69 protein-coding genes, 1 other RNA gene and 2 pseudogenes are annotated in these 90,742 nt (G+C 57.2%); 35 read left to right on the forward strand and 37 right to left on the reverse strand.

The genetic code is table 11. The features are described 5' to 3' along the window. Nucleotides 1-85 precede the first annotated feature (85 nt). The 7 genes from ABLV30_RS20335 to ABLV30_RS20365 all read right to left on the reverse strand — a co-directional run bounded on the left by ABLV30_RS20335 (nt 86) and on the right by ABLV30_RS20365 (nt 6,622). On the reverse strand, nt 86-1,438 hold the full coding sequence (locus ABLV30_RS20335) for an LLM class flavin-dependent oxidoreductase (RefSeq protein WP_025108422.1): 1,353 nt from the start codon (nt 1,436-1,438) through the stop codon (nt 86-88). Nucleotides 1,439-1,484: 46 nt separating this feature from the next. Continuing rightward, nucleotides 1,485-2,384, reverse strand: coding sequence for an ABC transporter substrate-binding protein (locus ABLV30_RS20340; protein ID WP_014838787.1), 900 nt, complete (start codon nt 2,382-2,384; stop codon nt 1,485-1,487). Nucleotides 2,385-2,425: 41 nt separating this feature from the next. After that, complete coding sequence (locus ABLV30_RS20345; RefSeq protein ID WP_014229784.1) at nt 2,426-3,094, reverse strand: ABC transporter permease; 669 nt, start codon at nt 3,092-3,094, stop codon at nt 2,426-2,428. Continuing rightward, complete coding sequence (locus tag ABLV30_RS20350) at nt 3,094-3,723, reverse strand: ABC transporter permease subunit (protein WP_064358153.1); 630 nt, start codon at nt 3,721-3,723, stop codon at nt 3,094-3,096. Before ABLV30_RS20350 ends, ABLV30_RS20345 begins: the two co-directional genes overlap by 1 nt. Then, entirely contained in the window at nt 3,716-4,804 is a 1,089-nt protein-coding gene (locus ABLV30_RS20355; protein ID WP_048262569.1) for an ABC transporter ATP-binding protein, read from the reverse strand. Before ABLV30_RS20355 ends, ABLV30_RS20350 begins: the two co-directional genes overlap by 8 nt. Before the next feature lie 178 nt (nt 4,805-4,982). Then, entirely contained in the window at nt 4,983-5,669 is a 687-nt protein-coding gene (locus ABLV30_RS20360; protein ID WP_014229781.1) for an RluA family pseudouridine synthase, read from the reverse strand. 59 nt (nt 5,670-5,728) lie between these two features. Continuing rightward, on the reverse strand, nt 5,729-6,622 hold the full coding sequence (locus tag ABLV30_RS20365) for a LysR substrate-binding domain-containing protein (protein WP_004851947.1): 894 nt from the start codon (nt 6,620-6,622) through the stop codon (nt 5,729-5,731). A gap of 315 nt (nt 6,623-6,937) precedes the next feature. Here ABLV30_RS20365 and pckA point away from each other — a divergent pair, with 315 nt between their 5' ends. Together pckA and ABLV30_RS20375 are read left to right on the forward strand one after the other, a co-directional pair. Continuing rightward, a complete protein-coding gene (gene pckA / locus ABLV30_RS20370) occupies nt 6,938-8,578 on the forward strand; it encodes a phosphoenolpyruvate carboxykinase (ATP) (protein WP_265800138.1) in 1,641 nt (546 codons plus the stop codon). A 233-nt stretch (nt 8,579-8,811) separates the two neighbouring features. Continuing rightward, nucleotides 8,812-9,306 carry a hypothetical protein gene (locus tag ABLV30_RS20375; RefSeq protein ID WP_014229779.1) on the forward strand — a complete coding sequence of 165 codons (495 nt, stop codon included), beginning with the start codon at nt 8,812-8,814 and terminating at the stop codon, nt 9,304-9,306. Between the two features lie 78 nt (nt 9,307-9,384). Here the strand turns inward: ABLV30_RS20375 and ABLV30_RS20380 are convergent, their stop codons facing one another. Continuing rightward, nucleotides 9,385-9,912 carry a lipocalin family protein gene (locus ABLV30_RS20380; protein ID WP_046877752.1) on the reverse strand — a complete coding sequence of 176 codons (528 nt, stop codon included), beginning with the start codon at nt 9,910-9,912 and terminating at the stop codon, nt 9,385-9,387. A gap of 238 nt (nt 9,913-10,150) precedes the next feature. Here ABLV30_RS20380 and uraH point away from each other — a divergent pair, with 238 nt between their 5' ends. Continuing rightward, a complete protein-coding gene (gene uraH, locus ABLV30_RS20385; protein WP_064358150.1) occupies nt 10,151-10,561 on the forward strand; it encodes a hydroxyisourate hydrolase in 411 nt (136 codons plus the stop codon). 252 nt (nt 10,562-10,813) lie between these two features. Here the strand turns inward: uraH and ABLV30_RS20390 are convergent, their stop codons facing one another. The 3 genes from ABLV30_RS20390 to ABLV30_RS20400 are packed head-to-tail and all read right to left on the reverse strand — an operon-like array spanning nt 10,814 to nt 14,612. Continuing rightward, on the reverse strand, nt 10,814-11,890 hold the full coding sequence (locus tag ABLV30_RS20390) for a porin (RefSeq protein ID WP_048262544.1): 1,077 nt from the start codon (nt 11,888-11,890) through the stop codon (nt 10,814-10,816). A 55-nt stretch (nt 11,891-11,945) separates the two neighbouring features. After that, the gene (locus tag ABLV30_RS20395; RefSeq protein ID WP_064358149.1) at nt 11,946-13,340 is read right to left on the reverse strand and encodes a M20 family metallopeptidase; all 1,395 of its coding nucleotides are present in this window, start codon (nt 13,338-13,340) and stop codon (nt 11,946-11,948) included. A gap of 12 nt (nt 13,341-13,352) precedes the next feature. Continuing rightward, nucleotides 13,353-14,612, reverse strand: coding sequence for an MFS transporter (locus tag ABLV30_RS20400; protein ID WP_048262540.1), 1,260 nt, complete (start codon nt 14,610-14,612; stop codon nt 13,353-13,355). Nucleotides 14,613-14,717: 105 nt separating this feature from the next. Between ABLV30_RS20400 and ABLV30_RS20405 the strand changes: the two genes are divergently transcribed. Then, nucleotides 14,718-16,769: a helix-turn-helix domain-containing protein gene (locus ABLV30_RS20405; protein WP_186439459.1), complete on the forward strand. Its 2,052-nt coding sequence runs from the start codon at nt 14,718-14,720 to the stop codon at nt 16,767-16,769. A gap of 81 nt (nt 16,770-16,850) precedes the next feature. Here ABLV30_RS20405 and ABLV30_RS20410 read toward each other — a convergent pair whose 3' ends face one another. Further along, on the reverse strand, nt 16,851-18,296 hold the full coding sequence (locus ABLV30_RS20410; RefSeq protein WP_025108433.1) for an MFS transporter: 1,446 nt from the start codon (nt 18,294-18,296) through the stop codon (nt 16,851-16,853). Nucleotides 18,297-18,478: 182 nt separating this feature from the next. Here ABLV30_RS20410 and ABLV30_RS20415 point away from each other — a divergent pair, with 182 nt between their 5' ends. Beyond that, nucleotides 18,479-18,631, forward strand: a complete 153-nt coding sequence (locus ABLV30_RS20415; RefSeq protein WP_157835624.1) for a hypothetical protein — start codon at nt 18,479-18,481, stop codon at nt 18,629-18,631. A gap of 61 nt (nt 18,632-18,692) precedes the next feature. On the opposite strand, the gene ABLV30_RS20420 is transcribed toward ABLV30_RS20415, so the two are convergent. Further along, complete coding sequence (locus ABLV30_RS20420; protein WP_254539969.1) at nt 18,693-19,124, reverse strand: PTS sugar transporter subunit IIA; 432 nt, start codon at nt 19,122-19,124, stop codon at nt 18,693-18,695. Next, on the reverse strand, nt 19,121-20,560 hold the full coding sequence (locus ABLV30_RS20425; RefSeq protein ID WP_049069139.1) for a sugar porter family MFS transporter: 1,440 nt from the start codon (nt 20,558-20,560) through the stop codon (nt 19,121-19,123). Before ABLV30_RS20425 ends, ABLV30_RS20420 begins: the two co-directional genes overlap by 4 nt. Nucleotides 20,561-21,552: 992 nt before the next feature. Here ABLV30_RS20425 and ABLV30_RS20430 point away from each other — a divergent pair. The 3 genes from ABLV30_RS20430 (at nt 21,553) to ABLV30_RS20440 (ending at nt 25,908) form a co-directional block, all read left to right on the forward strand. Further along, nucleotides 21,553-24,765 carry a molybdopterin cofactor-binding domain-containing protein gene (locus ABLV30_RS20430; RefSeq protein ID WP_187228041.1) on the forward strand — a complete coding sequence of 1,071 codons (3,213 nt, stop codon included), beginning with the start codon at nt 21,553-21,555 and terminating at the stop codon, nt 24,763-24,765. A 12-nt stretch (nt 24,766-24,777) separates the two neighbouring features. Beyond that, nucleotides 24,778-25,236 carry a (2Fe-2S)-binding protein gene (locus ABLV30_RS20435; RefSeq protein WP_025108437.1) on the forward strand — a complete coding sequence of 153 codons (459 nt, stop codon included), beginning with the start codon at nt 24,778-24,780 and terminating at the stop codon, nt 25,234-25,236. Nucleotides 25,237-25,302: 66 nt separating this feature from the next. After that, a complete protein-coding gene (locus ABLV30_RS20440) occupies nt 25,303-25,908 on the forward strand; it encodes a CTP--molybdopterin cytidylyltransferase (protein ID WP_014838779.1) in 606 nt (201 codons plus the stop codon). Nucleotides 25,909-25,973: 65 nt separating this feature from the next. Here ABLV30_RS20440 and fdhF read toward each other — a convergent pair whose 3' ends face one another. Beyond that, on the reverse strand, nt 25,974-28,121 hold the full coding sequence (gene fdhF / locus ABLV30_RS20445; protein ID WP_232553201.1) for a formate dehydrogenase subunit alpha: 2,148 nt from the start codon (nt 28,119-28,121) through the stop codon (nt 25,974-25,976). A gap of 136 nt (nt 28,122-28,257) precedes the next feature. Next, on the reverse strand, nt 28,258-29,730 hold the full coding sequence (locus ABLV30_RS20450) for a nucleobase:cation symporter-2 family protein (protein WP_032718844.1): 1,473 nt from the start codon (nt 29,728-29,730) through the stop codon (nt 28,258-28,260). A gap of 638 nt (nt 29,731-30,368) precedes the next feature. Here ABLV30_RS20450 and ygfT point away from each other — a divergent pair. Both ygfT and ABLV30_RS20460 read left to right on the forward strand, forming a co-directional pair. Beyond that, nucleotides 30,369-32,309 (forward strand): formate-dependent uric acid utilization protein YgfT, encoded by a 1,941-nt coding sequence (ygfT, locus tag ABLV30_RS20455; protein WP_064378435.1) that lies wholly within the window; start codon nt 30,369-30,371, stop codon nt 32,307-32,309. Further along, on the forward strand, nt 32,306-32,782 hold the full coding sequence (locus ABLV30_RS20460) for a 4Fe-4S dicluster domain-containing protein (protein ID WP_014229768.1): 477 nt from the start codon (nt 32,306-32,308) through the stop codon (nt 32,780-32,782). The genes ygfT and ABLV30_RS20460 overlap by 4 nt, the downstream gene beginning before the upstream one ends. A gap of 104 nt (nt 32,783-32,886) precedes the next feature. Here ABLV30_RS20460 and ssnA read toward each other — a convergent pair whose 3' ends face one another. Then, on the reverse strand, nt 32,887-34,218 hold the full coding sequence (gene ssnA, locus ABLV30_RS20465; protein WP_177342571.1) for a putative aminohydrolase SsnA: 1,332 nt from the start codon (nt 34,216-34,218) through the stop codon (nt 32,887-32,889). 2 nt (nt 34,219-34,220) lie between these two features. Continuing rightward, the gene (ygfK, locus tag ABLV30_RS20470) at nt 34,221-37,325 is read right to left on the reverse strand and encodes a putative selenate reductase subunit YgfK (RefSeq protein ID WP_004851914.1); all 3,105 of its coding nucleotides are present in this window, start codon (nt 37,323-37,325) and stop codon (nt 34,221-34,223) included. 531 nt (nt 37,326-37,856) lie between these two features. Between ygfK and ABLV30_RS20475 the strand changes: the two are divergent. Further along, a pseudogene (locus tag ABLV30_RS20475) lies at nt 37,857-38,633 on the forward strand (XdhC family protein); the annotation flags it as partial. A gap of 112 nt (nt 38,634-38,745) precedes the next feature. Here the strand turns inward: ABLV30_RS20475 and arcC are convergent. The 5 genes from arcC to ygeW all read right to left on the reverse strand — a co-directional run bounded on the left by arcC (nt 38,746) and on the right by ygeW (nt 44,874). Next, nucleotides 38,746-39,678, reverse strand: coding sequence for a carbamate kinase (gene arcC / locus ABLV30_RS20480; RefSeq protein ID WP_014229764.1), 933 nt, complete (start codon nt 39,676-39,678; stop codon nt 38,746-38,748). A gap of 12 nt (nt 39,679-39,690) precedes the next feature. Further along, complete coding sequence (gene hydA / locus ABLV30_RS20485; protein ID WP_057174092.1) at nt 39,691-41,097, reverse strand: dihydropyrimidinase; 1,407 nt, start codon at nt 41,095-41,097, stop codon at nt 39,691-39,693. 50 nt (nt 41,098-41,147) lie between these two features. Then, a complete protein-coding gene (locus ABLV30_RS20490) occupies nt 41,148-42,359 on the reverse strand; it encodes a YgeY family selenium metabolism-linked hydrolase (RefSeq protein WP_348865651.1) in 1,212 nt (403 codons plus the stop codon). Nucleotides 42,360-42,422: 63 nt separating this feature from the next. Further along, entirely contained in the window at nt 42,423-43,622 is a 1,200-nt protein-coding gene (gene dpaL, locus ABLV30_RS20495; RefSeq protein ID WP_187228045.1) for a diaminopropionate ammonia-lyase, read from the reverse strand. A gap of 64 nt (nt 43,623-43,686) precedes the next feature. Further along, nucleotides 43,687-44,874 (reverse strand): knotted carbamoyltransferase YgeW, encoded by a 1,188-nt coding sequence (gene ygeW, locus ABLV30_RS20500; RefSeq protein ID WP_004851903.1) that lies wholly within the window; start codon nt 44,872-44,874, stop codon nt 43,687-43,689. 489 nt (nt 44,875-45,363) lie between these two features. Between ygeW and ABLV30_RS20505 the strand changes: the two genes are divergently transcribed. Both ABLV30_RS20505 and ABLV30_RS20510 read left to right on the forward strand, forming a co-directional pair. Further along, nucleotides 45,364-47,148 carry a sigma-54-dependent Fis family transcriptional regulator gene (locus ABLV30_RS20505; protein ID WP_032749937.1) on the forward strand — a complete coding sequence of 595 codons (1,785 nt, stop codon included), beginning with the start codon at nt 45,364-45,366 and terminating at the stop codon, nt 47,146-47,148. Between the two features lie 339 nt (nt 47,149-47,487). Further along, nucleotides 47,488-47,658: a hypothetical protein gene (locus tag ABLV30_RS20510; RefSeq protein ID WP_004900141.1), complete on the forward strand. Its 171-nt coding sequence runs from the start codon at nt 47,488-47,490 to the stop codon at nt 47,656-47,658. Here the strand turns inward: ABLV30_RS20510 and ABLV30_RS20515 are convergent. From ABLV30_RS20515 to pth, 4 genes and pseudogenes are all read right to left on the reverse strand, one after another. Next, on the reverse strand, nt 47,655-48,272 hold the full coding sequence (locus ABLV30_RS20515) for a Fic family protein (protein WP_049069127.1): 618 nt from the start codon (nt 48,270-48,272) through the stop codon (nt 47,655-47,657). The genes ABLV30_RS20510 and ABLV30_RS20515 overlap by 4 nt on opposite strands. Nucleotides 48,273-48,440: 168 nt before the next feature. After that, nucleotides 48,441-49,447: pseudogene (locus tag ABLV30_RS20520) on the reverse strand (tyrosine-type recombinase/integrase). A gap of 75 nt (nt 49,448-49,522) precedes the next feature. After that, nucleotides 49,523-50,617, reverse strand: a complete 1,095-nt coding sequence (gene ychF, locus ABLV30_RS20525; RefSeq protein WP_004851898.1) for a redox-regulated ATPase YchF — start codon at nt 50,615-50,617, stop codon at nt 49,523-49,525. A 117-nt stretch (nt 50,618-50,734) separates the two neighbouring features. Then, nucleotides 50,735-51,319 (reverse strand): aminoacyl-tRNA hydrolase, encoded by a 585-nt coding sequence (pth, locus tag ABLV30_RS20530; RefSeq protein WP_004121831.1) that lies wholly within the window; start codon nt 51,317-51,319, stop codon nt 50,735-50,737. Nucleotides 51,320-51,591: 272 nt separating this feature from the next. On the opposite strand from pth, the gene ychH reads away from it, so the two are divergent. Together ychH and ABLV30_RS20540 are read left to right on the forward strand one after the other, a co-directional pair. Then, a complete protein-coding gene (gene ychH, locus ABLV30_RS20535) occupies nt 51,592-51,867 on the forward strand; it encodes a stress-induced protein YchH (protein WP_004103160.1) in 276 nt (91 codons plus the stop codon). 209 nt (nt 51,868-52,076) lie between these two features. After that, nucleotides 52,077-53,123 (forward strand): MerR family transcriptional regulator, encoded by a 1,047-nt coding sequence (locus ABLV30_RS20540; RefSeq protein WP_064358141.1) that lies wholly within the window; start codon nt 52,077-52,079, stop codon nt 53,121-53,123. Here ABLV30_RS20540 and dauA read toward each other — a convergent pair whose 3' ends face one another. From dauA to lolB, 4 genes are all read right to left on the reverse strand, one after another. Next, nucleotides 53,124-54,803, reverse strand: a complete 1,680-nt coding sequence (gene dauA, locus ABLV30_RS20545) for a C4-dicarboxylic acid transporter DauA (RefSeq protein WP_014229756.1) — start codon at nt 54,801-54,803, stop codon at nt 53,124-53,126. Nucleotides 54,804-55,052: 249 nt separating this feature from the next. Beyond that, nucleotides 55,053-56,000 (reverse strand): ribose-phosphate diphosphokinase, encoded by a 948-nt coding sequence (gene prs / locus ABLV30_RS20550; RefSeq protein WP_004103157.1) that lies wholly within the window; start codon nt 55,998-56,000, stop codon nt 55,053-55,055. 182 nt (nt 56,001-56,182) lie between these two features. Then, nucleotides 56,183-57,031, reverse strand: a complete 849-nt coding sequence (ispE, locus tag ABLV30_RS20555) for a 4-(cytidine 5'-diphospho)-2-C-methyl-D-erythritol kinase (protein ID WP_187228070.1) — start codon at nt 57,029-57,031, stop codon at nt 56,183-56,185. Next, on the reverse strand, nt 57,031-57,642 hold the full coding sequence (gene lolB / locus ABLV30_RS20560) for a lipoprotein insertase outer membrane protein LolB (protein ID WP_348865652.1): 612 nt from the start codon (nt 57,640-57,642) through the stop codon (nt 57,031-57,033). Before lolB ends, ispE begins: the two co-directional genes overlap by 1 nt. Nucleotides 57,643-57,915: 273 nt before the next feature. On the opposite strand from lolB, the gene hemA reads away from it, so the two are divergent. Genes hemA through kdsA form a run of 6 tightly spaced genes read left to right on the forward strand, consistent with a single transcriptional unit; the run spans nt 57,916 to nt 63,235 of the window. Continuing rightward, nucleotides 57,916-59,172, forward strand: a complete 1,257-nt coding sequence (gene hemA / locus ABLV30_RS20565) for a glutamyl-tRNA reductase (protein ID WP_004851885.1) — start codon at nt 57,916-57,918, stop codon at nt 59,170-59,172. 42 nt (nt 59,173-59,214) lie between these two features. Then, a complete protein-coding gene (gene prfA / locus ABLV30_RS20570) occupies nt 59,215-60,297 on the forward strand; it encodes a peptide chain release factor 1 (protein WP_004851884.1) in 1,083 nt (360 codons plus the stop codon). Then, a complete protein-coding gene (gene prmC, locus ABLV30_RS20575; RefSeq protein ID WP_187228071.1) occupies nt 60,297-61,136 on the forward strand; it encodes a peptide chain release factor N(5)-glutamine methyltransferase in 840 nt (279 codons plus the stop codon). Before prfA ends, prmC begins: the two co-directional genes overlap by 1 nt. After that, a complete protein-coding gene (gene sirB2 / locus ABLV30_RS20580; RefSeq protein WP_004851880.1) occupies nt 61,133-61,525 on the forward strand; it encodes an invasion regulator SirB2 in 393 nt (130 codons plus the stop codon). The genes prmC and sirB2 overlap by 4 nt, the downstream gene beginning before the upstream one ends. A gap of 3 nt (nt 61,526-61,528) precedes the next feature. Further along, on the forward strand, nt 61,529-62,341 hold the full coding sequence (gene sirB1 / locus ABLV30_RS20585) for an invasion regulator SirB1 (RefSeq protein ID WP_004851879.1): 813 nt from the start codon (nt 61,529-61,531) through the stop codon (nt 62,339-62,341). Nucleotides 62,342-62,380: 39 nt separating this feature from the next. Continuing rightward, a complete protein-coding gene (gene kdsA, locus ABLV30_RS20590) occupies nt 62,381-63,235 on the forward strand; it encodes a 3-deoxy-8-phosphooctulonate synthase (RefSeq protein WP_004851877.1) in 855 nt (284 codons plus the stop codon). Between the two features lie 87 nt (nt 63,236-63,322). On the opposite strand, the gene chaA is transcribed toward kdsA, so the two are convergent. Next, nucleotides 63,323-64,423 (reverse strand): sodium-potassium/proton antiporter ChaA, encoded by a 1,101-nt coding sequence (gene chaA, locus ABLV30_RS20595; RefSeq protein WP_025108454.1) that lies wholly within the window; start codon nt 64,421-64,423, stop codon nt 63,323-63,325. A 265-nt stretch (nt 64,424-64,688) separates the two neighbouring features. On the opposite strand from chaA, the gene chaB reads away from it, so the two are divergent. Together chaB and ABLV30_RS20605 are read left to right on the forward strand one after the other, a co-directional pair. Then, the gene (gene chaB / locus ABLV30_RS20600; RefSeq protein ID WP_009651994.1) at nt 64,689-64,919 is read left to right on the forward strand and encodes a putative cation transport regulator ChaB; all 231 of its coding nucleotides are present in this window, start codon (nt 64,689-64,691) and stop codon (nt 64,917-64,919) included. Between the two features lie 150 nt (nt 64,920-65,069). Further along, nucleotides 65,070-65,750: a gamma-glutamylcyclotransferase gene (locus tag ABLV30_RS20605; RefSeq protein ID WP_004851874.1), complete on the forward strand. Its 681-nt coding sequence runs from the start codon at nt 65,070-65,072 to the stop codon at nt 65,748-65,750. Between the two features lie 35 nt (nt 65,751-65,785). On the opposite strand, the gene ABLV30_RS20610 is transcribed toward ABLV30_RS20605, so the two are convergent. Both ABLV30_RS20610 and ABLV30_RS20615 read right to left on the reverse strand, forming a co-directional pair. Further along, nucleotides 65,786-66,028, reverse strand: a complete 243-nt coding sequence (locus ABLV30_RS20610; RefSeq protein WP_002910387.1) for a DUF1883 domain-containing protein — start codon at nt 66,026-66,028, stop codon at nt 65,786-65,788. A gap of 238 nt (nt 66,029-66,266) precedes the next feature. After that, on the reverse strand, nt 66,267-66,620 hold the full coding sequence (locus tag ABLV30_RS20615; RefSeq protein WP_014229754.1) for a DsrE/DsrF/TusD sulfur relay family protein: 354 nt from the start codon (nt 66,618-66,620) through the stop codon (nt 66,267-66,269). A 68-nt stretch (nt 66,621-66,688) separates the two neighbouring features. Between ABLV30_RS20615 and nasR the strand changes: the two genes are divergently transcribed. The 7 genes from nasR (at nt 66,689) to ABLV30_RS20650 (ending at nt 79,230) form a co-directional block, all read left to right on the forward strand. After that, nucleotides 66,689-67,879: a nitrate regulatory protein NasR gene (gene nasR / locus ABLV30_RS20620; protein ID WP_014838764.1), complete on the forward strand. Its 1,191-nt coding sequence runs from the start codon at nt 66,689-66,691 to the stop codon at nt 67,877-67,879. Nucleotides 67,880-68,126: 247 nt separating this feature from the next. Beyond that, the gene (locus ABLV30_RS20625) at nt 68,127-69,383 is read left to right on the forward strand and encodes a CmpA/NrtA family ABC transporter substrate-binding protein (protein WP_163586303.1); all 1,257 of its coding nucleotides are present in this window, start codon (nt 68,127-68,129) and stop codon (nt 69,381-69,383) included. A gap of 1 nt (nt 69,384) precedes the next feature. Then, nucleotides 69,385-70,269 (forward strand): nitrate ABC transporter permease, encoded by an 885-nt coding sequence (gene ntrB, locus ABLV30_RS20630; RefSeq protein WP_014229752.1) that lies wholly within the window; start codon nt 69,385-69,387, stop codon nt 70,267-70,269. 10 nt (nt 70,270-70,279) lie between these two features. Then, nucleotides 70,280-71,068 carry an ABC transporter ATP-binding protein gene (locus ABLV30_RS20635; RefSeq protein WP_014838761.1) on the forward strand — a complete coding sequence of 263 codons (789 nt, stop codon included), beginning with the start codon at nt 70,280-70,282 and terminating at the stop codon, nt 71,066-71,068. 9 nt (nt 71,069-71,077) lie between these two features. Then, nucleotides 71,078-75,148 (forward strand): nitrite reductase large subunit NirB, encoded by a 4,071-nt coding sequence (gene nirB, locus ABLV30_RS20640; RefSeq protein WP_187228049.1) that lies wholly within the window; start codon nt 71,078-71,080, stop codon nt 75,146-75,148. Then, complete coding sequence (locus tag ABLV30_RS20645; protein WP_187228051.1) at nt 75,148-77,748, forward strand: nitrate reductase; 2,601 nt, start codon at nt 75,148-75,150, stop codon at nt 77,746-77,748. The genes nirB and ABLV30_RS20645 overlap by 1 nt, the downstream gene beginning before the upstream one ends. A 102-nt stretch (nt 77,749-77,850) precedes the next feature. Further along, the gene (locus ABLV30_RS20650) at nt 77,851-79,230 is read left to right on the forward strand and encodes a YchO/YchP family invasin (RefSeq protein ID WP_265800118.1); all 1,380 of its coding nucleotides are present in this window, start codon (nt 77,851-77,853) and stop codon (nt 79,228-79,230) included. On the opposite strand, the gene narL is transcribed toward ABLV30_RS20650, so the two are convergent. Together narL and narX are read right to left on the reverse strand one after the other, a co-directional pair. Further along, entirely contained in the window at nt 79,227-79,877 is a 651-nt protein-coding gene (gene narL / locus ABLV30_RS20655; RefSeq protein WP_004103129.1) for a two-component system response regulator NarL, read from the reverse strand. The two genes, ABLV30_RS20650 and narL, sit on opposite strands and share 4 nt — an antisense overlap. 10 nt (nt 79,878-79,887) lie before the next feature. Beyond that, entirely contained in the window at nt 79,888-81,666 is a 1,779-nt protein-coding gene (gene narX / locus ABLV30_RS20660; protein ID WP_014229747.1) for a nitrate/nitrite two-component system sensor histidine kinase NarX, read from the reverse strand. Between the two features lie 311 nt (nt 81,667-81,977). On the opposite strand from narX, the gene ABLV30_RS20665 reads away from it, so the two are divergent. The 5 genes from ABLV30_RS20665 to narI all read left to right on the forward strand — a co-directional run bounded on the left by ABLV30_RS20665 (nt 81,978) and on the right by narI (nt 90,422). Beyond that, entirely contained in the window at nt 81,978-83,366 is a 1,389-nt protein-coding gene (locus ABLV30_RS20665) for a NarK family nitrate/nitrite MFS transporter (protein WP_004851854.1), read from the forward strand. Nucleotides 83,367-83,762: 396 nt separating this feature from the next. Then, a complete protein-coding gene (locus ABLV30_RS20670) occupies nt 83,763-87,506 on the forward strand; it encodes a nitrate reductase subunit alpha (protein WP_014229745.1) in 3,744 nt (1,247 codons plus the stop codon). After that, the gene (gene narH, locus ABLV30_RS20675; RefSeq protein WP_014838755.1) at nt 87,503-89,038 is read left to right on the forward strand and encodes a nitrate reductase subunit beta; all 1,536 of its coding nucleotides are present in this window, start codon (nt 87,503-87,505) and stop codon (nt 89,036-89,038) included. The genes ABLV30_RS20670 and narH overlap by 4 nt, the downstream gene beginning before the upstream one ends. Continuing rightward, nucleotides 89,035-89,745 (forward strand): nitrate reductase molybdenum cofactor assembly chaperone, encoded by a 711-nt coding sequence (narJ, locus tag ABLV30_RS20680; RefSeq protein WP_014229743.1) that lies wholly within the window; start codon nt 89,035-89,037, stop codon nt 89,743-89,745. The genes narH and narJ overlap by 4 nt, the downstream gene beginning before the upstream one ends. Next, a complete protein-coding gene (gene narI, locus ABLV30_RS20685) occupies nt 89,745-90,422 on the forward strand; it encodes a respiratory nitrate reductase subunit gamma (protein WP_014229742.1) in 678 nt (225 codons plus the stop codon). The genes narJ and narI overlap by 1 nt, the downstream gene beginning before the upstream one ends. 169 nt (nt 90,423-90,591) lie before the next feature. Here narI and ABLV30_RS20690 read toward each other — a convergent pair. Beyond that, a non-coding RNA gene (locus ABLV30_RS20690) (RtT sRNA) lies at nt 90,592-90,717 on the reverse strand. Between the last annotated feature and the right edge of the window lie 25 nt (nt 90,718-90,742).

Consider the following 90,742-nt stretch of genomic DNA (forward strand, 5'->3'; position numbering starts at 1 on the left):
GCATTGCGCCTGTCCGGGCTACCGATCCGCAGACGGTTGTGAACCCGTAGCCCGGTCAGCGCAGCGCCACCGGGGAACAGCCGCGCTATGAAGCCAGCGGTTTGCCATCCCCGCGGGCGAAGCGGTTTTCGACGACCGGCAGACCCAGCTTCTCGCGCAGCGTGCCGGTCGGATAGCGATCCCGCATCGCGCCGCTGCGCTGCAGAATCGGCACTACCTGCTCAACGAAGCGGTCGAAGTCCCCCGGCAGCAGCGGGAACATCAGGTTAAAACCATCGGCGGCGCCGGCGCGCCAGGTTTCCGTCAGCGCGCTGGCGATCTCCTCGGCGCTGCCGATGAGCAGCCAGCTATCGGAGCTTTGCAACAGCAGCTTGCCCAACGCCAGGATCGTCAACTGCGGATCGTAATCACGAATCAGCCTGAGGGCGGTGCGGATCCCATCAAAGGTCTCTTCCTCCGGCAGCGGCGGCAGCGGTTGGTCGACGGGATAAGCGGATAAATCCATGCGCAGATAGGAAGAGAGCAGGTCGATGGCCATCTGGTCGCTCATTAGCTGCTCGTTAAGCCGCTGGCGCTCTTCCTTTTCCGCGTTTGAATTCACCACCACCGGTAAAACGCCGGCGATGATTTTGAAATGCGCCGGATCCCGGCCGTGGCTGCGCAAACGCTGGTTCATCTCTTCGCGGTAGGCCAGCCCCTCAGCGATAGATTTGATAAACACAAAATGCATATCTGACCAGGCGGCGGCGAGGTTTTTACCCGCCTCCGACGAGCCGGCCTGCACCAGGACCGGGTGCCCCTGCGGCGGGCGAGGGACGTTCAGCGGCCCGCGCACGCGGAAGAACTCGCCCGCGAAATCAAGATGATGCACCTTGCTGGAATCGGCAAACAGCCCGCTGGCTTTGTCATAGCGCACCGCGCCGTCTTCCCACGAGTCCCACAGCTGAGTGACCACATCAATAAACTCACCGGCGCGCTGGTAGCGGCTGCCGTGCTGCGGCAGGTGGTCAAGGCCGAAGTTGGCCGCCTCCTCCTCCAGCCATGAAGTGACGATATTCCAGCTGGCCCGCCCGTTGCTGAGAAAATCGAGGGAGGCAAAATAGCGGGCGAGATTATAGGGCTCGTTATAAGAGGTGGACGCCGTGCCCATCAGGCCGATATGTTCCGTCACCGCCGCCAGCGCCGAGAGGAGAGTGATGGGCTCCAGCCGGGCGTTAGCGTAGTGGGTTAAGCCGCTGGGCACCGTGTCCCAGATAGCGATATGGTCGGCGATAAAAATGGCGTCGAGCGTCGCGGCCTCCGCTTTACGGGCCAGATCGGCATAGTACTTGAGGCTGAAAATTTCCTTCTCCGGCGCCTGCGGGTGACGCCAGGAAAAGCGGTAGTCACCCTGGGGATTGAAGAAGAAAAGGTTCAGGATCATAGGATTATTTGGCATTTTCTCGGCTCAGTTGGAGGTGATGCCTTCCCTGGCATGGCGGCAATCAGTTGCCGTTGAGGTGCGTTTTGACCCACTGTTCGGCCACCGCCGCCGGATCTTTATGCTGCAGATCGACCTGCTGGTTAAGTTCGATCAGCGCGGCGTTGTTCAGCTTGCCGGAGACCTCATTGAGCACTTCGCTGATTTTCGGCGTCAGGCTGGCTTTGCGCACCAGCGGCACCACGTTCTGGCTCGGCTGCTCATGCTTATCATCCTCCAGGACCACCCAATCCTCTTTCGCGAGGTTGCCCTGAGTAGAGACGACCGTGGCGACGTCGATTTTGCCGGAGTTCAGCGCCAGACGGGTCAGCGGCCCGCCCATATCCAGAGATTTCACCGCCTTAAATTCAAGCCCGTAGACGCGCTTAAGGCCCGGCAGGCCCAGGGCGCGCACCGGGAATTCCGGCGGGCCGCCGATAGTCAGCTGATGGGCCACGGGCTGCAGGTCGGAAAGCTTGCTGAGGTGATATTTTTTTGCCGTTTCCGCGCGCACGGCCCAGGCGGTAATGGACGAGGCCGGGGAGGGGGTGAGCAGCGTAAAGTCCGCCGGCAGCGCTTTAGCTAACTCAGCGCTAACGTCGCTCTGGCTGGTAGCCAGCGTTTTGCCGTCATAATAGTTCAGCAGGGCACCGAGATATTCCGGAACAATATCAATTTCGCCGCTCTGCAGCGCCGGAATAATAATCTCGCGATTACCGAGATTAAGACGGGTTTTCACCGCAATATCGTTTTTCTTTAGCGCGCTGGCGTAAATATTGGCAAGGATTGAACTTTCGGTGAAATTCGCTCCGCCAATGGTGACGTCCTGCGCCAGGGCGTTAAAACTTAAGCTTAATAATCCCGCGGTGAATACCGAAAGACGCAAGCGGCGACGATACGCGGAAATGCTAAATAGCTGCTTCATAATACCTCTTTACCTGCAGGTGGTTTTTTGTTGTTGGGAAATTAATTTATTTGCGTGACCGGCGCCGGAACGATGCGCCGGGAGAGTAATGAAAAAAGCAGCTCGCAGCCGATGGCCAGCAGCGATACCACTAGCGAACCGGCAATGACCTGGGGAATATCGCGCTGGCCAAGTCCGTCGATCAGAAAGCGCCCGAGGCCGCCAAGGCCGGCGTAGGCGGCGACGACGGCGGTCGCGATCAGCTGTACCAGCGCGGTCCGCAGGCCGGCGAGTATCAGCGGCGCGGCGAGCGGTATCCGCAGCTGCCACAGGCTCTGGAGTGGCGTCATGCCCAGCGCTTTTGCCGCATCGCACAGCTGACGGTCGGCATGATAAATGCCAACCCAGGCGTTGGTGAGGATCGGCGGAATCGACATCGCCACCAGCGCGGTAAAGACCGGAATATCATTAAAGCCAAACACAATAATGCATAAAAGAATTAAACCTAAAGAGGGAATGGCGCGACCAATATTAAACAGATTAATAATCACAAACGCGCCCTTGCGCCAGTAGCCGAGAATAATCCCCAGCGGCAGCGCAATCGCCGAGGCAACGACGATGCTGATCAGTACATAATAAAGATGCTCGCGCAGGCGAAGTAATATTCCCGCATCGCCTGTCCAGTGCTGCGGTTGTAATAACCAGTGAAATGTTGCTTGCAGGATATCCATTAGCGGGCCCACGGCGTTAGCCAATAGCCGACGCGGGCAATCAGCGAATCCAACAGCAGAGACAGCACAACGCTGAGCACCAGGCTGACCGCGATAGGCGTGACAAAGTTCTGGTTAAACCCGGCTAACAGAAGCTGCCCGAGACCGCCCTGGCCAATTAAGGCGGTGACCGTCACCAGCCCGACCAGCGTCACCGAAGCGATGCGTAACCCGGCGAACAGCGAGGGCAGCAGCAGATGCAGCTCTATATCGACAAAACGAAACCAGCGGGTATAGCCCAGCGCGCGCGCCGACTCCAGCACCGTCGCCGGGAGTTTCTCTATTCCGGCGATAACGTTGCGCAGCAGGATCAGCAGCGAGTAGAGCGTCAGGCCGATGATTGAGGTCATCAGCGACAGTCCGGTAAACGGCAGTAATAGAATAAACAGCGCCAGAGACGGGATGGTGAACAGTATCCCGCACAGGTAGATCAGCGGCTGGGCGGCCGCGGGCCAGCGCAGCGTCAGGCTAATCAATACGCCGGTGAAGAGGGTGCCGAAAAACAGCGAAACGATCACCAGCTGTATATGCTGCCAGAGCAGTTCACCGATCATGATTTTGTTGTCGAGGATCCACGGCCAGTCAATCATAGCGGCGAAGATCCACGCGGCCTTCCAGCACGTTCTGCAGCAGAGCGTGGGAGATGCTGCCCTGATATTCACCGTCGGTATCGACATGAACCACTACGCCGCCGGGCGCATCCAGCAGTGCGCTGTAGGCAAAGCGCAGCGTGTTGATGGCCGCCAGCGGCGCGTCGACCGGCAGCGTCCGGCGCTTAACCGGATCGAACCAGTTCAGCGGACGCCGTTTTTTGTCCAGCACCAGGCGCAGCGGACTGGCGACCGGCGGATGCGGGCTGGCGATGGGGGAGAGGCTCTCATCAATAAGCGGCACGTCATGACGCGGGAGCTGTCCGACCTGAATTCTCCCCAGCCGCTGCAGATTCGGTTCGGGGCCGATAAAACGGCGCACAAAGTCGCTGGCCGGATGCGACAAAATATGGTCAGGCGTGGCGAACTGCGCCAGCTCGCCGCCCTCCTGGAAGATAGCGATTCTATCGCCAAGGCGAATAGCTTCATTGATATCATGGGTCACCAGGACGATCGTTTTGCGCAGGCGCTGTTGCAGCAACAGCAGCTCGTCCTGCAGGCGCTCGCGAACCACCGGGTCGATGGCGGCGAAAGGTTCGTCCATCAGGAGAATAGGCGGATCGGCGGCCAGCGCTCTGGCGATCGCTACGCGCCCCTGCTGGCCGCCGGAAAGCTGGTGCGGATAGCGGGGCAGGACGTTGCGGTCGAGAGACATCAAATCCACTAATTCGTCGATGCGCGCCTGGATATGCTTTTTGCTCCAGCCGAGAAGGCGCGGAACCGTGGCTATATTTTGCGCGACCGTACGATGCGGAAAGAGGGCGGCGCTTTGCATGACAAAGCCAATTTGGCGGCGCACCTGAATAATATCGGCAGCGGCAAGCTTAACGCCCTGAACGTATACGTCACCGGCGTCAGGAATATCCAGCTGATTAATCATCCGCAGAATGGTTGTTTTTCCGCACCCGCTGGGGCCAACGAAAGTGCACAGTTCGCCGCTATTAATCACCAGATTAAGGCCGCGAATAGCCGCATGCGCGCTGCCGGGGTAGGTCTTGCGAATATTATCGAGTTTAATCATAAAGCCGTTGCGCCCTGAATGTTCTTTCATGAAAAGCATGAATAGAGCACAAGCTACAGAGGCGGTGATTAACGAGCAAATATGATATTTGCATTTGCAATGCCGCGATTCGAATTAAAGCGTCGACGTCAATCAGCGTGCGGGAGAGATTCGGTAAAAGGGCTGGCGAGCGGGCGAGTTAAAACCCGCTGGGGCTTATCGCATCGATCCGCTCTCCGCTAACCGGATGCACGAAATGCAGTTCGCTGGCGTGCAGCATCAGACGCGGCGCCTGTTCTGTTCCCGGAAGCAACAGACCGCCGTACAGATCGCAGCCCAGAATAGGGTGGCCAAGCCACTGGCAGTGGATACGCAGCTGATGGGTGCGGCCGGTTTCCGGCGTCAGCTGGACCCGCGTCACCGGCACGCTACCTTGATAGCGCAGGCGCTCAACCACCCGATAGCCGGAGCGGGCAGGCTTGCCGCGGCGCGGGCAAATCGTCATCAGCGGAAACAGCGCCGGATCTTTGGCTATCGGAGCGTCAACGGTTCCTTCATCATCCGCCAGATGCCCGCACAGCAGCGCGCTGTAGACTTTGCTCACCGCACGCTGGCTGAACTGCTGGCAGAGCGCGGCGTTGATGGCCTTGTTGCGCGCAATCACCATCAGTCCGGAGGTGCCGAAATCAAGACGATGCGCCAGAGTGCAGCCGGGAAACCGCTGTACCAGCCGATAATGCACCGAGTCGAGATTACGCGGATTTTTCCCCGACAGACTCAGCAGGCCCGAGGGTTTATCGATCAGCAGCAGATGGTCATCCTCGTAGAGGATGTCGATTTCAGCGTGGCACGGCGGGGCGATAAAGGTATCGATAATCGTAGACATCAGGCTGCACGGAGAGGGAGTGGATGCGGATGATAGCGAATTTCCCGCCGCCATGCGAGTTATGCGGTCACGGTATTCATAGACTTAATATGCTGCCAGAAGCGCTCGGCTGACTGGTTGAGCCGCGCGCCGGAGCGGTAAATATAGGCGCCGATCGGCAGCGACAGGCTCTCATCCATAATCGTCAGGCGGCCCTCCTCAAGCTCGCGCTTGATAGAGTACTGCGGCAGCCAGCCCACGCCGTCGCCGTTGAGGATCATGCGTTTTAATAGCTCGCTCATCGAGGAGACAAAGGTCAGCGAGAAGGTGATCTCCGGCTTGCGGTCGATCACCTGATTCACCTGGCGCCCCATATAGCTGTCGTTGGCGTATTTCATCAGCGGCAGCACCCCGCGGTGTAAATGAAAAAGCGGCCTGCCGTGTTTATCGCAGGGAGAAACGAGGTGCAGCGCCGAGTCAAAAATTTTGTGATTGATAAACGGATAGTTCATCAGCTCTTCATTATAAAATGACAGGATAAAATCACTTTTGCCTTCTTTCAGGTTGAACACCGCATCGTTGACGTTAATCGATTCAACATGAAAAGTTTTATTCTTTCGGTCGGTATAACCGGCGATGATTTCCGGAAGTAATAAAACGGAAAGCGACGGCGCCGCGTCGATTCTTATTTTCTGGGTGGTGTTGTTCAGCCCTTTAATTCGGCTAATCTGGAAGTCCATGTCGTCGAGCATATTTCGCGCATAGCCGACAAAAATCTTCCCGCGGTTGGTCAGCTGCAGCGGGTTTGCCGAACGGTCGAAGATGCTGAAGCCCAGCGACGCCTCGAGCGCCTGGATGCGGCGGCTGAAGGAGGACTGGGAAATATTGCGGCTTTTTGCCGCCAGGGTAAAGCTTCTGGATTCCTCAAGGGCAATCACATCGTAAAGCCATTTTACTTCAAGATTCGCCAGCACCGATCCGTTCCTCTGCCCTGCAATAATAGCTATGCAATTTTAGCATGACGTATAGAAACTATGCAATTAACATAATTATCTACAGGTGTTAACATTTTTTGCAGAGTTAGCTTATGACTTATTCGTGCAAACGATATTTCTAAAGTTCAGGCGACACCCTACACGAGCACGATTTTACATCGCCGGCTCTGGTCTGTTCATCCTGTTTATTTAATTTCACGATGGTTTTTTTATTAAAATAAATCCATCTGCTTAGCTGACAGGTTGAAATACCCTAATAGCATCTTATCCAGCCAATAGTTTGTCAGGAGTGCCATGTCACGTATTGAATCAGTAAAAGACGCTCTTCTTTCGCTCGGTATTCAGGAGAGCAGCGAGCTGTTTTATAACCCCGATTACGACTTGCTGATTGCGCATGAAACCAGCCCGGAATTAACCGGCGCGGCGCGCGGCGTCATGACCGAGTCCGGGGCCGTTGCCGTGGATACCGGGATCTTTACCGGGCGCTCGCCGCGCGACAAATATATTGTCAGGGACGATCTGACGCGTGACACCGTCTGGTGGGCCGATTCCGGCCTTGGCCGCAACGACAATAAGCCGCTATCCACCGAGATATGGGCAGATCTGAAGGCGCTGGTCGCCGGACAGCTGAGCGGCAAGAAATTATATGTCGTTGATGCGTGGTGCGGCGCCAGCCCGGCAACGCGCCTGGGCGTCCGCTTCGTCACCGAAGTGGCCTGGCAGGCGCACTTTGTCAAAAACATGTTTATTGCGCCGAGCGCAGAGGAGCTGGCTGAATTTACGCCGGACTTCGTCGTCCTCAACGGCGCGGGCTGCACCAACGATAAATGGCAGCAGCAGGGGCTCAACTCCGAGAACTTTGTCGCGTTTAACCTGAGCGAAAAAATTCAGCTGATCGGCGGCACCTGGTACGGCGGCGAGATGAAAAAAGGCCTCTTCTCGGTGATGAACTACCTGCTCCCGCAGCAGGGCATCGCCTCGATGCACTGCTCGGCGAACCGCGGTGAAGCGGGGGACGTGGCCCTGTTCTTCGGTCTTTCCGGCACCGGTAAGACCACGCTTTCCACCGATCCGCTGCGTCAGCTGATCGGTGATGACGAGCACGGCTGGGATGATGACGGCGTGTTCAACTTCGAAGGCGGATGCTATGCCAAGACGATTAATCTTGACCCGCAGGCCGAGCCGGAAATCTATTGCGCGATTCGTCGTAACGCGCTGCTGGAAAACGTGGTGGTCAGAGCCGATGGCAGCGTGGATTACGCCGATGGCAGCAAGACCGAAAATACCCGCGTCTCTTATCCACTATCGCATATTGAAAACATCGTGAAACCGGTGTCGCGCGCGGGCCATCCGTCGAAGGTGATTTTCCTTGCCGCCGATGCCTTTGGCGTCCTGCCGCCGGTATCCCGTCTGACGACCGAGCAGATGCAGTATCACTTCCTGTCTGGCTTTACCTCGAAGCTGGCCGGTACCGAACGCGGCATTACTCAGCCCACGCCAACGTTCTCCGCCTGCTACGGCGCGGCGTTCCTGCTACTGCACCCGACGCAGTACGCCAGCGTTCTGGCGGCCAAAATGGCGGAGGCCGGCGCCGAGGCCTGGCTGGTTAACACCGGCTGGAACGGCGAAGGCAAGCGCCTTTCGCTCCGCGACACGCGCAATATCATCAGCGCGATTTTAAACGGGACCACCGGCGAGCTGCGCGAAGAAACGGTACCGGTATTCGGTCTCGCTATCCCGCAAAGCGTGCCTGGCGTGGACAGCGCGCTGCTTGACCCGCGTAGCGGCTGGCCTTCTGCCGACAAATGGCAGGAGAAGGCCGAGAGTCTGGCGCAACTGTTTATGGATAACTTTAAGCAATATACCGATACCGATGCCGGCGCCCGGCTGGCGTTAGCCGGCCCAACGCTGACAAAATCAGCCGTCACGGCCTAAGGCATTTTTTCAGAGACCAACCCGGGCAGCCGCCCGGGTTTTTTACGTTAGCCATCGCCGGGTGAATGGCGCAGGAACTTGACTCTGCCTGGTTAGCGATTATAAATAAAGGGATGCAGGGCTAAGTATTGGGGCTAAATAATTTCATGACATCATTGTTATGAGAATTATCCTGGCAACCCTGCGGCGATGACTTCCCCGATACGCTGATATTAATAAATAAAGGAATGACTATGAAACTCTGGAGTAAAACGCTGATCGCTTCTGCCGTTTGTTTAATTCTCGCCGGCTGTGATGATTCATCAAAAGTTGATGCAAATCTGGATAAAGCAAAAGATAACGCGCAGCAAATTAAAGAGGCGGCGTCCGATAAAGCCGAAGCAATTAAGGATGAAGCGGATAAACACATTGATGCGATAAAAAAACAGGCGGCGGACGAGGCGAACAATCTCAGCAGCCAGGCCTCCAGCATCAAGGCGGAAGCGGATAAAAAAGCGGAAGCTATTGCTCAGCAAGCCCAGGCCCAGGCTGATGCCGTTAAGCAGGATGCCCGGCAGAAAAGCGACCAAATCGTGCAGGAAGCGGGAAAAATTAAAGACAGCGCGATTGTTGATGCCAATAACCTGGCCAACGATGCGGCGAATAAAACCAAAGAGATTAAAGAGAGTATCGCTCCCGCTAAAACTGCAGAAGAGGCGGCCGACTCCAGCCAGCCGTCATCGCACTAATTATTTATCGTCTTCCAGCCTTATCGCCACACTATCTTCAGCTCGTTGGTTCGCTGAAGATAGTGTGGATTCAGCCTGTTACCCGTGGTTCACCCAGACTAATTTTTCTACCGGGAAGCCGAGATCCCGCGCGATGCGCAGATACTCCTGCTTAATGGATTCCGGGATGGTCGGCGTGCGCGACAGGATCCACAGATAGCCGCGATCGGGACCGCTGACCAGCGCATACTGATACTGGCTATCCAGGGCGATCACGTTGTAGCCGCCGTAAAACGGGCCAAAGAAGGAGACTTTCAGCGCGGCGGTGGTTGGCACCGCGGTAAAATACGCTTTACCTTCGCTCTCGCTCCATTTCTGTTTCCGCGGATCGTAACCGCGGTTAACCACGCTGATGCCGCCATCGCTGCGCTGACCATACGTTGCGGTAACCCGCTCCAGGCCGCGTTCAAAACGATTTTCGAGCCGGGCAACCTCATACCATTTCCCCAGATAACGGCTTGCGTCAAAGTTATTTATCGGCTGGACCCCCTTGGGCGGAGTGGGGGATTTACAGGCGACAAGCGTCAGGGCGATAGCCACACCCGTCAGAACTGGCCATATCTTCATGTGAATTCCTTTTGTGAACGCGGAGGAAAATAAGTATAGCGCAAGCGCGCGGGCCTTTATTCACGCCCCAGGGATGCACCTTATATTCAGATAATTCTATCACTTCGAATGGGCTGTTGCCCTGCTCGCTATTTTCCTCGTCCTGCTTCCGTTAAGGTGATTATCACAAAAAGTTGAATATATTTTAGCGGCCCAGGTGCTAACGTTTGAACGTTATTATTCACAACGGGAAAACATCGTGAAAAAATTATCCAGTTTGATTTTGTTATCTGCTATGTCTGTCGCTCCAGCCGCATTTAGCGCCCCCGTCGGGACGCTCAGCGTGCATATTCTCAATCAGCAGACGGGTCTGCCTTCATCGGGCGTGACGGTCACCCTTGAAAAACAGCAGGCGAATAAATGGACAGCGCTGGCCACCAGCGTCACCGACAACGATGGTCGTATTAAATCGCTCTATCCAGCTGAAGGGGATATGCAGCCGGGGATTTATAAAGTGACCTTCAAAACCGGCGATGACTTCAGCAAACAGAAACTGGCCTCGTTTTTCCCGGAGATCCCGGTTCTCTTCACCGTCACGCGCACCAATGAAAAGCTGCATATTCCACTGCTGCTCAGCCAGTATGGTTACTCCACCTATAAAGGCAGCTAATCGCTACGTCCATTCTGAATAAGCAAAAAGCCTGCGCGCAAGCAGGCTTTTATCGGGCGACTATCGGGAGATAGCCGTGCTGAGTGATTCTGCTGGAGGATCCTTAAAAATCCTCTTCTCTGGATTATTATCTGGAAGCGTGCTATCAACCGCATCCCCTGTCGGGGATTATGGCGCAGAAGATCTTGCACATTAAAAACCAGAAACAGGTCTGGGCTCGTTGACCGGACCTGCTTGCGTGGCGGCTGGATATTAAAACTGCCAGGTCATGCCAACGCCAAAAGTGTCGTCGGTCGAAATACTGAAAGGCGTATTTTTATCCAGCTGATTTATTTTGTAATCGACATAGGTAAAGAAATTCTTGTTCAGGAACCAGGACAGGTTAATATCGAGATATTTCATTAAATAGATATCACCGCTATTCTCGATATCTTTTCCTCGCGACTGGAACCAACCAATGCCGGGAATAATGCCGTTATCAAAAACATAGCGGGTATAAACTTCGAAGTTTTCACTTTTATTCGCATAGCCATAATTTTTGATAGGTGTAATATTATATCCTTGAGAATATTTTACCGCCGCATAAAGACTGCCAGAATCGTATTTAAAACCGGTAGCCCACATTTCCGCGTGCTTACCACCACCGTAGGCCAAAGCCTCCTGTTCCGCCGTGCGTCGTGAGTTGCCGTAAGCGGCCAGCAGAGAGCCGCCCCAGTCGAAATCGTAGCTAACCGATGCGCCTGCGCCATCACCGTTAGAACCATAGACTGAACGGCTGCTATTGTTACTCCCGGATCCGTTCTTTCCCTGATATTGCAGAGCGAATTTAAGGTTATCGTTCAGGCCGAAGAAGTTGGTGTTACGCCAGGTTAACAGCCCGTTGGCTCTGCCCGTAAGAAAGCCATCGGTATAGCTATCGGTCATGATGTCAAAGATTGGCGCATAGTCGGTTATGCTGGCGACGTCATAGAGCACGCCGGAATTTCTTCCATAGTCGATGGAACCCAGGTCAGCGTATTTTAACCCGGCATAAGCATAGCGGGTTTTGGTACCGTCTGAACCGTCAGATTCCGCGCGATTTCCCTGAATATTATATTCCCATTGACCAAAGCCGGTGAGCTCGTCATTAATTTTAGTCATGCCCTTAATACCTAATCTGAAATAGGTATTATCGCCATCAATGGTTGTATCATCGCTAAAATAGTGGCGAGCACGAATGCTACCATATAGATCTAATTTATTGCCATCCTTATTATATATTTCTGCCGCAGGGGCTGCTGCGGACGTAAGAATAACCACCGCAAGCAGTGTGTTTTTATACATTTTCATTTTTAGCGCCTCATCATTTTAGAATAAAGGCGGTATGGAACCGCCTTTGCATTAGTTATCTGTTTAGTGAGCGTGGCCTTGCGTCTTGAGGAATTAGCGAGCGGTACTCTTCGTGGTCTCTTTGCTCAAGGTGTTCTTCCTTCGCTTGTGAAATGATCGCTGGGGTGGTGAGAACGCGAATTGCCGAGGCGGCCATCACACGACCAGCCAGCAGCAGCCCCTTGTGGGCGTAGGAGGTTTTTCCCTGGGTAACCATCTGCCATGAGTGCGGTGGTGTGCCCCAGGCGCAGGTGGTGATATAGACCTGGCCGACAGGCAGCAGCCAGCTCACGTCACCAACGTCCGTTGAGCCATTGAGGAAATCAGGTTCCTGGCGAAACGGCGTGATGTCTTCGGATAGCGTGCGGCCCCTTTTGGCGACTTTGCGCTTTTCTTCCTCAGAAAAGGTCTCTTGTATCGCCTGGGCGAAGGCTTTTTCTTCAGGGCTAAAGGTGACCGGGCCAGTTTTGAGCAACTCTTCGTTCATTACGCTGGCGAGGGTGACGTTAGGGATAAGATCGGCCGAGGCCGCATCAAATTCAATGGTGACTTCCGTTCCGGTCATCAGCGCCGCGCCGCGAGCGACATCGTCAACGCGCTGAGTGATTTCTCGAACTTCCTGCATTTTGGGTGAGCGTACTTTGTACAGAACATGGGCCTCAGACTGCACCACGTTTGGCGCGTTGCCACCCGCGTTGGTGATGGCGTAGTGGAGCCGCGCTTCAGGAATAATATGTTCACGCAGGAAATTGGCCCCAACGTTCATCAGCTCAACGCCGTCAAGCGCGCTGCGCCCCATGTGCGGACTGAATGCTGCGTGGGTGCTTTTGCCTTTAAACAGATATTTCACCTGGTTAGTCGCAAGCATTCTGGCGTTGTAGGCCAGATTCTCGTCCCATGGGTGCCAGGTGAACGCGACGTCAACACCGTCAAACAGCCCGGCACGCGCCATATAGGCCTTGCCGCCGCCGCCTTCTTCAGCCGGGCAGCCAAAGTATTTCACCGTTCCCGCCAGGCCGAGTTCTTGCATACAGGCTTTGGTCGCTAGCGCAGCTGCCAGCGCACCTGCGCCAAGAAGGTTATGCCCGCAGCCGTGGCCGTTTCCCGCAGCGACGACGGGAGAAAAAATATCGCAATTGGCCTGCTGGCTTAATGAGGGCAGGGCGTCATATTCGCCGAGAAAAGCAATGACCGGTTCGCCGCTGCCGTAGGTGGCGACAAACGCCGTATCGATGCCGCCAGCCTTTCGTGTGACCTGAAAGCCATTGTCTTCAAGCGCTTGCGCCATCAGTTCAGCAGACTGCGCTTCTTCATAGCGCACTTCGGCAAATTCCCAGATCTTGTCGCTAACGGCGGTAATACGTTCACGTTGTTGTTCAATCGTACGTTCAATAATCGATAAGTAGTTCATCGTTTCTCTCTTTTATTGGGATACATTAGATGTCGCTTCGGCCTGAGCCGCGCCAGTAGAATGAGTAATGGACAGTGCGATCAGGCAGGTGATGACCGCGCAGGCAATGATCGACAGGAAAGCGGTGGCGTAGTTTTGTTGGGTCAGCTTCAGTAAGTATCCGATCATAAGCGGCGATAAGAAGGAACCTATCTGCGCAATTGAGTTAATAAACCCCGTTGCGGTACCTACTGAGGCCTTTGGAAATTGTTTGATGATGGTAACGAACACGCTGATGCTGATGGCGTTAAGGAATATGTTAGATAGCGAAAGCCAGGCAAAGGCAATCGGCACGGAAGAGGCGTTAAACATCAGCCAGATGAACAGCGCTGAGACAGAAGAGCCAATCGCAATCAGGTATTTTTCGCGACCCTGAAAATACCTGTCGAGCAGCCACCCACAAAACAAAAATGAGGCAAAGCCCAGGGCCGGCGGCAGCATTGACCATGCGCCCATGGATACCATGCTCATCCCTTTGACTTTCACCCAATAGGATGGCAGCCAGGACTGCAAACCCCAGAATACAATATTGGTAAAGAAGTAGCAGGCGGCGATTTGCCATGTTAATGGGCGGCGAATAATATTCAACAAACGCTGCTTTTCGGGGATGCTACCGTGCGCTGCGGATGGCTGTGGCATCGTAACGCCAGCGGTGTCCGGGGCGCTGGAGCGCAGGACGCACCACAGGCAGAAAGCCAGAATCAGGCCAGCGATACCCAAAACAAAGAACATGATTCGCCAGTTGTACCAGGTAATCAGCGTAGATACGACCACCGAGCCAACGGCGAACCCGACCGATGCGCCAGATTGCAGAAATGATTTAGCGCGCGCCATTTTGCTTCTTTCAAACCTTTGGGCGATGACAACGGAGCTTCCTGCAGGGAAAACCGCTTCCCCCATTCCGACAAAAAAACGCGTAACTGCCAGCGTGAAAACGCTGCTTGCCATTCCGCCCATAGCGGTGGCAACGGACCACAGGGCAACCGCACCGGTTAAGATGGTTTTACTGCCCATCCGGTCAACAAGGTAGCCGCCAATAAGCTGGGTGAGCGAATAGGCAAGGAAAAAACCGCTGATGACCATACCGGTTTGTTCACTTCCCAGTCCAAAATCAGCAGAAATTGGAATGATCGCAATATTAATAGCGGCTTTATCGATAAACCCTACGACCCAACACAGAAACAATATCAGGATTATCAAATTGTTTTTATTCTTGAATGTAGCACTGAGCATAAAGTTCCCTCATAAGACATGAGATGATGTGATTTTGTCCTTGCTACCCTTACAGAAGTGATGATAAATATCTATGTGTAACCATACACTCAAGAGATGATTTTTATGTACAATCCTACATTTGATAATAATTCTGACTCATTACGTAAATCCTTGAGTGTTGTGTCTATACGGTATTTTCCACAGTCGAATGTGCATATTGAACATTCCGATTTACGTTACGACTCGCTAATGGCGGGAGACACGTCCGGTTTTGAAGATAAAAATGAATCGTACATATTAATTCGTGAAAGGGATGGTGATTGCATGGTGATTAATATTATTTGCCTGCATATTGAATCATTGCGTATTGCCATCCGGACGGAACGCGCGCTACTAAGTGAAGAAAATGTCAGAGTATTTCTCAGTGAAGTGAAAATACTACTTTTAACTGAAGTAATTAATTATCAAAATACGATGTTCACGAAGATTAGCGACAATACCTGGCATCTCGCCTCCGGGCTTTCGCATGAGGTTGTTACGCAGCATGTTATTGACGGCGCGCTGAAGACTATTGCATATAGCGATGCGGCAATCTTTCGTATTTATGATGATAAAAGCGACCGGCTGGTTCCGGTTGCAATGACAGGATTTAAAAATAATTATTATGATTATATTGTAGGTCTGCATGAATCGATATCCGGTAAAGTGTTTAAATCAATGCAGACGGCGGTCTTGAACTCACGGGAAGAAATTAACCACAGCTTTACGGCAAGCTCTTCCTTGCGTGATGAAATACTTAAAGATAACCCGCTGGCAACTTCGCTTATTTGCGTGCCGGTATACGATCAGTCGGCATGCTATGGCACATTGACTATGCTTTCATTTAGCCGACAGTTTGTATTTAACTCTTTAGCAAAATCGCTACTCGAAACCTATTCATCGCAGGTGGCGCTGGCCTGGCGCAATGCCCGTCTCTATGATGAACGCACGGAAAGTCTGCGGGTCGTTGAAGACCTACGCAATCAGCTGCAGGCGCAAAACACGTTGCTGAACGCGAGCGTGGATTTTTATAATTTGATGGTCTCATTGTCTATTAAATACAATAGACTAGGTGATTTTATCGCGGCGATCGCTTCACATCTCTCTTTGGATCTTAACTATCTGGATGTACTGGGAAACCAGAGTTTAAGTGAATCGCTTAGTGCATTGACGTGGAGTCACTTGCGCGCCTCTGCCGGCGAAAAAAATGTGTCGACAATCATTGTGGGCGATAGAGACTATTGCCTGCTTCCTCTTGAAAATGAGGGGCGCTTGCTCGCCTTTTTTATCATGAGAAACCCGGACTTAAATGAACATGTATCATCGATTATCTCCAGACTAAAAGAGTTTGTGATAATGGAGATCGTCAAGCAGGCGGGTTCTGTTGCGCTGGAGAATAAAAAGAATCTGGATCTTATCGCTGAGATTATGGTGATTGGATTGACGGCAGAAAGTGAAATATCATTTGCCCGCAGGGGCATCGTTCTGCATAAATCAGTACTGTGCATTAAGCTAACAGCACCACAAGTGACCAGCGATGAAATACACTATTTGTCGACAATCAACGTTCTCACCAGAGACTTCGCATTGAAAAACGTTTTTCATTATTTTGACGCTGACGTGATAACGTTAATCATATTTGATATGAATGAGCAAAAGCTTTTCACTCTTGAGGAAAAAGTAATCGCGCGCTATCAGCAGGACAAGCTTTATAAAGTGGGGGTGAGTTCAGTTCTGCGACGCCAGGAGGTTATCACCAGCATTAAACAAGCTAATACTGCGCTTGATGTTCTTAAAACCAGAAATAAAAGTGGCGTAATGAGTTTTCGTCATTCAGGTATTGATCGCTTGTTTATAAAACATACCCCTGAGGAACTAAAAGACTTTATCCTGGATCTGTTTTCACCTGTGCTGGAAGAGAATAACAAACCTGGTATATTGTTGGTGACGATTATCTGTTTTTTAAAAAACAGGCAGTCCGCAGTGAATACTGCAGAGGAGATGGGCATTCACGTCAATACGCTGTATCAACGGATTAAGAAGTTCGAAACGCTAACCGGTTTAAGCCTCAATAATGCAGACGAATTTATTATGATTGCCCTGACGTGCCATATGAGTCGGTTTTATCTTAGTTAAATGGTAGCCGGTAACTGATTGTAATGCATCCTATCGTTGAGCGAGCACGCAATGAAAAGCAATCGGCTGACCGGCGTTAAGCTATTTTTTCTGTGAGACGTTGATACCCGCATTCGGCGCAAGCCGCGTCATATCATACACTCCGAGCGCAGTGATAATCGCGATGACGACAAATCCTAGGCGAAACCCCATTCCAGGAACAGTGGCGTAACCAAGATCCTCACTGAGGATGCTGCCCATGCGAATACTTAGCGCTCCCATTGTCACTCCCAGTCCGCTGGCGAGCTGAAGTGAAGTACTGAACAGCGTATTGGCTGAGCTCATCTCCTGTGACGGAACTTCAGCGAAGGCCAGTGAACTGATACCGGTGAACTGCATGGAACGGCTTAATCCGCCGAGGAACAACAGCACCAGCGTTATCAGATGCGGCGAGTCAGGCGTTAGCAGTGCGCAGAGTAACAGCGTCAATACGCAGGCGACACCGTTACCGATAAGCAGCTTACGGAAGCCAAAATAGCGAATTAGCGGCGTTGTAGCGGGTTTCATCGCCAGGTTGCCTGCAAAAACGGCCAGTACCATCGAGCCGGCTTCAAACGCGTTCATTCCGAAACCAACCTGAAACATCAGAGGCAGCATAAAGGGGGCTGAGCTAATCGTCGCACGAAGGATAAATCCTCCGCGCATGCTGATGCGAAATGAGGGGACTGAGAGCGATGACAGGCCAATCAGCGGCGTTTTACTGGTCAAAAGATGATGAATACTCCAGACCAGGGTAGCGAAGCCAACAGTAATGGTTACTGCCGCCCCGATCAGGCTAACGTTTTGTTGGCTGAGCATTTCCAGCCCTGCAACCAGGCACAGCATCGTTACGCCAGTGGCGACAAATCCTGTAAAATCAAACGGTCTGCGTTCGTTAGCCGATTGGTTTGGCATCATCTGCAATGATAGTACAATGGCGATCAGCCCCAGGGGGACGTTGAGAAAGAAGATCCAGTGCCAGCTGGCGTAGGTGGTAATAAATCCACCAAGCGGCGGCCCAATGATGGGGGCAACCAGCGCGGGCCAGGTTAGCGTGGCAATGGCCTTAATAAGCCGATCTTTCGGGGTGGTGCGCAGAACGACCAGACGTCCTACAGGAACCATCATCGCGCCGCCAATCCCCTGAAGGATACGCATCAGAACGAACTCAGTCACATTATGGGTCAGACCGCATAGCAGGGATGAAAGCGTAAAAATGCACAGTGCCAGAGTAAAGACGTTTCGTGCGCCAAAACGCTCCGCAACCCAGCCGTTGGCCGGGATCAGCACAGCCAGAGTTAATAGATAGGCGCTGATACCAATATTAAGGTCTATCGCTGTGACGCCAAACGCCTTTGCCATATCCGGCAGAGCAGTAGCAATCACCGTTCCATCAAGAAACTCCATAAAAAATGCGCTGGCAACCAGCAGCGCTAGCCCCGAAATCCTCCCTGAGCCAGAGCGTTCCTGCCGGGGCGTTTCGTCCCGCGATGAATCTGTTAAAGCCATATACCGTCCTCAGCAATTCGCTACGACGTGGTAAAGGTGTGACAAGATGGGAAGTTGTTATACCAAATAAGTAAATTTGCTGAGAACTCATTTTTAATCCCTGTTATATAAATCTTGATATTGGGCAATGAATGTACGCGTTTTATAGATACCAATCCGTTACCATCACCAAGGTAAATTATATGAATATTGATATCGGTTCAGCGCGGAAGATGATTTTGGGTGGGATGGCCCTGATAAGCGTATTTGGTTTGGTCAACGTCAGTAAAAAAGCCTGCTCGCGAGCAGGCTTTTTACAGGGATTACATGGATATACTAAGCGTTTTGACCGATGATGAATCATTGGGGTTGGCTACGACACTCAATTTCTGTTCGTATCAAATATATCCTCCACCCTCAATTTTGTTGCAGGATCCGCAGGAAATCCTGCTTGCTGGAGATTAATGATAGCGCCTTGGCGATAATTTCATCACTAAAAATAGAAGCAACTTCTCTCAGTACATCAATATGCTCACTTTCTTTGGCAATCACGCCAATGGCAATGAACATGACATTACTTCTGTCCCAGATAACGCCATCGGGGAACTGATAAATTTCAACCCCGGTTTTAGCAATGATATTGGTTGCTGATTTAGGCAGGTGCGGCAGCGTAATGCCATTGCCTAAAAAGGTGGAGACCTGACGCTCTCTTTCAGCAAGAAACGCCACGCAATCTTCGCTGACGTACCCTCTGGACTTAAAGTCCGCGCCAATCATGGCCAGGACTTCTGCTTTATTTTTCGCCCGGCACGACAGATGGAGATTATCCTGCGTAATAGTATCGATCATAATCCGTTTTCCTTGGTGGCCGTATTGAATCCCGCTGTAGATTTATTTGCTGAAAGCTCCTCTTCCAGCTGCTCCAGCGATTTATTGGACGTTTCAGGCAGCGCCGCGATGACAAAAACAATCGCCAGGTAGTTAATCGCGGCAAAAATCAGGAATACCGGACCTAACCCGAGCTTGGCCTGCAATAATGGGAACAGATAGCTGACGATGGCGTTCATCACCCACATGAAAAATACCGATATGCCCATCGACAGTCCGCGGAACTTGAGCGGGAACAGCTCAGCCAGCACCACCCAGGTGATAAAGCCCATCGTTCCCTGCATAACGCCAACGAACATCGCGCCGAGCAGCCAGATGGCCGTGGCTTTGACGTCGCCGACCAGCGTGTAGTCTACGCCGGCAATGATAAGGTGCAGGGTAGCCATGATCGCGAACCCATAAATAATGATGGTTTTACGTTTAAAACGATCGACGAGGTACAGCACGCCAAATAGCATGCCACCGACGGAGAACACGCCATTGAGTACGTTGCAGATGAGGGAGGTTCTTTCTGAGAATCCGGCGCTGCTGAGGATCTCAGTACCGTAGTACATAATGACGTTGACCCCGGTGGTCTGCTGCAGCGCCGCCCAAATGACGCCCACCAGCAGGAGTTTGAAAATCCATGGCGTCTGGAGAATGGTGACAAAGGCGTTCTGCGAATGAAGCTTTTTGTCCGCTTCGGCCTTAATTAAGGTGGTGATATCGTTGAATTCTTTGGTTGCGCGTTCCAGAGGGCGGATTTGCTTTAATATTTCCAGCGCTTCTTCATGACGGTTTTTACTGATCAGCCAGCGCGGGCTTTCCGGCGATCGCAGCATACCGATAAACAGGCAGATGGCGGGAATGGTCTGCACCATCAGCATATAGCGCCAGACGTCGGGGAGATGGCCCCAGAGGATGCCAATAATGGCGTTGATGGCAAATGCGGCGAGCTGCCCGATAACAATGGCGACTTCGTTTAAGCCGGTCAGTTTACCGCGCATTTCGGTTGGCGCCACTTCGGAAATAAAGGTGGGGGCAGTCACCGAAGCGCCACCCACGGCATAGCCGAGGATGAAACGTGAAATAAGCAGTACGGTGATATCCGGCGCCAGAGCGGACATTAATGCGCCGATGAAAAAGATAAAGGATAAAAAGAGCAGGTACTTTCTTCTGCCAAAGAAGTCCGCGAATTTTCCCCCGAATACGCTGCCTAACGCGGCGCCGATCAGCAATACGCTCATGACCAGACCTTCTGTAGTCGGGGTCAGGGCCATATATTGTTTCAGAGAGGAAAATGCGCCATTAATAACGCCGGTGTCATAACCGAATAGCAGGCCGCCAAATGTCGCAACCAGGGTTATCTGGTGTAATCGTTTTCTCTGCTGTAGGTTCAGATTCATAATAAGAGACATTTTTATACCTTTTGTTTTGATTAACGGCACGAGATAAAAACGTGTCATCCCATCCTCGTCACGGCATGCCTTTGCGCCTGGCGAAGCACGGCCGGGATGAAATGTTTTTTTGTTCTTAGTGCAACTATTTAGCGCGATTGCTATGCGCTAAATAAAACCGATCAAAGAGGTTTCTTTTTGATTAATGATGAATCATCGGTAGATGCGGGGCTGGGGCCTCCGGGGTGGTTGACGTTCAGAAAGTCCCCGGCAGCGTGAGGGTGGAAAAGGGGCGGGCCAATATAAACGGTTCGGATAAGTCCTGATCTCACTTCCTTCATTGCATCCTCCGGGGGGTTAGGATTTCTGCTGCGCCATCAAGGCGGGCAGAGTGCGTTTAGTGAGAGGTGATTATTACCGCTATAAGTGAAATAAAAATACAAACAGATCACATTTTGAAAGTTTTATTTCGGTTTGGTTTTGTGGGTTATGTGTAACAGCCTTGTGTATAGAATGGCTGTTTTTATAATTAATTGATATATATGGCAATTTTTAGGATTGTTTACGGGGGCTGGCCCGGTGGCAGGAAAATGAATTGTTAAAATTATGATATATATCACATTTGTTAACATGCTCGTTTATGAAATTTAAATTTCATTATTGTGTTTGTTTTATTTTTTATTCGAAATTTGAGGGGCGTCAAAAAGCTTCATCACCTCGATACGCGTTTTGCCGCAAGGTGACGGTTGCGCTCAATGCCCGGCGGCGGCAGGAGCTGCGGATGCACCGCTGGCGTCACCCTGGAAACACAATTGAGAACCGCAAATTATCATAGTGATACGCATGCTCTCGTTTTGATAATCAGCGGCGACCTCATGCGCTTTTTATTCTTTAACCGGCCGCTATTTTTAGATACGCCTCACATAACTCAGCCTGAAATAACCCTTTATTTATAGGTGGCATAGCCATTGCTTTAATCCGTTATCTTTCTTTGTGAGTGGAGACTGAAAAATATGGATACATTGCTAGTTGGCAGTGAGGTGCCCCGCGTAGACGGGCTCGCCAAGGTGACGGGTAAAGCGGTCTACGGCGATGACATTATTATGAACAATATGCTGTATGGCGTCTGTCGCTACGTGGATATTCCTGCCGGGCGCATCGATGCGCTCGACCTGTCGGAGGCGGAAAAAGTGCCCGGCGTCGTGCGTATTGCCACCTGGAACGATATCCCCGGTCAGCGCAAGCTGGGAGCGATTGTTCCCGATCATCCGCCAATTATCGACAAGGAGATCGCCTACCGCGGCGACGTGGTTGCCGTAGTGGCGGCGGAAACCTACGAGGCAGCCTGCATCGCCGTCGATAAAATCAAAATCACCTACACCCCGTGGGAGCCGATTACCTCCCCGGAAGAGGCGATGAAGCCCGGGGCGCGCCTTATTCACAGCGAACTCGATAGCAATATCATCAACCGCCACCACACGGCGAAGGGCGATATCGATACCGGTTTTGCCGCCTCCAGCCATATTTTTGAACGTGAGTATGAGGTGGGGTTCCAGGAGCACGGCTATATTGAGCCGGAATCGATTACCGCCTACCTGGACAATAATGAACAGATCATGACCATCGAAGGGTCGATTCAGAACGCTCACCGCACCCGGGCGGTGATTGCCAAATATCTCGACCTGCCCCAGGCGAAGGTCAACATTAAGCGCTCCGTCCTCGGCGGCTCCTTCGGCGGTAAAGATGACATTATCGATAACGTCTCCTGCCGCGCGGCGCTGCTGGTGCACCTGACCGGGCGGCCGGTTAAGATCTCCTATAACCGCGAACAGTCGATGCGCGAGAGCTACAAGCGGCATCCTTATAAGATGAAATACCGCATTGGCGTGGACGACGACGCGCGCATTCAGGCGATTAAAATCGAGATTATCGCCGATGGCGGCAGCTACTGCGGCCAGACGGTGTTTGTCACCTGGCGCAGTTCCGTGCAGGCGGCGGGCCCCTACAACATTCCTAACGTGCGCGTCGATCTGGTGGGCGTTTACACCAACAACAACTATACCTCGGCCTATCGCGGCTACGGCGCGCCGCAGGTCATTTTCGCCAACGAATCGCTGATGGATGACGTGGCGGGCGAACTGGGCCTGTCGCCCGTTGAGTTCCGCCTGCGCAATATTCTCAAGCAGGGCGATACCAGCATGGCCGGGCAGGTCTTCAGCGAGCACACCGTCTCCGCGCGGGAGGTGCTGGAGAAGACGCTGCTCAAGGCCGAATACGAGGCCAAACGCGAGCACTACAAAAAGCTTAACGCGGAAGACGGCCCGATCCGCTACGGGATTGGCTTCGCGCTGAGCCATCGCGGCTGCTCTCTGGGGGCCGAGGGGCTGGATGCGTCCTCGGCGCTGATTCAGGTGAATGCCGACGCCAGCGTGAACATCTCCACCTCGGTATCCGAGAACGGGCAAGGGCTGCAGACCACCATGTCGCTGCTGGCGGCGGAAGCCTTTGGTATTGGGCTCGACCGGGTGATGTTTAGCGAACCGGCCACCGCGATGATCGCCGACGGCGGCTCAACGGTCGCTTCGCGCGGTACCCTGATGGGCGGGCAGGCGATTCTGAGCGCGGCGAACAAAATTAAACAACGCATGGCGGACGCCGTCAGGGAAACGCTGAAAGCGCAGAGCATCGACGATATCGCCTGGCAAAATGGCAAAGTGTTCAACCGCCACAGCCCGGAGCTGAGCCTCAGCTTCCAGCAGGTGTGCGATATGACCCGGGCTACCGGGGCAAACCTCTCCGCCTACGGCTGGCACGTGGCGCCGAATATTCACTGGGATGAAGAGAAGGGCTGCGGCAGCCCCTATTTCACCTGGGTGTACGGCTGCCAGCTGGCCGACGTGGCGGTGGATATGCGCACCGGCAAAATCACCGTCAATAACGTCGTCGCCACCCACGATGTCGGTAAAGTCATTAACCCGGTTGGTTTTAGCGGCCAGGTCTACGGCGGCGTGCTGCAGGGGATGATCGGCTACGGCATGCTGGAGGATTTCAACACCGAGCACGGCGTGGTGAAATCGGAAAACTTCGATACCTATCTGCTGCCGACCATCAAGGATATGCCGCACATCGATATCATTGCGGTGGAAAACTACGATAAAGCGGGCCCGATGGGGGCGAAAGTTATCGGCGAACCGGTACTTGAACTGGGCGCTGCGGCTCTCAATAACGCGGTGAGCTTCGCCATCGACCGCCCCAACCGGATCCTGCCGCTGACCCTCGAGCAGGTTCGCCTGGGTTATAACCTCAAGAAGCCGGAGCGCCAGAGCGAGCAGATGCTGGAGTCTGGCGATAAGAAACAGGTTCACCGCCTCAACACCCTATCGCTGAGCGTCCCGCAAACCCTGAAAGAGGCCCTGACGCTGATGGCCGAGAAGGGGGCAATGCCTATTGCCGGCGGCACCGATGTGCTGGTGCAGGCCCGGATGCTGTCCGGCGAGGTGCCGCTCGTCAACATTGCCGGACTGGCGGAGCTGAAAGAGATTTTTGACGTTGAGGGCGGGATCTCCATTGGCTCCGGCGTCTGCTTTACCGACCTGGTTAAGCATCCGTTGATTCAGCAGCGCTATCCGCTACTGGTTACGGCCTGTAAAACCGTCGGCTCCCTGCAGCTGCGCAACCGGGCAACGATCGGCGGCAATATCGTCAACGCCGCCCCGTGCGCGGACTCCATGCCGCCGCTCATTATCTACGATGCGGAAGTAGAGCTGCGCAGCGCGCGCGGAACGCGCCGGATGCCGGTCAGCGAATTTGTCATGGGCGGCTATCGCACCCTTCTTGAGCCAGATGAGCTGGTTGTCCGCTTTATCCTGCCGGCGCCGACGCAGCAGCCGCTGATCAATCGCTATCTGCAGCTTGGCCGGCGCAATGCGTTGAACATTACGCGCCAGAGCTTAACCGGGCAGTTTATGGTCGATAAGGGCGTGGTTCGCCTGTGCCGTCTGGTGGATGGCGCGCTGATGGCCAAACCGCAGCGGTTGACTGAGGTTGAGCAGGCGCTCACCGGGAAGGCGTTAGACGCCGCCGCCATTGACTATGCGGCCGGGGTACTGCACGACAAGGTAGAAAAAGCCATCGGCGGACGCTGGTCTGCGCCTTATAAAGTCCCCGTATTTATCGATATGTTCCGGCAGATGCTGCAGGAAGTTATGACAGAGCAGAAAAAATAAGGAGCCATGAACATGAACCATATTGAGCTAAAAGTGAATGGCATCCGCATTGCCCGCGATGTGAAAGACAATGTCCGCCTGATCGATTTTCTGCGCGAGGAGCTGAAGCTCACCGGCACCAAAGAGGGCTGCTCGGTGGGCGAGTGCGGAGCCTGCACCGTGATTATGGACGGCAAATCCGTCTGCTCCTGCCTGCTGCTGGCCGCCCAGTGCAGCGGGGCGGAGGTCACTACCGTCGAAGCGCTGCATCACGATCCGGTCGGTAAAAAATTGCAGAACGCCTTTATTCGTCACGGCGGCGTTCAGTGCGGCTTCTGCACGCCCGGCGTGTTGATGAGCGCCAAGGCGCTGCTGGATGCCAACCCGGCCCCCAGCGACGATGAGCTGAAAGAGGCGCTGGAGGGGAATATCTGCCGCTGTACGGGATATCAGCCGATCATTACCTCGATTAAAGCGGTGCTGAAATCCTGATCGCCGCAAGCGCCGCCGTCGCCAGCCGACGGCGGCGTTGTATTCGGCTTCAGGGGGAGGATGACGATGAGCAAAAAAATGGATAAACAGTGCGTTATGCTGGCCGCCGGGCTCTCCAGCCGGATGGGCAAATGGAAAATGATGATGCCGTGGGGCGAGGGAACGATTCTCGATAGCGCCCTTGCCAGCGCCCTGGCGTTCTGCGATCGGGTGGTGCTGGTGACGGGGTTTCGCGGCGACGAACTGGCCGCGTGCTATCGGGATCATCCGGGCGTTGAGGTGGTCTTTAACCCGCAATATCAGGACGGTATGTTCTCTTCTATTCAGTGCGGGGTAGGCCATATTCGCGCTTCGCGCTTCTTTCTGGCGCTGGGCGATATGCCGGAGGTCACGCCGGGCGTCTACCGCCGGCTGTGGGCCAACGCCGACGCCGGGAGCTGCATTATTCCGGCCTACGATCGCGGTAAAGGCCATCCGGTTCTTCTGCCCCAGCGGGCGATTTCTCTGATTCGTCGCGCGCCGCAAGGGGCCACCCTGCGGGACGTTATCGGTCAGATGGCGGCGCGCGTTATCCCCGTGGCGAATCAGGGGATTCACTGGGATGTTGACACTCCGCAGCAGTATCTTGAGGTCGCGCGCCGCTGCCGCAAAGATCTGGCCGCCGTCGGTTAGCGCTAGCGCAGGGAAGAAGAAAAGACAATATCGCCCCGGGGCGCACAGCGCCGGGGCGATATTTTTTACCCCGCGGCGCTTTCGCGCAGACGGGCTTTCAACTGGCTGTATTCCTCACTGACGTACCGTTCGGCGGCCCGCTGATCGGCAATACGCTCAACGTTAACGGCGCAGTACTTGTACTCCGGGGTTTTGGTTATCGGGCTGAGATTCTCGGTGACCAGCTCGTTGCAGGCGCCGATCCACCACTGATAGGTCATGTAGACCGCCCCTTTATTCGGCCTGTCGCTGATTTTCGCCCGGGAAATCACCTTGCCTTTGCGCGAGTTAACCCACACCAGCTCTTCGTCCTCAATCCCGAGCCGCTTGGCGTCGGCGGTGTTGATCTGGATGTAGCCCGGTTCGTCCGCCAGTTTGGCCAGCGCAGCGCAGTTGCCGGTCATCGAACGGCAGGAGTAGTGGCCCACTTCGCGCACCGTGGAGAGCACCATCGGATAGGCATCGCTCAGCTTATCGACCGGCGCCTGCCATTCGCAGGTGAAGAACTGCGCCAGCCCGTTCGGCGTGGAGAACCGTTCCGCAAACAGATACGAAGTGCCCTGGTCCGCCTCCGACTCGTCGCGGCACGGCCACTGCACGTAGCCCAGTTCTCCCATCTTCTCGTAGGTCGCGCCGAAGAAGTTGGGGCACAGATGGCGGAGTTCATCCCAGATCTGCTGCGTGTTGTCGTACTTCATTGGATACCCCATCCGGGTGGCGATTTCGCAGATGATTTGCCAGTCGGTCTTCAGATCCCACTTCGGCTCCACCGCCTTGAAAAAGCGCTGGAAGCCGCGGTCCGCTGCGGTATAGACGCCCTCATGCTCGCCCCACGAGGTCGAGGGCAGAATCACATCGGCCGCCGCGGCAGTTTTGGTCATAAAGATATCCTGGACAATAACCAGCTCCATCTCTTCGAAGGCCTGACGTACGGCGGAAAGCTCGGCGTCGGTCTGGAGCGGATCTTCCCCCATAATGTACGCCGCCCGCACTTCGCCGTGCGCCACGCGGTGCGGCAGCTCGCTGATGCGGTAGCCAGGGTTCTCCGGCAGGCTCTCAACGCCCCAGGTGTTGGCGAACTTCTCCCGGTTTTCAGGGAATTTCACGTACTGATAGCCGGGATAGGTGTCCGGCAGCGCGCCCATATCGCAGGCGCCCTGGACGTTGTTCTGGCCGCGCACCGGATTGACGCCGACGTGCGGTTTCCCCAGATTCCCGGTGAGGATCGCCAGGCTGGTCAGGGAACGCACCGTTTCGACGCCCTGCCAGAACTGGGTTACGCCCATCCCCCACAGAATCATGGCGTTTCCGGCGGTGGCGTACAGCCGCGCGCATTCGCGAATCTGCCTGGCGCTGATGCCGGTGATGGCTTCCACCGACTCCGGCGTATAGCCTTCGACGATGTTGCGATACGCTTCGAAGCCTTCGGAACGCCCGGCGACGAAGGATTTATCGTAGAGATCTTCTTCGATAATCACCTGCCCGATGGCGTTGAGCAGCGCAATGTTGGAGCCGTTTTTCAGCGCCAGATGCAGGTCGGCGATGCGCGCGGTTTCGATTTTACGCGGATCGCAGACGATGATTTTGGCCCCGTTGCGTTTGGCATTGAGGATGTGATTCGCCACGATCGGGTGCGAATCCGCCGGGTTATAGCCGAAAATAAACACCAGATCGGTATTATCGATCTCGGTGATGGCATTACTCATCGCGCCGTTGCCGACCGACTGGTGCAGACCTGCAACCGAAGGGCCGTGTCAGACGCGTGCGCAGCAGTCGACGTTATTGGTACCAATAACGGCGCGCGCAAATTTTTGCATGATGTAGTTGGTTTCATTGCCGGTGGCGCGCGAAGATCCGGTGGTCTGAATCGCATCCGGCCCGTACTTCGCTTTTATGTCGCTGAGGCGGTTTGCCACGTAATCGAGCGCTTCCTCCCAGGAGACGGACTCCAGCTTACCGCCGCGCCGGCGACGGATCATCGGCGTTTTCAGGCGCGGCGTGAGGATCTGCGGGTCGTCAATAAAATCCCAGCCGTAGTAGCCCTTCAGGCACAGGGTGCCCTGATTATTTTTCCCCATCGCAGCGTCGGCGCGGGTAATTTTTCCCTCTTCTACCGTGAGCTGCATTTTGCAGCCGGAGGCGCAGTAGGGGCAGACGGTCGTGACTTTTTTCATAGCAGTGGTCCTTAAACTTAGAACAGCAGGGCATAGCTAAAGCGGCCGTTCAGGCCCTGCGCGATACCCTGCTGCACGACGGGAATCGCCAGCAGCAGCAGGGTGATCAAGGCAAACAGGAGTCTGGTGAGCATCATTACCCCTCCTGCGCTTCTTCAGGCTGTCTCTCCTTCTGAACTTTGCGCAGCAGGAGCCACATTCTGACGGTTCTGACGGCCATGTTGCGCGCCGCCGAGCTTGGCGGGGCCGGATCGGGGACCGGCGTTTCGTGGTTAACGCGGAAGGGCACGCTGCCGTTGAGGGTGAGGTTGGCGACGATAGCCGTCAGGGTGCCAATCGTAATCCCGCTGTGCAGAAACAGCTGAACCATCGGCGGAAACTGGGTAAACAGATTGGGCACCAGCACCGGCATCATGCCGAGGCCGAGCGTTAATGCCACCACCATACCGTTATTATTGTTACGGTAGTTGACCTGTCCCAGGGTACGAATACCGGACACCGCCACCATACCGAACATGACAATGCCCGCGCCGCCGAGGATCGGTTTCGGTATCAGCACCACCAGCGCCGCCATCCTCGAGAACACGCCCATCAGAATCAGAATGATGCCGGAGACCGACACCACAAAACGGCTGCGCACCCCGGTTAAACCGATCAGGCCGACGTTCTGCGCGAAGGCGGCGTAGGGAAACAGATTGAAGAAGCCGCAGATAGTGGTCGCGATACCGCAGGTGTTGAGGCCGTTGCGCAGCATCTTCGCGTCCACCTTTTTCCCGACGATATCCCCGGTCGCCATCATCGAGGACATGGTTTCCACCATCACCACCACCATCACCATCGACAGCAGGGCGACGGGGATAATATGAAATTCAGGTTTGGCAAACGGCATCAGGGTCGGCAGATGGAGCCAGGGGGTGGCGTGGACGAGGCTAAAGTCGAGAGGCTTAAAGCAGCTCCAGAGTACGGTGCCGATGATAAGGCCGATCAGCACCGACGTGTTTTTCACGACGCCGGAGGCAAAGGTGTAAATATTGAGAATAATCACCAGCGTGATTGCCGCCATCAGCAGCGAGAAGGGGGCGCCAAAGCCGCTCATTTCGCTGCTCCCGCCGCCAATCCACCCGCCTGCCACCGGCATAATAGACATGCCGATAAGCGTGACGATGCTGCCCATCACCACCTTGGGAAAGAAGCGGATGAGCTTGCTAATCCACGGCGCGCAGCAGAGGATAAAAATACCGGACACGATCACCGCCCCGGAAATACCGCCGATCCCGTACTCCTTACCGATCAACACCATCGGGATCAGCGCGGCGAAGGTACAGCCCTGGATAAGCGGTAGCCGACAGCCGAGCCACTTACCGACCCCCAGCGACTGCACGATGGTGGCCGCGCCGCAGATAAACAGGTCGGCGCTGATCAGTAAAATAATGTGCTCCGGCGGGAGCCCTACCGCATTACCCACAACGAGCGGAACCGCCACGGCGCCCGCGTACATCACCAGCACGTGCTGTAGCCCATAAAGAATCATTTGCGTAACGGGTAATATTTCATCGACCGGTGCGGTCGAGCTCCCGTTTTGTGAGGCGGAATTGGCGATATCTTTCATGAAGTTGTTATCTCCTGTACGACTTCACTCTGTATATACCCTTCATACTTCAAGTTGCTTGTGCGTTGGCTTTCCTCGCTCACCCCAGTCACTTACTAGAGTAAGCTCCTGGGGATTCGCTGTGTCGCCGCCTTCCTGCAACTCGAATTATTTTGGGTATAAGCGTGAACAGAGCCAAAGTTACGATTCGAAGGCCACTGCCTCCCTGAGCCGATGCGTTCATCAGCGTGTTGCGCGCACGAGAAGTAATATGCGTAAGCTGTGCCAAAAATAAGCGCCTGGAGGATTGAAGGAGAATTGTGTGAAATAACTCACGAGAAAAAGGCGGGAATATCGACGCGCTGCGATACTTCTCAAATAAATCTCGTGGTGAATAAACGCGCGCTATCACATTGAGACAGGGAGCGTCTCATTTTGGTATCACGCGCGATAGGTTGAATTATCAACATGATTAAACCCTGAGCGCGGAGAATAATTTTTGTTCAGCGAGAGCGGATATATATCGCGCCGCTTAGCGGGAGTGGGCCTGTTTTTTTTGAGACGGCTCGCAAAAATAAGCACCATATGAATACCCTGAACAAAAGCGCCTGATTATTGCATTGCTTCCCGGTGAGTCCTGGAATAATAAAGGGAAGCAAATGAATAAATTTATTGTTGCCGATTCTGCAAACTGTATTGGCTGCCACGCCTGTGAAGTGGCCTGCGTCACCTCTCATCGCCAGGACAGCTGGCCCCGGCAGCGCAGCGACTTTCTGCCGCGCATTCGGGTGTTCTTCCACCGCCACGCCAGCAGCGCGACGACCTGCCGCCACTGCAACGACGCGCCCTGCGTCGGCTCCTGTCCGACCCAGGCGCTGCGCGTGGCGAACGACAGCGTTCAGTTTACAGAGGCGCTGTGCATCGGCTGTAAAAACTGCGTCATCGCCTGTCCCTTTGGGGCCATTGAGATGGTGGCCAACGATGACGACGCGCCGCAGCTGGCGCAGAAATGCGATCTTTGCAGCCAGCATCCTTCCGGTCAGCAGGCGTGCGTGGCCAGCTGTCCAACCCAGGCGCTGCAACTGATGGATGAGGCCGCCGTTAACCGGCTGCGTAGCGCGCGGCAGATTCGCTCCGCGCTGGAAACCCCGCTGGGCACCGTTCGCGGCGCCCGACGCAGCGCGATACTCAATAAACCTCCGCGGGTGGGGGCGAAAAAAGTGCCCGCCGATGACCGCATGCAGCACTTCGGCGAAATCTATCAGCCGCTGAGCGAGTGCGATGCGGAGTATGAGAGCGAACGCTGTCTCTACTGCGCGCAGAAAGCGTGGTGCAACTGGACCTGTCCTTTACATAATCATATTCCCGATTTCATCCGCCTGGTGAGCGAGGGCAAGATTATCGAGGCGGCGGAGCTGTGCCATCAGAGCAGTTCCCTGCCGGAGATTTGCGGCCGCGTCTGTCCGCAGGACAGGCTGTGCGAAGGGGCCTGCACCTTAAAGAACGAAGGCGGCTCGGTCGCCATTGGCAACCTTGAGCGCTATATCACCGATACCGCCCTGGCGATGGGCTGGCGACCGACAATCGGCAAAGTGGCCCCGCGCCCGGAACGGGTGGCGGTGATTGGCGCCGGGCCCGCCGGACTGGGCTGCGCCGATATTCTCGTGCGCGCGGGCGTGCACGTTGACGTGTTCGATCGCCATCCGGAAATCGGCGGCCTGCTGACCTTCGGTATTCCGCCGTTCAAGCTGGATAAAAACGTGCTTGAGAAGCGACGCGACATTTTTAGCGCCATGGGCGTCAATTTTCATCTCAACCAGGAGGTGGGGCGCGACGTGGCTTTTGCCGATCTGGTGAAAAACTATGACGCCGTCTTCCTTGGCGTGGGCACCTACGGTCTGATGGCCGCCGGCCTGGAGGGAGAGAACGCCCCCGGCGTGATTCAGGCCCTGCCGTTCCTGATTGCCAGCACCCGCGAGGTGATGGGGCTCGAAGAGAGCCCTGAGTATCCGCTGACCGATATTAAGGGGAAACGGGTGGTAGTGCTTGGCGGGGGAGATACGGCGATGGACTGCCTGCGCACCGCCGTTCGCCGCGGCGCAGCGAGCGTGACCTGCGCCTACCGTCGCGATGAGCTGAGCATGCCCGGGTCGAAAAAAGAGGTGGTGAACGCGCGGGAGGAGGGGGTGAAATTTGAGTTTAACGTGCAGCCGCAGCGCATTCAGCTCAACCGCAAGGGGCAGGTCTGCGCGGTGGAGATGATCCGCACGAAGATGGGCGAGCCGGGACCGGACGGCCGCCGCCGGCCGCAGCCGATCCCGGATTCCGGGTTTGAACTTAAAGCCGATGTGCTCATTATGGCGTTTGGCTTTCAGGCTCACGAGATGCCTTGGCTGCGCGGCCACGGGATAAAGCTGGACCGCTGGGGGCAGATAGTGACCGGCGGCAAAGGGCGCGGAACGACGCAAACCAGCCATGACAAAATCTTTGCCGGCGGCGATGCCGTGACCGGCGCGGACCTGGTGGTCACCGCCATGGTTGCCGGGCGGCAGGCGGCCAGCGAGATGTTGATGCAATTCACGGCCCGGGAGGAGATATGACTCGTTTTATCGTTGCCAGTTCGCAGGCCTGCATCGGCTGCAGGACCTGTGAGGTAGCCTGTGCGCTGGAACACGTGGCGCCGGGGGCGGAGTTTCATCCCCGCCTGAAGGTGATGCGCCTCGACGAGCTTAGCGTGCCGGTGATGTGTCATCAGTGCGAGAATGCGCCCTGCGTGGGCGCCTGCCCGACCGGGGCGCTGAGCATGGGGGCGGAGAAAGTGGAGGCCGACGGCGGGCGCTGCATTGGCTGCCAGAGCTGCGTGGTCGCCTGCCCGTTTGGGGCGATTACCATTGAGGTAGAGGCCGGTGTGACGCCGGTTATCGTTAAGTGCGATCTTTGCGGCACCCGGGAGCGCGGCCCCGCCTGCGTTGATGTCTGCCCGACGGCGGCACTGAGTATCATGACCGAAGAGCAGCTCAGCGCGCTGCAAAAGCAGCGCAATATCGCCACCGCCGCGCTGCTGTCGCTCTAAACCTTGCGCCCGGCGGCGAGGAAGCTGCCGGGCAATTTCATACGCCCGCGTTCTGTCAGCAAAAAAAACCGGCCTGCCAGGCCGGTTTAGCGTTTTTACGCGGGCTACGCGGGGAGCGCATCCATTCGCGCCCACATTTTTTTCGCCACTTTCTGCGCTTCGCGGAATATCGGCTCGCAGTCGAAGCTGAACTGGCGATCCTCGTAGATCATCACGCCGTTCACCATGACGCTGCGCACGCTGTTTGCCCCCAGGCCGAAGGCGATATGTCCGGCGATGTTTTCCGCGATAAGCGGCGTCGGCGCCATATAGTCGCAAATGGTGAGGTCCGCTTTATAGCCCGCCTCAAGGCGGCCAAAGCGGGCGTTGAAGTTGCGATTCAACAGTTCATTGCCGTTGCTCAGCGCCTTCGCGAAGCTGTCCGGCCACAGCGGCCCGCCGGCGTCGCGGTGTTTAAAGAAGGCAAACTTCATCTCCTCGAACATGTCGGAACCGATGCCGTCGGTGCCGAGCGCCAGATTGCGCATCTGCGGCAGGCGGGGGGTGTAGCCGACGTGGTTGTTCATGTTGGAGCGGGCGTTGTGCACCAGGAAGCCGTCCTGCGCGTTGAGCAGCTCGACGTCGGCATCGGAGATGTACAGGCCGTGGGCAATCAGCGTCTTACTGTTGATAAGGTCGAACTCCGCCAGCCGCACCAGCAGGTCCTTACCGTAAAGGTGATGGCTGTGAGAGACATCGTAGCGGTCTTCCGCCGCGTGGATATGCAGGCCGCGGCCGGTGGCTTTTAGCGCTTCGCGCAGCATCGCCAGACCCTCATCCGGCACGGTGAACGGCGCATGGGCGCCGATATGGGCCTCGACCAGATAAGGCTGGTCGCCCTTTTCGCGCGCGGCGTCGATCTCTCTGGCGAAGCGAATGTTCTCCTCAACGCTGTCGCGCAGCTCGCGGCTGCCAAAGTTGCGGTCGGTGGTTTCGAAGCAGGTCATCCCGCGCAGCCCGATTTTGAGGAAGGCGTTGCGCAGCTGGCTCAGGGAGCCCGCGATATAGTGGGGCGACGCATGATGATCGACAACCGCCGTGCAGCCGCTGCGCACGGCCTCCATGGCGCAGATCAGCCCGCTGTAGTAGAGCGACTCTTCGTCCAGCGCCCGGTCAAGGCGCCACCACAGGTTTTTCAGCGTGGAGATAAAGTCCGGGCTGGGGGCGATATTGGCCTGAATCCCCCGGGACAGGCCGGAATAAAAGTGATTGTGCGAGCAGACCATGCCGGGCATCACCAGCTGCCCGCGCATCTCTTTCACCTGCGCCTGCGGATAGCGCTGGCACAGGCCGGGGCCGACAGCGAGAATTTTATCATTCTCAATGGCGATATCGACGTTCTCCCACACTTTAGCCGGATAGATCTGCGCGGCGGTGGCATTTTTCAGGATCAGGATACTCATACTTCAACGCCTCCCAGAAGATAGCTTTGGTGCTGATGAATATGGCTTATGATGCGGCACATGGCATCCAGCTGGGCCGGTACCTCGTTAAACTGGCCGCGGTCGTTAATTTCCAGCTGCCACGTCTGGTCGTCCTGACGCACTTTGACGCTGGCGCCTGCGACGAAGAAGCCCGGATTGGTGCTGTTGACAAAATCCTGCTCCAGGCTGAACACGGTGATTTTGTCTTTATACGGTTTTCCCTGCCACGGGCAGAACTGAGCGCAGTTGCCGCATTCGTTGCAATAAGCGTCCAGATGCAGGGTCTGGAAGCGATTCTGGAAGCCCGGCACGGCCACGGAAATATTGGCGCGGTTCGGACAGACGTCGACGCACTTGCTGCACACGTAGTTGCACTCCAGGCAGCGGCTGGCTTCCTGCTCGACAAAAGCCTCGCGCTGGTTTTTATCCACCAGCGTGACGGCGATGGCGCCTTTACGCTGGTACACCTTCGCCGGATCGACGTTGTTCCAGACTTTGTTTCCGTAGCTGCTGGCGATATTTTCCCGGGCCAGGATCGCGTCCGTGGCCCGTCGCGCGTTGCCGATAGCGGAGACGATAGAAGAGGGGCCGCGCTGAACGTCGCCGATCAGGAAGACGTTCGGTTTGCTGGTCTCGCCATCGGCGTTGACCACCGGCCAGCCCTGCGGGTCGAGCGGGATCCCCATTGCCGACAGCGCTTCGCCGTCCTGCTGCTCGCCGATGGCGGTAATCAGAGAGTCGACTTGCAGGGTGCGAATCTCATCGGTTTCCACCGGGCGGCGGCGGCCTTTCTCATCCGGCTCGCCGAGCTTCATGACGCGTACGACGAGCGTCCCGTCGGCGTTAAACTGTTCCGGGTTGCATAGCCACTCGAAGTCGACGCCGTCGAGCAGCGCCTCATCATACTCTTCGCGCCAGGCGGGCATCTCTTGCTGCGAGCGGCGATAGACGATGGTCGCGCTCTGCACGCCGGGCACGCGCAGCGCCGCGCGGGCGCAGTCCATGGCGGTGTTGCCGGCGCCGACCACGGCCACGCGTTTGCCCAGGTTCAGCTCGGCGCCGCGGTTAAACTCGCGCAGGAACTGCAGCGACTTATGCACGTTCTGGTTATCGCCGCCCAGCTTCACGCCGCTGTTTTTATCGGTACCGGTGCCGACCAGCACGTAACGAAAACCCTTCGCCTGCAGTTTTTCCACGCTCAGATGCGGATCGCAGCCGTACTCAATTTTGACGCCGTGGGCGACGACAAAATCGATATCGTGCTGGATAAGCTCGCCGGGAATGCGGAACTGCGGAATGATATTCTTCACCACGCCCCCGGCGCTGGCTTCGCGTTCAAAAACCGTGACCGGATGGCCGGCGCGGGCGAGGAAGTATCCGGCGGCGAGACCGGCAGGGCCCGCGCCGATCACCGCTACCGGGTGCCGGGAGCCGGATCCCGCGGGCTTATGCCAGCGGCTGCGGTACTCGTCCCAGCCTTTCTCCAGCGCCACTTTTTTCAGCTCACGGATGTTGAGCGCGCTGTCATAATCCAGACGCGTACAGTTGTACTGGCACTGGTGGTCGCAGATATGACCGGTGATGGCCGGCAACGCGTTGCGCTGATAGATCAGCTCCAGCGCGTCGGCGTAGCGATGCTCGCCCAGCAGGCGGATATACTCCGGAATATCCTGCTTGATGGCGCAGGCCGTCACGCAGGGGGCGACGTAGCAGTCCAGCAGCGGCAGCGGCTCGCCGGTATCAATGCGCTCTTCCGGCTTCCACTGTTTCTGGGTGTAGTCCATGCTCACCGCTTTTTCCGCCAGCGCGTTGAGGCGCTCGACGTCGATCTGCGTCATGTTCCAGCCGTCGGCTTTCTCCAGCTCGCGCATGCACTCGCTCAGGCGCAGATATCCTCCCGGCTTCAGCAGGTCGGTGGCCATGGTGATAGGGCGAATGCCGGTGTCGAAAATCTCGCGAATGTTGAGCTGGCTGGCGCCGCCGGAGTAGGAGATCGGCAGCTTGCCGTCAAACGCCCGCGAGAGCAGGGCGGCTACGTTGATCGATAGCGGGAATAGCGCGCGGCCGGACATATACATTTCATCTCCCGGCAGCGCTCCCTTGTTGTTGACGGTGCCGAGGGTGTTGGTCAGCTTGACGCCAAAGCCGAGGCTGCGCGCTTTCGCCAGCGCCATCAGGCGCGTCAGCATCTCCAGCGCCCGGTCGATCTTAAGGTCATGGTCAAATGACGCTTCGCTAAGGCCGATATAGCCGAAGCCGCAGGCGTCGAGGATCTGGCGAACGCGCGGATAGCCGAGCAGGGTCGGGTTGAGCTTCACAAAGGTATTGAGATTTTTCTCCGTCAGCATATAGCGGCAGATGGCTTCGATCTCGTCCGGCGGGCAGCCGTGCATGGTTGAGAGGGTGACGCCCTGAACCAGCCTGGCCGGCACGCGTTGAGCCAGATTGTCCAGCCCGTCTTTGCGCGCGCAGGTTGGCAGGCTGTCGATAAAGGTTCTATTTTGCAGCCAGCGGTTCAGGGTGTCGCGGTACTGGGCGAATTTAGGATGGGCGGAGGCGTCCATCATGTTGTCGATAAATTCCTGCATTGGCGGCTGCTTAATACCGTCAAGGTTGTAGCCGACGCTCATATTGAAAATAAACGACTTGCTCTCTTTATGGGTGCCCAGCGGAAAGACCTGCTCCAGCAGATGCAGCGTGAACCAGGCTTTCAGGTACTCATCCCAGGCTTTTTTGAGGGTAAATTCGGTGGACCACTCGGTGTTGAAGCACTCATCTTCGGCATCGATGCAGGGCTTTTCCAGCTCCAGGCGGTCAAGGATCTGTACGGTTTTCAGCTCGATAAACCGCCCGCCGGTTAGCCAGGCGGTAATAATGTTCTGCGCCAGCTGGGTATGCGGCCCGGCTGCCGGGCCGAGCGGCGTCGCGCAGCTTTCGCCGAATACGCCGATCGACCGCTGCGCCTGCGGCGTATAAAACTGTTGCTCGGGGATGCCAAAAATAGTCCGCTGACTCTGGTACTCGTCGAAAATGCGCGTTAAAAGCTCCTCAAACGGCACGGGACGCATTATATCTCCCATAACCCTCTCCTTAGATATCATTGTAAGATCGACATTGCCGGTGGTAATCATCCCGACGGATAACGAAAGAGGAGCAACAATCACACCAGTTATTCAAACCGCGGCGGCGAAATAATTAATTTGTTAACCAGGTCGAAACTCGACGATGCCGGGCGAATAATTCCATAGCGGGTAAATGAGAACTCAAATCAATACGCTTTATCATTCGGCGAGATTTCTCAAAATCAGATCCGGAATATCAGAATGATAATTTATGTCGGCTATTCGGCGGTGATTTTAGCAGGCGGCTTATTTTTGCTGCGGTAACAGAGGAAATAATCGATGAGGTACCCCCGTTGCAGCGTCAATAGGGCTAACGAAATGACCTGACTCACAATTTACGATGAAAAATGGCAGCTAAGTATAAATATTGCATAGTTGCTACGGGTCGCTGCGACGCTATTTCAACGCCGGGTAGACTCTCAAACTGAGAACCCGGGGAAATATCGCAGATAATCAAATAGAGCCGTAAACATCGCCTTTGAGGTTGGTATGAATATTTTTGCAGAAGCTGCACGACTTGAGGAGCAGAACCGTCCCTTTGCCCTGGCGCAGATTGTCGAAAGTCGGGGCTCCACCCCCCGACACTCCGCTCAGATGCTTATTCGGGAGGACGGTTCGATTGTGGGCACCATCGGCGGCGGGATGGTGGAGCGTAAAGTCATCGATGCGGCGCTGGAAGCGCTGCGCGAACGGGCGTCGCGAATGTTTCACGGCCGCATGGCGCGCACCGGCAGCGACGCCGTGGGCTCCGACTGCGGCGGCGCGATGTCGGTTTACATCAGCGTGCACGGCCTGCGCCCGCGCCTGCTGCTGGTCGGTGCCGGGCACGTCAACCGCGCGGTTGCCCACGCCGCGGCGCGGGTGGATTTTGACATCTGCGTCGGCGATATCTATTCCGCCAGCCTTTGCCCCGATGCTTTTCCGCTTTCGGCGCGGCTGGTGCACGCTGCCAGCTTCACGGACGTAGTGGAGGCGATGGCGGTCCGGCCGCAGGATTTCGTGCTGATTGCCACCAACAACCAGGATCGGGAGGCGCTGGACAGGCTGATAACCCAGCCGGTGGCGTGGCTGGGGCTGCTGGCCAGCCGGCGGAAAGTGCAGGCCTTTGTCCGCCAGATGCGGGAAAACGGCGTAACGGAGGCGGATATCAGCCGTCTGCGGGCGCCGATTGGCTATGACATCGGCGCCGAGACGCCAAACGAGATTGCCATCAGCGTGCTGGCGGAGATCCTGCAGGTGAAAAACGGCGCGCCGGGGGGGCTGATGAACCAGGTGAGGCAAGCGTGCCAGCCGGATTGTCTGGCTGAGGCGGTTGAGGTCTGAGCTTCTGCGAGGGGAAATGTTGCCGGGAGGTTCCCGGCAACCCGTGGCGTACAGCTTATTGGCTAATAATGGTGCCCGTTTTTCCTTCAATCCCCTCTTTGGCTTTGCTCAGCATCGTGATCAGCGCTTTACGCCCCGGCCCTGAGCGGGCGAAGGCGGCGGCGGCTTCCACTTTTGGCAGCATTGAGCCTTTGGCAAAGTGCCCCTCTTCGATAAAGCGTTCGGCATCGCGCAGGGAGAGGTTATCCAGCCACTGCTCGTCAGGTTTACCAAAGTTGATCGCCACCTTTTCTACGGCGGTGAGAATGATCAGCAGGTCGGCGTCGATCATCTCCGCCAGCTTCGCGCTGGCCCAGTCCTTATCGATAACCGCGCTGGCGCCGCGCAGATGGTTACCCTCGCGAATCACCGGAATGCCGCCGCCGCCGACGGTGATCACCACGTGGCAATCATCCATCAGCGCTTTTACCGTTTGTTTCTCGATAATATCTACCGGCATGGGCGAGGCGACGACGCGACGGTAGCCGCGCCCGGCGTCCTCTTTCATGATGTAGCCGTTTTGGCTCAGCTTTTCGGCCTCTTCTTTGCTGAAGAACGAGCCGATGGGCTTGGTCGGATTAAGAAATGCCTTATCGTTAGCATCCACTTCCACCTGGGTTATCAGGGTCGCCACCGGGATATCCAGCTGGCGCGTTAGCAGTTCTTCACGAATCGCGTTCTGCAGGTCGTAGCCGATGTAGCCCTGGCTCAGGGCCACGCAGACCGACATCGGCAGCATGGGCGTATGGGCCTCGGTTTTTGCCGCGGCCTCGAAAGCCTGGTTGATCATGCCCACCTGCGGACCGTTGCCGTGAGTGACCACCACCTGGTGGCCAAGGGCGATAAGATCGACGATCGTCCGGGCGGTGTGTCGTACGGCCTGCATCTGTCCGGCGAGATCGTCGCCCAGCGCATTCCCGCCGAGAGCGAGAACAATTTTTTTACTCATAGCTTCCTCTCATTACGTTTCTGTTCCGCTGACGGCCTGGTGAGCGGTGGAAAAGGGTTGTCGGCGTAAAAAGCGGCCCTGTCCGGCGATGCCGGTAAAGGTGCCGTTATCAAAGATCACTCTGCCGTGGGAGAGCGTCTGGCGAATCGCGCCCTGACAGATAAAGCCTTCATAGGGTGAATAGTCGGCGTTGTCGTGCAGCATGGCATGACGGATGGTGGTGGTACGCTGCGGATCGATGATAACCACGTCGCCATCGGCGCCGGGCGCCAGCAGCCCCTTCTGCGGCCACAGGCCAAACAGCTTCGCCGGGTTGGCGCTGGTGAGCGCCACAAAGCGCTCAGGGGTGATGCGCCCGGTCATCACGCCGTGCGAGAACAGCAGCAGCAGCCGGTTTTCCACCCCCGGCAGGCCGTTCGGGCAGCGGCTAAAGTCGCCGCCGGAGATCTGCCTGCGCTGCTGCGCAGAGAACGCGCAGTGGTCGGTGGCGACCGTGTCAATATCTCCATCATGGATACCGCGCCATAGCGCATCGTTGTTGCTGGCGTTGCGCAGGGGAGGGCTGAGCAGATAGTTAAGCGCGTCTTCGCGCTCGTAGCAGCGCTCGTCCAGCAGCAGATACTGCGGACAGGTCTCCACCCACACCGGCTGGTGGCGTCTTCTGGCCAGGCGCAGGTACTCCAGGCCCAGGGCGTTGGAAAGATGCACGATATACAGCGGCGCGTTTCCCGCCAGCTGCGCGAGGTTGATCGTTCGGGCGATGGCTTCCGCCTCGCACTCCAGCGGGCGGCTCAGGGCGTGATAGCGCGGCGCGGTTTTACCGGCGTTGATAAATTCCGCCCGGCGCAGGGCGATGGCGGCATCGTTTTCCGGATGCACCGTCGTCAGCGCGCCGGCGCGCTGCAGGTGGCGCATCGCCTGCAATATCTCATCATCGCTGAGTTTGTACTGGTAGGTCAGATAGAGCTTAAAGCTGCTGATGCCGCTATCCACCATCATCGGGATCTCGTCGAGAATGCCGTGGTTAACGTGTTGGATAACGCCGTGAAAACTGTAGTCGATAACGGCTTTATAGGCGGCGTAGCCGCGATAGACCTCGAACTGGTGGCGCAGGTGGCAGCCGACGGGCCCGAAGCCCATATGATCAACAATGGTGGTGGTGCCGCCGCAGGCCGCGGCCCGGGTGCCGGTAAAGAAATCATCGCAGCTGCGGGCGAGCCCCACATCAATATTGAAATGCGTATGAACGTCGACGCCGCCGGGCATCACGTAGCAGCCCTCGGCGTCAATCACTTCGCAGGGTTGTTCTGCCTCAATAGAACTGGCAAGGCGCTTGACGAGGCCATCTTCAATGAGCAGGTCCTGCTTTAGCTGTCCGTCGGCGTTGACGACGAGGCCATTTTTAATCAGTACGCGCATAGAAACCTCAACATACCGCCGCAGAGCGCGGCGGCAGACAGGACGAACAATTACTCCGTGGCCAGCCAGCTCAGCGGGATAGCGGCATACATCGCGGCGCAGGTTACCAGATGCGATTTCCAGGTTTTCTCATTCGGCGCATGCGCCTCCGGCTCTTTCCCAGGCCCAAAGCCGATAACCGGAATGCCGTGGCGGCCCATAATGGAGACGCCGTTGGTGGAGAAGGTCCACTTATTCACCACCGGCGCTTTGCCGAACAGACCTTCATAGGCGTTGCTCAGGGCGCGAACGGTGAAGTGGTTCTCTTCCACTTTCCAGGTCGGGAAGTAGCATTCGGTCGGGTAGACCAGGCCGGTCCAGGAGGGGCGCTCGTAGTTGTACATCGAGACCACCGCGGCGGCTTTTTTCACCGCCGGCAGCGCGCGGATCTCTTCCAGCGCGCCTTCCCAGGTTTCGCCCCAGGTCAGACGGCGGTCAATGGAGACGGCGCAGCTATCCGCTACCGCGCAGCGGCTCGGCGAGGTGAAGAAAATCTCGGAAACGGTCAGGGTGCCTTTGCCGAGGAATTCGTCATCGCCCAGCTTGTGTGAAAGCTGTTCCAGCTCGGTGAGAACGGGCGCCATTTTGAAGATGGCGTTATCGCCGCGCTCCGGGGCGGAGCCGTGGCAGCTGACGCCCTGAACCTCCACGCGGATCTCCATACGCCCGCGCTGGCCGCGGTAAATCTGGCAGTCGGTAGGTTCGGTGCTGACCACGAATTCCGGACGTATGCCGGATTGTTCAATAATGTACTGCCAGCACAGGCCGTCGCAATCCTCTTCCTGAACGGTACCGGTCACCAGCAGGGTATACTCATCTTCCAGGCCCAGATCTTTAATGATTTTACCGGCGTAAACCATGGAGGCCATTCCGCCCTCCTGGTCAGACGCGCCGCGTCCGCCGATCAGCTCATCGGTCTCCATACCTTCGTACGGGTCGAAGTTCCAGTTCTTGATGTTGCCAATGCCGACGGTATCAATGTGCGCGTCCATGGCGACCAGACGCGGGCCGTGGCCGATGTAGCCCAGCACGTTACCCATCGGATCGATTTCCACTTTGTCGAATCCGACTTTCTCCATCTCCTCTTTGATACGGTGCACCACGCGCTTCTCATCGCTGCTTTCGCTGGGGATGGCGATCATATCGCGCAGGAAGCGGGTCATTTCTTTTTCGTATTGTTTTGATTTTTCCAGGATCGCGTTGAACGGAATTTGCTTAGCCATAAGGATGTTCTCCAGTTCTGAATACGGGGGTCCCGCCGGGCGGGAGGAATGTTGATCAATCGGCTACTGTGCGGCCGGATGTTTGCCTTCCCAGACGACTTCGCGATAGTGCTTAACGTCGGTGTCGCCTTCGGTGCTAATCACCAGCACCACGGAATCGCTATCCAGTTTGAGCTTGTGCATCAGCGCTTCGCGCTGCGGATGGAAATGAATCGCCGCCAGCAGGCCGAGACCGACGGCGCCGGATTCGCCGGAAATAACGCGCGGATCCTGGCCCGCCGGGTTTCCCAGCACCCGCATGCCGAGGGCTGCGACGGCATCCTGACAGGAGACGAACTGCGTGGCGCAGTTGCGCAGCACTTCCCAGCCCAGCGGGTTGGGCTCACCGCAGGCGAGACCGGCCATAATGGTGGCCATATCGCCGCTGACGTTGACGATCTGGCCCTTCAGCGCAGAGCGGTAGAGACAGTCGGCCAGCTCCGGCTCGACGATAATGGAATGGAGATGCTTCGCGCCGTAGACATCGGCCAGGTAGCCCAGCACGCCGCCCGCCATCGCCCCCACGCCGCCCTGCAGAAGCACGTGCGTCGGACGGGCGATACCCATTGAGGAGAGCTGTTCTACCGTTTCATCGGCGAGGGTGGCGTAGCCCTGCATAATCCAGGTCGGAATTTTTGTGTAGCCTTCCCAGGCGGTGTCCTGCACCACCTCCCAGCCGTTTTTCTGCGCGGTCTGCATGGTAAAGCGGACGGTGTCGTCGTAGTTCATGTCGGTGACGATACACTCGGCGCCGAGGCGCAGTATGGCGTCAATCCGCTCCTGCGCGGAGCCTTTCGGCATATAGATGACGGCGTTCTGGCCTAACTGGCGGGCTGCCCACGCCACGCCGCGGCCGTGGTTGCCGTCGGTCGTGGTGGCGAACGTCATCTTCTCTTTGATGCTGGATTTGAGCGTTTCGAAGGAAAGATCGTTGATATCTAAATGATATTTTTCACACAGCAGTCGGGCGATAGCATAAGAGCCGCCGAGCATTTTGAAGGCGTTGAGGCCAAAGCGCCGGGATTCATCTTTAACGAGGATTTTTTGTACCCCAAACAGCGCGGAAAGTTCGTTCAGCGCCACCAGCGGCGTGGGCTGATAGCCGGCGATCTTTTGATGAAAGCGGCGAGCCTGTTGCGCCTGCTGGCGTGAAAACAGCGGTGAAATCTCTCCGTTAAAAAAACGGTTTTCGGCAATATCCATTTTCAGTGAGAAAGCAGACATACTCGATCCTTATCCTTTTTGAAATGCGAAAGTCGTGGGGCTGGCCCGCAGGCCAGCCTGGGGATTATTTGATGCGTTTCTGCGCTTCCTTGAGCAGCTGCTCCAGCACTTTGCCCGGGTTCGCGTATTTGCGGCAGACGATCATCGCGGCGATGATGTACGGCTTCCAGCTGGCCTCTTTGTAGGTCGGGATCCGGTACTTCTCGAAGACTCCCTCGGTGACTTCGCCCGCGTCGCAGGAGACGCCGGTGATATCCGCCGGCAGGCAGTGCATATACAGCGCGTCACCGTCGCGGGTGTGCTTCATCATCTCTTCCGTACAGTGCCAGTCTTTATGGCCGGCGTTCTGCTCAAGGCAGGCTTTCTCCAGCGCCTTCAGACCTTCATGGTCATTTGCGCGCAGCAGCTCGGTGCGTTTTTCCATTACCTTGTACGGCGCCCAGGATTTCGGATAGACGATATCGGCGTCTTTAAAGGCTTCCTCCATGCTGTTCACCTGGCGGAAGCTGCCGCCGGAGGCCTGGGCATTGTTTTTTGCCACTTCGATAACGTCAGGGATCAGGTCGTACCCTTCCGGGTGGGCGAGGGTGACGTCCATACCGAAGCGGGTCATCAGGCCGATAATGCCCTGCGGCACCGAGAGGGGCTTGCCATAGCTCGGCGAGTAGGCCCAGGTCATGGCGATCTTCTTACCTTTCAGATTCTCCAGCGAACCGAAGTGCTCGCGCAGCCAGGCGAGATCGGCCATGGATTGCGTCGGGTGGTCGATATCGCACTGCAGATTGATCAGCGCCGGTCGCTGCGGCAGGACGCCCTGCTTGTGGCCGTCGTCCAGCGCTTCGCCGACTTCGCGCATGTAGGCGTTGCCCGCGCCAAGGAACATGTCATCGCGAATGCCGATGGCGTCGGCGCAGAAGGAGATCATGTTGGCGGTTTCACGGACCGTTTCGCCGTGGGCAATCTGCGATTTCCCCTCATCCAGATCCTGTTGCGCCAGACCTAACAGGTTGAGCGCGGAGGCATAGGAGAAGCGGGTGCGGGTTGAGTTATCGCGGAACACGGAAATACCCAATCCGCTGTTAAACACTTTGGTGGCGATATTTTCAGCGCGTAGCGTTTTTAGCGCGGCGGCGACGTCCAGCACCTGTTTCAGCTCATCCGGCGATTGTTCCCAGGTCAGCAGAAAGTCTTTCTCACTGAGATGAGAGTTAAGTTTATTGATATCCTTAATCAGTTCGTTAACAGTTTTCATGTTTCAATCCTGGTCGTGAATGACGGCTTATTGATTGCTGTGCGGTCGGATATGCAGAGTTGCCGAATTAGCGACTGCCAGCGCTGTATTACCACTAACAATAAGCGTGCCAAATCCTCCGGGAGAGGCGGCGGAGAGGATTGAATAGTTAAGATTATGCCAGGTCTGTCACGAATTCAGGCGAGTTATCCCGGGAAGAGAAAGGTGAAATTTTTCCCCCGCCGTCCATTTCAGCGGGACAGGCGCGGGTTGCCGCCGTAAATAATGCGATTATCATCTTCACATTGCGCCAATATGATAAAAACCGCTGCAAATTTATCATAATGATAAGAAACTGTGATAGCTCTTGCATATTTAAGATAAGGTGGGGGAATTGGCCCTATCTATATCAACGCGGGTGGCTAAAAGGAGTGGTATCATTCCCCGCAGATAAATAAAGCCGCTTCGCTTGACGCCGAACAGGTGAGCAATAATAGAAGGCCGATAGACATGATACCGTCCAAAGCACCCTCCATTTTAATGCAGATTCAGCCTACAATTCAAAAGTTTGCAAGGATGCTATCCAGCGTGCTGCAGCTGGAGGTCGAGATTGTTGATAACGAATTATACCGGGTCGCCGGAACTGGCGCTTATAGTAAACAGATTGGCTATAAATTAAATTCAAATTCACGGCTTCTGCGTTACATTATTGAAACACAGACCGAGAAGGTCGTTACCCACTCCCGCTTCGACCCCCTGTGTAAAGACTGTAACAATAAGGAGAAATGCGAAGAGAAAGCCTTTCTTGGCACGCCGGTGATGTATCACGACCGCTGCGTCGGCGTTATTAGCCTGGTTGCGCTGACGCGCGAGCAGCAGGAACGTATAAATGCGAATATCCAGGAGTTTTCTGATTATGTTCGTCATGTCTCAACCATATTCGTTTCCCGCTTTTTGCAGGAGCGGGCGGTCGGCGACAATATCCATAAAATATTTTTAACCATGATCGAAAATATGGATCAGGGCGTTCTGGTCGTGGGTAACGATCAAAGAGTCAAATTTGCCAACCAGGCCGCTTTGAAAATAATGAGCGTCACTCAGGGGCAGGTGATTGGTAAGTCAATCCAGTTTCAGCCGTTGACCTTCGAAGATAATTTCAAGCACGGCCATATGCAGCACATTATCTCCTTTGACGATCGCAAGGAGCTCATTATCGGCCAGCTGCACGCGGTGCAGGATCAGTGGTTATTTTTAATGGCGTTCCATCAGTCGCACTCTTCGGCCGATTTCAGCTGCGGGCAGGAAGGGCCGCAGATTGAGGCGATGGTGGGAGAGTGTCGACCTATGCGGCAGCTTAAAAAGCTGATCAGCCGCGTGGCCCCGAGCCCCTCCAGCGTTATGATTGCCGGTGAAAGCGGGACCGGGAAAGAGGTGGTTGCCCGCGCTATCCACAAGCTCAGCGATCGCCACGCGAAGCCCTTTATCGCGATTAACTGCGCCGCGATACCCGAGCAGCTGTTAGAAAGCGAACTGTTTGGCTACGTGAAGGGGGCGTTTACCGGTGCATCGGCAAACGGTAAGACCGGCCTGATTCAGGCGGCCAATAGCGGGACGCTGTTTCTTGACGAAATTGGCGATATGCCGCTCACTCTGCAGGCCAAGCTGCTGCGGGCCATTGAGTCACGTGAGATTCAGCCGGTGGGCGCCAGCCATCCGGTTCAGGTCGATATTCGTATCATATCCGCGACCAATCAAAACCTGGAACAGTACATCGCGGAAGGGAAGTTCCGCGAAGATCTCTACTATCGTCTGAACGTGATTCCGCTGCGCCTGCCGCCGCTGCGCGAACGTCAGGACGACATTGAACTGCTGATTCACTATTTCCTGCATCTGCATACCGGTCGTCTCAATCTGGTTTATCCCGGCGTCGCGCAGGACGTGATCGATTTCCTTAAGCGCTATCGCTGGCCGGGCAATATTCGCGAACTCAGCAACCTGATGGAGTACCTGGTCAACGTGGTGCCGTCGGGAGAAATCATCGATATGTCGCTGCTGCCGCCGAATCTGTTAAGCAGCGGTGAAGCGGCGAGCCAGGCGACGTCGTCGGCTTCAGCGTCAGCGACCCTCACTCAGGAGGAGAACGTGACGGCGCTGGAGGAGATGGAGCGGCAGATGATCCGCGATGCGCTCTCTCGCTACAGTAATAAAAAGCAGGCGGCGGATGAGCTGGGCATCGGCATCGCCACGCTGTATCGCAAAATAAAGAAATATTCGCTGGCGGCGGGTCAGAACTGACGGGAACGGCGGGCAATAAAAAATCCACGCGAGCGCGTGGATTTTGTGGAGGGCATGACGGCGAAGAAATGCTTAGACGTTGAATCGTGATTGTGAATTTATTATTTTTATATTTAAAATTTTTATTTTTGATTGTTATTTTTATACTCATGCCTGTACTCACTTTAGTTGAGGCTGCTATCTGAGGCTAGTTACCACTGACCCTGGCCCAAATTCAGTGCAGTGCTAAATCAGAGCTAGATGGCCCCTTGATGACGTCGGGCTACAGATGATGTGAAGTCGTGTCGAAACCTTGATATAATGAGTACAGATTACACATTCGATAGCTGAGGAATCGCGATGAGCAATGACAAGAAAACGCAGGTGTATTACGTTAAACCGTCTCGCGCTGACATTGTTCGCTCGGTAGCAACGTCAACCGCCGTTGAGACGGGGCAGTCTTCTGAGAAGATCGAAGCTTCGCTTGAAGCGACGCGCAAAAAGTTCGCCCATCTTCGTCTTGCTGTTTAATCACGTCTTAACGCAGTACCGACCCAATAACACATCGGGCCGTAGTCCATTGACATACCTGCGTGGATAGCCGAAATATATTCGGCTTTGTTTTGCTCCCAGCTTTGATAATCCAGCGGCCTGTGTCCCCCCTGAACCGCCATCACATCAGCTAAAAGTCGTGATAAACGTCCATTGCCTTCCCGGAATGGATGGATGAGTATCAGCTCTACATGGGTTACAGCAATAGCCTCTATGATCTGTTCTTCGCTCATGTTGGTGCATGGTGTATATCGGGCAAGGTATTTAGCGTCGAATTCGTGTATTAGTTTTGGCAACTGTGCAGAGGGCGCGAACATAAAGCCCCCTTTGCTGATATTGACAGTCCTTTCTTGCCCGGCCCACTCATAGATGTTTCCCAGCCAGCGGCGATGCCAGCTTTTCAGCAAAGCAATGGTGATCTGCCCTGCTGGAAACTGCTCTTCAAAAATGCAGTGATAGAGCTTCTCTAACAGCACAAGCTCCGCTTCGTCCATCTCACCAGAATCAGCAATCCCCAGCTTATTTGCCAGAACTTGCTCATCGGAGTTTTTCTCATATTGTCCTTCACTGCCAGAGATACGGTATCGGCTCATGGGAACATCCTGCGCTAATGGGTGCTAAGAAATTATAACGCTGGGTGAGGAGAGTAACAATGGTCGTATAATCAGACAGTTACAAAAGTGTAGGCTGAAATATAGTTTTTATAATCTGATGGGAAATTATCGTTAATAATCAGCATTAACAGACCAATACATCATGGTTTACGAAACATCAATAGTGCTGCGCGCGCTTCCTACCCATTCTTCAAGTTTATTTGCCCAGTCCTGCATCATAACCTTTCGCTCATCAAGATAAGTTGCATGGTTGTATGTGCGACGAACATTGTTGGTATCAGCGTGCGCAAGTTGGGCCTCAATAGCATCAGGTCGATAGCCCATCTCGTTTAAACGGGTACTTCCTGTGGTTCGGGTTGCATGTGGGCTATATGTACCACTCCAGCCGAGGCTTTTACGTAGCTGGCGCAGCGAGTGCGATGTCATTGGACCTAACGGATTATCCCTGCCCGGGAAAAGGTGCTGCCGATGCCCGGTTAATCCCTGTAGTGTTCTGAGCATTTTGATAGCTTGGGAGGGTAGGGGAATAACGTGTTCTCTCGGGCTTTCATTCGCGCTGCCGGAATTGTCCACAGGGCGTTATCAAGATCGAATTCTGTCCATTCTGCTTCGGTGGCTTCTGCAGGACGCGTCAATGTCCACCACATAAGCCACATACAATAGTTAACCTGGTACGAGCCACGACTATTATCAAAACAGTTTAATAACTTTCCGATTTGCTGAGGATTCAGTGCTTGTTTGTGCTGTGTCTTATTGGCCGGAAGGGCCTTGCGCACAGGCCGTACAGGATCGCTATCAGCTCTAAGCGTTGCAACTGCTAACTCAAAAACTGATGAAACGGTGCGGCGAGCTTCAGCGGCAACTGTCGGTGCTCCTCGTTTAGCAGTTTCTTGAAGAATTCTAAGGATGTGGTGTGGAGTGACCTCTCTGATTGGGAGCTTACCTATTGCGGGGAAAACCACACGCTCAAGCATATCCAGTCGGCGCGTTTTGGTAATTTCGGCCCAGTCTTTCATCTGCAACCACTCTTTAGCGATCAGCTTAAAGGTGTTGGAGACGTCGTTGACCTTGCGGATCTTATCTAACTGGCGAGCCTGTGTCGGGCTAACTCCATCTGCGACTTGCTTACGCGCTTGCTGAAATGAAAAATCCACGCAATTGCGTGGATTTTGTGGTTTTTTTCGATGTTCATGAGGTTCAATGAAACCTCATGAGACAACAAATTTTATTTAGACGTTGAACAGGAAGTTCATCACATCGCCATCTTTCACGATGTAGTCTTTACCTTCAGCGCGCATTTTCCCGGCTTCTTTGGCACCCTGTTCGCCTTTATAGGTAATAAAGTCTTCATAGGCGATGGTCTGCGCGCGAATAAAGCCTTTTTCAAAGTCGGTGTGGATTTTACCCGCGGCCTGCGGGGCAGTGGCGCCGACGGGGATAGTCCAGGCGCGCACTTCCTTCACCCCTGCGGTAAAGTAGGTCTGCAGGTTCAGCAGCTCGTAGCCGGCGCGGATAACGCGGTTCAGGCCCGGCTCTTCGAGACCCAGCTCGGCCATAAACTCATCGCGGTCGGCATCGTCCAGCTCGGCGATATCGGACTCAACGGCGGCGCAAACGGCGACCACCACAGAACCTTCGGCGGCGGCAATTTCGCGAACTTTATCGAGATAAGGGTTGTTCTCAAAGCCGTCTTCGTTGACGTTGGCGATATACATGGTTGGCTTCAGGGTCAGGAAGCTCAGGTATTTAATCGCCGCTTTGTCTTCTTCGGTCAGGTTCTTCAGCGAACGCAGCATGCCGGCGTTCTCAAGGTGCGGCAGGCATTTTTCCAGCGCCGCCAGCTCGGCTTTCGCATCTTTATCGCCGCCTTTGGCTTTCTTCTGCACGCGGTGGATAGCGCGCTCGCAGGTGTCCAGGTCGGAGAGCGCCAGCTCGGTGTTGATAACGTCAATATCGTCAGCCGGATCCACTTTATTGTTAACGTGGATGATGTTGTCGTTTTCGAAGCAGCGCACCACGTGACCGATAGCTTCGGTTTCGCGGATGTTGGTCAGAAACTGGTTGCCCAGGCCTTCACCTTTCGACGCGCCTTTAACGAGGCCTGCGATATCAACGAATTCCATCGTGGTCGGCAGAATACGCTGTGGTTTGACGATTTCAGCCAGTTTGTCCAGACGCGGATCGGGCATCGGCACGACACCGGTGTTCGGCTCAATGGTACAGAAGGGGAAGTTGGCCGCTTCAATACCCGCTTTAGTGAGCGCATTGAACAGGGTGGATTTGCCGACGTTGGGCAAACCGACGATACCGCATTTGAATCCCATGATTTAAATCACCTTAATCTTTGGATAATCAACCTGTTACAGTGAACAGATTGCAGAAAAGTAAACAGCTTCGCCTATTATACACGGTGCGTGACAAAAATTCCGCACGCCGACCGGTTATTGCGCTTTAAAAGCGTGTAAACGGTTGGTCGCCTTGGTCAGGCCATCCTTCAGCCACACCTCGGTGCAGCGTGCCGCTTCGTCAACGGCCTCATCAATCAGCTTCTGTTCGCTGGCGGGGGGCTTGCCCAGCACAAAACCGACAACTTTATTTTTATCGCCCGGATGGCCGATTCCCACGCGTAAGCGGTGAAAGTTCGGGTTATTGCCCAGCTTGCTGATGATGTCTTTCAGGCCATTATGGCCGCCGTGGCCGCCGCCCAGCTTGAACTTAGCCACGCCTGGCGGTAAGTCGAGCTCATCGTGGGCGACCAGGATTTCGTCCGGGTTGATGCGAAAGAAGGTCGCCATCGCGCCGACGGCTTTGCCGCTCAGGTTCATAAAGGTCGTCGGCACCAGCAGGCGGACATCCTCGCCGGCAAGGTTAATCCGCGAGGTGTAGCCGAAGAATTTGCTCTCTTCGCGCAGCGGCGCGCGGTGGCGTTCAGCCAGTAAATCCACGTACCAGGCGCCGGCGTTATGTCGGGTCGCCGCGTATTCAGCGCCGGGGTTCGCCAGGCCGACAATTAATTTTATGCTCACTTTTTTATCCTGCTTGGATCGTTCTCTGGCGCGTAGTGTACTGTCTGCGCGCGCGGTTGACAAAATTCTGCCAGCGAAACGCACCTGCCACAGATAATCACGGGTTTGAATAATTAGAATTTGATGTTGTTCAGTGGGTTATTTGTAAACTTTTGTTGGCAAGATGTTCGCTTCTGTGATCGTCCACGCAATCGCTATATTGGCCATTGTCTATACTACACCTATAAGATTTGGGGATATTCCCATGCAACCCAAGGTTCCGGAGGTGACATATGAAACGCAGAAACGCTTCGTTACTCGGTAATGTGCTGATGGGGTTGGGGTTGGTCGTCATGGTTGTCGGCGTTGGTTATTCTATTTTAAACCAGCTTCCGCAGCTTGACCTGCCGCAGTTTTTCGCACACGGCGCGATCTTGAGTATCTTTGTCGGCGCGGTACTGTGGCTGGCTGGCGCCCGTATCGGCGGTCATGAACAGGTTAGCGACAGATACTGGTGGGTTCGCCACTACGATAAACGCTGCCGCCGCGATCAGCATCGCCACAGCTGAGTGAATTCCAGACCGCCAGCCGTTGTGAACGGCTGGTGCGTTTTTATGCCGCCCGTTCAGGCTGCCCGCCTGTTGGTGTCTCAAATCCTCCTTTCTCTCTTCGTCTTTCTTCGGCATCGTCTGCCTAATACAATTCCTGTACAGAACGCTTGACCCTGACGTCACGTCAGGCAGCAGAGTGGCGCCACTGGTAAACGAAAGGAGCAGTCATGTTAATTCAGGTGGGTGAACTGGCGAAGCGCGCCGGCATAACCGTCCGCACGCTACATCACTATGAACAAACGGGACTGCTGGCGCCTTCGGCCAGAAGCGCGGCGGGTTACCGGCTCTATAATCTGGCGGCCGTTCAGCGACTGCATATGATCAAAGCGCTGGCGCAGGCCGGGCTGGAACTCGCCACTATCAAGGACTATCTCGACCGGGACGCCTTCTCGCTGTCCGACCTGTTGGTCAAGCAGATCGCCACCCTCGACCGGCAGCTGCAAACCCTCTCCACGCTGCGCCAGCGCCTGGCGCTGCTGCGTGAAGAGCTGGACAGCGGAGACGAGCCCGACCTGGAGTCCTGGCTACAAACGCTGGAGCTGATGAAAATGTACGATCGCTGGTTTAGTCAACAGGAATTACAGGTGCTGCCGTTCGCAGAGCAGGATGCGCAGCGTAACCAGATATGGCTGGAGCTGGTGGGTGAAGCGCAGCAGCTTATGGGCGAACGCTGTCCGGCCGATGAGCCTCGGGCGATTGCGCTGGCCACCCGCTGGATGGCGCAGCTGGAGCAGGATACCGCCGGCAGGCCGGAGTTTCTGACTCGCCTGAATGAGATGCACGCCGCCGAACCGCAGATGCGCGAGCAAACCGGGGTGACGCCGGAGATGATTGATTTCATTACCCGTGCTTTTGCCGAAAGCAAGCTGGCCATCTGGGCGCGCTATCTGAACGCCGAAGAGCTGGCTTTTACACGGCAGCACTATTTCGATCGCCTGATGGAGTGGCCGGCGCTGGTGGCCGAGCTGCATCGGGCCTGTCGTGAGAAGCGGGAGCCTGCCTCCGCGGAAGGTCAGCAGCTGGCGCAGCGCTGGCTGGCGCTGTTCCAGTCTTACGCGGGAAAGGATCTGCACACGCAGCAGAAGTTTCGTTATGCCATGGAGCGGGAGCCGCATTTGATGAAGGGAACGTGGATGACGCCGGAGGTGCTTGGCTGGCTTCAGCAGGCGATTGGCGTAATGATGCGGCAGGCGCCGGGGCCTGCCGCCGGGTAATTAAATATCCGCCAGCGCGGCGCTGCGGTCCGGGTAGAAGCTCAGGCGGCCCGGAATCGGCTTAACGCCTGCCCGCGCCAGGGTACGCAGGGGCTGAAATTCCAGGTTCGACACGCGTAGCTCACAGCCTTCCGGCAGCTTATTCACGAAGCGCTGGAAGGCATCCAGCCCGCCGGCATCCAGCACCGGCACCGCATCCCACTTCAGCACGACGATACGCTTGCCAGCAATCCGCGTTTCCAGATCGGTAAACAACCCTTCCGCGGCGGCGAAAAACAGCGGACCAATGACGCGCAGCACCAGTACGTCATCGGGAACCTCGACGTTGACCGGCGCGAGGCGGGTCATCCGCGCGATCCGGCGCATAAACAGCAGGGAAGCCAGCACAATACCGACGCTAATAGCGATGACCATATCAAACAGGACGGTCAGCGACATACACATCAGCATGACGATAATGTCGTCTTTTGGCGCATAGCGCAGCAGGTTAACGACCTTGTGCGCTTCGCTCATATTCCATGCCACCATCAGCAGCAGCGCCGCCATCGCGGAAAGCGGCAGCCAGGAGAGCAGAGGGGCAAGCACCAGCAGCGCCATGATCACCAGCAGCGCGTGGATCACGGCGGAAACCGGCGAGGTCGCCCCGGCGCGAACGTTGGCCGCCGAGCGGGCGATAGCGGCGGTGGCGGTAATGCCGCCGAAGAACGGCGCGACGATATTGCCGAGCCCCTGGCCAATCAGCTCGCTATTGGCCTTGTGTTTGGTGCCGGTCATGCCGTCCAGCACCACGGCGCACAGCAGGGACTCAATCGCCCCGAGCATGGCCATGGAAAACGCCGCCGGCAGCAGCGCCTGCAGCGAGGACCAACTGAGGGTGAAGTCTGAACCGGGCATATCCCACGGCAGCACCAGCTGCGGCAGCAGCTGCGGAATACCGTTGCCCTGGCTGCCGTCGGCGAGAATATAGTGGAACTGAGAGCCGATGGTGGCGACGTGTCCGCCAAGCAGGTTGACCACGCCCATCACCGCGCAGCCCGCCAGCAGGGCCGGCAGATGGCCCGGCAGACGAATCCCCAGACGCGGCCAGATAATCAGCGTGCCCAGCGTGACAACGCCGATGGCGGCATCGCCGGGGTTAATGGTCGGCAGCGCCATCGCCAGCGCGCCGACTTTCTGCAGATAATGTTCAGGCACGTGGGCCATCTGCAGACCGAGAAAATCTTTAATTTGCATGGTACCGATGGTGATACCGATCCCGGAGGTGAAGCCGAGGGTGACCGATAGCGGAATATACTCAATCAGGCGGCCAAAGCGCGCCAGGCCGAAAAGAATCAGGAAGATCCCCGACATCAAGGTGGCGACCAGCAGCCCGGCGAGCCCGAACTGCTGCGAGACCGGGTAGAGGATCACCACGAAAGCGGCGGTTGGCCCGGACACGCTGAAGCGCGAGCCGCCGGTTAACGCAATTACGATCCCCGCCACCGCGGAGGTATAGAGACCGTACTGCGGCGCCACACCGCTGCCAATTGCCAGCGCCATCGCCAGCGGGATAGCGATAATCCCGACGGTAATTCCGGCAATCACATCACGAGTAAACCGCGAAGCGGTATATTTTTCTTTCCAACAAGCGTCGATGAGGGCGCGGAAAGGCATCACATGTGAGGAAAATAATCTGTTCACAATAATGTTTCATCCATGAGCGCATCATCTGTCAACTAAATGGCAGGTGAAGGAGGCATCGGTCATTTCCACGTCATCCTTCGGGATGCCTCTGTGTTGGCTGCGTTCATTTATCCCGGTCTCGTACTGCCTGTACGCTGCCGGAGATTCATTCACTTGCCGCCTTGACGCATGCCGAATGATTTTGTGGAGAATAAAAGGTTCAGAGACAAAAAAACCCGCCGCAGCGGGTTTTTGAGCCGGGCTCGATTAATGTTCGAACATAGCAGAGATAGATTCTTCGTTGCTGATACGACGAATCGCTTCGGCCAGCATACCAGACAGCGTCAGAGTACGTACCTTTTCCAGCGCTTTGATTTCCGGCGTCAGCGGAATGGTATCGCAGACGACGAATTCGTCAATCACAGAGTTTTTGATGTTCTGGATGGCGTTGCCGGAGAAGATCGGGTGCGTGGCGTAGGCGAATACGCGTTTCGCGCCGCGCTCTTTCAGCGCTTCCGCAGCTTTACACAGGGTACCACCGGTATCGATCATATCGTCAACCATTACGCAGTCACGGCCGGCGACGTCACCGATGATGTGCATCACCTGAGAAACGTTAGCGCGCGGACGGCGTTTGTCGATGATAGCCATATCGGTATCGTTCAGCAGCTTGGCGATAGCGCGAGCGCGAACCACGCCGCCGATGTCCGGAGAAACCACGATAGGGTTATCCAGGTTCAGCTGCAGCATATCTTCCAGCAGGATCGGGCTGCCGAATACGTTATCCACCGGAACGTCAAAGAAGCCCTGAATTTGTTCTGCGTGCAGGTCAACGGTCAGAACGCGGTCAACGCCGACGCTGGACAGGAAGTCAGCAACCACTTTCGCGGTGATAGGCACACGAGCAGAACGAACACGACGGTCCTGGCGAGCATAACCGAAGTAGGGGATAACAGCGGTGATACGACCTGCCGAAGCACGACGCAGAGCATCAACCATAACAACCAGTTCCATCAGGTTGTCGTTGGTGGGAGCACAAGTGGACTGGATGATGAAAATATCACCACCGCGTACGTTTTCATTGATTTGTACGCTGACTTCGCCGTCGCTAAAACGACCTACAGCGGCGTCGCCAAGAGAAGTGTACAGGCGGTTGGCAATACGTTGTGCTAGTTCCGGGGTGGCGTTACCAGCAAAAAGCTTCATATCAGGCACGAGAAGAACCTCAGGCATGCGTCCAGTGGTGGATGAAATGGGCCAAAAACGGTGCGGGTGGGCACGATTTCATCCAGGCGGTGTATTTAAAGAGCCCGATGCAACGTCTGGAACAGGGTGACGTTGTCACCGTAACTCAGTTTCCCCGGCGTTTTCACCAAATTTGCTATAATGAGCAGAACTTAGCGCAGCGCCTGCTTGAGCGGAGAGATATTAACACCTCGCGCTACGAAGCCATGCAGCCATGCCGGGGCTTTTTCAAGCACCTGACGAGCGGCGGATTCAGTGTCAAATTCAGCAAACACACATGCACCGGTGCCAGTCAGGCGCGACGGCGCATATTCTAACAGCCAGGAAAGCGCTGCATCAACCTCACGAAAACGTTTTCTTGCGATAACCTCGCAATCATTGCCGAATTTACATTTTAATAACGTATTAATTGACCTTGACGGGGTATTGCGCGGTAGTTCCGGATCGCGAAAAATGATCGGCGTGGGAATGCTCACTCCCGGATGGGCCACCAGATACCATTTTTCCTCCGGTTCGGCCGGGGTGAGAATTTCCCCGACGCCTTCGGCAAAGGCCGCATGGCCGCGCACGAACACCGGCACGTCGGCGCCCAGCTGCAGACCCAACGCCGCCAGCTCATCTTCCGAGAGATGGCAGCCCCATAAGTGATTCAGCGCCACCAGTACGGTCGCGGCGTTGGACGAACCGCCGCCGAGGCCGCCGCCCATCGGAAGAACCTTGTCGATGCTGATATCGGCGCCGCGGCCCGCAGGAAGCTTCCCGGCCTGGGCTGCGGCCTGCATTAAAAGCCTGGCCGCGCGAATAATCAGGTTCTCATCATCCGGCACGCCGTCAACCGGCGTCAGCAGACGCAGCTGGCCATCGTCGCGCGGTTCAATCGTCAGCGTGTCGCCATAATCCAGAAACTGAAACAGCGTCTGCAGGGTGTGGTAACCGTCGGCGCGCTGCCCGGTAATATACAAAAACAGATTCAGCTTTGCGGGAGAAGGCCAGCGGGTCATCATTTCACAATCCAGTTATCCATTTTCAGCTTGATGCGCTGACTGCCGTCGTTAAGCTCCATATTGGCCGGTAGCGAAGGTTTGGTGTCCGAGGTGTAGCCACCGTAGGTGACGTGCCAGGTTTTGCCGTTTTGCGTGTAGTTCAGCTCGCGCAGGCGGTACTGATCGTCAAGCGAGTAGTCGGTGGCCTCGCCCGGCAGGCCAATAATCCACTGGCGCAGGCTGTTGAGCGGAATCGGCATGCCGGTCAGGCGGCCAATCATCTCTTCGGCGTCGGTCGCCGTGTAGGTCTGGCCTTTATTGTCAATCAGCTGCACGCTGCCCGGCTGGGCGGTTAACGACAGCTCGGTGCTGCCGAGGGGGTTAGTCAGCAGCAGGCGGTAGTGGTCCTGGCCGGTTTGCTGCCAGAAGAAGCGGGCATAGACTTTTTGCTCATCAGAAAGATAAGCAAAAGCGCCGCGCGTCTGGAACTGATTAAGATTGCGGACATCTTGCTGGTGCTGACGCCACTGTGGAGAATCCGGGCTTTTACCCGGCCCTTTCGGAGCATTAATCGCACAGGCGGTCAGAACGAGGCTTGCCAGCGGCAACAGGCGGAACAGTCGATTCATAATGATGACAAATCCTTGATGTCTACAGTGAAATGCGGCGAATGGGAGAAACAGGCGGCCGATTTGTGTAGCGGGTTACAATTATAACCATTAATGCTAGCGTTGCCGGACGGTAGCGTCTACGTTCAAGTTGTCTGAAATCAAAAAATTACCGTTAATGGCTATTACAGATTAGCTATTACTCCAAAAGGGGAGCCTCTCTTTTATTGATTACGCGCATCCTGTATGATGCCTGCAGACTAACCTTAGCAACGCTGGTACTACTCCCTCACAATGACGCTTTTAGCTCTTGGCATTAACCACAAAACAGCTCCTGTAGCGCTGCGAGAACGCGTAACGTTTTCGCCGGATACGCTCGATCAGGCGCTGGAGAGCTTGCTGGCCCAGCCAATGGTGCAGGGCGGGGTGGTGCTGTCGACCTGTAACCGCACGGAACTCTATCTCAGCGTCGAAGAGCAGGATAACCTTCAGGAAGTGCTTATCCGCTGGCTGTGCGACTACCACGGTTTAAATGAAGACGACCTGCGCAAAAGCCTCTACTGGCATCAGGATAACGAGGCGGTTAGCCATCTGATGCGCGTCGCCAGCGGCCTGGATTCGCTGGTGCTGGGCGAGCCGCAGATCCTCGGGCAGGTGAAAAAAGCCTTTGCCGACTCCAGCCGTGGTCACCTGAACGTTAGCGAGCTGGAGCGCATGTTCCAGAAGTCGTTCTCGGTGGCCAAACGCGTGCGTACCGAAACCGATATCGGCGCCAGCGCGGTCTCCGTGGCGTTTGCCGCCTGTACCCTGGCGCGACAAATCTTCGAATCACTCTCCAGCGTGACCGTGCTGCTGGTTGGCGCCGGTGAGACTATCGAGCTGGTGGCCCGCCATCTGCGCGAGCATAAGGTGCGCAAGATGGTGATTGCTAACCGCACCCGCGAGCGCGCTCAGGCGCTGGCCGATGAAGTCGGCGCGGAGGTGATCGCCCTGAGCGACATCGACGAACGGCTAAAAGAAGCGGATATCATTATTAGTTCTACCGCCAGCCCGCTGCCGATTATTGGCAAAGGGATGGTGGAGCGCGCGCTGAAGGCGCGCCGCAATCAGCCGATGCTGCTGGTGGATATCGCCGTTCCGCGCGATGTCGAACCGGAGGTTGGCAAGCTGGCGAACGCCTATCTCTACAGCGTGGACGATCTGCAAAACATCATTCAGCACAATCTGGCGCAGCGTAAAGCCGCGGCGGTGCAGGCGGAAACCATTGTCGAGCAGGAAGCCAGCGAATTTATGGCCTGGCTGCGCGCTCAGAGCGCCAGCGAGACTATCCGCGAATATCGCTCCCAGGCCGAGCAGGTCCGCGAGGAGCTGACGGCAAAAGCGCTGGCTGCGCTCAATCAGGGCGGCGATGCGCAGGAAATCATGCAGGATCTGGCGCGTAAGCTGACTAACCGCCTGATCCACTCGCCAACCAAATCTCTTCAGCAGGCCGCCCGTGACGGGGATGATGAACGCCTGCATATTCTGCGCAACAGCCTCGGGCTGGAATAGCGCACCTTTCTCTCTTTTTTAGGACAGGGTGAATTCACGCCTATGAAGCCTTCTATTGTTGCCAAACTGGAAGCCCTTTACGAACGCCATGAGGAAGTTCAGGCGCTACTCGGCGATGCCGCAACCATCGCCGATCAGGATAAATTTCGCGCATTGTCGCGCGAATACGCACAGCTGAGCGACGTCGCCCGCTGCTACACCGACTGGCGTCAGCTGCAGGATGATATCGAAGCCGCGCAGATGATGCTCGACGACCCGGAAATGCGCGAAATGGCGCAGGAAGAGCTGCGCGAAGCGAAAGAAAAGGGTGAGCAGATGGAGCAGCAGCTGCAGGTTCTGCTGCTGCCAAAAGACCCGGACGATGAGCGTAACGCGTTTGTTGAAGTTCGCGCCGGTACCGGCGGCGATGAAGCGGCGCTGTTCGCGGGCGATCTGTTCCGTATGTACAGCCGTTACGCGGAATCACGCCGCTGGCGCGTGGAAATCATGAGCGCCAACGAAGGCGAGCACGGCGGCTTTAAAGAAGTGATTGCCAAAATCAGCGGCGACGGCGTCTATGGGCGACTGAAGTTCGAATCCGGTGGCCATCGCGTACAGCGCGTACCGGCCACCGAATCCCAGGGGCGTATCCATACCTCCGCCTGCACAGTGGCGGTGATGCCGGAGCTGCCGGAAGCCGAAATGCCGGATATCAACCCGAGCGATCTGCGCATCGATACCTTCCGCTCCTCCGGCGCGGGCGGTCAGCACGTTAACACCACCGACTCGGCGATCCGTATTACCCACCTGCCGACCGGCATCGTCGTCGAGTGTCAGGACGAACGTTCTCAGCACAAAAACAAAGCCAAAGCGCTGTCGGTGCTTGGCGCGCGTATTCGCGCCGCGGAAGTCTCCAGGCGCCAGCAGGCGGAAGCCTCAGAGCGTCGTAACCTGCTGGGCAGCGGCGATCGCAGCGATCGTAACCGCACCTATAACTTTCCGCAGGGCCGCGTGACCGATCACCGCATCAACCTGACGCTTTACCGTCTGGACGAAGCGATGGAAGGCAAGCTGGATATGCTGATTGAGCCGATCGTTCAGGAATATCAGGCCGATCAGCTGGCCGCCCTTTCCGAGCAGGAATGATGACTTTTCAGCAGTGGCTGACGCAGTCCATCGTCCGCCTGAGCCAAAGTGAAAGCCCGCGCCGGGATGCCGAAATCCTGCTGGGTCACGTGACCGGCAGGGCGCGGACCTATATTCTCGCCTTTGGCGAAACGGCGCTGACGGCGGCGCAGGCCGCCGAGCTGGAAACGCTGCTCAGCCGTCGCGCCCGGGGCGAGCCGGTGGCTCATCTGGTGGGCCAGCGCGAATTCTGGTCGCTGCCGCTGTTCGTTTCTCCCGCCACGCTGATCCCGCGTCCGGATACCGAATGCCTGGTTGAACAGACGCTGGCGCGGTTATCCGACAAGCCGTGCCGCATTCTCGATCTCGGCACCGGCACCGGCGCCATCGCTCTGGCGCTGGCCAGCGAACGCCCCGATTGCCACGTCACCGCCGTTGACGTAATGCCCGACGCGGTGGCGCTGGCGGCGCGTAACGCTGAACATCTCGCTATCCCTAACGTCAGGATACTGCAAAGCCACTGGTTTAGCGCGCTCGCCGGGCAGCAGTTCGACATCATCGTCAGCAATCCGCCCTATATCGATGAAACCGACCCGCATCTTGCGCAGGGCGATGTGCGCTTTGAGCCGAAAACGGCGCTGGTCGCCGCCGATGGCGGTCTGGCCGATCTGGCGCATATCATCCGCGAAGGCCGCCGCTATCTGGCTGCCGGCGGCGTGATGCTGCTGGAACACGGCTGGACGCAGGGGGAAGCGGTGCGCGCAATCTTTCGCGCGGCGGGTTATGGCAATATTGCCACCTGTCGCGACTACGGAGACAACGAGCGTCTGACGCTCGGGCAATATCAGGGAGGCGTATGAATCTGTTTAACGCGGTACTGTATCTGCATATCGCCTGCGTGGTGGTTTCGGTGAGCCTGTTCGTGCTGCGCTACTGGTGGAGCTGGAGCGGTAACCGTCTGCTTGACCAGCGCTGGGTTCGTATCGCGCCGCACTGTAGCGATACGCTGCTGTTTCTCAGCGGCGCCGGACTAATGGCAATAACGCACTATCTGCCGTTTACCGAAGAGGGTACATGGCTGACTGAGAAGCTGTTTGGCGTTATCATTTATATCGCATTGGGATTTATCGCGCTGGGCCGTCGTCGCCAGCGCAGTCAGCAGAGCCGGTTTGTCGCCTTTCTGCTGGCCCTGGTGGTGTTGTTTATCATTATTCAACTCGCCATCACAAGAACACCGTTACTGGGGTAAGGCATGAGGTCGTTAGCTGATTTCGAATTTAATAAAGCGCCGTTATGCGACGGCATGGTCCTCATTTCTGAATTAATCCGCGACGATTTTCCGACGCACTATGTGCAGGATGAGCTGGAGCGGCTGCTGGGCCTGGCGCGTGAGGAGATTGCCGCTTCGTGGGACCAGGAGCGCCAGATAGAACGTCTGCTGGAGCTTTTCTATCATGACTGGGGCTTTAGCGATTCGCGCGGCGTTTACCGCCTGTCCGACGTGCTCTGGCTTGATAAAGTCCTGAACAATCGTCAGGGTAGCGCGGTATCGCTAGGCGCAATCCTGCTGTGGATTGCTCAGCGTCTGGCGCTGCCGGTGGTGCCGGTGATTTTTCCGACCCAGATGCTGCTGCGCGCCGACCCTGAAGAGAGCGAAGAGATGTGGCTCATTAATCCATTTAACGGCGAAACGCTTAACGAGCATACGCTGGAAGTGTGGCTGAAGGGCAATATTAGTCCGGTCGCCGAGCTGTTTAACGAAGACCTCGATGAAGCCGACAACGCGGAAGTGATCCGCAAGCTGCTCGACACGCTCAAATCGGCGCTGATGGAAGAGCGGCAGATGGAGCTGGCGTTACGGACCAGCGAAGCGCTGCTGCAGTTCAATCCGGAAGACCCGTACGAAATTCGCGACCGGGGACTGATATACGCCCAGTTGGATTGCGATCACGTGGCGCTGCAGGACCTCAGTTACTTCGTTGAACAGTGCCCGGAGGATCCCATCAGCGAGATGATCCGCGCGCAGATCAACACCATTTCGCACAAACAAATTACATTGCATTAGTCTGAAACCATTCCGGTTACACCCTGATAAGGCGAACTTATGAAACAAAAAGTGGTTAGCATTGGTGATATCAACGTAGCAAACGACCTGCCATTCGTGCTGTTTGGTGGCATGAACGTGCTGGAATCCCGCGATCTGGCGATGCGTATCTGCGAACACTACGTGACCGTCACGCAGAAGCTGGGCATTCCTTATGTGTTTAAAGCCTCTTTTGATAAAGCTAACCGTTCTTCCATCCACTCCTATCGCGGGCCGGGGCTGGAAGAAGGGATGAAGATTTTCCAGGAGCTGAAACAAACGTTCGGCGTGAAAATCATCACCGACGTTCACGAAGCCAGCCAGGCTCAGCCGGTCGCTGACGTGGTGGACGTTATTCAGCTGCCTGCGTTCCTCGCCCGTCAGACCGATCTGGTTGAAGCGATGGCGAAAACCGGCGCGGTGATCAACGTGAAAAAACCGCAGTTCGTGAGCCCGGGCCAGATGGGCAATATCGTCGATAAGTTTATCGAAGGCGGCAACGACAAAGTGATCCTTTGCGATCGCGGCGCGAACTTCGGCTACGATAACCTGGTCGTCGACATGCTGGGCTTTGGCGTGATGAAGAAAGCCTCCAATAACTCACCGGTTATCTTCGACGTTACTCACGCTCTGCAGTGCCGCGACCCGTTTGGCGCGGCCTCCGGCGGACGCCGCGCGCAGGTTGCCGAACTGGCGCGCGCCGGGATGGCGGTGGGTATCGCCGGCCTGTTTATTGAAGCGCATCCGGATCCGGAGCACGCGAAATGCGACGGTCCGTCCGCGCTGCCGCTGGATAAACTGGAGCCGTTCCTCAAGCAGATGAAAGCCATCGACGATCTGGTTAAAGGCTTCGATGAGCTCGATACCAGCAAGTAACCGTCGCTGAAATGACAAAAGCCTGCCCGTTGCAAAACCGGCAGGCTTTTTTTATCTCCCCGACAGGCGGACGCCGCCGGGGAAGGTTCAGGCAAAAATGGTCATCAGGTAGGCGGCGAACAGCGCGAGGTGCGCCGCGCCGTTCAGCACGTTGGTACGCCCGGTAGAGAACGATATCTGGCACAGCAGCAGCGAGGCGACCATCACCACCATTTCCGGCGCGCCAAGGCCAAAGCGCAGTTCGTTGCCGGTGAGGAAGGCGATAAGCGTCACCACCGGCACCGTCAGGGAAATGGTGGCCAGCACGGAGCCGAAGAACAGGTTCATCGCCCGCTGGACCTGATTGTTCAGGACCGCTTTCAGCGCGCCAAGGCCTTCCGGAGAGAGGATCAGCAGCGCGACCAGGAAGCCGGTAAAGGCGACGGGGGCATTCATGCTGGTCAGCAGCGTCTCCAGCGGATTGGCGTTCATTTTAGTCACGGCGATAACCGCAACCAGGTGTATCAGCAGCCAGGCGGTGTGCCACTTGCTGCTATGGGCCGACGGTTTGCCGTGATGCGGATCATCGTCGTCGCCGTCATCCTCGTGTTCGTAAACAAACAGGCTCTGGTGCGTTTTCGTTTGAATCAGCAGGAACACGCCGTACATGGCGGCGGAGATCAGCGCAACCAGCAGCGCCTGGCCGGTGGTGAAATTAGCCCCGGGCAGCGCCATGGGAAAGACCAGGACGATGATCGCCAGCGGAAAGAGGGCGATGAGGTACTGTTTAAGGCCGAACAGATTCATATACTGGGTGGCGAATTTGCGCCCGCCCAACAATAAAGAAAAACCTACCAGCCCGCCGGTAACAATCATGATGATTGAATAAAGCGTATCTCGCATCAGGGTCGGCGCGGCGTCGCCGGTGGCCATTAATGCGGAAATCAGGCTGACTTCGAGAATAACTACTGAAAGGCTTAAAATTAACGAACCATAGGGTTCGCCAAGGCGGTGCGCCAGAACGTCGGCGTGGCGAACAACGCTGAACGCGCTGCTCAGAATCCCGACCAGCGCCAGGATATTAATGGCAACGACCACTGGCAGTGACTGGCTGCTTCCCCAGAAAAACAGCACCGCCAGCGCCAGAACCGGAAAGGCGAGGGTGGTCTCCTTGTGGCGGGTTTTCACCGCCTCATGTGCATCGGTCATGAATTATCTCCAGGTGTGCAGGTGTTATAATTATAGATACTGTAAGTTAATAAAATAACAGACATTGATCGAACTACTTTGTTTTTTTACTTAAATTTACCACTCTGACCATGGAAAAGTGGTAGATTGCCATAAACTGCGGTTACTATCGTTTTGTATTTATTATTCAGATAATTACTAAAACATCTTTCTCATTTATCCATCGCCTTGCCAGCCGGTAAATCGCCTGACAGACTGACTATTCACCTTAAATCTGGAGGTCGCCATGCCCTATAGCAACAAAAGTGAATTACCCGACAGCGTTCAGCACGTTCTGCCTGCGCATGCCCAGGAGATTTACAAAGAGGCCTTTAACAGCGCCTGGGACCAGTATAAGCATAAAGAAGACCGACGCGATGACGCCAGCCGTGAAGAGACGGCGCACAAAGTCGCCTGGGCGGCGGTGAAAAATGAGTACCAAAAAGGCGATGATGATAAGTGGCATAAGAAGAAGTAATCGCTTTTGCTACCTCATGTGCTGCCTGAGCCCTTGCCCGCGGCTCGTTCATTGCTTATTGTCAAATAAAGCTGGATAATAATTCGGCAATACTTCACGGATGGCACCAGATAATCGCCGGGAAGCGGGCAGTGGCGGAGGTAGTAGAAAGTGTTAACGCGTGATTTCTTACTGAATGCGGATTGTAAAACGGCGTTTGGCGCTATTGAGGAATCGCTTCTTTGGTCGGCAGAGCAGCGGGCAGCCTCTTTGGCGGCGACCCTGGCCTGTCGTCCGGACGATGGCTCGGTGTGGATCTTTGGCTACGGTTCGCTGATGTGGAATCCGGCGCTGGAGTATCGCGAATCCTGTACCGGTACGCTACCGGGCTGGCACCGCGCGTTTTGCCTGCGGCTCACCGCCGGGCGCGGTAGCGCCACTCAGCCGGGTCGAATGCTGGCGTTGAAAGAGGGCGGGCGCACCACCGGCGTTGCCTACCGCCTGCCTGATGACACTCTCGAAGAAGAGCTGACCCTGCTGTGGAAGCGGGAGATGATCACCGGCTGCTACCTGCCGACCTGGTGCAAGCTGGATCTGGACGATGGCCGCACCGTCAATGCATTAGTTTTTATTATGGACCCGCGTCATCCCCTGTTTGAGGCGGACACCAGCGCGCAGGTGATTGCGCCGCTGATAGCGCGCGCCAGCGGCCCGCTTGGCACCAACGCTCAGTATCTGTTCTCGCTCGATCAGGAGCTGCGGAAACTCGGGATGTACGATGCCTGCCTCGACGATTTAGTCGGCAAGGTGCGTCATCTGCTGGGGGAAAGCAGCCAGCCCGGGCTGGCTTAAGAGTAGATCGCCCGGGTTTCCCCGGGCGTTTGCTATCAGGCGGGAACGTAGCTGATGGAGTGCTCCAGCGACTGGCTGTGGCTGTCGATGAGAACGTTCCAGGTGCCGCTGTAAGGCACGGTCAGATACGCGCTATCTCTGTCCTGCACACTCAGAATATCCGCATGACTATCGCCAGGCACTTTGGCGCTCATCAGGTGAATGTGGCAGCGTTCGGAACAACGCACCACCAACGTATCACCGCCAAACAACGTTAAACTTGCTTTTACCATTGCCATTTAATCTCGACCCCGTTTCTGTCTACAGCATCCTGCCAGCCCATTAACCCGCGTGATATTGTTCACACTTTGCTCTGTGCATAACACCAAAGGGGAGGGGGGCAGATGCTGATTTTGATCAAAAAAAGGAATAAAGATTAAACAAAAATGACGTTGTGCCTGAAAGCATTCAGCTGACATTGTTTTCGGTTAACAAACGCCGCCAGCTTAATATTTAATCCCGTTGAATGGCGGATTTTTAGAAGGTCAGGACTTTATCCGCCGCCAGCGTCCACTGCGCCAGCTCGACGAGGGTGCCAATCTCCACGCCATCAATCAGCGGCAGCGCGCCGATCCCCCGGCCGTCAGCGCAGGTTTTACACAGCTTCACCGGCACGTTTTGCGCGGTGAGGATCTCCAGCATCTGCTGAATGTTGTAGCCTTCCGCTGGCTTCTGTCCGCGCAGGCCGGCGGTCACCGCATCAGACATTAAAAATAATTTCAGTTCGAGGTCAGACTGCTGCTCGCGCAGGGCGATAGCCAGACGCAGGCTATTGAACAGGGATTCGCTGCCGTAGGCGGCACCGTTAGCGATAATCACAATACGTTGCATAAGGACTCCTTCTATAAGGCACGGTTATTGCTTGGCTGAAGTATAAAGCGTTAACCCGGGGGAAGGGTATGAATAATGTGGCGGGTAATACGCCTGAGGTGGTCGACTGGTTTGCGCGCGCGCGTCGCTTACAGAAGCGGCAGCTGCACCAGCTGGCGCAGCAGGGGGCGCTGGCAGGCCAGATAAGCGCGCTGGTGCATATGCTGCAGTGCGAGCGCGGCGCGTCAAATATCTGGCTATGCTCGGGCGGCAGACTATACGCGGCGGAGTGCCGGGCGGGCGCGGCGCTGGTTGATGAGCAGCTCACGCGGTTTTATGCGGCGCTGGAACCTGCCCGCGATGCCGCCAGCAGCGCGCTCTGCTGGCGAATTGCCTGCGCGGTGTGGTATCTGACGCAGCTTGTCGCGTTGCGTAAACGCGTGCGCGGCCTGGAGATTGCCGCAGAAGAGGCCACCGGGCAGTTTAGCCGCATTATCCGCCACCTGTTGAATATCGTTCCGCAGCTCAACGACAGTATCGACGATCCGCAAATCGCCGGGCGGATGGTCGCGCTTTACAGCTTTATGCAGGGGAAAGAGCTGGTCGGACAGGAGCGCGCGCTGGGCGCGCTGGGCTTTGCTCGCGGACAGTTCAGCGATGAGCTGCGCCAGCAGCTGGTGGACCGCATTGACGGCCAGCAGCCCTGTTTTGACACTTTTCAGGCTTTAGCCAGTTCGCCGCAAACCGTTCTGTTTGTTGAACAGTGCCAGGCCGGCCTGGAAATTGAACAGCTGCGGCGGGTCGCCTGCACCCGCCAGCCGCCGCCGGACGAGGGAGAAACGGCGCTGCGCTGGTTTTGCGTTCAGACCCAGCGTCTTGAGCAGCTGCGCGGCGTGGAAGAGCGGCTGATCGCAGACCTGCTTAACGCGGCCGATGCGCTGCTGGAGGGAGACGATCGGGAGGTCCAGGTGCCGCCCGCCGACTGGCAGGAGGACGGTATAGCCCTGCGGCTGGATAAGCAGCTGTTGCCGCTGGTGCGCCAGCAGGCCCATGAGCTACAGCAGCTCTCCGCCCAGCTCGCGTCGTTAAAAGATGCGCTTGAAGAGCGCAAGCTGATTGAAAAAGCCAAAAGCGTGCTGATGACCCACCAGGGAATGCAGGAGGAGCAGGCCTGGCAGGCGCTGCGTAAAATGGCGATGGACAAAAATCAGCGCATGGTTGAGATAGCCCGCGCGCTGCTGACGGTGAAGTCGCTATGGCAAGTACCACCTAAGGAGTAGATGCACAATCAGTGGGCATATGTTGCCAGCCGACGGTGCAGTTTTTGCCTCAAACGCCCCCGGCAAATGAGCCAACGCGCGTGAACCGGGCCTCCGCAAATCTGGCATTGGCTTTGCATTAAATAAAACGAGTGAATAAAGGTTTTGGGCAGCGGGCCAACGGCGGCACGTATGTCTAAGGATAAAGGCGTCCAGCGGTGCGTAAGCACCGCCGGACGCTTTTTTTTTGCGCGTTTCTGGAGCGGGTATGGGCGATACGTTTTCAATTTCACGGCGGCGTTTATTACAGGCGGGGGCGGCGCTGGGCGGCGCGATGCTGCTCCCCGGCATGATGCAGGCGGCATGGGCGGCAGGGTCGGATAAGCCGGAACAGACTACCGTGCGGGTCGGTTTTATTCCGCTGACCGACTGCGCCCCCTTAGCCATCGCTTCCCTGAAGGGGTTCGATAAAAAGTACGGCATCACCCTCGTCCCGAGCAAGGAGGCCAGCTGGGCGGCGGTGCGCGACAAGCTGGTTGCCGGGGAGCTGGACGCCGCGCACATTCTGTACGGCATGCTCTACGGCCTTGAGCTGGGGATCGCCAGTAAACCGCAGGCGATGGCCAATCTGATGACCCTTAACCGCAACGGTCAGGCGATAACGCTCTCCAGCGAGCTGCAGGAGAAGGGCGTCACCGACCTGGGCGGGCTGAAAAAACTGATCGACCAGCAGGCGCCGGGCAGCTACACCTTCGCCCACACCTTCCCAACCGGCACCCACGCGATGTGGCTCTACTACTGGCTGGCGAGCGGTGGAATTAATCCCTTTGACGATATTCGCACCGTCGTGGTGCCGCCGCCGCAGATGGTAATGAACATGCGCATCGGCAATATGAGCGGCTTTTGCGTTGGCGAACCGTGGAACGCGCGCGCGATAAACGATCGTATCGGCTTCACCGCCGCCACTTCGCAGGATATCTGGCCGGAGCATCCGGAAAAAATTCTCGGCACCCGCAGCGAATGGGTTGAGCGTCATCCCAACACCGCGCGCGCGCTGGTGGCGGCGCTGATAGAGGCCCAGCGCTGGATTGACGCATCCGCCGAGAACACCCGCGAAACGGCGCGCCTTCTCGCCAGACGCGCGTGGCTGAACACCAAAGAGCAGTACCTCAGCGGGCGCATGCTCGGCGAATACGACAACGGTATCGGCCGCCGCTGGCAGGACGCGCACCCGATGCGCTTCTACGAACGGGGAGAAGTGAGTTTTCCGTGGCTCTCGGACGGCATGTGGTTTTTGACCCAGTTCCGCCGTTGGGGATTGCTGAAGTCGGCGCCGGATTATCTGGCGGTGGCCCAGCGCATTAACCGGATTGACGTCTGGAAAGAGGCCGCGCAGGCGGTCGGCGGCATCAGCGCGCCGACGCAGGCGATGCGCAGCAGCACGCTGATCGATGGCAAGGTCTGGAATGGGACCGATCCGGAAGGCTACGCCCGCAGTTTCGCGATTCAACGTAAGGGGGCATGAGATGAAACACGCATATAAACCGCAACCGCAGGCCGGCGCCGACAGCGCGCCCGGCGAAGTCATTACCCTGCCGCCGCTGCAGGTGCGCAAAACCACGCCTCCGCTCAGCCGCTGGCTGCGGGATGTCACCCAACGTCTTCTGCCGCCGCTGCTCGGGCTGGGATTGCTGCTGCTGGGCTGGCAGCTGGCGGCGATGAACAGCAAAGGCTTTCCGACGCCGCTCAGCACGCTGGATTCCGCGCTAACCCTTTTCGCCGACCCGTTTTATCAGGACGGGCCGAACGATATGGGCATCGGCTGGAACGTGCTGGCGTCACTGCAGCGGGTGGCGGTGGGATTTGGCCTTGCCGCGCTGGCGGGAATTCCGCTCGGCTTCCTGATTGGCCGCTCGCTCTTTTTCGCCCGCATGTTTAACCCGCTGATCGCGCTGCTGCGCCCGGTCAGCCCGCTGGCCTGGCTGCCCATCGGCCTGCTGCTGTTCCAGAAAGCGGAACCCGCCTCCAGCTGGACCATTTTTATCTGCTCGATCTGGCCGATGGTCATTAACACCGCCGAGGGCGTGCGGCGTATTCCGGAAGATTACCTCAACGTCGCCCGGGTGCTGCAGCTGTCGGAGTGGACGGTGATGCGCAAGATCCTCTTTCCGGCGGTATTGCCCGCGGTGCTGACCGGGGTTCGTCTCTCCATCGGTATCGCCTGGCTGGTGATTGTCGCCGCCGAAATGCTCACCGGCGGCTTAGGGATCGGCTTCTGGATCTGGAACGAGTGGAACAACCTCAACGTCGAAAACATCATCATCGCCATCGTCATTATCGGCGTGGTCGGGCTGCTGCTGGAACAGGGGCTGATGCTGCTCGCCCGTCGTTTTAGCTGGCAGGAAAAATAGGGAGTCGCAGATGAAACCATTAATTCAGGTCCAGGGCGTCAGCCAGCGTTTTAACACCGCCAGCGGCGAATTCCTGGCATTGCAGAACGTCTCCTTCGACATCTACGAAGGGGAGACCATCAGCCTGATCGGCCACTCCGGCTGCGGTAAATCAACCCTGCTGAATCTGATAGCCGGGATAGCCCTGCCGACGGAAGGCGGCCTGCTGTGCGACAACCGTGAAATCGCCGGGCCGGGGCCGGAACGCGCGGTGGTGTTTCAGAACCACTCCCTGCTGCCGTGGCTGACCTGTTTTGACAACGTGGCGCTGGCGGTGGATCAGGTCTTTCGCCGCAGCATGAGCAAAGGCGAGCGCAAAGAGTGGATTGAGCACAACCTCGAGCGGGTACAGATGGGGCACGCCCTGCACAAGCGCCCGGGAGAAATCTCCGGCGGCATGAAGCAGCGCGTTGGCATTGCCCGGGCGCTGGCGATGAAACCGAAAGTGCTGCTGCTGGATGAACCCTTTGGCGCCCTTGATGCCCTGACGCGGGCGCATTTACAGGATGCGGTGATGCAGATCCAGCAGTCGCTGAATACCACCATCGTCATGATTACCCATGACGTTGATGAAGCGGTGCTGCTTTCCGACCGGGTGCTGATGATGACCAACGGTCCGGCGGCGACGGTCGGGGAGATCCTCGACGTCAATCTGCCGCGACCGCGCCATCGCGTGCAGCTGGCGGACGATAGCCGCTATCACCATCTGCGCCAGCAGATCCTGCACTTCCTCTATGAAAAACAGCCGAAAGCGGCATAGGGGGCGGCGATGAGGCGGCAACTGGTGATTATTGGCAACGGTATGGCGGCCACGCGCCTGGCGCAGGCGCTGGTGGAGCGCGATGCGCAGCGGTTTAGCATCACCCTCATCGGCGATGAGCCGTGCCAGGCCTATAACCGCATTCAGCTGTCGCCGGTGCTTGGCGCCGAAAAAGCGGCAAGCGAGACGCTGCTGCTGCCCGCGTCATGGTATCCGCGGCATAACGTGACGGTACGCGCCGGTGAAACGGTTACGGCGGTGGATATTGCGGCCCGTACGCTGCAAACCACCGCAGGCGAACTGGGCTGGGATGAGCTGGTGTTCGCCACCGGCTCACTGCCGTTTCTGCCGCCGCTGCCGGGCATCACCCAGCCGCACGTTTTTGCTTTCCGCACCCTGGCGGACGTTGAGGGCATCCTGGCCATCGACGGCCCGGCGGTGGTCATTGGCGGCGGCGTACTCGGCGTAGAGGCCGCCGCGGCGCTGCGGTGTCATGGTGACAGTGTCACTTTACTCCATCGCGGAAGCGGGCTGATGGAGCAGCAAATCGATGCTTTTGCCAGCGAGCAGCTGCAAATGCTGCTTGCCGAGCGCGGGATTCGCTGCGTGATGGAGAGCCGTATCGCCGCCATTGATGAACATCAGGTGCGGCTGGAGGACGGGCGCGCGTTTGCCGCCTCGCGGGTGGTGGTGGCGACCGGCGTGCAGCCGAACAAACGGCTGGCCGAGCGCAGCGGGCTGGCCTGCGCCCGCGGCATCCTCGTTGACCGCCAGCTGGCAACCGCGCAGCCGGGCGTCAGCGCCATCGGCGAGTGCTGTGAAATCGACGGTCAGACCTGGGGGCTGGTGGCGCCGTGTCTGCGCCAGGCGGAGGTGCTGGCGGACCGCCTGTGCGCGACCCCTGGCGAGGATTTCAGCTGGCAGGACAGCGGCACTCGCCTGAAGGTCACCGGCATTGAGCTCTTCAGCGCCGGCGAGCTGCGGGCCGCCGAACAGGATGACGTATATACCAGCTGGGATCCGCTGGACCGCCACTACCGTCGCCTGCTGCTGCGCGACGGCAAGCTGCGCGGCGTACTGCTGCTGGGCGATTGCAGCAGCGCCGCGCCCCTCACCGCTCTGCTGGGGGCGCATGCGCCGGCGCCGGCAGAGTGGCTCTTCGATCCCTCTTCAACGATGCAGCCGCGCGCTGCGGGACAAACTACGATGACAAAACCTGTATTAGTGCTGGTCGGACACGGTATGGTCGGCCACCATTTTCTTGAGCAATGCGTCGACCGTCACCTTCATCAACAGTATCGGATTGTGGTGTTCTGCGAGGAGCGCTATGCCGCTTACGACCGGGTTCATCTGACTGAATATTTCGCCGGACGCAGCGCGGAATCGCTGTCGCTGGTTGAGGGCGATTTTTTCGCTCAGCACGGTATTGAGCTGCGCCTGAGCGAATCGGTCGCCAGCATCGACCGCGAAGCGCGGGTGGTGCGCGATGCCTTCGGCCACGAAACCCACTGGGATAAGCTGGTGCTGGCGACGGGGTCTTACCCGTTTGTTCCGCCGGTGCCGGGTCATAATCTCGAGGGCTGTTTTGTTTATCGTACGCTAGACGACCTCGACCAGATTGCCGCCCGCGCCGCAACCGCCCGACGGGGTGTGGTGATCGGCGGCGGCCTGCTCGGGCTGGAAGCGGCCAACGCGCTGAAGCAGCTGGGGCTGGAAACTCACGTTGTCGAGTTTGCGCCGAACCTGATGGCGGTGCAGCTGGACAACGGCGGCGCTGCGATGCTGCGGGAAAAAATCAGCCAACTGGGCGTCGGGGTGCATACCAGCAAGGCGACGACGGAAATTGTTCGCAATGAGCAGGGGCTGCAGCTGAACTTCGCTGACGGCACCTCGCTGGCGACCGATATGCTGGTGTTCTCCGCCGGTATTCGTCCGCAGGACGCGCTGGCGCGCCGCGGCGGACTGAACGTAGGCGAACGCGGCGGCATATGCATCGACAACCAGTGCCGTACCTCCGACCCGGACGTACTGGCGATCGGCGAATGCGCCCTGTGGGAAAACAAAATTTATGGTCTGGTGGCGCCCGGCTATCAGATGGCGCGCGCCGCGGCGGCCACCCTGGCGGGCGAGGCGGGCTGCTTTAGCGGCGCGGATATGAGCACTAAGCTGAAGCTGCTGGGCGTCGATGTCGCCTCGTTCGGCGACGCCCAGGGGCGCACGCCGGGCTGTCAGAGCTATCAGTGGACTGATGGGCCGCAGCAGATCTACAAAAAAATCGTGGTCAGCGCGGAGGGCAAAAAACTGCTCGGCGGGGTGCTGGTCGGGGATGCCAGCGACTATGCCACGCTGCTACAGATGATGCTTAACGGGATGGCTTTACCCAAACACCCGGAAAGCCTGATCCTTCCGGCGCGGGAGGGCAGCGCGCCAAAAGCGCTCGGGGTAGCGGCGCTGCCGGACAGCGCGCAGATTTGCTCCTGTCACAACGTCAGCAAAGGCGATATCTGCCAGGCGGTGAGCGGCGGCGCGGGCGATATGGCGGCGATAAAAAGCTGCACTAAAGCGGCAACCGGCTGCGGCGGCTGTAGCGCGCTGGTGAAACAGGTGATGGAGTACCAGCTTGCCGAGCAGGGCGTCGAAGTTAAAAAGGATATCTGCGAGCACTTTCCGTGGTCGCGGCAGGAGATCTATCACCTGGTACGCGTCAACCATATCCGCACCTTCGAACAGCTGATTGCCCGCTATGGACACGGCCACGGCTGTGAAGTCTGTAAACCTCTGGTGGCCTCGGTGCTGGCCTCCTGCTGGAATGAATATCTGCTGAAGCCGGCGCATCTGCCGCTTCAGGACACCAACGATCGCTACTTCGCCAATATTCAGAAAGACGGTACCTATTCGGTGGTGCCGCGCATGGCGGCGGGAGAGGTGACGCCGGACGGGCTGATTGCGATCGGCCAGATCGCCAAACGCTATCAGCTATACAGTAAGGTGACCGGCGGCCAGCGTATCGACCTGTTCGGCGCGCGCCTGGAGCAGCTCCCGGCAATCTGGCGCGAGCTGGCAGAGGCGGGATTTGAAACCGGCCACGCCTACGGCAAATCCCTGAGGACGGTGAAATCCTGCGTCGGTTCGACCTGGTGCCGCTACGGCGTCCAGGATTCCACCGGCCTGGCGGTCACCCTCGAACATCGCTACAAGGGGCTGCGCGCGCCGCACAAAATTAAAATGGCCGTCTCCGGCTGTACCCGCGAATGCGCGGAGGCCCAGGGGAAAGATATTGGGGTTATCGCCACGGAGAAGGGCTGGAACCTGTACGTTTGCGGCAACGGCGGCATGAAGCCGCGCCATGCCGACCTGTTCGCCAGCGATCTTGATGAGGCCACCCTTATTCGCAGTATTGATCGGCTGCTGATGTTCTACATTCGTACCGCGGATCGCCTGCAGCGCACCAGTACCTGGATGGATAACCTTGAGGGCGGGGTCGACTATCTGCGCGACGTGATCCTCGAAGACAGCCTCGGCATCGGCGAAGAGCTGGAGCAGGAGATGGCGCGGGTGGTCGAGAGCTACCAGTGCGAATGGCAAACCACCCTTAACGATCCGCAGCGGCTGGCGCTGTTCCGCTCCTACGTGAACAGCGATGAGCCGGACGAAAGCGTACAGCGGCAAACCCTGCGCGGCCAGCCGCAGCTGGCCCCGTTCGCGGCGCAGGCCGAACCGGCGCTGCCGTCCCGCCCGTGGCAGGCCATTTGCGATCTCGACGCCATTCCTCAGCAGGCGGGGATTGGCGCGCGGCTCGGCGAGCGGCAGATTGCGCTGTTCCGCTTCGGCGACCAGGTGTATGCCCTCGATAACCTTGAACCGGGCAGCGAGGCCAACGTTTTGTCGCGCGGCCTGCTTGGCGATGCGGGCGGCGAACCGATCGTGATTTCGCCTCTGTATAAGCAGCGTATCCGCCTGCGCGATGGTCGCCAGTGCGACGGCGGCGAACTGGCGGTACGCGCCTGGCCGGTCAAAGTGGAGAACGGTAAAGTGTGGGTTGGCAACCAGCAGCTGCTGGCGCGCGCGGAGGCCTCCTGATGACGGAAACCAGGACCACGTGTCCCTATTGCGGAGTCGGCTGCGGCGTTATCGCCAGCCTGAATGCCGATGGCCAGGTTACCGTACGCGGGGATGAGCAGCACCCGGCAAACGTTGGCCGCCTGTGCGTGAAGGGGGCGGCGCTGGGCGAAACCGTCGGCCTGGCGGGAAGATTGCTCTTCCCGGAAGTCGACGGCGAGCGCGCAACCTGGACCCAGGCGCTGGCGGCGGCGGGTTCGCGCCTGCGGGAGGTCATCGACCGTCACGGGCCGCAGGCGGTGGCGTTTTATGCCTCCGGCCAGCTGCTGACCGAAGACTACTACGCGGCGAATAAGCTGATGAAGGGGTTTATCGGCGCGGCAAATATCGATACCAATTCGCGGCTGTGCATGTCTTCAGCGGTTACCGGCTACAAACGGGCACTGGGCGCTGATGTGGTGCCGTGCAGCTATGAGGACGTGGAAAACAGCGATCTGGTGGTGCTGGTCGGGTCGAACGCCGCTTGGGCGCATCCGGTACTCTATCAGCGGCTGGCGCAGGCGAAGCGCGACAATCCGCAGATGCGGGTGGTGGTCATTGATCCGCGTCGGACCGCCACCTGCGATATCGCGGACCGGCATCTGGCGCTGGCTCCCGGCAGCGACGGCGGGCTGTTTGTCGGCCTGCTGAACGCCATTGCCGCCAGCGGCGCCATCAGCGGTGATTTCAGCGATGCGCCGCAGGCGCTGGCTATCGCCCGGAACTGGGACCTCGACAAAGTAGCGCAGTTCTGCGGCCTGCCGCGACAGCAGGTCGCCGATTTCTACAGCGAGTTTATCGCCGCTCCGCGCGCCATCACGCTCTATACCATGGGGATTAATCAATCCGCCAGCGGCAGCGATAAATGCAACGCTATCATCAACGTTCACCTGGCGAGCGGGAAATTTGGCCGCCCGGGCTGCGGGCCTTTTTCGCTGACCGGACAACCTAACGCCATGGGCGGGCGCGAGGTGGGCGGGCTGGCGACCATGCTGGCGGCGCATATGAATTTTGAAACCGATGATTTACGGCGTCTGGCGCGCTTCTGGGGGACCGAACGTCTGGCGCAAACGCCGGGGCTGACGGCGGTGGATCTGTTCGCCGCCATTGGCCGCGGCGAGGTGAAAGCGGTGTGGATTATGGGCACCAATCCGGTGGTGTCGCTGCCGGACAGCCATGCGGTAAGCGAAGCGCTGGCGGCCTGTCCGCTGGTCATCGTTTCCGACGTCGCCGCCGCTACCGATACCGGACGCTTTGCCCATATCCGCTTTCCCGCGCTGGCGTGGGGAGAGAAGAGCGGCACGGTAACCAACTCCGAACGGCGGATCTCGCGCCAGCGCGCTTTCATGCCGCCGCCGGGGGAGGCCAGAGCTGACTGGTGGATCGTCGCCCGCGTGGCCCAGGCGCTGGGCTTCGGCTCCGCCTTTGCCTGGCAGCATCCGCATGAGGTGTTCAGCGAACACGCCGCGCTTTCAGGATATGAAAACGATGGCCAGCGGGCGTTTGACATCGGCGGACTGGCGGATCTCAGCCGCGAAGCGTGGGATGCGCTGGAGCCGGTGCGCTGGCCGGTGAGCCGCAGTCATGCAAGCTGGGGTTTGCTCAAGGGGTGGCACCGCAGCGGCAAACTGCGCATGGTCCCGGTGACCCCACAGCCCACTCGGGCGGTCACCGATGCGTTCTATCCGCTGATCCTCAACAGCGGGCGGATCCGCGATCAGTGGCACACCATGACCCGCACCGGCGCGGTGCCGCGTCTGATGCAGCATATTAGCGAACCGGTGGTGGAAGTCGCGCCAGCGGACGCGACGCGCTATCAGCTGCTGGAAGGTGAACTGGCGCGGGTCCGCTCACCGAATGGGGTGATGGTAGCAAAAGTGACAATCAGCGCTGGCCAGCGTCCCGGATCGCTGTTTGTGCCGATGCACTGGAATGATCAGTATGCTCGCCAGGGACGGGTGAATAACCTGCTGAGGGCGGTCACCGACCCGCACTCCGGGCAGCCGGAAAGTAAACAGGCGGCGGTAGCGATAGCCGCCTGGCTGCCGGCGTGGAAAGGCGAGCTTTTTGCTCGCCAGCCGGTTCCGCTCCCCGCCTCGCTGCACTGGCGGCGGCGGGCGGCGCAGGGCGTTATCCATCTTTCGCTGGCGGGGGATACCCGCTCCCGCGACTGGCTTGTGGGCTGGTGTCAGCGGCAGGGATGGCAGATGCAGGTAGCCGAAGGCGGCAACGTCTGGAACCTGCTGGCGTGGCAGGGGGGAGAGCTGATGCTCGGCTGGTGGAGCGACGCCAGCGAGCCGGCTATTGATGCCGAGTGGATTCACGCCGCGTTTCGCACTCCGCCGCAGAACGCCGCCCGGCGCCATGCACTATTAAGCGGCAGAAAAGGCGGCGATGAGATGCCGCGCGGGCGCATTATCTGCAGCTGCTTTAGCGTGGGCGAACGGGCGATAGGCGAAGCGATTGCCAGCGGCTGCCGTACGCCTGCCGCGCTGGGGGCGAAGCTCAAATGCGGCACCAGCTGCGGTTCCTGTCTCCCGGAGCTTAAGGCGCTGCTGGCGGCGAAGCGGGTTCAGGCCTGAGATTCAGCATATTCCTGGAATCGCGCCAGAGGCTGCGAGGGTGGGCAAAAAACGATAAACTTAGGTTTTGCCGCCACCACTTCGTGAGTAGACGTAACCGATTTGAGCTCCTTGTCGTTCCGCATAATCCAGTATTTACCGCTTCTTCTGCTGCTGGCAGGCGCGCCCGCCCGCGCGCTGCAGGATAATCAGGCGTTCTCCGGCGCGCCTGAGAGCTTACCCGACCTCGGCCTGGCGCCGCAGGTCGACGACGACGCAAAGCACTTTGCCGAGATGGCGAAGAAATTTGGCGAAGCCAGTATGAGCGATAACGGGCTGACAACCAGCGAACAGGCGCGAGTATTTGCCATCGGTAAACTGGGGAACGAGGTCAGCCACCAGCTGGAGAACTGGCTTTCGCCGTGGGGCAACGCCAACGTCGATCTGCTGGTGGATAAAGAGGGCAATTTTACCGGCAGCAAAGGGAGCTGGTTTGTCCCTCTGCAGGATAACGGCGACTACCTTACCTGGAATCAGTACTCGGTCACCCAGCGGGATACGGGTCTGGTCGGCAATATTGGTCTCGGCCAGCGCTGGCGGATGGGCTCCTGGCTGCTGGGCTACAACTCTTTCTACGATAAAGCCCTGGACGATCGGATGGCGCGCGGCAGCGTCGGGGCCGAAGCCTGGGGCGAGTCGCTGCGCCTGTCGGCGAACTACTACCAGCCGCTCGGCGGCTGGCAGCAGGGGAGTAGCCTGACCCAGCAGCAGCGTATGGCGAGCGGCTACGATGTGACCGCCCAGGCGCGGCTGCCGTTTTATCAGCACATTAATACCAGCGTCAGCGTGGAGCAGTATTTTGGCGATAGCGTCGATCTGTTCCATTCGGGTACCGGCTACCATAACCCGGTCGCGGTGTCGGTGGGGCTGAATTACACTCCCGTTCCGCTGGTGACGGTCACGGCGAAGCATAAGCAGGGCGAGAGCGGCGTCAGCCAAAATGATGTCGGGCTGAAGCTGAACTATCGCTTCGGCGTCCCGCTGAAGCAGCAGCTGGCGGCCGATGAAGTCGCCGTTAGCCGATCGCTTCGCGGCAGCCGCTACGACAGCCCGGAACGGGATAACCTGCCGGTCGTTGAATATCGCCAGCGTAAAACGCTGTCGGTTTATCTGGCGACGCCGCCCTGGGATCTTCAGCCCGGGGAAACGGTGCAGCTGAAACTGCAGATTCGCAGCCTGCACGGCATTAAGTCGCTGAGCTGGCAGGGGGATACCCAGGCGCTAAGCCTGACTTCGCCAATTGAGGCGAACAGTACGGACGGCTGGACCGTGATTATGCCGCGCTGGAGCAGCGAAGCCGGGGCGAGCAACCGCTGGCATCTTTCGCTGGTGGTGGAGGATAAAACGGGTCAGCGCGTCTCATCCAATGAGATCGCACTGGCGCTGACTGAGCCGTTGGTACGGGTACCGGCCGAGGGCGTGTCGTGGCAGCATCTGCCCTAAAATACGCGCTCCTGATGGACCCAAACCGCCGCTTCCACGCGCGATTTCAGCTTCATTTTCTTGAGCATATGCTTGACGTGGACTTTGACGGTACTTTCGGTGATGTCCAGACGGCGGGCGATCATTTTGTTCGGCAGGCCCTGGGCAATCAGCTTGAGAATATCGCGCTCGCGCGGGGTCAGCTGGCTGATGTCGCGGTCCGAGGTGGCGCGATTAGCGCGCAGGCTGGCAGCCAGCACCGGGGTTAACGCTTCGCTGAGCACCATTTCGCCTGCCGCAGCCTGCTGCAGCGCCTTCAGCAGATCTTCCGGCTCCATATCCTTCAGCAGATAGCCGTCGGCGCCGCGTTTCAGGGCGGTCACCACGTCTTCTTCATGATTGGAGACGCTAAATACCACCACGCGGCCGGAAAGCGACTTTTCGCGCAGCTTGTCGAGGGTTTCCAGACCGTTCATGCCCGGCATATTGAGATCCAGCAGAATCAAATCGGGATCTAATGATTCCGCCATCGCAATCCCTTGCTCGCCGTTGCTGGCTTCGCCGATAACCTGGATGTCCGGGGCCATGCTGATCAGCTGTTTGACGCCGGTGCGCAGCATCGGGTGATCGTCGATGAGAAGGATGGTTGCCCGTTCCTGTTGACTCATGAAGTTCTCCTTATTGGATTGAAAACGATTTTTCAGGGATAAAAGTGACCACCACTTCGGTACCGCCGGTTTCCCGACGCCGAACCTGACAGTCCCCGCGCAGGCTCTGCGCGCGATCGCGCATGATAATCAGGCCGTAGTGGTTGCTGCGCTCCGCGTGATCCGGCACGCCGCGACCGTTATCGGCCACCGTCAGCCGGACCTGATTGTCCCGCAACGCCACGGTAACGCTGACATCGGTGGCATTGGCGTGCTTCAGCGCGTTGCTGAGCGCTTCCCGGGCGATTTGCAGCAGATGAATGGCCTGATGCGATGGAACAAAACGCGGCGGCAGCTGATAATCCAGGCGTACCGTGAAACCGAAGTGGGCGCTGTATTCCCGGCAGCTGGCCTCCAGCGCCGGGCGCAGCCCCGGTTCGGTGAGCTGTAGCCGGAAGGTCGTCAGCAGTTCGCGCAGCTGGGCCCAGGAGGTATTGAGTTCATTACGGATTTGCCCCAGCAGCTGGCGGCTCGCTTCCGGCAGATCGTCGCCCTGCATCTGCAGGCAGCTAACCTGCATTTTCATACAGGAGAGCGACTGGGCGATGGAGTCGTGGAGCTCGCGGGCGATAGTGGCGCGCTCCTCCATCACGATAAGCTGCTGCTGGCGCTCCTGATGGCGATCGAGGGCGAGGGTGCCGGTGAGTTGTTCAACCAGCGTATCCACCAGCTGCTGCTGATCGTGGCTCAGATGCCGCCCGGCGGGCAGGGTGGCCAGCAAAATACCGTACTGATTATGGGCATCCGACAGCCGCCATTTTAAGGTGGTGCCGGTATCCGGCAGCGGCGGCAGATCGCGCGGACACAGATAGCAGCCTCTGTCGTCGCACTGAATATCGGAGTGGCAGGAAAACTCCTGATGGTTGTCTTCATCTTCCATATCGTAAACGCGAACTTCAATATCGCGCAGCAGGGTTAGCCCCTGTAACCCGTTAAGAACGGGCGAAATGCGCTCGCAGAGCGGCGCGTTCGAGTGCAGTCGGCGGTTGGCCTGCCACAGGAAGGCGAGGATCTCGTTTTTCTGCTCCAGACCGGCGGTTTTTTCCTGCACCCGGCGTTCAAGCACCGAATAGCTCTCCGCCAGCTCTTCAGACATATTGTTCAGCGCCATACCGAGCGTCGCCATCTCGTTGCGCCCGCTAATCTGCGCGCGCTGGGTAAAATCGCGTCGGCTCACCGCTCGGGCCATGCCGAGCAGCTGTTTCCACGGGCGTAGCAGACGGGCGCGCAGCCAGACGATGGTAAACACCAGCAGCAGCGCCATCCCCACGGCCATGATGCGCTGGATCCAGACCACGTGTTTAATCCGCTCCTCGGTGGTGTGATCGAAAGCGGTCACCAGTTGGTCGATGCGATCGACAAAGCCGGCGACATCCGTCGCGACCGAGGCCTGATTTTGCGCCCTGCGCATCCCCGGCGCCAGCTCCAGCTGCCAGTAGTGCTGTAACGCCTGAAGCTGGCGCTGCTGATCGTCATGGCGAGCGGCGTACTGCAGTTCCGGGCTAAAAACGGTGGCCGTCATTTCATCAAGCAGCTTTTGATCGCTTTCGCCCAGCGGTACTGCCGCCAGCAGGCGGTAGCTCTGCATGCGCAGCGAGCCGGCTTTGTTAATCGCATGCGCGCTGCCCTGAACGCCGTGCACCAGGCGAGAAGAGATCGCCATTCCGGCGACGCCGATGACCGTGGCTAACAGAACGATTAACGCGAGTTGATTAACAAGCGTTAGCGGCGTAAAAAGACGTTTCAACATGGGGTATGAGGCTCCTGACCGGCAAATCATCCGGGAGTGGCGCTTATTCTCGGACATCCCCTGGAGTATACCCATACCCCTAAAGGATTACCCCTTAATTGTCAGGGTGTGATGGGCTGGTGGCAGACGTTCGGACAATGCCAGCACTGGCGTGAAAAACCACACTTTTTTACGCAGAAATAGCTACTCACTTCGGGTGATGCGTTTTTTTTAGCCAAATTAGCGCCAACTTTTCCTTTGATTTATATCAACTTACCGCCGTCTGTAACCCATAAGGTAGCCAGGGTTAATATGAATTATTAGAGGTGTCTATGAGTCACTCTTCAATCCCGGAGAAGACTAACAGTTCAGTCATTAGCGACTGGCGTCCCGAAGATCCTGAATTCTGGCAGCAGCGCGGTCATCGCGTCGCCAGCCGCAATCTGTGGATCTCCGTCCCGTGTCTTTTGCTGGCATTCTGCGTCTGGATGTTGTTCAGCGCCGTTGCCGTCAACCTGAATAAAGTCGGCTTTCAGTTTACCACCGACCAGTTGTTTATGCTGACCGCGCTCCCGGCGCTCTCCGGCGCGCTGCTGCGCGTGCCTTACGCGTTTATGGTGCCGCTGTTCGGCGGACGTCGCTGGACCGCGTTCAGTACCGGGATCATGATCGTGCCCTGCGTCTGGTTAGGCTTCGCGGTACAGGATACCTCTACGCCCTTCAGCGTTTTCGTGATTATTTCTCTGCTCTGCGGTTTTGCGGGGGCGAACTTTGCTTCCAGTATGGCTAACATCAGCTTCTTCTTTCCGAAACAGAAGCAGGGCGGCGCGCTGGGCATCAACGGCGGCCTCGGGAACATGGGCGTCAGCGTAATGCAGCTGGTTGCCCCTCTGGTGATTTCGCTGTCGATCTTCGCCGTCTTTGGTGGTACCGGCAGCGAGCAGCCGGACGGCTCCATGCTGTATCTGGAAAACGCGGCGTGGATCTGGGTGCCGTTCCTGATTATCTTCACCCTGGCGGCGTGGTTCTTTATGAACGATCTGTCGGCGTCGAAGGCGTCGCTGAGCGAGCAGCTACCGGTACTGAAGCGCGCCCATCTGTGGATTATGGCGCTGCTCTATCTTGCCACCTTCGGCTCGTTTATCGGCTTCTCGGCGGGCTTCGCCATGCTGTCGAAGACCCAGTTTCCGGATGTGCAGATTCTGCATTACGCGTTCTTCGGGCCGTTTATCGGCGCCCTGGCGCGCTCGACCGGCGGGGCGATCTCCGACCGCCTCGGCGGGACTCGCGTGACGCTGGTGAACTTCGTGGTTATGGCTATCTTCTGCGGCCTGCTGTTCCTGACGCTGCCGACCCACGGCGAGGGCGGCAACTTTATTGCCTTCTTCGCGGTATTTATGGTGCTGTTCCTGACCGCCGGTCTGGGCAGCGCGTCTACCTTCCAGATGATCTCGGTTATCTTCCGCAAAATGACCATGGATCGCGTTAAGGCGCAGGGCGGCAGCGAAGCGCAGGCCATGCGTGAAGCGGCGACCGATACGGCGGCGGCGCTGGGCTTTATTTCGGCGATTGGCGCGATTGGCGGCTTCTTTATTCCAAAAGCGTTTGGTATTTCGCTGGATTTAACCGGCTCACCGGCCGGCGCTATGAAGGTCTTCCTGGTGTTCTATATCGCCTGCGTGGTGATTACCTGGGCAGTCTACGGACGCAAGCAGAAATAATATTTCTTTCTGAGTTTCTGCAAAGGGCGCAACGGTATTTGCGCCCTTTTTAGCGTTTATTTTTTAGTTACAACATACTAATGGTATAGGGTAATTTTAAAAGCCCCCTGAAGTCACAGAAAAAATGACTTCAGGGGTATCTACCCCTTAATACCATGGCGGATCGCTAATCCTTATTTTCTGCAGGCTTTTATGAAAAATATCTTTGTTAATCAATAAAATAAAAAATAGAAATAAATACTACTTTGGTGGTAATTACTGTGTTAACCCGTTTTTATAAGCCATATCGTCTTGATCGTTATCAATTCTCTCCCTCTTTCATAGCGTTACCTTCGCTGCAAATCCAGCAATGTCGATTTATCAGAGAGCCGTCAGGCTCCACACAGGAGAGACCCGATGAGTAAATTCCTGGACCGGTTTCGCTACTTCAAACAGAAGGGTGAAACCTTTGCCGATGGGCACGGCCAGCTTCTAAAAACCAACCGGGACTGGGAGGATGGATACCGTCAACGTTGGCAGCACGATAAAGTTGTGCGCTCCACCCACGGTGTCAACTGCACCGGTTCGTGCAGCTGGAAGATTTATGTCAAAAATGGCCTGGTTACCTGGGAAACCCAGCAGACAGACTATCCGCGCACCCGTCCGGATATGCCAAACCACGAGCCGCGCGGCTGCCCGCGCGGTGCCAGCTACTCCTGGTATCTTTACAGCGCCAACCGCCTGAAGTATCCGCTGATGCGCAAACGCCTGATGAAAATGTGGCGTGAAGCGAAAGTTCAGCACAGCGATCCGGTGGATGCCTGGGCCTCTATTATTGAAGACGCCGACAAAGCGAAAAGCTTTAAGCAGGCGCGCGGCCGCGGCGGTTTCGTGCGTTCGTCCTGGCAGGAAGTGAACGAGCTGATTGCCGCCTCTAACGTCTACACCGTCAAAACCTACGGCCCGGACCGCGTGGCCGGCTTCTCGCCTATTCCGGCGATGTCAATGGTCTCCTATGCCTCCGGCGCGCGCTATCTGTCGCTGATCGGCGGCACCTGCCTGAGCTTCTACGACTGGTACTGCGACCTGCCGCCTGCGTCACCGCAGACCTGGGGCGAGCAGACCGACGTGCCGGAATCCGCCGACTGGTATAACTCCAGCTATATTATCGCCTGGGGTTCCAACGTTCCGCAGACCCGTACCCCGGATGCCCACTTCTTTACCGAAGTGCGCTACAAAGGTACCAAAACCGTTGCCATCACCCCTGACTACGCCGAAATCGCCAAGCTCTGCGATCTGTGGCTGGCGCCGAAGCAGGGTACCGATGCGGCGATGGCGCTGGCGATGGGCCACGTCATGCTGCGCGAGTTCCATCTCGACAAACCGAGCCAGTATTTCACCGATTACGTGCGCCGCTACACCGACATGCCGATGCTGGTGATGCTTGAAGAGCGCGACGGCTATTACGCGGCGGGCCGCATGCTGCGCGCGGCTGACCTGGTGGATGCATTAGGTCAGGAAACGAACCCGGAATGGAAAACCGTCGCTTTTGATGAGAAGGGCGAAATCACCGTACCGAACGGCTCTATCGGCTTCCGCTGGGGCGACAAAGGCAAGTGGAACCTGGAACAGCGCGACGGCAAAACCGGCGAAGACGTTGAGCTGCGCCTGAGCCTGCTGGGCGGCCACGACGATATCGCCAACGTCGGCTTCCCGTATTTTGGCGGCGAAGGCACCGAGCACTTTAATAAAGTCGAGCTGGAAAACGTGCTGCTGCACAAACTGCCGGTCAAACGCCTGCAGAAGGCCGATGGCTCTAGCGTGCTGGTCACCACCGTCTACGACCTGACCATGGCGAACTACGGTCTGGATCGCGGTCTTGGCGATGAAAACTGCGCCAGCAGCTACGATGACGTCAAAGCGTATACCCCAGCGTGGGCGGAGAAAATCACCGGCGTTTCCCGGGCGCACATTATCCGTACCGCGCGGGAGTTTGCCGATAACGCCGATAAGACCCACGGCCGTTCGATGATTATCGTCGGCGCCGGTCTGAACCACTGGTTCCACCTCGATATGAACTATCGCGGTCTTATCAATATGCTGATCTTCTGCGGCTGCGTCGGTCAGAGCGGCGGCGGCTGGGCGCACTATGTCGGCCAGGAAAAATTGCGTCCGCAGACCGGATGGCAGCCGCTGGCGTTTGCTCTCGACTGGCAGCGTCCGGCGCGTCATATGAACAGCACGTCGTACTTCTATAACCACTCCAGCCAGTGGCGCTACGAAACCGTGACCGCACAGGAACTGCTGTCGCCGTTAGCGGATAAATCCCGCTACAGCGGCCACCTGATTGACTTCAACGTGCGCGCTGAACGTATGGGCTGGCTGCCGTCGGCGCCGCAGCTGGGCACCAACCCGCTGCGCATCGCGGAAGAGGCGAAGAAAGCGGGCATGACGCCGGTCGATTACACCGTCAAATCCCTGAAAGAGGGTTCCATTCGCTTTGCCGCAGAGCAGCCGGAAAACGGTAAAAACCATCCGCGCAACCTGTTTATCTGGCGTTCTAACCTGCTGGGCTCTTCCGGTAAGGGCCACGAGTACATGCTGAAGTACCTGCTGGGTACGGAAAACGGTATTCAGGGCAAAGATCTCGGTAAGCAGGGCGGCGTGAAGCCGGAAGAAGTGGAGTGGAAAGACAACGGTCTCGACGGCAAGCTGGATCTGGTGGTGACACTCGATTTCCGTCTGTCGAGCACCTGCCTCTATTCCGACATCGTGCTGCCGACCGCCACCTGGTATGAAAAAGACGACATGAATACCTCGGATATGCATCCGTTTATTCATCCGCTATCAGCCGCCGTCGACCCGGCCTGGGAATCGAAAAGCGACTGGGATATCTACAAAGATATCGCGAAGAAATTCTCTGAAGTCTGCGTGGGGCACCTCGGCAAAGAGACCGACGTGGTGACGCTGCCTATCCAGCACGACTCCGCCGCCGAACTGGCGCAGCCGCTGGACGTTAAGGACTGGAAAAAAGGCGAATGTGACCTGATTCCTGGGAAAACCGCGCCGCATATTCTGACCGTCGAGCGCGATTATCCGGCGACATACGAACGCTTCACTTCTATCGGCCCGCTGATGGAGAAAATCGGCAACGGCGGGAAAGGCATCGCCTGGAATACCCAGAGCGAAATGGATTTGCTGCGCAAGCTCAACTACACCAAAGCGGACGGCCCGGCGAAAGGCCAGCCGATGCTTAACACCGCAATTGATGCGGCAGAGATGATCCTGACCCTGGCGCCGGAGACCAACGGCCACGTGGCGGTGAAAGCCTGGGCGGCGCTCAGCGAATTTACCGGTCGCGACCATACGCATCTGGCGACGAATAAAGAAGAGGAAAAAATCCGCTTCCGCGATATTCAGGCCCAGCCGCGCAAAATTATCTCCAGCCCGACCTGGTCCGGACTCGAAGATGAGCACGTTTCCTATAACGCCGGCTACACCAACGTTCACGAACTGATCCCGTGGCGTACGCTTTCCGGCCGCCAGCAGCTGTATCAGGATCACCAGTGGATGCGTGATTTCGGCGAAAGCCTGCTGGTCTATCGTCCGCCAATTGATACCCGTTCGGTGAAAACGGTGATGGGGGCGAAATCCAACGGCAACCCGGAGAAGGCGTTGAACTTCCTGACGCCGCACCAGAAGTGGGGTATTCACTCCACCTACAGCGACAACCTGCTGATGCTGACGCTGTCGCGCGGCGGGCCGATTGTGTGGATGAGCGAAGCGGACGCCAAAGATCTGGGGATTGAGGATAACGACTGGATCGAGGTGTTCAACAGCAACGGCGCGCTGACCGCCCGCGCGGTGGTCAGCCAGCGCGTGCCGGCCGGGATGACCATGATGTACCACGCCCAGGAGCGTATCGTAAACCTGCCGGGTTCCGAGATCACCGAGCAGCGCGGCGGGATCCACAACTCCGTGACCCGTATTACGCCGAAGCCGACCCATATGATCGGCGGCTATGCCCAGCTGGCCTACGGCTTTAACTACTACGGCACGGTAGGGTCTAACCGCGATGAGTTCGTGGTGGTACGTAAGATGAAGAATATTAACTGGTTAGATGGCGAAGGTAATGACCAGGTACAGGAGAGCGTAAAATGAAAATTCGTTCACAAGTCGGCATGGTGCTGAATCTCGATAAGTGCATCGGCTGTCATACCTGCTCGGTCACCTGTAAAAACGTCTGGACCAGCCGCGAGGGTATGGAGTACGCGTGGTTCAACAACGTTGAAAGTAAACCGGGCGTCGGTTTCCCGAACGACTGGGAGAATCAGGAGAAGTGGAAGGGCGGCTGGATCCGTAAGATCAACGGCAAGCTACAGCCGCGCATGGGCAACCGCGCGATGCTGCTCGGTAAAATCTTTGCTAACCCGCATCTGCCGGGCATCGACGACTACTACGAGCCGTTTGACTACGACTACCAGAACCTGCACAACGCGCCGGAAAGCAAACACCAGCCGATCGCCCGCCCGCGCTCGCTGATCACCGGCCAGCGGATGGATAAAATCACCAGCGGTCCAAACTGGGAAGAAATTCTGGGCGGCGAGTTCGAGAAACGCGCCAAAGACCAGAACTTTGAGAACATGCAGAAGGCGATGTACGGCCAGTTCGAAAACACCTTCATGATGTATCTACCGCGTCTGTGCGAGCACTGCCTGAACCCGGCGTGCGTGGCGACCTGCCCGAGCGGCGCCATCTACAAACGTGAAGAAGACGGCATCGTACTGATCGACCAGGACAAGTGCCGCGGCTGGCGTATGTGCATCACCGGCTGTCCGTACAAGAAAATCTACTTCAACTGGAAGAGCGGGAAATCGGAGAAGTGCATCTTCTGCTACCCGCGTATCGAATCCGGGATGCCGACCGTTTGCTCGGAAACCTGCGTGGGGCGTATTCGCTACCTCGGCGTGCTGCTGTATGACGCGGACGCCATTGAAAATGCCGCCAGCACGGAGAATGAGAAAGACCTGTATCAGCGTCAGCTGGACGTGTTCCTCAACCCGAACGACCCGAAAGTGATTGAGCAAGCGCTGAAAGACGGCGTGCCGCAGGGCGTTATCGACGCAGCCCAGCAGTCGCCGGTGTACAAAATGGCGATGGACTGGAAGCTGGCGCTGCCGCTGCATCCGGAATATCGCACCCTGCCGATGGTCTGGTATGTGCCGCCTCTGTCGCCGATTCAGTCGGCCGCCGACGCGGGGGAACTGGGCAGCAACGGTATTCTGCCGGACGTGGAAAGCCTGCGTATCCCGGTTCAGTATCTGGCCAACCTGCTGACCGCGGGCGATACCCAGCCGGTGCTGCTGGCGCTGAAACGCATGCTGGCGATGCGCCACTTCAAACGCGCGGAAACCGTCGACGGCGTACTGGATACCCGGGCGCTGGAAGAGGTAGGCCTCACTGAAGCCCAGGCGCAGGAGATGTATCGCTATCTGGCTATCGCTAACTACGAAGACCGTTTCGTGGTGCCGAGCAGCCACCGCGAGCAGGCCCGCGACGCCTTCCCGGAGAAAAACGGTTGCGGCTTTACCTTCGGCGACGGCTGCCACGGTTCTGACAGCCAGTTCAATCTGTTTAACAGCCGCCGTATCGATGCTATCGACGTCACCAGCAAAACGGAGCCGCACCCATGATTGAACTCGTCATTGTGTCGCGCCTTCTCGAGTACCCTGACGCTGCCTTATGGCAGCATCAGCAGGAGCTGTTTGACGCTATCGCCGCTTCGGAAAAGCTCGCGCCGGAGGATGCCCATAAGCTGAGCGTTTTCCTGCGTGACCTGACCGCTCAGGATGTGCTGGACGCGCAGTCTCGCTATAGCGAACTGTTCGATCGCGGCCGCGCGACCTCGCTGCTGCTGTTTGAGCACGTGCACGGCGAATCCCGCGATCGCGGCCAGGCAATGGTTGACCTGATGGCGCAGTATGAGCGCCACGGTCTGCAGCTGGATAGCCGCGAATTGCCGGATCATCTCCCGCTGTACCTGGAGTATCTGGCGCAGCTGCCGGAAGCGGAAGCGCTCGGCGGATTGCAGGACGTCGCGCCGATTCTCGGCCTGCTCAGCGCTCGCCTGCAGCAGCGCGAGAGCGGCTACGCGGCGCTGTTTGAGCTGCTGCTCAAGCTGGCTAACGCGCAGGTCGATAGCCAGAAAGTGGCGGAAAAAATCGCCGATGAAGCCCGCGACGATACGCCGCAGGCGCTGGACGCCGTCTGGGAAGAAGAACAGGTGAAATTCTTTGCCGATCAGGGCTGCGGCGAGTCGGAGATCTCCGCTCACCAGCGTCGTTTTGCCGGAGCCGTTGCCCCGCAATATTTGAATATCTCTAACGGAGGACAGCAATAATGCACTTCCTGAATATGTTCTTCTTTGACATCTATCCGTATATCGCCGGTACGGTGTTCCTGGTGGGAAGCTGGCTGCGTTATGACTACGGGCAGTATACCTGGCGTGCGGCCTCCAGCCAGATGCTGGACCGTAAAGGGATGAATCTGGCTTCGAACCTGTTTCATATCGGGATTCTGGGGATCTTTGCCGGTCACTTTCTCGGTATGCTGACGCCGCACTGGATGTACGAATCCTTCCTGCCGGTCGACGTGAAGCAGAAGATGGCGATGATTGCGGGCGGCGCCTGCGGCGTGATGACGCTGGTGGGCGGTCTGCTGCTGCTGAAACGTCGTCTGCTGAGCCCGCGCGTGCGCGCCACCACCACCGGAGCGGATATTCTGATCCTCTCCCTGCTGATGGTGCAGTGCGCCCTGGGCCTGCTGACTATTCCGTTCTCCGCTCAGCATATGGACGGTAGCGAAATGATGAAGCTGGTCGGCTGGGCGCAGTCGGTGGTGACCTTCCACGGCGGAGCATCTTCGCACCTGGACGGCGTGGCGTTTATTTTCCGCGTGCACCTGGTGCTGGGCATGACGCTGTTTGTGCTGTTCCCGTTCTCCCGTCTGGTGCATATCTGGAGCGCGCCGGTGGAGTACCTGACGCGCAAATACCAGATTGTTCGCGCCCGTCGCTAATTCTATTTCGAGTAAAGCTAAACCCTGCTGCGGCAGGGTTTTTCATTTGTGCGGTCTGCTCCCGGCGGGGCACATATGGCAGAAATACAGAATCAGTTCTGGAGAAATAAAAGAGCTAACTAAGACGGTTTTGATAATTTGATTTTGCTGAGGTACTGCAAGGAAGTGATGGTGGTGGGGGAAGGATTACTCGGCGCGTTGCGCCTCGCCCTTCGGGTCGTTGCCTGCGGCAACGCTTTCTCGCTCCGCTCGAACCTTAGTCGAAGCTTCTCATCCTTCCCGCATGGGATGGATATGGGGCACTGAGCGAAGTGTGAATT

The sequence above is a fragment of the Klebsiella sp. CN_Kp113 genome, from assembly GCF_040064585.1.
Classification (GTDB): Bacteria; Pseudomonadota; Gammaproteobacteria; order Enterobacterales; family Enterobacteriaceae; genus Klebsiella; species Klebsiella michiganensis.

Coding starts and splice junctions, on each gene's coding strand:
- pckA (WP_265800138.1), top strand. CDS start 6,938: ATGTCACGTATTGAATCAGTAAAAGACGCTCTTCTTTCGCTCGGTATT.
- ychF (WP_004851898.1), bottom strand. CDS start 50,617: ATGGGATTCAAATGCGGTATCGTCGGTTTGCCCAACGTCGGCAAATCC.
- ygfK (WP_004851914.1), bottom strand. CDS start 37,325: ATGGGAGATATAATGCGTCCCGTGCCGTTTGAGGAGCTTTTAACGCGC.
- ABLV30_RS20390 (WP_048262544.1), bottom strand. CDS start 11,890: ATGAAAATGTATAAAAACACACTGCTTGCGGTGGTTATTCTTACGTCC.
- ABLV30_RS20340 (WP_014838787.1), bottom strand. CDS start 2,384: ATGAAGCAGCTATTTAGCATTTCCGCGTATCGTCGCCGCTTGCGTCTT.
- ABLV30_RS20665 (WP_004851854.1), top strand. CDS start 81,978: ATGAGTCACTCTTCAATCCCGGAGAAGACTAACAGTTCAGTCATTAGC.
- dpaL (WP_187228045.1), bottom strand. CDS start 43,622: ATGTCTGCTTTCTCACTGAAAATGGATATTGCCGAAAACCGTTTTTTT.
- narI (WP_014229742.1), top strand. CDS start 89,745: ATGCACTTCCTGAATATGTTCTTCTTTGACATCTATCCGTATATCGCC.
- ABLV30_RS20355 (WP_048262569.1), bottom strand. CDS start 4,804: ATGATTAAACTCGATAATATTCGCAAGACCTACCCCGGCAGCGCGCAT.
- ABLV30_RS20610 (WP_002910387.1), bottom strand. CDS start 66,028: ATGGCAATGGTAAAAGCAAGTTTAACGTTGTTTGGCGGTGATACGTTG.
- ABLV30_RS20430 (WP_187228041.1), top strand. CDS start 21,553: ATGGATACATTGCTAGTTGGCAGTGAGGTGCCCCGCGTAGACGGGCTC.
- ABLV30_RS20335 (WP_025108422.1), bottom strand. CDS start 1,438: ATGCCAAATAATCCTATGATCCTGAACCTTTTCTTCTTCAATCCCCAG.
- ABLV30_RS20400 (WP_048262540.1), bottom strand. CDS start 14,612: ATGCTCAGTGCTACATTCAAGAATAAAAACAATTTGATAATCCTGATA.
- ABLV30_RS20375 (WP_014229779.1), top strand. CDS start 8,812: ATGAAACTCTGGAGTAAAACGCTGATCGCTTCTGCCGTTTGTTTAATT.
- ABLV30_RS20490 (WP_348865651.1), bottom strand. CDS start 42,359: ATGGCTAAGCAAATTCCGTTCAACGCGATCCTGGAAAAATCAAAACAA.
- ABLV30_RS20415 (WP_157835624.1), top strand. CDS start 18,479: ATGAATATTGATATCGGTTCAGCGCGGAAGATGATTTTGGGTGGGATG.
- ABLV30_RS20405 (WP_186439459.1), top strand. CDS start 14,718: ATGTACAATCCTACATTTGATAATAATTCTGACTCATTACGTAAATCC.
- ABLV30_RS20510 (WP_004900141.1), top strand. CDS start 47,488: ATGAGCAATGACAAGAAAACGCAGGTGTATTACGTTAAACCGTCTCGC.
- kdsA (WP_004851877.1), top strand. CDS start 62,381: ATGAAACAAAAAGTGGTTAGCATTGGTGATATCAACGTAGCAAACGAC.
- ABLV30_RS20645 (WP_187228051.1), top strand. CDS start 75,148: ATGACGGAAACCAGGACCACGTGTCCCTATTGCGGAGTCGGCTGCGGC.
- nasR (WP_014838764.1), top strand. CDS start 66,689: ATGAATAATGTGGCGGGTAATACGCCTGAGGTGGTCGACTGGTTTGCG.
- ABLV30_RS20505 (WP_032749937.1), top strand. CDS start 45,364: ATGATACCGTCCAAAGCACCCTCCATTTTAATGCAGATTCAGCCTACA.
- ABLV30_RS20440 (WP_014838779.1), top strand. CDS start 25,303: ATGAGCAAAAAAATGGATAAACAGTGCGTTATGCTGGCCGCCGGGCTC.
- ABLV30_RS20410 (WP_025108433.1), bottom strand. CDS start 18,296: ATGGCTTTAACAGATTCATCGCGGGACGAAACGCCCCGGCAGGAACGC.
- ABLV30_RS20395 (WP_064358149.1), bottom strand. CDS start 13,340: ATGAACTACTTATCGATTATTGAACGTACGATTGAACAACAACGTGAA.
- ABLV30_RS20515 (WP_049069127.1), bottom strand. CDS start 48,272: ATGAGCCGATACCGTATCTCTGGCAGTGAAGGACAATATGAGAAAAAC.
- ABLV30_RS20360 (WP_014229781.1), bottom strand. CDS start 5,669: ATGTCTACGATTATCGATACCTTTATCGCCCCGCCGTGCCACGCTGAA.
- nirB (WP_187228049.1), top strand. CDS start 71,078: ATGAGGCGGCAACTGGTGATTATTGGCAACGGTATGGCGGCCACGCGC.
- hemA (WP_004851885.1), top strand. CDS start 57,916: ATGACGCTTTTAGCTCTTGGCATTAACCACAAAACAGCTCCTGTAGCG.
- ABLV30_RS20460 (WP_014229768.1), top strand. CDS start 32,306: ATGACTCGTTTTATCGTTGCCAGTTCGCAGGCCTGCATCGGCTGCAGG.
- ABLV30_RS20435 (WP_025108437.1), top strand. CDS start 24,778: ATGAACCATATTGAGCTAAAAGTGAATGGCATCCGCATTGCCCGCGAT.
- ABLV30_RS20615 (WP_014229754.1), bottom strand. CDS start 66,620: ATGCAACGTATTGTGATTATCGCTAACGGTGCCGCCTACGGCAGCGAA.
- ispE (WP_187228070.1), bottom strand. CDS start 57,031: ATGACCCGCTGGCCTTCTCCCGCAAAGCTGAATCTGTTTTTGTATATT.
- hydA (WP_057174092.1), bottom strand. CDS start 41,097: ATGCGCGTACTGATTAAAAATGGCCTCGTCGTCAACGCCGACGGACAG.
- narX (WP_014229747.1), bottom strand. CDS start 81,666: ATGTTGAAACGTCTTTTTACGCCGCTAACGCTTGTTAATCAACTCGCG.
- ABLV30_RS20420 (WP_254539969.1), bottom strand. CDS start 19,124: ATGATCGATACTATTACGCAGGATAATCTCCATCTGTCGTGCCGGGCG.
- chaB (WP_009651994.1), top strand. CDS start 64,689: ATGCCCTATAGCAACAAAAGTGAATTACCCGACAGCGTTCAGCACGTT.
- ychH (WP_004103160.1), top strand. CDS start 51,592: ATGAAACGCAGAAACGCTTCGTTACTCGGTAATGTGCTGATGGGGTTG.
- arcC (WP_014229764.1), bottom strand. CDS start 39,678: ATGAGTAAAAAAATTGTTCTCGCTCTCGGCGGGAATGCGCTGGGCGAC.
- chaA (WP_025108454.1), bottom strand. CDS start 64,423: ATGACCGATGCACATGAGGCGGTGAAAACCCGCCACAAGGAGACCACC.
- ABLV30_RS20635 (WP_014838761.1), top strand. CDS start 70,280: ATGAAACCATTAATTCAGGTCCAGGGCGTCAGCCAGCGTTTTAACACC.
- ABLV30_RS20380 (WP_046877752.1), bottom strand. CDS start 9,912: ATGAAGATATGGCCAGTTCTGACGGGTGTGGCTATCGCCCTGACGCTT.
- ABLV30_RS20425 (WP_049069139.1), bottom strand. CDS start 20,560: ATGTCTCTTATTATGAATCTGAACCTACAGCAGAGAAAACGATTACAC.
- ygeW (WP_004851903.1), bottom strand. CDS start 44,874: ATGAAAACTGTTAACGAACTGATTAAGGATATCAATAAACTTAACTCT.
- ABLV30_RS20450 (WP_032718844.1), bottom strand. CDS start 29,730: ATGAAAGATATCGCCAATTCCGCCTCACAAAACGGGAGCTCGACCGCA.
- ABLV30_RS20670 (WP_014229745.1), top strand. CDS start 83,763: ATGAGTAAATTCCTGGACCGGTTTCGCTACTTCAAACAGAAGGGTGAA.
- ABLV30_RS20625 (WP_163586303.1), top strand. CDS start 68,127: ATGGGCGATACGTTTTCAATTTCACGGCGGCGTTTATTACAGGCGGGG.
- prmC (WP_187228071.1), top strand. CDS start 60,297: ATGACTTTTCAGCAGTGGCTGACGCAGTCCATCGTCCGCCTGAGCCAA.
- lolB (WP_348865652.1), bottom strand. CDS start 57,642: ATGAATCGACTGTTCCGCCTGTTGCCGCTGGCAAGCCTCGTTCTGACC.
- sirB1 (WP_004851879.1), top strand. CDS start 61,529: ATGAGGTCGTTAGCTGATTTCGAATTTAATAAAGCGCCGTTATGCGAC.
- ABLV30_RS20345 (WP_014229784.1), bottom strand. CDS start 3,094: ATGGATATCCTGCAAGCAACATTTCACTGGTTATTACAACCGCAGCAC.
- ABLV30_RS20540 (WP_064358141.1), top strand. CDS start 52,077: ATGTTAATTCAGGTGGGTGAACTGGCGAAGCGCGCCGGCATAACCGTC.
- narJ (WP_014229743.1), top strand. CDS start 89,035: ATGATTGAACTCGTCATTGTGTCGCGCCTTCTCGAGTACCCTGACGCT.
- ABLV30_RS20350 (WP_064358153.1), bottom strand. CDS start 3,723: ATGATTGACTGGCCGTGGATCCTCGACAACAAAATCATGATCGGTGAA.
- sirB2 (WP_004851880.1), top strand. CDS start 61,133: ATGAATCTGTTTAACGCGGTACTGTATCTGCATATCGCCTGCGTGGTG.
- narL (WP_004103129.1), bottom strand. CDS start 79,877: ATGAGTCAACAGGAACGGGCAACCATCCTTCTCATCGACGATCACCCG.
- ygfT (WP_064378435.1), top strand. CDS start 30,369: ATGAATAAATTTATTGTTGCCGATTCTGCAAACTGTATTGGCTGCCAC.
- narH (WP_014838755.1), top strand. CDS start 87,503: ATGAAAATTCGTTCACAAGTCGGCATGGTGCTGAATCTCGATAAGTGC.
- prfA (WP_004851884.1), top strand. CDS start 59,215: ATGAAGCCTTCTATTGTTGCCAAACTGGAAGCCCTTTACGAACGCCAT.
- ntrB (WP_014229752.1), top strand. CDS start 69,385: ATGAAACACGCATATAAACCGCAACCGCAGGCCGGCGCCGACAGCGCG.